88 protein-coding genes and 1 pseudogene (1 of these 89 only partly in view) are annotated in these 115,343 nt (G+C 47.4%); 42 read left to right on the top strand and 47 right to left on the bottom strand.

Translation table 11 applies throughout. From position 1 onward, the window contains the following. Positions 1-366: 366 nt before the first annotated feature. Positions 367-1,020, top strand: coding sequence for a LiaF domain-containing protein (locus tag EKG39_RS15665; RefSeq protein ID WP_126506802.1), 654 nt, complete (start codon positions 367-369; stop codon positions 1,018-1,020). Between the two features lie 92 nt (positions 1,021-1,112). On the opposite strand, the gene EKG39_RS15660 is transcribed toward EKG39_RS15665, so the two are convergent. Both EKG39_RS15660 and EKG39_RS15655 read right to left on the bottom strand, forming a co-directional pair. After that, positions 1,113-1,313, bottom strand: a complete 201-nt coding sequence (locus EKG39_RS15660; protein ID WP_126506800.1) for a hypothetical protein — start codon at positions 1,311-1,313, stop codon at positions 1,113-1,115. A gap of 89 nt (positions 1,314-1,402) precedes the next feature. Further along, positions 1,403-4,309, bottom strand: coding sequence for an assimilatory sulfite reductase (NADPH) flavoprotein subunit (locus EKG39_RS15655; protein WP_185817623.1), 2,907 nt, complete (start codon positions 4,307-4,309; stop codon positions 1,403-1,405). Positions 4,310-4,758: 449 nt separating this feature from the next. On the opposite strand from EKG39_RS15655, the gene EKG39_RS15650 reads away from it, so the two are divergent. Continuing rightward, positions 4,759-5,643: a pirin family protein gene (locus tag EKG39_RS15650; protein WP_126506796.1), complete on the top strand. Its 885-nt coding sequence runs from the start codon at positions 4,759-4,761 to the stop codon at positions 5,641-5,643. 70 nt (positions 5,644-5,713) lie between these two features. Here EKG39_RS15650 and EKG39_RS15645 read toward each other — a convergent pair whose 3' ends face one another. Together EKG39_RS15645 and EKG39_RS15640 are read right to left on the bottom strand one after the other, a co-directional pair. Further along, on the bottom strand, positions 5,714-6,745 hold the full coding sequence (locus EKG39_RS15645) for a hypothetical protein (RefSeq protein ID WP_126506794.1): 1,032 nt from the start codon (positions 6,743-6,745) through the stop codon (positions 5,714-5,716). Between the two features lie 242 nt (positions 6,746-6,987). After that, entirely contained in the window at positions 6,988-8,469 is a 1,482-nt protein-coding gene (locus EKG39_RS15640) for a protein adenylyltransferase SelO (protein WP_126506792.1), read from the bottom strand. A 545-nt stretch (positions 8,470-9,014) separates the two neighbouring features. On the opposite strand from EKG39_RS15640, the gene EKG39_RS15635 reads away from it, so the two are divergent. From EKG39_RS15635 to EKG39_RS15625, 3 genes are all read left to right on the top strand, one after another. Next, on the top strand, positions 9,015-10,079 hold the full coding sequence (locus tag EKG39_RS15635) for an MBL fold metallo-hydrolase (protein WP_126506790.1): 1,065 nt from the start codon (positions 9,015-9,017) through the stop codon (positions 10,077-10,079). 152 nt (positions 10,080-10,231) lie between these two features. Continuing rightward, positions 10,232-10,474, top strand: a complete 243-nt coding sequence (locus tag EKG39_RS15630; protein WP_126506788.1) for a ribosome alternative rescue factor ArfA — start codon at positions 10,232-10,234, stop codon at positions 10,472-10,474. Positions 10,475-10,851: 377 nt separating this feature from the next. Then, on the top strand, positions 10,852-11,781 hold the full coding sequence (locus EKG39_RS15625) for a DMT family transporter (protein WP_126506786.1): 930 nt from the start codon (positions 10,852-10,854) through the stop codon (positions 11,779-11,781). A gap of 101 nt (positions 11,782-11,882) precedes the next feature. On the opposite strand, the gene EKG39_RS15620 is transcribed toward EKG39_RS15625, so the two are convergent. The 8 genes from EKG39_RS15620 to EKG39_RS15580 form a co-directional block, all read right to left on the bottom strand. Further along, positions 11,883-13,211: a diguanylate cyclase domain-containing protein gene (locus EKG39_RS15620; RefSeq protein ID WP_246028521.1), complete on the bottom strand. Its 1,329-nt coding sequence runs from the start codon at positions 13,209-13,211 to the stop codon at positions 11,883-11,885. 86 nt (positions 13,212-13,297) lie between these two features. Beyond that, positions 13,298-14,293, bottom strand: a complete 996-nt coding sequence (locus tag EKG39_RS15615; RefSeq protein WP_126506784.1) for an ABC transporter substrate-binding protein — start codon at positions 14,291-14,293, stop codon at positions 13,298-13,300. A gap of 125 nt (positions 14,294-14,418) precedes the next feature. Continuing rightward, positions 14,419-16,308, bottom strand: a complete 1,890-nt coding sequence (locus EKG39_RS15610) for an HD domain-containing phosphohydrolase (protein WP_126506782.1) — start codon at positions 16,306-16,308, stop codon at positions 14,419-14,421. A gap of 320 nt (positions 16,309-16,628) precedes the next feature. Next, complete coding sequence (locus EKG39_RS15605) at positions 16,629-17,117, bottom strand: hypothetical protein (protein WP_126506781.1); 489 nt, start codon at positions 17,115-17,117, stop codon at positions 16,629-16,631. A gap of 509 nt (positions 17,118-17,626) precedes the next feature. Further along, entirely contained in the window at positions 17,627-17,830 is a 204-nt protein-coding gene (locus EKG39_RS15600) for a hypothetical protein (RefSeq protein ID WP_126506779.1), read from the bottom strand. Between the two features lie 685 nt (positions 17,831-18,515). After that, the gene (locus tag EKG39_RS15590; protein WP_126506777.1) at positions 18,516-19,442 is read right to left on the bottom strand and encodes a hypothetical protein; all 927 of its coding nucleotides are present in this window, start codon (positions 19,440-19,442) and stop codon (positions 18,516-18,518) included. A gap of 57 nt (positions 19,443-19,499) precedes the next feature. Then, positions 19,500-20,831 (bottom strand): BamA/TamA family outer membrane protein, encoded by a 1,332-nt coding sequence (locus EKG39_RS15585; protein WP_126506775.1) that lies wholly within the window; start codon positions 20,829-20,831, stop codon positions 19,500-19,502. A gap of 126 nt (positions 20,832-20,957) precedes the next feature. Continuing rightward, a complete protein-coding gene (locus EKG39_RS15580; RefSeq protein ID WP_185817622.1) occupies positions 20,958-22,031 on the bottom strand; it encodes an endonuclease/exonuclease/phosphatase family protein in 1,074 nt (357 codons plus the stop codon). A gap of 234 nt (positions 22,032-22,265) precedes the next feature. Between EKG39_RS15580 and EKG39_RS15575 the strand changes: the two genes are divergently transcribed. Further along, on the top strand, positions 22,266-23,537 hold the full coding sequence (locus EKG39_RS15575; protein ID WP_126506773.1) for a lipopolysaccharide biosynthesis protein: 1,272 nt from the start codon (positions 22,266-22,268) through the stop codon (positions 23,535-23,537). Between the two features lie 68 nt (positions 23,538-23,605). Here the strand turns inward: EKG39_RS15575 and EKG39_RS15570 are convergent, their stop codons facing one another. Continuing rightward, positions 23,606-25,267, bottom strand: a complete 1,662-nt coding sequence (locus EKG39_RS15570) for a diguanylate cyclase domain-containing protein (protein WP_126506771.1) — start codon at positions 25,265-25,267, stop codon at positions 23,606-23,608. Between the two features lie 179 nt (positions 25,268-25,446). Then, positions 25,447-27,096, bottom strand: a complete 1,650-nt coding sequence (locus EKG39_RS15565; protein WP_126506769.1) for a CHASE domain-containing protein — start codon at positions 27,094-27,096, stop codon at positions 25,447-25,449. A gap of 526 nt (positions 27,097-27,622) precedes the next feature. Here EKG39_RS15565 and nfsB point away from each other — a divergent pair. From nfsB to EKG39_RS15545, 3 genes and pseudogenes are all read left to right on the top strand, one after another. After that, positions 27,623-28,275 (top strand): annotated as a pseudogene (gene nfsB / locus EKG39_RS23850) (oxygen-insensitive NAD(P)H nitroreductase). A 460-nt stretch (positions 28,276-28,735) separates the two neighbouring features. Beyond that, complete coding sequence (locus tag EKG39_RS15550) at positions 28,736-29,395, top strand: DNA-J related domain-containing protein (RefSeq protein WP_126506767.1); 660 nt, start codon at positions 28,736-28,738, stop codon at positions 29,393-29,395. Positions 29,396-29,565: 170 nt separating this feature from the next. Beyond that, a complete protein-coding gene (locus tag EKG39_RS15545) occupies positions 29,566-30,228 on the top strand; it encodes a thiol:disulfide interchange protein DsbA/DsbL (protein WP_126506765.1) in 663 nt (220 codons plus the stop codon). Positions 30,229-30,300: 72 nt separating this feature from the next. Here the strand turns inward: EKG39_RS15545 and EKG39_RS15540 are convergent, their stop codons facing one another. The 7 genes from EKG39_RS15540 to EKG39_RS15510 form a co-directional block, all read right to left on the bottom strand. Then, on the bottom strand, positions 30,301-31,350 hold the full coding sequence (locus EKG39_RS15540) for a glycosyltransferase family 4 protein (RefSeq protein ID WP_148103058.1): 1,050 nt from the start codon (positions 31,348-31,350) through the stop codon (positions 30,301-30,303). A 69-nt stretch (positions 31,351-31,419) separates the two neighbouring features. Next, positions 31,420-31,956: a cytochrome b/b6 domain-containing protein gene (locus EKG39_RS15535; protein ID WP_126506761.1), complete on the bottom strand. Its 537-nt coding sequence runs from the start codon at positions 31,954-31,956 to the stop codon at positions 31,420-31,422. Positions 31,957-32,067: 111 nt separating this feature from the next. Continuing rightward, positions 32,068-32,589, bottom strand: coding sequence for a menaquinone-dependent protoporphyrinogen IX dehydrogenase (gene hemG / locus EKG39_RS15530; protein ID WP_126506759.1), 522 nt, complete (start codon positions 32,587-32,589; stop codon positions 32,068-32,070). A 233-nt stretch (positions 32,590-32,822) separates the two neighbouring features. Further along, the gene (locus tag EKG39_RS15525; RefSeq protein ID WP_425470183.1) at positions 32,823-34,442 is read right to left on the bottom strand and encodes a di-heme oxidoredictase family protein; all 1,620 of its coding nucleotides are present in this window, start codon (positions 34,440-34,442) and stop codon (positions 32,823-32,825) included. A 147-nt stretch (positions 34,443-34,589) separates the two neighbouring features. Further along, entirely contained in the window at positions 34,590-35,738 is a 1,149-nt protein-coding gene (locus tag EKG39_RS15520) for an imelysin family protein (RefSeq protein WP_126506757.1), read from the bottom strand. A gap of 62 nt (positions 35,739-35,800) precedes the next feature. Further along, entirely contained in the window at positions 35,801-37,198 is a 1,398-nt protein-coding gene (locus tag EKG39_RS15515; RefSeq protein WP_126506755.1) for a porin family protein, read from the bottom strand. 401 nt (positions 37,199-37,599) lie between these two features. Then, on the bottom strand, positions 37,600-38,460 hold the full coding sequence (locus EKG39_RS15510) for a formylglycine-generating enzyme family protein (RefSeq protein WP_126506753.1): 861 nt from the start codon (positions 38,458-38,460) through the stop codon (positions 37,600-37,602). A 257-nt stretch (positions 38,461-38,717) separates the two neighbouring features. On the opposite strand from EKG39_RS15510, the gene EKG39_RS15505 reads away from it, so the two are divergent. After that, positions 38,718-39,908 carry an MFS transporter gene (locus EKG39_RS15505; protein WP_126506751.1) on the top strand — a complete coding sequence of 397 codons (1,191 nt, stop codon included), beginning with the start codon at positions 38,718-38,720 and terminating at the stop codon, positions 39,906-39,908. Between the two features lie 75 nt (positions 39,909-39,983). Then, the gene (locus tag EKG39_RS15500) at positions 39,984-40,817 is read left to right on the top strand and encodes a TIGR03899 family protein (protein WP_126506749.1); all 834 of its coding nucleotides are present in this window, start codon (positions 39,984-39,986) and stop codon (positions 40,815-40,817) included. Between the two features lie 300 nt (positions 40,818-41,117). Here EKG39_RS15500 and cobA read toward each other — a convergent pair whose 3' ends face one another. Further along, positions 41,118-41,927 carry a uroporphyrinogen-III C-methyltransferase gene (cobA, locus tag EKG39_RS15495; protein WP_126506748.1) on the bottom strand — a complete coding sequence of 270 codons (810 nt, stop codon included), beginning with the start codon at positions 41,925-41,927 and terminating at the stop codon, positions 41,118-41,120. A 666-nt stretch (positions 41,928-42,593) separates the two neighbouring features. Here cobA and EKG39_RS15490 point away from each other — a divergent pair. The 4 genes from EKG39_RS15490 to EKG39_RS15475 all read left to right on the top strand — a co-directional run bounded on the left by EKG39_RS15490 (position 42,594) and on the right by EKG39_RS15475 (position 45,718). Further along, positions 42,594-44,138: a S41 family peptidase gene (locus tag EKG39_RS15490; protein ID WP_126506746.1), complete on the top strand. Its 1,545-nt coding sequence runs from the start codon at positions 42,594-42,596 to the stop codon at positions 44,136-44,138. A 129-nt stretch (positions 44,139-44,267) separates the two neighbouring features. After that, on the top strand, positions 44,268-44,615 hold the full coding sequence (locus EKG39_RS15485; protein WP_126506744.1) for a hypothetical protein: 348 nt from the start codon (positions 44,268-44,270) through the stop codon (positions 44,613-44,615). Between the two features lie 131 nt (positions 44,616-44,746). Continuing rightward, positions 44,747-45,127, top strand: coding sequence for a hypothetical protein (locus EKG39_RS15480; RefSeq protein WP_126506741.1), 381 nt, complete (start codon positions 44,747-44,749; stop codon positions 45,125-45,127). A 63-nt stretch (positions 45,128-45,190) separates the two neighbouring features. After that, positions 45,191-45,718 (top strand): peroxiredoxin family protein, encoded by a 528-nt coding sequence (locus tag EKG39_RS15475; protein WP_126506739.1) that lies wholly within the window; start codon positions 45,191-45,193, stop codon positions 45,716-45,718. Positions 45,719-45,762: 44 nt separating this feature from the next. On the opposite strand, the gene EKG39_RS15470 is transcribed toward EKG39_RS15475, so the two are convergent. The 6 genes from EKG39_RS15470 to EKG39_RS15445 form a co-directional block, all read right to left on the bottom strand. Continuing rightward, entirely contained in the window at positions 45,763-46,617 is an 855-nt protein-coding gene (locus EKG39_RS15470) for a PA4780 family RIO1-like protein kinase (RefSeq protein WP_126506738.1), read from the bottom strand. A gap of 126 nt (positions 46,618-46,743) precedes the next feature. Beyond that, positions 46,744-47,157 (bottom strand): DUF3010 family protein, encoded by a 414-nt coding sequence (locus EKG39_RS15465; protein WP_126506736.1) that lies wholly within the window; start codon positions 47,155-47,157, stop codon positions 46,744-46,746. 85 nt (positions 47,158-47,242) lie between these two features. Further along, on the bottom strand, positions 47,243-48,991 hold the full coding sequence (locus tag EKG39_RS15460) for a hypothetical protein (protein ID WP_126506734.1): 1,749 nt from the start codon (positions 48,989-48,991) through the stop codon (positions 47,243-47,245). Positions 48,992-49,703: 712 nt separating this feature from the next. Beyond that, complete coding sequence (locus tag EKG39_RS15455; RefSeq protein ID WP_185817621.1) at positions 49,704-50,471, bottom strand: phosphoadenylyl-sulfate reductase; 768 nt, start codon at positions 50,469-50,471, stop codon at positions 49,704-49,706. Continuing rightward, positions 50,464-52,173: an assimilatory sulfite reductase (NADPH) hemoprotein subunit gene (gene cysI / locus EKG39_RS15450; RefSeq protein ID WP_126506846.1), complete on the bottom strand. Its 1,710-nt coding sequence runs from the start codon at positions 52,171-52,173 to the stop codon at positions 50,464-50,466. Before cysI ends, EKG39_RS15455 begins: the two co-directional genes overlap by 8 nt. Before the next feature lie 120 nt (positions 52,174-52,293). Next, positions 52,294-54,072 carry an assimilatory sulfite reductase (NADPH) flavoprotein subunit gene (locus EKG39_RS15445; RefSeq protein WP_126506730.1) on the bottom strand — a complete coding sequence of 593 codons (1,779 nt, stop codon included), beginning with the start codon at positions 54,070-54,072 and terminating at the stop codon, positions 52,294-52,296. Positions 54,073-54,421: 349 nt separating this feature from the next. Between EKG39_RS15445 and EKG39_RS15440 the strand changes: the two genes are divergently transcribed. Continuing rightward, positions 54,422-55,804 (top strand): MipA/OmpV family protein, encoded by a 1,383-nt coding sequence (locus tag EKG39_RS15440; protein ID WP_126506728.1) that lies wholly within the window; start codon positions 54,422-54,424, stop codon positions 55,802-55,804. Between the two features lie 310 nt (positions 55,805-56,114). Continuing rightward, complete coding sequence (locus EKG39_RS15435) at positions 56,115-56,390, top strand: hypothetical protein (protein WP_126506726.1); 276 nt, start codon at positions 56,115-56,117, stop codon at positions 56,388-56,390. 137 nt (positions 56,391-56,527) lie between these two features. Here EKG39_RS15435 and EKG39_RS15430 read toward each other — a convergent pair whose 3' ends face one another. Beyond that, positions 56,528-57,001 carry a TetR family transcriptional regulator gene (locus EKG39_RS15430; protein ID WP_126506724.1) on the bottom strand — a complete coding sequence of 158 codons (474 nt, stop codon included), beginning with the start codon at positions 56,999-57,001 and terminating at the stop codon, positions 56,528-56,530. A 119-nt stretch (positions 57,002-57,120) separates the two neighbouring features. Next, on the bottom strand, positions 57,121-57,996 hold the full coding sequence (locus tag EKG39_RS15425) for a hypothetical protein (RefSeq protein WP_246028517.1): 876 nt from the start codon (positions 57,994-57,996) through the stop codon (positions 57,121-57,123). A 263-nt stretch (positions 57,997-58,259) separates the two neighbouring features. Here EKG39_RS15425 and EKG39_RS15420 point away from each other — a divergent pair, with 263 nt between their 5' ends. Further along, positions 58,260-59,183: an LpxL/LpxP family Kdo(2)-lipid IV(A) lauroyl/palmitoleoyl acyltransferase gene (locus EKG39_RS15420; protein WP_126506722.1), complete on the top strand. Its 924-nt coding sequence runs from the start codon at positions 58,260-58,262 to the stop codon at positions 59,181-59,183. A gap of 819 nt (positions 59,184-60,002) precedes the next feature. Continuing rightward, positions 60,003-60,410, top strand: a complete 408-nt coding sequence (locus tag EKG39_RS15415; RefSeq protein ID WP_126506720.1) for a CBS domain-containing protein — start codon at positions 60,003-60,005, stop codon at positions 60,408-60,410. A 132-nt stretch (positions 60,411-60,542) separates the two neighbouring features. Here the strand turns inward: EKG39_RS15415 and EKG39_RS15410 are convergent, their stop codons facing one another. The 5 genes from EKG39_RS15410 to EKG39_RS15390 form a co-directional block, all read right to left on the bottom strand. Then, positions 60,543-61,457: an FAD:protein FMN transferase gene (locus EKG39_RS15410; RefSeq protein WP_126506719.1), complete on the bottom strand. Its 915-nt coding sequence runs from the start codon at positions 61,455-61,457 to the stop codon at positions 60,543-60,545. A gap of 39 nt (positions 61,458-61,496) precedes the next feature. Beyond that, positions 61,497-62,795 carry a DUF3570 domain-containing protein gene (locus EKG39_RS15405; protein ID WP_126506717.1) on the bottom strand — a complete coding sequence of 433 codons (1,299 nt, stop codon included), beginning with the start codon at positions 62,793-62,795 and terminating at the stop codon, positions 61,497-61,499. Continuing rightward, positions 62,786-63,001 carry a DUF4266 domain-containing protein gene (locus EKG39_RS15400; protein WP_126506715.1) on the bottom strand — a complete coding sequence of 72 codons (216 nt, stop codon included), beginning with the start codon at positions 62,999-63,001 and terminating at the stop codon, positions 62,786-62,788. Before EKG39_RS15400 ends, EKG39_RS15405 begins: the two co-directional genes overlap by 10 nt. A 3-nt stretch (positions 63,002-63,004) precedes the next feature. After that, positions 63,005-63,472, bottom strand: a complete 468-nt coding sequence (locus tag EKG39_RS15395; protein ID WP_126506713.1) for a TlpA family protein disulfide reductase — start codon at positions 63,470-63,472, stop codon at positions 63,005-63,007. A 360-nt stretch (positions 63,473-63,832) separates the two neighbouring features. Beyond that, a complete protein-coding gene (locus EKG39_RS15390) occupies positions 63,833-65,557 on the bottom strand; it encodes a potassium/proton antiporter (RefSeq protein ID WP_126506711.1) in 1,725 nt (574 codons plus the stop codon). 590 nt (positions 65,558-66,147) lie between these two features. On the opposite strand from EKG39_RS15390, the gene EKG39_RS15385 reads away from it, so the two are divergent. The 8 genes from EKG39_RS15385 (at position 66,148) to EKG39_RS15350 (ending at position 80,460) form a co-directional block, all read left to right on the top strand. Continuing rightward, a complete protein-coding gene (locus EKG39_RS15385) occupies positions 66,148-68,433 on the top strand; it encodes a nitric-oxide reductase large subunit (RefSeq protein ID WP_126506709.1) in 2,286 nt (761 codons plus the stop codon). Positions 68,434-68,597: 164 nt separating this feature from the next. Further along, positions 68,598-70,151, top strand: coding sequence for a nitric oxide reductase transcriptional regulator NorR (gene norR, locus EKG39_RS15380; protein WP_126506708.1), 1,554 nt, complete (start codon positions 68,598-68,600; stop codon positions 70,149-70,151). A gap of 117 nt (positions 70,152-70,268) precedes the next feature. Beyond that, complete coding sequence (locus EKG39_RS15375; RefSeq protein ID WP_425470182.1) at positions 70,269-71,771, top strand: M16 family metallopeptidase; 1,503 nt, start codon at positions 70,269-70,271, stop codon at positions 71,769-71,771. Then, on the top strand, positions 71,768-73,276 hold the full coding sequence (locus tag EKG39_RS15370) for a M16 family metallopeptidase (RefSeq protein ID WP_126506706.1): 1,509 nt from the start codon (positions 71,768-71,770) through the stop codon (positions 73,274-73,276). The genes EKG39_RS15375 and EKG39_RS15370 overlap by 4 nt, the downstream gene beginning before the upstream one ends. Before the next feature lie 329 nt (positions 73,277-73,605). Then, positions 73,606-74,757: a cell division protein ZapE gene (zapE, locus tag EKG39_RS15365; protein ID WP_126506705.1), complete on the top strand. Its 1,152-nt coding sequence runs from the start codon at positions 73,606-73,608 to the stop codon at positions 74,755-74,757. A 171-nt stretch (positions 74,758-74,928) separates the two neighbouring features. After that, entirely contained in the window at positions 74,929-77,016 is a 2,088-nt protein-coding gene (locus EKG39_RS15360; RefSeq protein ID WP_126506703.1) for a methyl-accepting chemotaxis protein, read from the top strand. Between the two features lie 178 nt (positions 77,017-77,194). Beyond that, the gene (locus tag EKG39_RS15355; RefSeq protein WP_126506701.1) at positions 77,195-79,435 is read left to right on the top strand and encodes a DUF6351 family protein; all 2,241 of its coding nucleotides are present in this window, start codon (positions 77,195-77,197) and stop codon (positions 79,433-79,435) included. A gap of 233 nt (positions 79,436-79,668) precedes the next feature. Further along, positions 79,669-80,460 carry an ABC transporter permease gene (locus tag EKG39_RS15350; protein ID WP_126506699.1) on the top strand — a complete coding sequence of 264 codons (792 nt, stop codon included), beginning with the start codon at positions 79,669-79,671 and terminating at the stop codon, positions 80,458-80,460. Positions 80,461-80,527: 67 nt separating this feature from the next. Here EKG39_RS15350 and EKG39_RS15345 read toward each other — a convergent pair whose 3' ends face one another. The 4 genes from EKG39_RS15345 to glnE all read right to left on the bottom strand — a co-directional run bounded on the left by EKG39_RS15345 (position 80,528) and on the right by glnE (position 85,936). Then, positions 80,528-81,295 (bottom strand): substrate-binding periplasmic protein, encoded by a 768-nt coding sequence (locus EKG39_RS15345; RefSeq protein WP_246028516.1) that lies wholly within the window; start codon positions 81,293-81,295, stop codon positions 80,528-80,530. A gap of 229 nt (positions 81,296-81,524) precedes the next feature. Further along, positions 81,525-81,977 carry a hypothetical protein gene (locus tag EKG39_RS15340; protein ID WP_126506697.1) on the bottom strand — a complete coding sequence of 151 codons (453 nt, stop codon included), beginning with the start codon at positions 81,975-81,977 and terminating at the stop codon, positions 81,525-81,527. 151 nt (positions 81,978-82,128) lie between these two features. After that, on the bottom strand, positions 82,129-82,893 hold the full coding sequence (locus EKG39_RS15335; RefSeq protein ID WP_126506695.1) for a hypothetical protein: 765 nt from the start codon (positions 82,891-82,893) through the stop codon (positions 82,129-82,131). A 178-nt stretch (positions 82,894-83,071) separates the two neighbouring features. Continuing rightward, positions 83,072-85,936 (bottom strand): bifunctional [glutamate--ammonia ligase]-adenylyl-L-tyrosine phosphorylase/[glutamate--ammonia-ligase] adenylyltransferase, encoded by a 2,865-nt coding sequence (gene glnE, locus EKG39_RS15330; RefSeq protein WP_425470181.1) that lies wholly within the window; start codon positions 85,934-85,936, stop codon positions 83,072-83,074. Positions 85,937-86,160: 224 nt separating this feature from the next. On the opposite strand from glnE, the gene EKG39_RS15325 reads away from it, so the two are divergent. The 8 genes from EKG39_RS15325 to EKG39_RS15290 all read left to right on the top strand — a co-directional run bounded on the left by EKG39_RS15325 (position 86,161) and on the right by EKG39_RS15290 (position 93,368). Continuing rightward, a complete protein-coding gene (locus EKG39_RS15325; protein ID WP_126506693.1) occupies positions 86,161-87,120 on the top strand; it encodes a hypothetical protein in 960 nt (319 codons plus the stop codon). A 13-nt stretch (positions 87,121-87,133) separates the two neighbouring features. After that, positions 87,134-88,033, top strand: a complete 900-nt coding sequence (locus tag EKG39_RS15320) for a DUF350 domain-containing protein (protein WP_126506691.1) — start codon at positions 87,134-87,136, stop codon at positions 88,031-88,033. Between the two features lie 180 nt (positions 88,034-88,213). After that, a complete protein-coding gene (locus EKG39_RS15315) occupies positions 88,214-89,911 on the top strand; it encodes a polyamine aminopropyltransferase (RefSeq protein WP_126506836.1) in 1,698 nt (565 codons plus the stop codon). Positions 89,912-90,101: 190 nt separating this feature from the next. Beyond that, positions 90,102-90,515, top strand: coding sequence for a YjfI family protein (locus EKG39_RS15310; RefSeq protein ID WP_012144171.1), 414 nt, complete (start codon positions 90,102-90,104; stop codon positions 90,513-90,515). A gap of 61 nt (positions 90,516-90,576) precedes the next feature. Next, positions 90,577-91,263 (top strand): PspA/IM30 family protein, encoded by a 687-nt coding sequence (locus EKG39_RS15305; protein ID WP_126506689.1) that lies wholly within the window; start codon positions 90,577-90,579, stop codon positions 91,261-91,263. 177 nt (positions 91,264-91,440) lie between these two features. After that, a complete protein-coding gene (locus tag EKG39_RS15300) occupies positions 91,441-92,094 on the top strand; it encodes a hypothetical protein (RefSeq protein WP_126506687.1) in 654 nt (217 codons plus the stop codon). Between the two features lie 66 nt (positions 92,095-92,160). Then, positions 92,161-92,490 carry a hypothetical protein gene (locus EKG39_RS15295; protein ID WP_126506685.1) on the top strand — a complete coding sequence of 110 codons (330 nt, stop codon included), beginning with the start codon at positions 92,161-92,163 and terminating at the stop codon, positions 92,488-92,490. 71 nt (positions 92,491-92,561) lie between these two features. Further along, a complete protein-coding gene (locus EKG39_RS15290) occupies positions 92,562-93,368 on the top strand; it encodes an ion transporter (protein WP_126506683.1) in 807 nt (268 codons plus the stop codon). Positions 93,369-93,460: 92 nt separating this feature from the next. On the opposite strand, the gene EKG39_RS15285 is transcribed toward EKG39_RS15290, so the two are convergent. After that, positions 93,461-94,963 carry a CYTH domain-containing protein gene (locus EKG39_RS15285; protein ID WP_126506682.1) on the bottom strand — a complete coding sequence of 501 codons (1,503 nt, stop codon included), beginning with the start codon at positions 94,961-94,963 and terminating at the stop codon, positions 93,461-93,463. Between the two features lie 286 nt (positions 94,964-95,249). Here EKG39_RS15285 and EKG39_RS15280 point away from each other — a divergent pair, with 286 nt between their 5' ends. From EKG39_RS15280 to EKG39_RS15260, 5 genes are all read left to right on the top strand, one after another. After that, positions 95,250-95,930, top strand: a complete 681-nt coding sequence (locus tag EKG39_RS15280; protein WP_126506680.1) for a TIGR00153 family protein — start codon at positions 95,250-95,252, stop codon at positions 95,928-95,930. Positions 95,931-95,954: 24 nt separating this feature from the next. Continuing rightward, positions 95,955-97,223, top strand: coding sequence for an inorganic phosphate transporter (locus tag EKG39_RS15275; protein WP_126506678.1), 1,269 nt, complete (start codon positions 95,955-95,957; stop codon positions 97,221-97,223). A 329-nt stretch (positions 97,224-97,552) separates the two neighbouring features. Further along, the gene (locus EKG39_RS15270; protein WP_246028515.1) at positions 97,553-98,128 is read left to right on the top strand and encodes a TIGR04211 family SH3 domain-containing protein; all 576 of its coding nucleotides are present in this window, start codon (positions 97,553-97,555) and stop codon (positions 98,126-98,128) included. 322 nt (positions 98,129-98,450) lie between these two features. Beyond that, positions 98,451-101,645, top strand: coding sequence for a bifunctional proline dehydrogenase/L-glutamate gamma-semialdehyde dehydrogenase PutA (gene putA, locus EKG39_RS15265; RefSeq protein ID WP_185817620.1), 3,195 nt, complete (start codon positions 98,451-98,453; stop codon positions 101,643-101,645). Between the two features lie 136 nt (positions 101,646-101,781). Continuing rightward, entirely contained in the window at positions 101,782-101,958 is a 177-nt protein-coding gene (locus EKG39_RS15260; RefSeq protein WP_126506676.1) for a helix-turn-helix domain-containing protein, read from the top strand. Positions 101,959-102,026: 68 nt separating this feature from the next. Here EKG39_RS15260 and cydC read toward each other — a convergent pair whose 3' ends face one another. The 3 genes from cydC to EKG39_RS15245 form a co-directional block, all read right to left on the bottom strand. Further along, positions 102,027-103,841, bottom strand: a complete 1,815-nt coding sequence (gene cydC, locus EKG39_RS15255; RefSeq protein WP_126506674.1) for a heme ABC transporter ATP-binding protein/permease CydC — start codon at positions 103,839-103,841, stop codon at positions 102,027-102,029. After that, the gene (gene cydD / locus EKG39_RS15250; RefSeq protein WP_126506672.1) at positions 103,841-105,667 is read right to left on the bottom strand and encodes a heme ABC transporter permease/ATP-binding protein CydD; all 1,827 of its coding nucleotides are present in this window, start codon (positions 105,665-105,667) and stop codon (positions 103,841-103,843) included. Before cydD ends, cydC begins: the two co-directional genes overlap by 1 nt. A 311-nt stretch (positions 105,668-105,978) precedes the next feature. After that, a complete protein-coding gene (locus EKG39_RS15245; protein WP_126506670.1) occupies positions 105,979-106,326 on the bottom strand; it encodes a DUF3622 domain-containing protein in 348 nt (115 codons plus the stop codon). A 770-nt stretch (positions 106,327-107,096) separates the two neighbouring features. Between EKG39_RS15245 and EKG39_RS15240 the strand changes: the two genes are divergently transcribed. After that, the gene (locus EKG39_RS15240; RefSeq protein WP_126506668.1) at positions 107,097-108,578 is read left to right on the top strand and encodes a DEAD/DEAH box helicase; all 1,482 of its coding nucleotides are present in this window, start codon (positions 107,097-107,099) and stop codon (positions 108,576-108,578) included. A 77-nt stretch (positions 108,579-108,655) separates the two neighbouring features. Here the strand turns inward: EKG39_RS15240 and EKG39_RS15235 are convergent, their stop codons facing one another. After that, a complete protein-coding gene (locus EKG39_RS15235; protein ID WP_126506666.1) occupies positions 108,656-110,038 on the bottom strand; it encodes a Na+/H+ antiporter NhaC family protein in 1,383 nt (460 codons plus the stop codon). A gap of 348 nt (positions 110,039-110,386) precedes the next feature. Here EKG39_RS15235 and EKG39_RS15230 point away from each other — a divergent pair, with 348 nt between their 5' ends. Further along, positions 110,387-110,830 carry a GFA family protein gene (locus tag EKG39_RS15230; protein ID WP_221767377.1) on the top strand — a complete coding sequence of 148 codons (444 nt, stop codon included), beginning with the start codon at positions 110,387-110,389 and terminating at the stop codon, positions 110,828-110,830. A gap of 934 nt (positions 110,831-111,764) precedes the next feature. Here EKG39_RS15230 and dbpA read toward each other — a convergent pair. The 3 genes from dbpA to EKG39_RS15215 all read right to left on the bottom strand — a co-directional run. Beyond that, on the bottom strand, positions 111,765-113,141 hold the full coding sequence (gene dbpA, locus EKG39_RS15225) for an ATP-dependent RNA helicase DbpA (protein ID WP_126506828.1): 1,377 nt from the start codon (positions 113,139-113,141) through the stop codon (positions 111,765-111,767). Between the two features lie 889 nt (positions 113,142-114,030). Next, positions 114,031-114,726 carry a DUF3313 domain-containing protein gene (locus EKG39_RS15220; protein WP_126506664.1) on the bottom strand — a complete coding sequence of 232 codons (696 nt, stop codon included), beginning with the start codon at positions 114,724-114,726 and terminating at the stop codon, positions 114,031-114,033. 225 nt (positions 114,727-114,951) lie between these two features. Next, positions 114,952-115,343, bottom strand: the end of a protein-coding gene (locus EKG39_RS15215) for an MFS transporter (protein ID WP_126506662.1). 1,018 nt of this gene lie beyond the right edge of the window; the window shows 392 of its 1,410 coding nt (coding positions 1,019-1,410); the start codon falls outside the window, past its right edge; its stop codon occupies positions 114,952-114,954.

Here is a 115,343-nt window from a genome sequence, read left to right as displayed (position 1 = left end):
TATCACTGTTGCTTACATTGTATCCAAATTCAGGATAAAAGATACCTGCTAATCGGGGCCTATTTGCCAAAATCCAGATGAGTAACTATCAGAATCGACAGGTGTCAATCTCATCTAAATTGATGCCGTTTATAACAAGCTCATACAGCTTACTCATCTAACATGTACATAAGCTGACTTAAGCGATTTTATCTGTCAGTTTTCGCTAATTATCGGTTAATGCTACGACCTTCAAAAATCGTAAAAGTTTAATCCTATGTTTTTAAAAGCTAATTTTATTGGCTTAAAATTTGCTTGTTTTTCACTCAGTTCGATTTCATTTAGCGATATACCAGCTAAAATAACTTAAGTCATAGGAGTGAAAGCATGGATGTGATCCTTGAAGACCGTCCCATTGAACAAGTACGTGAAGAGGTAATCGATCAGTTGATCGTCAACTATAGCCATGGTGTCATCTCGGCTGAGGCCTTCGAGCGCCGGCTCGACGATGCGATGAGCTCCTCCTCCCATCGGGAGATCCTCGAGTTGGTTGCCGACCTCTCCTTAAAAGCAGACACCGACTATAACAACAAGAAAGAGCATCAATTTACTCCCGGCTACTCGAATAAAACCCTGGATGAAGAGCTCACTTTAACCTCAGTTCTGGGTAATAATGAGCGCAGCGGACAATGGCAGGTACCTAAGGTGATTAATCTGCGCAATATTTTAGGTGAGTCGACGCTGGACTTCAGCGACGCCATATTTCAGCACCAGCATGTCACCATTAAATTACATTGTGTTCTGGGCGGCGCAGTCATCTACGTTCCGGAAGGGATCAATGTGATTTGCAAGAGCTACGGCATTGTCAGCAGCATAGAGAATCGGGCACCATCGCTGGCTAACCGCCAGGCCCCTGTCATCACCATCGAAGGTAAGGTTATTTTGGGTTCACTCGATGTTTCGATAAAGCGCACCATCAAAGAGAAGTTTATCGAGTTTGCCAATAATCTGAAGAGTGCGTTCGATATGAAATCGCGCTAGTGCGCCACTACAAAGCTGGTATCAGCAAGACAGGGGTGACATCGAGCCCATATCCTTATGGGCCGATGTCGGGGAGATGACTGTTAACGGCTTTACTTAGTCTCTGAAGCGGCTTCAATTCTGTCGATGGCGATAACGATCACCTCCTGACGTTGAACCTCCTGAAATGATTCATAGAAATAACCAAAGATGAGCAGCAGGGTGATAATCCCCAAACCGAAACTCATTTTAGTTTCGAATGTGCTTATCTTATTGCCGCTCTGTTCATGACCCGTATTGTTTGATTGACTCAAAATCGGTGCCTCATATGTTATCTGTTATTGCTGTGTCTGAACCTTAATTAATAGGCGTCCGTTAATAGACGCCCATTAAGACAAGTCCGTTAGTAGACGTCTTTCAACAGGCGTTTCTCATGTTTCAGGCGCTCGAAATATTGTTGGGCCTCATCAAGGGAGAACTCTCCATGGAGCTCGATGACCTGCACAATCGCCCGCTCTACATCGACGGCCATGTGTGTGACATCGCCACAGATGTAGATAAACGCGCCCTGCTCAAGCCAGGCATAAAACTCCGCGCCCTGTTGCTCGATACGATGCTGAACATAGATTTTCTGTTGCTGATCCCGTGAGAAAGCAAGATCCATGCGGGTCAATGCGCCGCTTTGCAGATGCTGTTTCCACTCATCCCGGTAGAGGTAATCGAGCCCTTCATTGCGGTTTCCGAAGAACAACCAGCTCTTACCTGCATGATTTTGCGCGGAGCGCTGCTGTATGAATGCCCTGAACGGCGCGACGCCAGTACCGGGACCGACCATGATCACAGACGCATCGCTGTTCTCGGGCAGACGGAAGTGTTCATTTTCCTCGACGAACACCTTCACCTCGGCGTCCAGTGCCAATCGCTGACACAGGTAGCCGCTGGCTCCGCCCACATATCGGTGACCTTCGCCACCATGAATGGACTCATATTCAACCACGGCTATGGTCAGGTGAACCTCTTCACCCACTTCCGACTGACTGGAGGAGATTGAGTATTTCCTTGGCGTCAATCTGCGAAGAACCGGCAGTAACTGCTCAGCCGTGAGCCAGGTCGGATACTGACGTACCAGCTCGAAGATCTGATGACGACGGGCGTAGTCACGCATCCCGTCACTGTCGACCACTAAATCGAGCAGCTCGGCTTGTTGACTCAGAGCCGCATATTTTTCGATAAAGCCGGGATGACACTGGGTCAGCTCATAGTTCTCAATCAGTGCCCGCTCTATGGTCTTGATGCTGCCGTCTACCTCAACCTCAGTATCAGCCGGGATAGACAGGCTGGCCAGCAGTGAGGCGACCTCAGTCTCATCATTTTTAAACCAGACGCTGAGTAGATCTCCCGGCTGGTATTGGATCTCCGAGCCCTCCAGTGACAGCACTATATGACGGAAATCTTTTCCACAGGTATCGGATGCAAGCGCGTCATTAGCTAGCAAGCGGGCCGGGAACGGACGCGCCTTGTTGTAGTACGCCTGCTCCGCCCCGGTCGATTCGGTCGGCATTACGGCATTGGCACAGCTGGCTTCCAGCCTATGTTGCAGCACCTTAATAACAGAGGTTATCCATGCATCTGCCACAGCATCATAGTCGACATCACACTCCGCCCGCTCATGAAGGCGCTGTGCACCCAGCTCGGTCAGACGCTGGTCGAAATCTATCCCTGTCTTACAGAAGAAGCGATAACCGGTATCACCCAGAGCCAGTACCGAATAGGAAAGATCGGGTAGTTGCGGCGCATCGTCAGCGAAGAGGGTGTGATAGAAACCTTCGGCACTCTCCGGTGGCTCACCCTCACCATAGGTACTGGTCACGATAATCAGGTGGCTTTCGCGCTGCAGATTATCGGTATTGTAATCGGCCATAGACTGTATACGCACCGGCAAACCATTGGCATCACAACTCGCTTTTAACTGATAAGCCAAATGTTTGGAGTTACCGGTTTGAGATGCAAACAAGACAGTAAGGGTATCGGTCGCCTTAGAGTAAGCCTCAGCTTGATTTGACGAATCATTGGTGACATTTTTCACTAAGATGTTGCCTACAGTGCTGACCGTGGCGTGCTGCAGACGCACAGCCTCTGACAGATACAGACCCACAGGGCAGAACAGGCGACACCAGAACTGAGGCACGAAAAATGAGCCCAGCAGGCTGAAGGGTAAGATGTACCATTGAATGCCCATCCCCTGCAGTGAAAACATCATGCCGAAAGGTTCATAGGAGCCTAAGGCCGGGTGGCGTGACAGGAAGATCAAGATAAGCGCGAACCAGCTCAGTCCATAGATGACGCGTCTGGCGTTTCTGGCCATTCCCGGACGCAGGGCCAGCTTGATGCCACTGACTTTTTGCAGCAGATCCTGGATCACGCTGAAGGGACAGAGGTAACCACAATAGAGGTTGCGCCCCAGCAGTATAATACCGCCCAACACACCACCGACGATGATCCACCAGATAGGATACTGCCTGAACTCGGGCACATAGCCCATGACTATGCCGGCTAACGTACCCAGGCTGATCGAGGCATTGACATAAAAACCGACGAAGGCCAGGCTGGCAAAGGGCAGAATAATTTTAAATGGTTTGGCTATATTCCTCGGCGCATATACGACCACCAGCACCATCAGGAACAGGGCGACCATCAGGGCTTCATTGAGCCCAGGCGACCACTCAACCTCTTTCCAGGTCTTCTCGTATCCCAGATGACTTTGAGCCCCTTTGTGCAGGGCCTCGGCTATCGCCTTGGTGAAACCTTTAGATGACACTGTCGCGCCGGAGATGCCGTCGACATCCTCCTCTAACAGAAAGTCATCGGTGACAGATTTATTGATAAACTGCCTGAAGAAGTTGTTATTAATCAGCTTTTGCAGGTATGCGGGAGTCTCTTTATGCGACAGCACCACCACCTCTTTGATACGGGCGGAGTTTTCCCCTTTCTGGGCTCTCACACCCAGTACAAACGGCCCGCCATAGCCGGTGCCGGCAGCGATGACCACGGCCTCGCCCGCATTCCCCCTCGCATGAGCAGCCGAGGTGTTGCTCTGGCTATTCTTGCTGCCCTCACCGGGCACAAATACCACAGGCAGGCTGGTATAGTCTTTGGAGGGAACCAAATTGAAGTTGGCAAAATGGGTCTTAGCCATGGTCAGATAGTCGGGCTTCGCCGCTATGTGACCTATGATAAAGGCTAAAATCAAGGTGCTCCATGCAAACAAGAGCCACAGTTTCTCGAGGTGGAGGCCTAAGTTCTTTTTCATGAAATATGTTGTTTGTTTGTTCATCAGTGAAGGGTAATTAAGATAATAGGAGTCGTCTGTAAGCCAGTTCACACTTGCATTTTATCGGATAACATTGCTATGACTTACTGCAGTGATTTTGTCTTTTTATATGGACGGTGTGATGTCGGAAGCGCAGAGGGAAGAGTTTTTTCGCTGACTGAAGGCCTGAAGAACGGGCTCAAATGAAGATTGGACTCTCTTTACTTTAAAAAGTAATAGTTGTTGTAAATGCTCCATATCTCCCCCCATATGTGCCTCACGCCTCTCATATAATGGCGAGCATATTCACCCTAATGACTTCTATTTAATCGAATGATATGCGCACATTTACGCGATATTTGTTCGATACTTTAATTGTTAAGCTGTGACTCATTAGCTCGCCCGTCAGCTTTTTAGAGTTAGCTGCGGGCCACATTGAGGAGTATTTCATGAGAGTCATAAATCAATTTCCCGCCAGACCCGCGATGGATGGCGATGGGGTGAATATTCGCCGGGTGGCAGATTTTGACAATACCAAATTCGATCCATTCCTGATGCTGGATGAGATAAAATCCGACGATAAGCAAGATTTTATCGGTGGCTTCCCGCCTCACCCGCACCGCGGCATCGAAACCTTTACCTATATTCGTAAGGGGGGCTTTGAGCACAGAGATCAGCTGGGTAATGTCAAGGCGATTCGGGCTAAAGATGTGCAGTGGATGAGTACAGGAAGCGGGGTTATCCATTCTGAAATGCCATTAGCCGATGCCGATGAGGGGCTGCATGGTTTTCAAATTTGGGTGAATATGCCCGCTAATCAGAAGATGCGCCCGGCCAGATATGAAGACAGCAGTAACACCACGAACCCTGAATCAACGAATGACAAGGGTGCGGTATTAAGGGCGCTGGCCGGTAACTGGGCCTTTGCAGGGCAAACCAGTATCAGCGCTCCGATACAGGATCTGGCAGGTAAAGCCGCAATTGCGGATCTGATGTTAAGCCCCGATGCAGTGGCCGAGCTACAACTGGGCAGGCATGAATTTGTCGGTCTCTATCTCTACGAGGGAACCCTTATCGACAAGAGTCACCATGACCAGGACTCCCATAAGCACATAGATAAAAGTTACGCTGCAGGCCAATATTTGATCCTTGATAGTCAGGAGTTACTGGAACTTAAGGCTGGAGCAGATGGCGCAGGTCTGTTACTGCTTGCCGGACAACCTATCAAAGAGAAGATTGTCCACATGGGGCCATTTGTAATGAACACTCAGGCCGAAATAAAGCAGGCTGTCGAAGACTACCAAGGGGGGCGTTTCGGCCAGATCCCACTATAATTCAAATCGGTATAACCCTTCATTAAGCACAAGATGCTCCGGTACATTCGGGGCATCCGTTATCCGGCAATCACTCATAAAGCCAGAGCGCTCTATTATTCAGTAACTCACGGCTCCTGCGAGAGAGGTTTGGATTATCGATCTCAAAAACTTTACGACTTTTGAGATTGGCCCGCTGTAATACATCTGCCGTGGTGGGGTGACTGTAGAAGAGCCTGTCGAAACTGCCGTCTTCGATGGCCAGCTCGAGCCCCGACTCGATACGACGCGCAAGCTGCTCATTGTGCTTATTGACGAAAAAATAGATGGGCGCCGAGTATTTAATTAATAGCGATTTTTCAATCAAAATATCTTCGAGCCCCTTTACCTCATCCCAGGGTTCATGCAGTGCCCGTGGAAAGGCATCGAAGCGCCCCCTGGATAACATATCTATCAGGCTGCTGCTCTTGCCTCTCATCACAGAAAAGCCTTGAGATTCGAGAATATCGCTATCGGGCCAATCCAGCCCCTGTCCCCAGGTTAATTGCTGTAACTCGGGCAAGGTATTGATCTTATCGAAACGTTCTTGCTCACCCTTTCGTATTAATGCTATTCGATACCCCATCAAACCTTTCATTATGGGGATATAGATTGCGTTTAATTCTTGCTCGCGCTGTCGCGATGTCATGGTCCATATCACATCAATTAACTGCTCATCGGCAACGAGTTTTATCCTGCGTCCCTGAAGCGTCTCGACAAAGACAGGTTCGAGCAGAAAAGGGCCGAACTCTGCCTCACTCTTCTGTAACGCTAATTTAAGCACGGCGAGGTAATAGTTCTGCTTTGCATCGATATTCTCAGAAGCTACATTGTATCGGACAATTACCGGAGCATTCTCTGCAGCGCCCGCAACGGTACTCACATTAATAGCACTAACATTAGCACTAACATTAGTACTCACATTAGTACTCACATTAGTACTCACATTAGTACTCACATTAATACTCACATTAATACTGGCAGCACCTTGTTCGGCTCCATAAACATCGGCCGTTACCATAGGGTTAACGAGTAACAAAAGCAGAGATAAGATTGAGAAGCGATACACGCAGTTGGCAGACATTAACATCCTTATCATGGTCTAAGGGTACCCGGAACATCATAATCTAAGAGTAGCTATTGTATCAAAGCATCTGCGTTAAAAATCCGGAAGACACCCACTTTTATATCACCTTCGTTATGGGTGCCTTGATAATTTAATGATGCTGCCGACCTGAGCTACTTAAGCTTGTCTGCGTGAGCTTTTCTGCATAAATCTGGCCTTATGAGACCGGGCTTTAAGACCCGGGCACTGAACCTCACGATTTAAGTACCGCAATATGTCGTGTAGCGGCCAAAACCCTCGGGCGCCGGCTTAGTGTAATCGTCGGCGTCGACCTGTGGAGTATAAGGGCTGGCGAGCACGGCGAGCAGTTTCTCAAATGGCTGAAGATCTCCGTTTTGCTCGGCGGCATCGATGGCATCTTCAACCAGGTGATTTCTGGGAATATAGAGCGGATTAGCCCCATTCATCAACTCTACGTGCTCAGGTGTCGACAGGCTCTCTTGCTCAAGACGCGCTAACCAGGACTCTCGCCACAAAAGAAACTTCCCGGCATCTTTAAACAGGGTTTGGCTTTCACTGCTGCCACTTGCTAAATCACCGGCAAGTTGTCGAAACAGCTGGGTAAAGTCCACCTCTTGCCCAGACATGGTCTCGAGTAACTGCTCGCACAGTGCTAAATCGCTCTCCTGCATGGTCGATAAGCCTAACTTGGCTCGCATGCCTGCCAGCCAAGATCTATGGAAGGTTTCCCAGAATCCTGTCACCGCTTCGGTTGCTTGGGCTATCGCCTCGTCTCTATCAACATCTATCAATGGCAATAAGGTTTCCGCTAACCTCGCCAGGTTCCACTGCGCTATAACTGGTTGATTGTTATAGGAGTAGCGCCCCTGCTCATCGATGGAGCTAAATACGGCATTGGTATCATAGTTATCCATGAAGGCACAGGGACCATAATCTATGGTTTCACCGCTGATGGTCATATTGTCAGTATTCATCACACCATGTACGAAGCCGACGAGTAACCACTTGGCAACTAACTCTGCCTGTTTATCCCGAACCGCGCAGAGGAGATCCAGATAAGGCTGCTGACTCTCTTTCAGCTCTGGGTAGTGACGTGCTATCGCGTAATCGGCAAGTTGCTTAACCTTGTCTTGCTCACCACGAGCGGAGAAAAATTGAAATGTACCGACACGCAGATGACTCGATGCGATGCGGGTAAGCACGGCGCCGGGTAGAAACTGAGTTCGCATTACAGGCTCACCGGTAGTAACGACGGCTAATGCTCTGGTCGTAGGAATATTGAGGGCATGCATAGCCTCACTCAATATATACTCGCGCAGTACGGCGCCCAGTACCGCCTTACCGTCACCACGGCGTGAAAACTTTGTCGGGCCCGAACCTTTAAGCTGCAGATCGAGTCGCTTGCCCTCTTTATCCAGTACCTCCCCCAGCAGGAGTGCACGACCATCCCCCAATTGAGGAGTAAAGCCACCGAACTGGTGTCCGGCATAGACCTGTGCCAATGGTGATGCGCCAATTGGTGCATCACTCCCCGAAAACACTTGAGCTAACTCCCCGGAGTCGGTATTGGTCAGGCCAACGCTCTCTGCCAGGGATGCATTTAACTTCACTAATTCGGGGCTCGGCGCCTTATCCCCCAGGCAAGCATCATAAAAACCTTCCAGCTCTTGTGCATAACTGTTGTCGAATATTAAACCCAGGTCTATTTCCATGCTGCTCATCGTTTATGTCCGTGTGATCGACGCGTGGTCGAGATAGTGTATCTTTGATACTCATCCCCCTACTTTAACCCAATTGATGAAAGAAGGAGAATAAAACGTGATCCATATCACCTTATTTTCAAGCCATAGAATCATTAAAGAGCAACAATCAAAACCATAGATACTGCTCTTTACAAAGACGGAGTTCATAATGACGAGCCCAAAAGCTTCGCGGCTAAAGCCGCTCCTACATGGATAATTAACTTACAGCTTATTACTATTCGCCTCTTAAAGCTTCGCGGCTAAAGCCGCTCCTACATGGATAATGCCCCACTGCTGCAATAACGCCCCTAGCTCCTGGCTCGAAGCCCGTAACCCGTAGCCCGTAGCTCGTAGCTCGTAGCTCGTAGCTCGTAGCCCGCTATCTTGTCTTCAACGAACTGACTTTCCGAAACATTTTCCCTCTTGAGTCTCCCACTATCGACTATATTTAAATTCAACAAGATGTTAACTCAGTAATATTTAAGCTCAATTTAGGTCGACAAATATCTACAGGAGACAAGAGTATGTCGATGATATTTCACCGGATCCGCACTGAACGTGGCTGTCAATCTTACTTAATCGGCTGTAGTGAAACTAACTCGGCAATCATCATAGACCCCGAGATAAGCCAGATGGAGCACTATCTGGGCTTGGCCAGTCATGATGGACTGGCCATTCACTACCTGCTGGACACTCACACCCATGCAGACCATTTTTCGGCGAGTAAGCTGCTTGCAAAGCAGCTGAAAGTCCCCGTTATCATGCATTGCAATAGCCCTGCCCCCTTCGTCGATATGTACGTCGATGACGGCGAAATAGTCATAGTCGGCAAACTCAGACTTACCATAATGCACACCCCCGGCCATACTGCAGACTCTATATGTATCGTGGTGAAGGATAGGGTGTTTACAGGAGACACACTGCTCTTAGGTGGAACCGGGCGAACCGATCTCCCTACCGGTGACCCCGAGCAGCTATACGACAGTCTCTTTAATGGTTTACTCAAACTCTCTGCCGATCTGAAAGTCTATCCGGCCCATGCCTACTCGGAGCGGACCCATAGCAGCATAGGGGAGGAACTTTCTAATAACCCAAGACTGCAAAAGAAAGACAGGGTTGAGTTTATCGCCCAGATGCGAGCACTCGATCTTAAGATGCCGAGCCAGCTGACCGAGTCGTTACGCACGAATTTAAGCGGCGGGAAAACTGTCGAACAGTTTATCAGTGATGCCGCAAACAAGATCTCATTTGTCTCATTGGAGCAGGTGCTGCGTTATAGCCAATCGATATCACCTAAGTTCCTCTTACTCGATGTACGCGAACGAGAGGCTTTTGATGAGGGACATATATCCGGTGCAATTCATATCCCCAGAGGACAGTTAGAACTGCGGGTTAATGAACTACTGCCCGATCCAACCCGGCGTATCGCCGTCTATTGTGAGTACGGTAAGATCTCGGTGTTAGCCACCTCAACCTTGAGAGAGATGGGATTCTTACGTGCAGTCGCGCTGGATCGCGGCCTGAATCTATGGCGGGAGCTGGGTTACCCGTTAATTGCAAGTTCGGGTCGAAATGAGAATGAGGTTTAACTTTTTTATCCGTTAAATGCAATAAAACTGTTTACTAAATAGACAGATTTATTCTATAGTGGCGCCCGATAGTCTCCCATGACCGGAGAGTATCGGGCGTTCTTACTGAGAACAAGATAGAGCAACACCAGATAAAGTCACAGGAGTAAGCGATGGCAAAACATCGAAAGTCCTCATCGCATATCGAGCACGATAGCAAACGAGGCACAATTAAAGACAATGCACTAAAAGCTTTGGTCACCAGTGAATTATTTAAGATGAGAACCGAAAGACCGAAGAAAGGCAAAGGTTCATATAACCGCAAACAAAAGGGGCATAAGCTGAAGGGCTTTGCCCCTTTTGACTTTTTAGTCATTCATTTTTCGACCTTTCGATTTTCGTCTTTGGCTTTCTGATAAAATTTAGTCAGGACACCTTCCTCTGCATTAGCCCAATTTCAGCATATACCCTTTAGACTTTTTGCCAGTCTCATCAATCCTCCATAACTCACTCTCGCAACCCCATATACTCCATAAACGTAATGAAGAAAAACCACCGGCCCTCAACAGAGAAAGGTTGACAGTTATCGCCTCGAACAGCAGTATTACCGAGCTATCTAACAGTGAAAGATAACTAAACCACAAGAGCTAAGCCATAAGACTGTCACCGCATCAGAGTCCTCCCTTCAAGATAGCTCGATACTCTCTTTGACTAAGACATAGCTTTGACTAAAACCTGAAGCCATTTCCCGCTTGCTCTGTGGATCAGACAAGTAGATGAGGAGTTAACAGTAATGCAGAACCCAGCTCCACTGCCGAAGATGGTACCGTTCGCTTTTTTATCGGTCGTTCTCATCTGGTCAACGACGCCTCTGGGTATCGTCTGGAGCAGTGCCTCAGTTCACCCGACCATGGCCGTGTTATTGCGTATGTTGCTAGCCTTGGTATTAGGCAGCCTGCTTCTGGTCCTTTTTCGCATCCGCTTACCCTGGACTAAAACCGCTTTCAAGTTATATGGCTTCTCGAGCATTGGTATCGTCGGCGGCATGTTACTGAGCTATTTTGCCGCGCGATATTTAGCATCGGGTACTATGTCACTCATCTTCGGTCTGTCACCGTTAATCTCGGGAATATTAGCTCAGAAACTCCTCGATGAACCAAAATTCGGACCGACAAAGTTACTGTCTCTGGCCATGGCATTCATTGGTCTGGGTATCGTTTGCTCATCGAAATTATCCTTAAATTCCGATAGCTGGATTGGCCTGGTATTGGTATTGGCCGCCGTTTTTCTTTTCAGCCTGAGTGGCGTCTTGATAAAAACGGTAAAAATTAACATCCACCCCATAGCAAACACAGTCGGAGCCCTGCTATTTTCAACGCCCCTGTTCACTCTCGCCTGGTTACTATTTGACGGGACTCTGCCTGTCGAGACCTGGCAGGCAAAATCTATCTGGGCCATTGTCTATCTTGGCGTGTTCGGCTCTCTGATTGGATTTATTGCCTACTTCTATGTACTGCAGAACCTTAAAGCCAGCACCGTGGCTCTGGTGACCTTGATAACACCGATTTTTGCCATGACATTAGGCGCCACATTAAATGGCGAAATGATCACAGAGACCTTAATCATCGGCGCCCTGTTCGTCCTCGCAGGCCTAGCCCTGTACCAGTTTGGTGAAAAATTGAAGAGCTTGTTAAAAAAGTCAGATGTAGGGGCTAGATCCTAGATTCTAGGTTCTAAGTTCTAGGTACTCGGTTCTAGGTACTCGGTTCTAGCTTCTAGCTTCTAGCTTCTAACTTCTAGCTCCTAGCTTCCAGAACCTATTTCTTAAGCCATCTTGGCATCGGAGAGTCCTACAGTTGCCTTGTTGGTCAGCTGGAAAGTGGTGCCATCCATCTCCTTCGCTTTATACATATTGTCATCGGCAACTTTTAATAAGCTACTCAGGTCTGTAGCATCGATAGGGAAGAAGCTCACACCGATACTGGCATCAACCAATAAATTAAGCTCTTGATATTGAATGGGTAAGGCTAACTCTTCGGTCAATTTGTGGATGACGGTTATCACCTGAGAGGCATTCTCGATAGGTTCCAGCCAGATAATAAATTCATCCCCTCCTATCCTGGCAATAATATCCGATGAACGAACTGTCCGTAACAACTTCTGCGCGACCTTGATCAAGACTGCGTCACCCGCTGCATGACCATGGCTATCATTAATACTTTTAAATCGGTCGAGATCGATAAATAGCAAAGCTGCACTCTGTTTTGTCCGGCCGCAACGAGCCAATGCCGTTTTCATCTGCTCCTCAAAGGCACTCCGGCTGTATAGTTTGGTCAAACCGTCATGATTAGCCAGCTGTTCGAACTCTTCGCGCTGTTGCTGCAACTCTTTGGTTTGACGATCGACCTCGAGTTGTAACTGCTCTTTCTTAATTGTCGTCTCCTCCAGAGAGCGTTTCATTAAGTTAAATTGCTCCGCGAGCACCGAAAGCTCATCGGTATCCTTGACCTCTATTCGACTATTGAGGTTGCCCTTAGCCAGATCTTTTATTCCTACGGTTAGTGCGTTGAGGTTGGTATTAAAGGTCTTTAAGGTAAACAGAGTTAAAGCCATGACCACCGCCGAGCCGACTACCATCAGTAATATCACTGCAAATAGTATTTTTCGCTGTGATATCTCTGAATCCTTGATTGCTAATCGTTCCAACTTCCCCAGATCTTCGTTCATCGACTGAAGTGTCATGCTATATCGAGCCGAAAGCATACCGGCAGGCGAGGTGATCCCATGGCTAAACTGAGATTCAAGATCATTCTGGGACAGGTCGAGCAGGGTACCTATGCTAGCGTTCATTCTATTCAGGTTGGCGACTATGGTGTTTTTATTATTTTCAGTAAACAACTTCTGAGCCAATAGCAGCTTAAGCTCTTCATGGGCGCTGCGGGTCTGCGACAGCGCATCCTCGTCATGATACTGCTGCAACAACCAGAGCCTGCCACTGAGATAATCAATTTTGTGCTCAATATCGCTGACCCGATGCAACTGCGAATTGGTCTGCATCTGTACCTCTTTAAGCGTGACAAAAGAGAGCAAGATGACACTCGTCAGCATCAGACTCAATATCAGTAATATTTTAAGACGTAGGGTTACTTTCATCTTCCTGCCAATTTAATTAACTATCTTGCCCCCTTAGCTTGTCTGACTTTTCCACTAAGATAATCAAGGCTGCAAAGGTGTAGTATTTATAGATGTGTATCGGTATTTCCCGCCCGCTCCAGCGCCCGGCCATCGATTAACAGCCTGAAGTCAGGCATCCCGTTCGTGTCGGTAACTGAGTCCGTTGCTATCGCCCATCTTGCCTGAGTCTGCAGGTTGGACAGCAACACGTTACTCAAGGAGAGCCTGAACAGATAATCGCTCCAGCCCCATTCAAGCTCTGTCACCGGAATATTAAGAAAGTCACTGACGATACTCTTAGCTCTCTTCGGGTGTTCGGCAATATAGTTTTGTGCCTCATCGATGGCAGCCAGAACTTTCACATAGGATTCCAGGCTACTTTCTAATGTTGCTTTTTTAGCAATCAAATTAAAGGAGAGGTTATATATTCCCTTCGTCTGGAACTGGCTGATTTGCTCGCCATATTCTTTATTGAGCTGATAACCTAAAGGCTCCCAAATTGAGATGGCATCGACTTTCCCTGACAGTAACGCTGGGCCTAAATCAGACGCATCCATAAATACCCGGTTAAATTTGACCTCTTTATTGCCGGTCAGGATCATGTAGGCATAGATAAAAAACTCACTGGCGCTGGATTCAATCATTCCCACATTTTTCCCCTCCAATAATTTAGCCTCTGTTATGGATGAGCTTTTTAATGTGATAAGTTTGAGATCATTATCCGACTCGACAAAACTGGCTAACACGGTGAAATCTTTACGCAAAAAGCTATTAAACATCACCACAGATCCGGAGCTGGTCGCCAGATCCACCTCTCCATCGGTCATCATGCTAAAGCTCCTGTGCCCGCCTCTGACTGGCAATAGCTCTACGTGAACCTGATGCTTTTCAAACAGTGATAACTTTTGAGCGATAATTAACGGTGAACTCAGAGGCGTCGTCGACATAGCTATCTTAATCGGTGCAACATATTGCTCCTTTGGAGTTTCAATTTGTGAAGCCACGACAAGATATATAGCGATCCCAACAAAGGCTAAAATCAACGACAGTTTCTTTATCATTCCCATACCTATGCTGAAACTAGAGTTCACTTCAAATTGTAGTTCAGTAAATCAGTGAGTGCTTATTCCTCACTTCGCTAGACAAAAGTCCGTTAAAGATAAGATGACAGAGCTCGTCTGCACTATCAGATCCCCTGCCCCATACTGATGAGTTGAGCGTATTCCACCGGAAAACGTTCGATGCAGCCATTAGTGACTTCTGGAGGGTCATCCTCAAACAAGGCTTTGACCTCCCAGAATGACTCACTGATCCTGCTAAAGGCATCGATCATTCTTGGATCAAAATGGGTACCGCTACCTTCAAACATTATGGTTTCAGTCTTATCGCGACCGAAGGCTTCTTTATAAACCCGCTTACATGAGAGCGCATCGAATACATCGGCAATCGCCATGATCCGAGCGGCAACGGGAATATCATCTCCTGACAAACCATTGGGATAACCGCTACCATCCCACTTTTCATGATGATAATGGGCAATGTCCTGAGCAAATTGTAAAAATGTAGGGCCATCATTTTCCGTCAGCTCATGGGTTAGCGTGTTGATGGATGAGCTAATCGCATTACTGCCATAGGTCGTATGCCGCTTCATTATCTCGAATTCAAAATCGCTCAGTTTTGCCGGTTTCAATAAGATTTCATCGGGTATTCCCACCTTACCTATGTCATGGAGTGGCGCAGACTTATACAACAGGTCTATGGTTTTTTCCGACAGAATATCTTGAAAATCTGGATGTTTTTGTAACTCTTGTGCCAGCAGTTTTACATAGGTCTGTGTCCGTCTGAGATGTTGTCCGGTTTCGTTGTCTCGAGTCTCGGCCAGCGTCGCCATACTGAGAATCGTCACATCCTTGATAACGGCTAGCTCCTTCGTTCGCTCCGCGACCCTGAGTTTCAATGTATTGTTGAGGTTTTTCAGTTTCAGCTCGGCACACTTTCGCCCGACTGAAGCTCTGGCCCAAAACCAGATAAGAATTAAGCCTATTGGGTAGATGATTAAAGCCGGGTACAAGAACTTCATCTTAGATAAGACCAAGGTTGGGCCTAATCCCCAATTGGTATTCACTATGATGATCCGCCACTCATCGATAAAATGGTCCCTGTTGGCCACTTTTTTATTGATGTCTTTGATGGGGTGCACAGTAGCGAAGGTAACCAGGCCATTTGAATTCTCAACACTGCCCTTCTCAGCAAGGGATATGGCCTGCCAAAGCTCCGGACTCTCTAATCCGAAACTCTGCTTATGTTCGAGCATAAAACCCCACTCCTGAGAGGGATCCTGACTCGATAGCCAGTAGCCATCCTTATTCAACAGCGCCCCCTCTCCCGGAGCAAACATCATCTGGTTCCTGAACTTGTCGAGTAATAAATTGGCGAAATAGTTTAGAACAATAACCCCTCTTAACTCCCCATTTTCATCTCTAAGTGGCTTAGCAAATCGGATCATAGGTTTCAGGGGCTGCTCGATAACGCCATTTTCCACATTGAGATCGAGCGCCGAGATATACATCTTATCAGTGGTAATCGCGACCGCTTCCTGAAAGTAGTAACGCTTTGACTTGTCTTGCAACAGCTCGGGGACAACCGGGACCGCTTGGCCATCGAAGTAATCGATCCTTACCAGTTCCATTCCGGAGGGAGCGATAAGGCGGATTTGATCATAAAGTTGACTGGTATTAGCTAAATTCAGAAACTCCCTTTCGATATGCGCTTTACTGTCATCGATTCCATTATTCAAAAAGCTTTCAACATGTTCACTGGCGGTTAAAAACTCGAGGTGTGACATGACCGTTGCTAGATCATGTTGAGCTAAGTTGGTGCCTACCTCTATAGCTGCTTGAACCAAGGCCTGCTGCTTAACTTGTTCAACATTGATAAAGAGGGAGTTTGCCAGCATTAATGCGGCAATATTGAGCAGGGTAAGGGGAACAAATAACGCAAAAAAACGGGCCCGAACCAGTCGATTAAAACCAGAAAAGCGTTTATCCCTATCGCCGACTCGGTCACTGAATATCAAGGTCCACTCCTATCCTTGTGATATTGCCAGGTTCTCCATAATGGTGGCCCTCGATAACCTAAACAGGATCGATTTGCTACCTCCTTAAATCTAGTTCACAAAGTAGTTTTAGGCCACTAATCCGCCCCCCTGAGATAAGCTCGAAGCTTTACCAAAAAAGCGAATATCCAGGGCCTGGTATAAAGACTAAAAATTAATTACATAACTACATGAAAAATTTAATGAAGGGGCATGAGCATGCGAATAAATGAGGGAATAAGGAAAATAGATATGGATGAGGATTGATGACTATCGAGTTTATCCGTTCATAGAAATAAGCCCTATATTCTTGCTCGGTTATTTATTTTATTCATCGCTTGTAGCTTCTTTTGCAGCCTACGATCAAACTTAAACCACAACTCTCCGGTAGGACTGACCTCTTTCATCACTGAGTAACCGGCGACTTCTCCCACATAGAAACGAGAAAACTTGTCGGCGATAAATGAGGTCTGAGCAAACAGTTCCACCTCACCTATGGGTTCACACTGTAACTTAATTGGAGAGGTATTGGACAACTGAAAGTTCACGATCTCCAGGGTTTCCCCTTTCATCGTCATCGACTGCCGATTCAATATATCTATCTGCTCAACATAAGTCGTTTTTCCTTCACAAAAACCGGGGATCTTGACCCAAGACCCCATAACTAAAGGTATTAGATGATCATGGTTTTCACTATGTTCAGAATTAAGGTATGCGCTTATCCCGATCCCGCAGCCGATAGCCAGAAGGGTGCAGGAGGTAACGGCAAGCTTAACTAAACTAGAAGGCATAGAATCTCCATGTTGAAGCATAATCGGCTTAAGATAGACTCGGGCCGATAAAAGCCAAGCCCTATTGACTGACACTCAAAAATATTGCCGACCAAGGTAGCTCAATGAATAATAAACATCCAGAGTTGGTTTCAAATAATGTTGAATTTTAGCTTTATAGCCCAATAAGTTAACTCGAAATAGCCGACTAACAAGCAGTGCTAACCGCTATAGATGCTCAGAATGGCAAACAGGCGTGATAATTGAGTTGAAATCCGCAGAGAATTCCTCTGTTTTAAGCTGAAATCAGAAAGGCATATGTTCGACTGATATACTTTGGAAAGTCACGATTTACTCCAAAGTTCATAAAAGCGTCCCTCTCTGAATAGGGTATGCCAGTTTTAATGAGTGTGTCATTGGAGGAAGCGGAAAAAGTGGGAGGAACGAATCTATAAATTTAATCCTGCTAGCTCATCCCTCTATTCCTAGCCCCTCTCATTCCACGCCTCTCGATTCCTCATAATTGAGATTTAGTTATATCCAAGCACAAAGTCTTTCTCCTCATTGATGACATCCGCCCTGTAGTTTAGACATTGATGATTGGCGGCCATCTCTTGACTCCCCAACAACTTAATGACGTAGTCGACTCTGCAACGATAGTGGTTGGAGGTTTGATATAAATGTTGGTTAACCGTAAAGTTAAGTTGCTTTGGCGCTGGTGCTGTATAAGACATAATCTTTTCCTCAGGTTATACCAATCAGTATAAAGATGTGATCGCTCAGCGAGAATTTAGCGCTTCTGAGGCAAGGCCCTTTATTGCTCCTGCATAAAGGGCATTCACAACATCCATGTTGTTTGCAACGAGTGAAGAGCATAGTTGTTCTACGTTCAAGCTCGTTAACACAGCATCGGATGCGCTAAAACTCGCCTGTTAGGCGTGTTTTTGGCTGCCTACTTCTGCGTTGTATGGCCTCACAAGGGAACAACCATTCCATCATCCATTCGCCTTGAATTAGTTGCCAAAAAATACGCTGAGTAGATCACTTTCTTATACTGATTGGTATCAGTCATTAGCACCTCAAGTAAAACTTGTGGATGCTAACCAGTATTCAGATAAAAGCATTTACTATGCCAAGCGAGTGATATTCGCCCACAACATCTTAATTATAATATGCTATTGCTCAAAACGGTCGAAGAAAAAGCCGGGTAACCGGCTGTTTTTACTGGGATGGATTAAACTTAATTTTTTTCAGAGAGAAAGTGGGATTTCAATGGGCAACTTAGGTGCTCCGCTTGAACCAGAGATAAGGCTGCGAGTTTTTTCTCATTTTGCGACTATCTTTCGCACTGGTGTTTTCATTTTGCTAAACGCTGAGCCCCGTTTGTGTTTGAAGCCGGGATAAAATAAATTAAACAACCTAATCATCAAGCTTAGAGATAAATACCCGACTAATGTCTTTTCCCCACAGCTGAATGATCTTTCTCGTTTTATCCTTATTCAAGAAACACTTTCCAAATAGAATAATGCCTGCCCCTTCGATATCACGGCGGTCTTTGATATTGAATCTCTGAAATAAACTATCCTGAAACTCCTCTATAGGAACACCGACATCCCGACAGTCAGAGGGGTTAAGCCACTGCATCGCTTTATCGATATGGGAAACAGTACCCCAATACATACGCGGCGCACCATTTTCTGTCGGCTCTGCATCGGCAAAATTAACGAAGAGATTTTTGGCACGCCAACGATACTTATCATCGGTATATACCCAAAGCTCTGACTCCGCCAACTCACTGCCTCTGAGTAGGCTGTGAAGTAGCTTTTCCAGCCCCTGGGTTGATACACGCTTGTCCTTAGGTAGTTGAGTCTGACTCTTGCTTTCTGTCTTGCTTATGTCGGCTTTGTCACTCTCAACATCCACCTTGTAGGGTTCTTCGACCTCTCTTAGCTCACTCTGCTCTGGAGCAGCCTGTAACGATTTTTCCTTAGAGGCGGCATTAGAGCTTGCCTTAGCTGCATGATGAATCGCGGGACGTTTTGTGAAGTCGATGATCAAGGCGTCACTATCGACCACCAGCTGATTAACTTCGATGGCATCTTGCTCCTCCCTCACTTTAGTCTGTGAAGGTTTAAACTCTTTGCAATTCGCCTGATGATAGCGGGAGCCGAAACAGGCGGCCTTACCGTCCAGCGATGCCTTACGATAATAGGCTTTCCCATGACACTGCGGGCAGATAAGAGATTGCCGGTACCGTTCGATATCGGCATCGCTGAGCTTTTGAAACTTAAACACCGAATAGGTGACAGGTTCATCTTCATCAAACATACAAATGGCATCAAGCATAATATCGACTCAAGGTTAAGAATTACGTGGGTTAGGTAGGTATCTGACACCCATGTTCTAGAAGGGGTGATCGACCATTACCCAGGTATTTGTCCCTTCGTTGGAGTGAGCGATATCGGCCCTGACGACTAACCCCGCCGTTAACGCCCTCAAGGAAACACCAAAATCAAATTTCATATCCGTCAATAGCTCATCGGCACTATACTCGGCACCGACTCTGCCCGCCTCTACAAACCCCACCAACTGAAACCAATCAAGCTTCAGAAACTTAAGCCAGTTCACGTACTCAACGGGATTAGACTTCAGGGTATATCGATATTCAGCGCTGCCATAGATAACAGCCTTATCATGGAAACGGTTCTGATCGAAGCCTCGCATTCGATAGAAGCCCCCCAAGGTTGCACCCTCATTATAGGGCGCATTATCTGTCACCAGCCTGCTACCATCTTCAGCATATTCTAATGACCATGAAGGTGAGTACCCGGTCCAGAAGTTGAGGGCCAATATTCTTTGATGAGCATACTCTGACTCACCAAAGGAAAAGTACTTACTCATGTCGAGGTTGATAAAGGTCCACTCATGATCTGAATCGAGCCAGGCTGCATCATGGGAGATCGAGAAGTATTGACTGCTACCCGTAGAGGGATTAATTGAAAAATCGGTATTATCATAGAGCAGGCCCAACTCGATAGCGTGCACCGTCCCATCCAGATCCCCCTCCTCAAATTCGAAACTCTGATAACGATTAAACTGACGAAGCACTATAACCGTTGCACCACTTTCCCAGGGGTTCCACACCTCCCCGCCACTGGGAGGAGAGATAAGTAATCCATTCTTAAGCTTATATTCAACTAAGCCTTTATCGGCTGTGGCACCTATGGGCAAGGTATATTCTAACTTTATATCGAACCAATTTGAGGCTCCATCGGCTTCAAGGTATTGGGTATTAATTGAATCGTTACTGCCGGGCAGAGGGATAGACCCGGGTGTCGGAATGATACCGCTCCCGGCATAGGCTCGCTGATCCGGATAATAACCCAGCATTCCGTAGACACTGAGATAAAAGCGTTCTGTGCGAGGCAATTTAAAATTCCATACGCCGCCTCCAACCGCCTCACTCACCTCACCACCGAATACGGTTCCCCCTATGGTCATTTGGTCTTGATAATAACCACTCAGCATTCCGCCGATACCCAAATTGAGCCCCATAGATTCGGTACTAAAAAGATAGGGCAATATCAGGCTCTCTTTTACCCGCTCCGGCGTTTCGGTGCGGTTAACCGATGCTTTTACATTTGCCGCAGGCGCGGCCTGCAGTTGACCGGGAAAAATATAACCACACAACACAATGCCGGTGCAGACAGAACCAATAATCTTTATCTTGCCCATAAGTACTCCGAAATCCCTTCAGTAACAACGGCATGTTAACGACGAAAATTAATAATAAAACCACGATTATTCAACTTGCCACAGCCACATATGGTGCGCAACTGATATGCAGGAAATCCAAATGAATTAGTGGCGAATTGAGATGGTTATCATCACTGGAGCATGGTCGGTACTTTGACTATCGCGCTCAAATCTCGGGTTAATCAGGTGCCTGTCATAGGTCTCATACCTGCCAACTTCGGCCAAGCTGCGACTATTTTTGCTATCGAACTCACTCGAAAGCAAGATGTAATCCAGCACAGAGCCTTTAGCAAAGTAATAGTGTGTTGCTGGCCGTTGTTGACAGGAGAGGCTGTACTGAGTCGATTGGTAGAGTTCATAGGCATCTTTTAGTCTGTGATCTCGCAGTTGATGCTCTACCTCCCCCAACAGAGGGTCAGGCTTAATGCGGGTATCGACAGAGGTCAACGAACTGAGCACGCCATCATTTAAGATATCATTGAAATCCCCCATTAATACCATAGGGTTACCCGTTTGCGTGCGGCGTTCGACCATGGCATAACGCAGAAGCGCAGCCTCGCTGCCTCTTTGGATACTGGCCCCCCATTGAGCCAATGCTTCGATGGAGAGTAGCTGACCAAGATTTCCGTCAAGTGTCCTCGCTGGAGATGCCTGCTCGCCCAGCTCCTGTGCATCGAATAGTGGCCGTTTAGATTTAAAGTGCACCACGTAACAGTCACAGGGGCCTAATTTGGGCAGAGAGATGGTCACTCTCAGTGGTTTTCGACTAAAACCGAAGCCACTCGATAACCCCATCATAGACGCCCAGTCATCCCCCGCAGTGACACTGTGAACCTCAGTGATAGGATAACGTGATGCTATGGCAACGACCGGCTTACTATAGATAAAGCCATCCACCACGTCGGGGGTATCTAATACGGCGAAGTATTTTAAGCCACAACGCTCGGTTAATTGGGCCAGGGCGTCGGGGGAAAAGACCTCCTGAAACCCAATGACGTCAGGCTGATGCTCATCTATGTAAGTCGCTATCCAGTCCAGCTTCTTCTGCCACTGCTCCTGAGTATAGATATTTTCAAATTCATAGAATGCCCCTGGCGGTTCAATAAAGTTGAACAGATTGAAGGTCGCTATCTTGATAAACTCAGAAGTCTCTGAGCCATTGGTCGATTGTTTTTGCAAGCTGAAACCTTAATTCGATTACAACTGATTGAATAAGGTAAGGTTACATCGAAATAGCCCCATTGTCCGGTCTGAATTTTGATTAGTTCCCTGCCTTTGCCAGAGAATTTCAGGGAGAGCACACCCGTCACATCTTTGTATTGCGGTGCTGTTGACGATATTCATTGCGCGTTAAGATTGAAAACTCTTATTCTCCCCTCTTTTATTTCAGTTTCTCACTCATCAAGGAACCCCATGCAAGTCACTTCAATCGAACGGGTTAAACGTGCTTTTATTGCCGGGATCTGGGCAACACTCGTCAGTATTACGATTGGTTTCGGATTTAAAATCTGGTTGGCACAGTGGGTTGCCAAAGAAGATCTGGCGCTTTATCACACGGTGGTTGATATCATCTCATTGTCGCTGATCCTGATGACAGGATTTCGCTCCTCTATGGTAGTGAGCTACTCCCAAACTCAAAATGATAGAGATATCACCAATATCTTTCGCTACAGCTTAATCGCTATGGTCTTGCTCACCTGGGGAGTCGTGCTGCCCTACATCAAGCATAAATTACATATCGATGTGGAGTACTTTCACTTAGTCGGGATCATCTTAGGGATGGGGTTTAAGGTCTATTTTACCAATCAAATTGCCATGTACCGTATGTATACCATCTCCAACAGGGTGACATGGATGGAGCCACTGAGTCAGGTAGTGATTTTTCTCGCCTGCTTCTACCTGCTGCAGCAGACAGCCATCGCGTCTCTGTTTTACAGTTTGATGCTCTCCTCCATCACCATGGCCGGTTTCATGTTTATTAACCGAAGAAAGCAGGTAGCAACCACGCCTTTGGGCTCGGTAAATATGGATCCCGGTCTACGCAATTTCGTGAAGAAAAGCTTTACCGCCTCCCTCGAGGCGGGGGCAAGTATCTTGATGATCTATATCACCGTCCTGATGACCATCGGCCACTTCAGCATAGATGAGCTGGGTGACTTTCAGGTTGTTGTCAGGCCCATCATCGCATACCTGACCCTGTTATTTGTTTTCCCCATATATCGATTCGTTTTTCCCGAACTCGCAGTCTGTGTGCGTCAGGGAGACCATGAACAGATCAAACAGATAAAGCATTGGGTATACAAGCTTGCCATAACGATAAGCGCCTGTTTCTTTACGCTTATGCTGTTTTACAGCCATGAGATAGTGAACTGGGTATTTCCTCAGCAATACAGCAAAGCCGCACCAGTGCTGATGCACTTCTCTATGTTCTTCGTGTTTATGATGCTCAACGCCTATCAGTTAGCTTTCATCAAGGCCCATGGCTTGTTCACACAGAGCCTGCTAATCAGACTCAGCGGGATCTTAGCTTTGATTGGAAGTTATTATATCTACAGCAGAATTACAGATAATGTCGTTGCGGTGATCTTGTCTCTGGGAAGTGGTTATCTGTTGATGTTCATTTTATCCAGCATAGTAGAGAGCCGGGTATTAAAACGTAGCGACGAGTGCGTCACCCCGACCTAGTTCTTGACTCTGTAGTAATACCAATTGGTAACTCCCACATCAGGTGCCTGAACCTTTCTGGCTCAGGCTTATAAACTCTTACCACTCCCCGCAGTACTGACTTTATGGTTGGCTTGATGGCTATCTTGATGACCTATAGTGGAAATATCTACAGGCTTAGGTTTAAAGAAGCAAACCCGATTTCTACCTGAGTTTTTAGCCTCATAGAGAGCCAGATCGGCCTGTGTCGTGAGATCCAACAGATCTGAGTCTTTCGTAGGAGAGAGACTGGCAACACCTATGCTGACAGTAATAAATTCACTGGTCATCGAAGTTTCATGGGGGAGGGATAATCGCTCAATATTGTATTGGCATCGTTTTGCCGGAGAGGTGCAGTCTCGGGTACGAGGCAGCAATACAACAAACTCCTCCCCTCCATAACGGGCCACGAGATCTGTGTTGAGGTTGAGAGTCTGGCTCAACGCCTGAGCCACCTCCCGTAAACATTGATCGCCTGCGAGGTGGCCATAGGTGTCGTTGTAGAGTTTAAAGTGATCGATATCGATCATCATCAATCCGATATACGATTCTTCCCTTATCGCCTTTTGCCACTGAGCCTGCAGCGTCTCATCGAAACAGCGCCTGTTTGGGATCTTAGTTAAGCCATCGGTCTGCGACAGCTCCTCCAGTTTTCGTTTGGCCTCATTCAGGTCATGGGTCCTCTGCTCAACCTCATTTTCAATCAAGACTGAACGCCTTAGGATCGCGTAGATATAGGAGGCACCGAGCAGGACAAATAGCCCTCCGAATATCGCGATCATATAGGGCAGTTTACCTCTCCGCTCCGCCACATACCCGACACTGGGGGTTGCAACAATTGCCCACTGCCTGCTGCTGATCCGAGCCAGTGATTTCTCATAGGTAAAGTCAAGTTGAGACCTGCTCAATTGCAGGTTTTCAGGGAAATTGGAGTATAGACTGGCACTACTGCCAGAGGTCCAATCCTCCAAAGAGAAGTAGATGCCGTGAGCCGAGGTCCGCTTGATCGCGCTATCGAACATGTCGCCAATACGATAAACCCCCAACACATAACCCCTAAGCTGCTCGCGACGTTTAAAGACTGTGGTTGGATCCCCCGAGTAGATGGGCAGAAAGATGCGGATCCCTTTCTGGTTCGAGTGATACTGAAGCAGGCTTATGCCGGGGGTCGCCACCGACTTATCCAGATCGCGGGCTTTCTCCAGGGTCTCGACACGTTTGTCACTGGAGGAGAGGTCGAAGCCCATGACCACCTCATTGCCTGAAAAGGGGGCGACATAGGAGACGGGAAAGTAGCTGTCCCTGTCCAACGCACGGATCATCCCTTGAGAACCAAGCTCGGTAATTTCAAAATCCGGAAACTCGACGCGCTTCATCTCTTCATAGGCAGCTCTCTGACTATCAGGGACTTTAGGGGCCCATTCCAGTGCCTGTATATCCTGATGCCTGACCAGAAAACTGTGCGCAATACGGTTAAACTCGGCAGAACTCACCTCATTGGAGCTATCAAATAAACCTTTGATGGCAAAAAGCACCTCGATATTGAGCAGTAACTCCCTCTCCAGAGCCGCCACTTTATCATCGACATCCTTATAAAAATCTTGCTCTATCGCCTTGGTCTCTTTTTCATAGAAACTTATTCCCATATAGGCAGAAAGGGTTAAACCTACCAAGATAGCGGATAGCAGAATGTACTTAGAAAAAAAATTCATACCGGGACAATGTATCCATAGAAACAGGCATTTAATCTGCAGTTTACACGATAAACCGGCATAGAGTTAACATTTTTGTCACATTATAGAGAAAATTAAGTCCCTCATAAGGTAAGGATTTTGTCATAAGAAAGTCGTAGAGAATGGAGTGCATTTTATAGGAGGTATCCCAATGAAGCTTACTCCGGAGTCTGACCCTTGGGGGATTTGAAATCGATAACATCGCCTTGATTAACTATCCGGGTTTTGTCGGAAACAGAAACTCTATTCTTACCGGCTAATCTGGCCTGTGACAGAGCATTAGAGGTTTCATTGATAAAATCATCCGGGTTACAACTTTGAGTAGGGATCACTGTCATCACCCCCAAGCTGATGGTGAGATACTCTGAGACAGGCGACACTTCATCGGGAATGTATAACTTCTCGATATTGACGCGACATTTTTCAGCTAAAATGGCCGGCTCTTCAGTGTTTGGCAACAAGATGACAAAGGTTTCGGCACTATATCTGGCCACCAGATCAGAGTTACGACTCCTTGTACGCAAGAGCTCCCCGGCCACATCTTTGAGAGATTGTTCGCCCGCTAGATGGCCATAATGCTCACTGTACAACTTGAAATCATCTAGCTCGATCATAATCAGCGACAAGGCACTACCATCTCGAATAGCCCTCAGCCACTCGGTCTCAAATTGAGCATCAAATTGCCGGCGATTCGTCACCTTAGTCAGTCCATCGATAAGGGAGCTCTCTTCCAAGGCCCGCGTAACTTTCTGCAGTGCCTTAGAACGCTCAATCACCTCAGCCTCGATAACAATAGACTGCTTAACGACCAGAAAAATATACATACCGGCGACGAGTACGAACAAAATACTGAAACTCCCTGTCATCAAGGGCAGCAAGCTTCTTCGCTCGGCGATATAGCCTAACGTTGGGCTAGCGACCAGTGTCCACTGTCGGCCGCCAAACCGCTTCAGGGGCTTACTATAGCTGAACGCAGCAGGGGTCTTATCCTGACGCTGAATGTCAGAATAGTTGTCATAGAGTTGAGCCGCCTCGATACCCGTATTATCGATTAATTTCAGCTTGATACCCTGCACTCTGGGATGCCTGATAGCGGTTTCAAACATTTCACCAATTCGATATACACCAAGCACGAATCCTAAGAGCTTTTCACGACGCTTACTCATGGTTGCCGGTTCACCGTCATAGATCGGCATAAACATAAGAAACCCAACTTGAGTAGAGGTTTCCTGAACTAACCTAATACTTTCAGTCGCTAAAGGAAGATCTAAATCTCTGGATTTATTGATTATCTTTAATCGCTTTTCATCAGAAGCGAGATCGAATCCCAGGGCCACCATATTCCCCTTAATTGGCTCAGCATAGTAAACAGGAAAATATACGGCACGTTCAGAAGCCCGGACCATACGTCCCTGTGACTCTCGCTCGGTAAATTCAAAATCCGGATACTCAAGCCTGCGGGCTTGCTCATAGGTATCTCTGTTTTCCTTCATTACTCTGGGCACCCACTCCAATGCCTGAATATCATGATGGCGAATCAGGAACTCTGCAGCCAGCTTTTTAAACTCGTGCGCGGTCACGTTTTCAGAGCTATCAAACAAGCCTTTAAGTGCATACAACACCTCTGACTTCAGCAATAGCTCACGCTCGAAAGCCGATACTTTATTATCGACGTCTCTTCTGAAATCAGCCTCTATCGCTTGAGTCTCTTTCTGATAAAAACTGTAACCAATCAAGCCGGAAAGCAGAATGCCAATCAATACAGAGAATAAGATGATGTAACGCACCCGGGGGTTAGATATGGGCATAATTATGTCACTGTAACCTTTGGGTAACGCAGACAATCTTCATGACGGTGACCTCTAATACACTCTTCCACGTTTAATGTTGTCCAAAAAGCGATAACAATCTAAAAATCCGTTATCCATAATAGTTACCAGCCCTCTACAGCAGATTAAAATCTATCGACTCCGAGTCGAAACGACGGGAAAACTCTCTTCATTGAGCTTAGTTCTAAAAAGGGGGAAATCAAATGATAATCGTTTGAGTCTACCCCATGCCAGCGTGAGGTTTCGCCGGTATTTGTCTCCATAAACATGTAATACCGATTAGCTTCAATCATCTACCAGAGTGAGGCTGATTTTAGTCTGAGCCAGTGAGGCAGAAATAGCCTAATAACGAGTCTGATGAGATTCCTGTTTATACAAAATATAACGGACGTTACGAAGAGCTTTTATCAAATAAAAATTGAAAATTTCGGCTTATTATCGGTATTGTTTATATAAAGCTCAGGAATAAAATGATGATTTCTGCCCTACCCGATGGAGATTGTAAATGAGCGAACTGAGCTACCTGACCCAAAAACGTTATATCACCAAGGCATTCAATCCGACCAAAAAGATCGCTGCAGACAAGACTGCAGATATTTAGACGCTGCAGCAATACAGCCCCTCATCTACCAATTCCCAGCCCAGGCATTTTGTTCTGGCATCATCTGAAGAGGGTAAGGCCAAGATTGCTGAATCGACGGTGAACTTTGGCTTTATACCCAAAAGCTACTCAATGCATCATATCTGTTGGTTCTGTGTACAAAGGTGCTGATGGATGATCAACACCTGTCTACAGTTCTGGAGCAGGAGGAGAAAGATGGTCGATTCAGCAATGAGGAGGCGAAACAGGGACAGCACAATGGTCGCTCATTTTTTGCAAACATGCACAGATATGAGCTAAAAGACACTCAATAATGGATGGAAAAGCAGGTGTATCTGGCTCTGGGCAACCTACTGCCGGGTGCCAATGTCATCGACGTGGATGCTTGTCCTATCGAAGGCTTCGATGCAGGCATACTTAACCAGGTATTGGGGTTAAGAGAACAAGGTTATTGCGCTTCGGTCATCGTCGCTCTGGGCTACAAGGCAGAGGATGATTTTAATGCCGAACTGCCTAAGTCCAGGCTGCCACAGGAGCAACTCTTCACCGAAATATAATACCAATCAGTATAAGAAAGTTATCAACTCAGAGTTATTTTTGGCTGCATAATTCAAAGCGAACGAGTGAGGGAATAGAGATCCATTTTGAACTCATTCAACACAGAAGTAGGCAGCCAAAAACACTCCTGAAAGGCGAGTTTTAGCACTTGCGATACGGCGTTAACGAGCTTAAACGTAGAATAACTATGTTCCTCACTCGTTGCGAGCAACATGGATGTTGCAAATGTCATTTATGCAGGAGCAATTAATGACCTTGCCTCACAAGCGCTAAACTCTCGCTGAGTGACCACACCTTTATACCGATTGGTATAATACCAGTCGGTATAAAGATCCCCCAATGCCCCTATATTCGTTATCCATAGGGGCAATCACTCAGCCCACTTGTAATCCTCATTCTCTGTGTCATAGTCTGTTTAATGTCATAAGAGCGGTAGCCAGTAGAGGATGGATTCGGAGTATGTTACTAGGCAAAAATTCAACGGCACTCCCCGCGCTATCTGATTCTAAATCAGTAGCCGATATCTCTGTTATCAAAGGGGATAACCCGCTTATCTGGCCACTACTCAGCCTACTACAGACCTCCAATAAGAGCTGGAAAGTGCACCATCTGGCCGCCGAGCTACAGAATAAAGGCTTAATGCAAGATCTCGATGAGGACCAACAAAAGGCCCTCTTCAAACGTAATTTCCTGTTGATGAACGCCCTGTTTGAGCTCCAGGCTATGCTTCTGCCACAGCACTGGCTCCAAGTAAAAGCTATGGAGATACAAATATTCCGAATCATCCCCAGCAACTTAGATTCCAGTCTCAGGGAGGATGATGCACTGAGAGAGTATTACCTTAACTGGATTAACTACGATACTTGTCCCGATATCATACAAGAGATGCTCGAATCCTTCTGGAATCGTTATGAAGATTATATCGGCACCAACCCTAACTTAATGCATAAGAGTCAGGCTTTGGCCGTATTCGAACTGGATGTGAATGCCACGGATAAAGAGGTGCGTCGCCAATGGCGTAAACTGGCATTGAAGTGGCATCCGGATCGCCCCGATGGCGATGCGGCTCAATTCCGTAAAGTGTGTGAAGCCTGGCAAGCTTTAAGAGAGAAATATTAAAATCTGCCTCAAATCCCAACCTAAGTCACACTAGTAGGCCTGTTTCCTGTTCCAAATTCAGTCATAATTAAGCTTAAGCTTCTATGCTAAATTTAGCTGAATTTTTCAGGCACCTTTGCAGGCTCATGTGATATTTGATCGAGCCGCGGGTCACTTTTGAGGACAAAAGATTGATTAAACATATTGCACTAGCATTAACATTAGCCGTTGCACCATTGAGCAGCTTTGCCGCACAATTTGTAGAAGGTAAGCATTTTACTCAAGTTTCTGATAAAGCACCGAGTGCCCAGCCTAAGCTTACTGAGTTTTACTCTTTTTATTGCCATAACTGCTTCAACATGGAAACCCAGTATCTTGGCGATATCAAAGCTAACTTAAATAAAAACGTGAAGTTCGATAGCAAGCACGTTGACTTTATGAATAGCGAAATTGGTACCGAAGTCATGCGTTCATTGGCCGTCATTCAGGAGCTGGATGCGGGTGATAAGATGACTCACGCTATGTTCGCCGCCATTCAGGGCGATGAAGGCGCAAATGGTCATAGCCATGATCACGACCATAGTGCCCATGAGAAACCAGAACTGAACAATCGTGATGACATCAAGAAGGTCTTTGCCGACAATGGTTTTGATATCAGTAAATATGATGCTATCGCCGACAGTAAAGCCGTGAGCGACAAAATTGACTTGTGGCGCGTCCAGCAAAGAGAGTTTCGTATTCAAAGTGTTCCGGCATTTATCGTCAACGATAAATACGCCGTTAATATGGGACAGATCCGTACTCTGGGCGAACTTATCGACCTGATCAACTATTTAGCCGTCGAGCATAAGTAATAGATTCGTTTCTGTTCTCAACATTCAATTAAGGCTCCCGAGGGAGCCTTTTTTTATGGGCGATTTCAGCCTTCATAGATGCTTACTCAACACCTCACGCCACTTTTCGAGTAACACCGGCCAACGCGCAGCCACTATCTTCCTTGCTTGACGGCTTAATGCCAATGACGCATTCGTCTCTTGGGTGCCTTCGAGTTGCTCGTCGGCGCGATCAATCAGCTTATCGACCGCTTCAGCAATCTTTTCAGGGCTGAGATCGGTAAGCCTCAACAAGTCCCCGTTTCCATTAAGCTCCAATGATTCAATCTCCTCAAGCTGCTCATTGATCCCATCGACACCACTGGTGATAATGGTTTTGCCTGCGGTTAAAGACTCCTGGCAAGTCAGACCAAAAGGTTCCCAGCGAGAGGGGATCACCACGGCATCACATCCGGACAAGAATTGGGACACATCGTGGATCTCACCGACAAAGCGTACATGGGGCAAACTCGCCCATTTGGCCTCCAGCCCCTCTAACTCCTCTCCCCCGCCAGCTAACCTGAGTTCAACCTTTTCAGGTGAAAGTTGAGTCATAGCTTCGAGCAGGAGATCAAACCCTTTCTGAGGATCGAAGCGTCCATAGGCTCCGAGCACGACAGGCCTACCGACGGGCTTAGCCGGCAGCATTAAAAACGGGGTTACATCCTTTGCCTGCCCCATCACAATGAGCTTGTCTTGACTCGTCAGTTTTTCCTTTTTCATCCAATAGGCTTGTGCATCCGACACAGCCAGTACACGAGTCATTAATCGGTAACTGAGCTTCAGCATCAGCAAGAAGCGCCAGGGCTCATTGACTCTATGCTTAACAAAGCATTCGCTGTAGTGATGCTCTTGATAGAGGAGTGGCGTTCCAATATTGGCTAAACGAAGTAGACAGAGGCCGGGTAGCTTTCGCCAGGAAGCCGCGGCGTGCAGGCAAATAATATCTGCCTTATAACGACGGGGGAAACAGGAGTGTAAGTTGAGGGAGCAAATTTTAAAATCAAACGTCTGCTTTAAGCTTGAGTCAGACAGACTCTCGAGCGCCAACTTGACGCCCCCCAACTTACAGTCATCAATAAGGTGGATCACTTGCGGTCGCAAAGGCACCTCACAGATACTAGGTACTAAAGGAAATACAGCCTAATTAATGGCTTACCCACAGAGTGTAGATCAATCTCGAATAAAATCTAATAGATGTAAACCCGCTAAGACAATATGCAGCACGATGAAACCAATAAAGCTCTTAGCTAACAGAATATGGTAGCCGCGCCATAAAAGTGCATCCGGAGTTCCCTGCAGGACATACCAGACCACGCCAGTAACACCTACGCCAACGAACACCAACATACCCAAACCTTCGATCCAGCTAAAGAGTCCACTGCCACCGGCAATAGGGATCTTTCCTTTGAATAATCCAATGATGTCTTTCTTTATTTGCGAGAAGTCGCCCTTAAGCCAGGGAAAGTACTGACGCCATTTCCCCTTCAGGCAATTAGAGAGCAGAAAGGTGACAGAGATGATGGCCGTTACGAGTCCCAGATAAACATGGGCCAAATCCCAGAAGGAGGCACTCGCTCTCAAGCTGCGACCGATTAATATCCAACCACTGGTTGCGATGAGATAAGCCGATAAGATGATAATGAATAGATGCTGTAGCTCATTAAGTTTAGAGAATAACTTTGTAATTGCAGATGCTGGCTTAGACATATGATGCCTCATGAATGAGCGAAAAAAATGTGATGAATCTGATACCCGCGCAGCTCTCTTTTTTAAACCGCCCCTTTCAAAGGGCCGTTCATGCCCTTGTTGGCCACTTGCTTAAAGTGCGTGAAACTCTTGAGCGTATGTTTCAAGCTTATCCCAGTCGGTATACTCAATCTTAGTGTTGGCATCGGTAGGACCTTTGGTGATCCACATGATGAAACGAATAATATTTCGATCCATTGCACCGTAACCTTGATAATCTAAATTACCGGCAACGACTTTCAGCAAAGTAGGACGCCAATCTGTTTTATCGAGAAATGCCTTAGTATATGGGTTGGTCTCGACTGTGTTCTTTGCAGGCTTACGCGCCACCAGATTAACCGAAAAGAAGCTGGTTACTTTCTGGTCTAAAATAGCACGGTTGTTAGAGATAAACTGATACACGGATGGGCTGTGCTTCCCGTTACGGATACTTGCACCTAAGATTATCTTGTCGAATACCGCCAAATCGGGTACGTCATCGATACTCGATGCCGTGACAGTATTTCCAACAGTCTCAAGTTGTTGCTTTAAATATTCACAGATCTTACGCGTCTGACCATGCACACTTGAGTAGATAATTAAGATGTTGCTCACCAGCACCTCTCAAAATTTGATAAAAATGACAACTACAATAATAAGATAAATGCCATTTTATTTACATGAAACAGATCACGGCGGTCATTTGCAAAACCCGGGTAAATTTTACCTGTATCACAAATCCTAATTTCCATTTACCAAAACGAGTAAGCTTACCGGCATTGAAAGATAAACGACCACCTCAATTACAGGTGGCCGTTTCATCTATTCAGAAGTTAATACTTAACTTTCTAGAGTGACATCAGAAAAGATACCACCTGCTCCCGCTCGGACTTGTTCAGTGCCATAAAATCATCACGACTCTGCTCGCTCTCACCGCCATGCCATAAAATAGCCTCTTCCAGAGTGGCTGCGCGACCATCATGGAGGAAGCCCGCCTGAGGGTTAACGGTTTGTGTCAGGCCTATTCCCCAAAGAGAGCGAGTACGCCATTCATTGCCATTAGCCAGAAAGTCCGGACGCCCATCGGCCAACTCATCACCCATATCATGGAGTAACATGTCAGTGAATGGATAGATAGTCTGCCCCTTGAGCGCCTCAGCCATAGGTAAACCACCAATTTTTCCTGCAGACTTAGTCACGAAGCTCGCCTTGTGACAACCGGTACAGTTGAGCTGCTCGAACAATAGCGCGCCCTCACGCACGTCAGGGCTTGAAATGTTGCGCCTCGCGGGCACGGCAAGGGTTTCGGCATAGAAGACCACAGAATCACTGAACTCTGCGCTTGCCTCTGGTGCCCCGTTCTCGTCTTCACCCGTATCGGTGAAACCAGTTCTGGTCAGGTAACTGTCATGTAGCGCTGTACCGACGATACTCTCATCGGGAAACAGTGGGTTAGTAATGCCGATATCACCACGCAGGGCGCCTAAAGATTGTACCCGTACGCTGGGCGTGTTGGCTTTCCAGCCAAAACGGCCTAAAGAGACAGGGTTAGGATCGCCGGCCTGAGCCTTGACCGCATCGAACACAAAGTTTGCCCGACCGGAGATCTTGTCTCCATCGGCATCATCAATATCTACCAGGGCTAAGATATCGGCCTCGGGGATAGCTTCGAGTAAGCCTAATCCGAATACCGGCAAGCCATTTCGCCATCCCATCAAGACGTCATCCTGTAATAACTCAGATGTTACGTTGGCACTGTTTAGAGTTTCGCCCGGAGCATCGTAGGGGTTTTCGACGTCAAACAGCGGCCTTTTCAAGGTGACGCTAGTTCCGTCAGGATAGGTCATCTGCTTAGTCTCATAGGAGAGGTACACATCGGCCTGACCACCAAAAAGGTTATCTTCCCAATCCGGTCTGGCCTTCAGCACGCCACGGTGAAACAGTTGCCCGCCAAAATTGGGCACCCCGATAGGCGCACAATAGTCATTTGCCTCCGTCCCCTGAGTACATGGCTCTGCCGCGGCCTTACTAATACGCAGGAAGAGTCCGGCCTCAGAGCCCAGCTTAATACGATCTTTTCCGGTGGGAACGATAGGGGTTGAGTTTCTCCCGTCACGCTGGTGACATGAATTACAGTCGGCATTATTAAATACCGGGCCTAAACCATCGAGATCCGGATGCTCACTGTTCGGCGCGGTGGTAAATGCCGTCTCGAAGCCGAGATCTCCCTCTAAATGCAGCTCCAGATTTTCATCTGACAGGTTGGGAGCCGGCGTCGAGAAGCCGTGTCCCGACTCCGAGGCATCGAATGTTGTTGTTTCACCGCCACTGGCGCTGATATCAGTAAATGCCGGGTAGATCTTTTCATCCGGCTTAGGCTCTGGTGCATCATCACCTGAACCACCACAGGCGCTCAACCCTATACATAGCGCAAATGCTAAACCCGGGTATCTGTGTGTCATCATCATTTTATCTCACACTGTTTGAACTATTCCGCCAGGCTAATCTCTATCCTGAGTTTGCCGCAGATGGAAAATAGAGTTCAATAAACAGGAAAGGAGGCCGCTTTGGTGCCTCCTTTAATTTATCTGCAAAGTCAGCTCATAAATCGGGAGTTACACTTTCCAATCGTTAAGCAATGGCAATATGTCGGACTCTAAGCTGGCTTGCAGCTTGGAGAGGGCGTCGATTGCAGTTTGAACCCTTACGCGGCCCTCAACATCCAATATCGCCTGACGGAAAGGCATGTTGTTTGTACCTGAGATGGCCTGAATTTTGATGATGGCATCATCTATCTCGCTGCCAACACGAGCGGCTAATGTGGCATCGGCGGCTTTAACGAAATCAATAATCCCTTGCTTATCGCTCGCCCCCGTTAACTCTCCCTGATAAACGTTACGAACGCCTACGATGTTATCGCTGAAGTCGGTTAACGAGTTCCAGGAATATTGAGACTCCACCTTAGATGTATCCGCAGTCTCTAACGATACGCCGAATGGGTCGGCAATCTTACCGTTACCCACTTCATCGACGATACCTATCATGCCGTTCACTAACTCTTGAATAACACCGACCTGTGAGCTGTAAAAAGTGTTGCCATCGCTACCCGGTTTTTTAACCAGCTCGCCATATGCCTTGCCACTTTGTCCATCATGACTTACCTGCCATGCATCATCGAGTACCTTAGTGTAGTCGCGGAACACTTCCGCTAAGCCCATCAGATATTCACTCTCGGCAGTAGTTAAATCGGCAATCGCTTTCTCGTTGTCAGCAACACCGTCACCAAACAAGAGATACTCCATGGTGTGGAATCCCTGAACATCGTCGTTCCAGCCTTTGATTGTCTCGGCATCGAAACCGGCATTATTGGCTAAGACGGTCTTCAAATCTGTGGTATTCAACGGCCAGCTATCTAAGTGTGGATCGATGCCTAACGAGTCAACCGGGCCGAAGATATGAGATTCACCTTGCTCCCAAGGTTGGCGGGCCGCTTTCCACGCCTCTTGAGCGGCGAGCAAATTCGCTTGTGTCGGCGTGTTGACCAATGTCTGTGTGGCTAATAACAGCGCCTCACCTTTCATCGCCAGGGCGGCATAACCACTGACTATCACGTCATCGGTCAGATTTGTGATCATCTCAGTCGCCGCAAATTCAAACTTAGACTCATCGATCGGTGGAGTCGTATCATCGCTGCCGGAACCACCGCAAGCAGCCAATGTAGAGATGAGCACAATTGCAATTGCCGAATATTTTAAAGGTTTCATGTAAAGCTCCATTTTTACTTAATGTTGTACTTCATGTTTGATGTGCGCTGTGATTGCGTCGATCACAGCGAGAACTGGTAACCGACACCCAGTGCGAAGAAGTTAGTATCTGGTATTGATGACACGGCTACCTGCTGGCGACCTACCTCGGCCTTGAGCACAATCTCCGGAATTGGGAAATAGTTAACCCCTACACTGGTCCAGGTATTTTCATATCGCTTAGTCGCAGTCCCGGTCTCGACTTCGGCCAACGGATTGGAGTAGTCAATGTTGGCAAAGATCGTGATTGGTACCGGCGTGAATTGACCTAAATCGACCCCGGCTTCGACGAAGAAGGCTTCCGACTTAGAGCCTAATTGCGCAAAGTTACCGGGCTTTAAGCCTGGAGTGGTTTTATTGGATTGGGTAATGGCATCGGCATCGCTCAGAGTGCCATTGAGGTATTGGCCACGTAAGATCCAGGGACCTTGAACAAATGCACCAGAGACGGCAAGGATACTCACGGTACCATCGCCCTGAACCTTGTTACTCTTATGACGGTTGCCAGTGGTATTGCCGTAATAATACGCGACACCGACAGCGGAGCCTTTCTTAAAGTTTCCGTAATCGAGACGCAACGCATAGGCCAGATCATCGGCATTAACATGCTCGAAGCGCTTTTGGTGGCCTGATGCAACCCAGTCATAGGTTCTGAAGTACTCGGAGTTGAGCCCGCTGACTACCTGTGCCTGGTAGTGGAAATTCGCCACCTCACCAAATACGCCGACACCGGTTTCATTCCATACGGCGGGCAACATGGCCGCTTCACTGCGATGACGCAGTACAGTCAGATACTGATCGGGTTTGTGTAGAATACTCGACAGACCGATCGGCAGGTGGATATTACCGAATTTAACCCCGAAGGCATCGCTGGGACGGTATCTCAATTGAGCCTTCTCAATCATGACCTCGCCACCAGCCTCGACCTCAGACTCAAACTCACCAAACTCATCGAAACCGTCATATTCCAGGGCGGTACCTGTACCACCATGCTCATATTCGATCTCCACTTCCATGTCCCACTCGTCGGTAAACTGGTAGCCGAATTCAGTCACAATACGCTCAAGATCGAAACGGCCACGGCGCTCCGGCGAAGTATCTTGCACATTTTCAAAATACTCGTCGCTGGTGTAGTTCATGCTGCCGTATGACTTGAACTTAAACTTACTGAACTTACTCTCGGCAAGCTCCTGTTTGGCCGCTGTGACAACTTGGGCCTGCTTCTCCTGCTCTTGCCGCTGAACTTTTTGCTGCGCGGCAAGTTCCGCCAGATCCCGCTTGAGCTTGTTAAGCTCGGCTTCCTGCTTCGCGATCGCCTGTTCGAGTTGAGCAGGTTCTGCTGCCAACACCTGTGTACTGCTAAAGGCAGTGATGCTCAACCCTGTGATAGATAGCGCCAACAAACTTAACTTAAATTTCATATTCTTATCCGCCCTGAATTAACAGTTCCCCCTGAATTTGCGAACAAAATAATTCAAATACGAATCATTTGCATTAAAATTTACAATAAGAATTACAATTTGGTTACTTTTTTTGCAGCCAAACAGACAAAAAGCTGTTAGGAGATGCGTACAGATAACAGTCAAAGAGAAGCTTTTAAAAGGGATAGTTGTAAGCGGTAAGTTTTAAGTGATAAGTCAGAGCAAAGAGGTTTTCTGTGTAGAAACGGCTTTAGCCGCGAAGGTCTTAATAGAGATAGTTATAAGCTGTAAGTTTTAAGGGGTAAGAAAGAGCTAGAAGACCTGAAGGTTTTTAAGGCCAAAGGGGTAAAAACCTTATTGCCTCAAGCCTTCTTAAGCTCAAACCTTCTTAACCTCAAACCTTAGTTATTGGCACACCTGAAGCCAATGGAACCATAGATCCCTTCACCACTGATTGGTGCTTTGATATTACGAAAAGAGCTGCGCAGGTTAAGCGCTGTCTCATCCCATGAGCCCCCCCTCACGACCTTACGGGGGCTGGGTTTCTGATCTGTAAGGTTCCCCTGGACATATTGTGCAATACCATCTTTCGCATACCAGTTCATGGTCCACTCTCCGACATTGCCATGCATATCGAATAGGCCAAATGCATTAGCGGCTCTTGAGCCTGTCGCCCAGGTACGGTCCTCTCCACAACCATCGGGTTCACCAGCTACAGATCCCATGGTTTTACCATCATCCAAGATGGCTTGCTTACAGCTAACCGCATCTCCCCAGGGATATCGCGTTAAACTCGATGCACGAGCCGCCTTCTCCCACTCGGCCTCATAGGACAGACGCTGGCCCCGCCATTGGCAAAATGTCTGGGCCTGTGACCAATCGACACAGTTGATGGGATGATTATCCCGTCCCTTCGCCCCTAAGTTACAGTATTGATTAAGGCCATAATCTTTAGGTCTTTTGCACTTCCCCGCATCCAGACAGGCTTGATATTCACTGACCATTACCTCATGAGTATCTATGTAAAATGCAGGCACAAAAACGGAGACGCCGCCGGGTTTGCCTTCATCTGACTCACAATCTTCATCTTTGATCGAACATCCCATCTGAAATGAAGATCCCGGCACAAGAATCCCCGGTTTCCGCTGAGCAGAGTCAGCGAAAACCGATGAACTGATTAACATTGCAAGCAGGCTTAATGGCGGCACGATTAGTCGCAATAACCGTGGCAAGGGTAAATGAAATAATTCCAAACCAGACATAACATCTTCCTTATGTAATTTCTGAAAACGGCCCACTCCTCATGAAGTGCTTAACCAAGTGCTCAATTATGCGTTTAATTAAGAGCTCAATAACAAAATGTTCAAGAAGCAGCCGGAGTTACCATGAGACCTTACTCCCCTTAAGTTCCTTTCACTATAGAGTGATATGTTTAAAATAAATACTAACAAGATAAGAATTAACTCATGTAAACTGATTTTCCTGATAAAAATAACAATCATTAGCATGGAATGACCTTATGAGTAAAAGCCCGCAAAAACTCCTTCTCTGGATGACATTTATCATGTCGCTGGTGTTTTCTATATGGCAGGTGCTTTTGAATAATTTCGTCATCGAGCAGGCACAATTCACCGGTGCAGAAATTGGTGTCCTACAAAGCTTACGAGAGGTTCCGGGCTTTCTCGCCTTCACCGCAATATTCATTCTTCTGCTTATTCGCGAACAGGCATTCGCCCTGCTCTCGCTAGCCCTATTGTGTATTGGCGTCGCAATCACAGGCTTCTTCCCTCAGGTATTAGGACTTTATCTGACAACCATATTGATGTCTGTCGGGTTTCATTACTTTGAAACCATCAACCAGTCCCTGACGCTACAATGGGTGGATAAGAAAGAGACTGCCGGTTTTCTGGGCAAGGCACTGGCATGGCGCTCTGCGGCAGCGTTGTCGGGCTACGCCAGCATCTGGTTAGTCATGAGTTGGCTTAAACTGGATTATGTGTGGATGTACGCCCTGATAGGCAGTCTAGGCCTGTTGATGGTTATTACTATCACTGTGTATTTCCCCAAATTTGAGGTTGGAGAGCCCCAACATAAAAAGATTATCCTCAGAAAAAAATATTGGCTCTATTACCTGCTGACTTTTTTCTCCGGAGCAAGACGCCAGATATTTATGGTGTTTGCCGGCTTTATGATGGTGGAGAAGTTTGGTTACAGCGTGAGTGAGATAACGGCCCTCTTCCTCATCAACTATGTGGTTAACTTACTCTTTGCCCCAGCCATAGGTCGTTTCATCGGTCGAATTGGCGAAAAGCGTGCCCTGACGATTGAGTACGTTGGACTTATCATCATCTTTGTCAGCTATGCGCTGGTTGAACACCCTGAAATAGCGGCTGCACTCTATGTTATCGACCATCTGTTATTTGCGATGGCTATAGCAATCAAAACCTACTTTCAGAAAATTGCCGATAGCAAAGATATTGCCGCCACTATGTCTGTCAGCTTTACGATTAACCACATCGCCGCGGTCGTCATTCCGGCGCTGCTGGGACTGCTGTGGCTTCACTCGCCGCAAGCGGTCTTCTACATAGGAGCTGGTTTCGCTGTTTGCTCGCTGCTTCTGGCCAGGAATATTCCAATAACACCGACTCAGGGAAATGAAGTAAATTGGTCATGGAGCTTAAAAAAAATACAACACAGAGTGAAGCCATGAGCCATTTTAGTTAAGATAGCGAATATACTATTCAGTCGAAAAGTATTCAGTGACAATAGAAGTGTAGAGTAGAGCATGGTTGAATTAGCTAGAATCAATGAGGCAAAGGCTGCACAGTCTGATGTGTCGGCCCGAAAAAAAGCGCTGCTGTTAGGGCGCCAATTAGGGTTAAGCAGTGAAGAGGGTTACCGACCAGGCAGCGCTTCTGTCGCCGAACGGGCAGCCTTTCGCCAGCAAAAAGTATCCAGCCAGTACCAGGCCAACTTAGAAACCATATACACGATTGCGCTGAGTCATACTCCCTCAGACGTGACCGGAGTCGACTTGGATCCAGATTGGGCACACCAATTTTTTCAAATCGCCGAGCAGATACATAACCGCAAGATGCAGGAGTTATGGGGACGAATACTGGCCAATGAAATCACCACTCCGGGTAACTTTAGCTTAAGAACCTTATCGACACTGAAGCAGTTAACCCATAAAGAGGCTCAGATATTTGAAAAAGCCCTTGGTATGGCGGTAAAGGTCAATAATGAATCACGCTTAAAGCTAATCATAGGCTATCGATACACAGGCGGTTTTGGGCAAATATTCAGAAAGTCATCACCTATCAATATCGGCCTGTCCAATTTTGGCCTGCCCTACTCCAATATTCTGACTCTGGTCGATGCAGGCATATTGCACCGAGGCGAATTCGAGACAGGACTATTAAACAGCAAGACTCCCATGAGTTTCACCTTGCTCGATGAAAAAATGAAGTTAACCCCTAAGAGCGGTCATCTGCTGTTTAATTATTATCGATTGACGCCTATCGGTGACGAGTTAACTCAACTCATACACCCTAAAACAGATACCGAGTACGTAAAAGCATTCAAAGCATTGTTTTCGCAAGATTTTAAGATTGAGTAACGACGAGAAAAGAAGTTTTAAGTCGTAAGTTTTAAGTTTTAAGTTTTAAGTTTTAAGTTTTAAGTTTTAAGTTCGTTCAGTATGACGACTAAGCGCTTATAACCAGCGGGCTCTTACCTACCGCTTACAGCTTATTACTCTCTCTTCTAAAACATTCGCGGCTAAAGCCGCTCCTACATGAAGAAGTCCCACTCCTGAAACAAGCTCAGGATGACGGGCAATCATACGGCAGCAAAGCCCTAACGCTTTTTCTCTTACTTACCACTTAAAGCTTACAACTTCAGACTCGTAGCTCATAACTCATAGCTCATAGCTTACGGCCGGAGTCTCTGAATGAGTTTCGGGAGTAAACCAGTTAAGCGTATCGGCAAGCTGAACCACCTCGCCGATGATCATCAAGGCTGGCATTTTCAATTCAGGATCTGCCGCGAGTTGTTCCAGCTCTCCCAGGTTACCGATAAAGCGGCGCTGCTCGGATGTAGTCGCCTTAGAGACGATGGCTACCGGAGTCTGCGCACTTCGTCCGGCATCGATAAGTCCCTGACTGATGATTCCGGCATTGAGAATACCCATGTAGATAACTAAGGTATTGTTGGGGTTAGCATAGTTTGTCCAGTTCATAGGCCGGCTACCTAACTGACAATGACCCGTGATAAAGGTTACGCCCTGAGCGTGGTCTCTGTGGGTCAAGGGAATACCGGCATAGGATGAGGTACCGCTGGCCGCGGTAATACCCGGTACAACTTCAAATTCCAGCCCGGCCTCCACTAAGCTTTGCAACTCCTCTCCGCCACGGCCGAAAATAAACGGGTCCCCGCCTTTTAAACGCACCACATTTTTACGGGTACATCCTTTGGTCACCAGGAGTTGATTTATCTCATCTTGATTGGCGCTATGCTTACCGGCTCGTTTACCGACGGCAATTTTTTCAGCATCAAAGGGAACCAGTGACATTATCTCTTCACTGACTAGGGCGTCGTAGAGAACCACATCGGCACTCTTTAGGATCCGGTACGCCTTAAGTGTCAGCAATTCGACATCCCCAGGCCCTGCACCTACCAGCCAAACTTTTCCACCCTCTCTCTGACCCGGTAAAGTTACAATTTCCATCTCACTGCCCCACATACTATTGAATACAGTAAAATATAACGGTCAGCTTATAACTTATTAAATAGTTAAAAGTTAATATTTATAACTGTTGGTTATTAGAAAAGTGATATTCCAACTCAATGTCACCAAAATACAGTATTTATCTAGTGCCAACATCAAAAAATACTTATAAACCCCTATAAAATCAGCCGCTTGTAAAAGATCGAGGATTAAAACATCGAAACGGTTAAGTGAGCACGATACTAACCCTTTCTACTTTTACACTAGCTTATCGCAAATAATTCTAATCGAAAGGCTGGGGTTAGCCGGATCAAAGCAATCTATACTCATTGGCAGCGAATAAAGTGTGATGACAGCTTAGATCGCCGAAAAGATGATGGCATTCATGCCCGGCCCATCTGAAGCCCAGGGCTATAACCCCAAGTCATTGAGCAGTACAAAGCTAACGGCAAACCATGTATATCAATAAGATAGGTAGAGACTGGTATCCACTAACCGACATCCTTTTATGAACGAAAAGGTTATGAATAGAGACAGGTAGACTACAATTGAGATACACAAACTGAGTATTCATTATCAATCTTGTGTATCTATTCGGTGCTTTTGGTCTGTTTTATCTGAAGCTTCTCGCACACAGAGCGATAAGTATACATATCAAGGAGTGATATGAAGTTTGGATTTAAAGAGATAGTCAATACATTTGGCTTATGTTTATTGATAAGTACGCTGCAGCTCGCGCATTTAACCCTCGCCTCCACAGAATATAAGGTGAGCCTAAGACATAGGGAGATGCGCCAGGATCTCAATATATTAGTTGATGAGATCAGGCAACATTCGGCATTTTCAGGCCTGGATAGCGCACGGCTGAAAAACATTGAGCGGGCAGTGGACTCTATTCTTTATCGCTACCCCATCAATATTACCAGCGACAAATTCAAAGCCGAAGTGTTAAAACTCATCGCCATGCTCAATGACCCGGGCACAAGCATCAACGCCCATATACAGCCTTCAGGCATACTACCGTTACGGTTAAGGCCCTTGGGGGATACCTGGCTCGCACTGAACGAGGACGAGCAACTACTGGACCCTGAACATCCCTACATTACTCACATAGATGGAATTCCGCTTTCTCGCTGGATAGACGTCAGTTTACGCTTTGTTCCTCACTCCCTGAGACTGAGCACTTCTCAACAGATACAATGGCTCTCTCAACTTGACATGCTAAGAGCCGAGATGGGACTCCCCGTTACCGATGAGGTCAGGCTCTCACTGACTGACAACCTCGATTCGAACATACAGATGAGATTAGCGGTACAGACAGATGCCTGGCCCAAAGATACACTCATCATTAAAGACCCCCTCGATATTGAAAGTAGTGCCGCCCTGATTAACATTACAGATTTAACCCGGTTTGACACCGACCCCTTGGCGCTTAAAGAGCTACAACTTGCCTTTACTTACCCGTTAACCATCCTGGACTTAAGAGCGGTTACCGGAAACAGTGACAGGCTATTAAAGTTACTGGTAAGCGAGTTTGCAGGACCTGAGCAATTTAGCGGGAATGATGAAGCCAGCAGATACCTGATGGCGTTGTCGCAATATCGGCGCTCGACCGACTTTAAGGGCGATCTGCTCAGACCGCTTAATTTTCTCCCTTTCGATGAATTTAACTTCTTCGAGCAGATCCAATTTTCAGATATCAGTCAAACAATAAACAATGAAAATGCAGCCCGTTTTGGACACTGGTATGCCAGACGCTCTCCCGCAATGTCAGGAGTAAACACGAATAAAAGCAAAGTTCATCGTCTCGCACTAGTCATTGGTCCCGAATGTCGGGAAGAGTGCGAATGGATAGCCTATGTAGCGAAGAATTGGCCGAGGGTGACACTTATTGGAGAGAAGACCTCCGGAGACTTAGGCAAGCGGTACAGTTTCAACTTACCCCAGAGCAATATCGAGGTAAGGGTCACAGCCAGTATTGCCTATAGCGCACGAGGAGAATTACTATCGGGTAAGGGGACCCATCCTGACATTAAGCTACCAATCAATGAAACCATTCACTGGCAAGGTTTAGTCACTTTGCTCACACAAGAGGGAAGGCCCGGTGAAAATAGACAAGCGACGGTACCAGAGCTATCGCTAAAGCAAGTTGAAACAGCCGATTGGAAACGCTCAGTATCCAATAATTTATGGAGCCCTAGTACCCCATAACTAGTTCTCCATAATATGTATTAACAAGCATTAAATATCCTCCCCAAGTAACCGATGAGAAAGCCGGATATCAATTACGGCAAAGCTTCTGTTAATATTGACTTAACGAGTACCTTAGGAGCAGGCTAGATGTCCAATAAGGCAAAGCACCTGTTAACGGCAGATACCTTTAACCGCGGAGCACTGCGCATGACCGTCGCCCTGCTCCGTGGAGTCAACCCCAGATTGGCACTCAGTGTCCAAAATCAGATGAGTGGGCCGCTTAATCCTCAATCGGATGCCAGCCCAAGCCCAAAAGATAATTTCAGGTTAACGCTTAAACCGATAGAAGTCAGACATGTCGTTGAAACACTCAATGAGAAGACAAAGCATCCTAATGCTGATCCGGGCACAGAGATGCTTATCAAGGCACTCATCATAGATTGGGTAAACTACGCTAACTTTTTAATTGAATTAGAAAACAATCAGGATGCCTAGCAGTGCTAGGAAATGACCAAGATGCATAGTAGAGTGAGTATTCACATTAGCAATAACGAATGTGAAATACTCGCCTCCCCTTAGGGAGTTTGTCGCCTAAAAAAATAATAAAACAGATAATGGAATATAAAATGAGTAGTCCAATCGGTGGCTTCTACCTGAATGCTCAGTACAGAAAGAAGGCTGAAAAATTTGAATTATCGACCAAGCCAAAACTAAGTATCTCCATAGAGCTGCAGCTCGATGACGGTATAATCCTCAATGAGTCCCAAATAAGTTCAGCCGATATTGAGTGTCGGTTTTCAACTGCTCAGGCAGCAATATCTCTTCATCCAACTGTCACTTCAACAGGCATGATACAACTGGATAGTTCAATAAAAATAAAACATCCGGATGAAGATATAGCGCAAATGAAACAACAAGTTGTAAATATCGAGTCCGGCGAAACCCTCTCGACTCTGGTCGAGGGGAATGAGAGGATTAGACTAAAAATAAGCTGTAACATCTGTTAGCTTTGTTTTTTTCAGCCCCTTAGTAAAATTAGATTAATGGATTAACGGATCCTGGAGGTAGTGATGATTAAACTGACTAAAATATTTATCGTTTCTTTAATACTGGCTTGCTCGGCCTATGTGCAGGCAAGCGACCTTAAGGTCGGAGACACAGCGCCGGACTTTAAATTACAGTCCACCAACGGCGAGTTCTACCAACTCAAGGATTATTTGGGGAAGCAGACATTAGTCCTGGCCTGGTACCCTATGGCCAATACCCGCGGATGCACCCTCGAGTGCCGCTCTCTGGTTCAAAAGGGGCATTTAATCCGTGAGTACAATGCGGCTTATATGATGGCGAGTGTCGATGACTTAGAAGATAACCAGGACTTTGCTAAGAAACAGAAAGCTGACTTTCCTATGTTAAGCGATCCGACCAAAGAGACCGCTAAAGCCTATGATGTGCTTAACTTTGTTCGCGTAGCCAGCAGGGTGACATTTTATATCGGTAAAGATGGAAAAATCTTAAAAATTGACGAAGATATTAACGCCGAAACGGCAGCGGAAGATATTGCAGCGACGCTGAAACAGTTGGGAATTGAAAAGCAGTAAAAGATTAATAGGTCCTAGAATCTAGAAACTAGGACCTAGGAACTCTATCCTTCTGCCGCTTCACGGATCCGCTCTTTGCGTTCCTGCTCTTCATCGAAGGCCGCTTCGATTTCAGCCAGCACCGAATCGACATCAGCCGCTTTAGTGCTCTCTTTAAACTTCCCGGTCAGTTCTGACTCTGGATTCAATTTGCCCGACTCGAACAGTGCCCACATCTCTTTGGCATACTTAGTCTGGAGTATCTCTGGGGCAAACTGACCATAATAATGGGTCATATTATTAACATCACGCTCAAGCATTCTTTTGGCGTTATTATTCGCTGCCGCATCGACGGCTTGGGGGAGATCGATGATCACCGGGCCCTTGCTGTCCAGCAAGACATTAAATTCAGACAGGTCGCCATGGATCAAACCTGCACATAACATACGCTGCACATCTTTCATAACCAGCTTATGATGCGCCAGGGCCTCCTCAGCAGTCAGAGAGATATCATTTAATCTGGGGGCGACAAACCCTTGCTCATCGGTAATGAGCTCCATTAACAGCACACCATCGAAACAACCGTATGGCTGAGGCACTCTTACGCCGGCATAAGCCAGGCGAAACAGGGCATCAACCTCAGCATTCTGCCAAGCCTGTTCCTGTTCGTTACGACCGAACTTCGAGCCTTTCTCCATAGCACGAGCTCGTCGACTATTACGGCTTTTTCTACCTTCACGGTATTGGACCGCCTGCTTAAAGCTGCGCTTCTCGGCTTCTTTGTAAATTTTGGCGCATCGCACTTCATTGCCACTACGAACAACAAATACATCGGCCTCTTTGCCGCTCATTAATGGACGAAGGACTTCATCAACTAAGCCTTCATCTACGAGAGGCTGAATACGTTTCGGGATTTTCATAGCGCCCTTATACCCTACTTAAGGGCTTGATGGAATAACTAAGCAAATTATCATTCAAAATAGCGCGGTTCATAACGATTCAATACAAGCCTATACTGCAATGATTAATTACTAATTTTTAAACAGTTAAGTTAGAAACTCAAACGCCAGATCGTAAGCCTTGCCCAGATCGACCGTTTTGGGTTTTAACGCTTTCAGTTCCGATGTGCGCTTATCTGTCGCCCTGACAGTCGCTGGATGCACAAGCTCGACACTCGATGTAGACAGGGCTAAAATCACGCCTTCCATCAAAAATGTCCCCGCACCTCCAGCACCTTGCCCCTTGCTCGCACGCCGATTCAGCACTATCTTATCGATACCATGTTCGATACAGAATGCCTTTATCTGTTCACCGAAAGTGACTACTTCCCCCTGAGTAGGGTTCTTGATTAAGGTGAACTTATTCGTCTTCGGAGCCACCAATTCATGAGTTGTACGAGTCCCGTTAAGGGTAACAATTCGAACCTCATTTGCTTTCAAAAACATTCCGGCAACCAACATATCGCACCTTACTTTTATACCAATGAGTATTAGCCAATAAAAAGAGCCAGCGATGCTGGCTCTATTCAAGAAGAGAGATGTTAACTTACTCTTCCGCTGGTGTAACTTTGTTATTTATATAGGAATCAAAAACGATGCCTTGTTCGTTGATATCCACGCCCATTTTCACCTGCATATCATAATCTTTCATCATAGATAGCTCTTCGGGAAGAGGCTCTCCAGTCATTTCGGCCAGAGTCACGATTGGCGTAAATAACTTCTTATAATCCAGAGCAATATTGTACAAACCATTATCGGTAAGCGGTTCAGAAGCCAACTGTTCGGCGATGACTTTCGCCTTCTCACCATTGAAAAAAACCAGGTGATTGCCTTTCAGCGCCATCTTCGGCTTAATGCCATATTCAGGCGGCAAAGGAAGCAGATGCGAGAGGTCAATAACGCTACCATCTTGTGGCAGTTGAATATTGGCAAGTTCGGGAGCAAAAGGCTTCACCATATTGAACAACATACTCGGATTGTCGGCAGATAAGCTCACGATGGCATCGACACTATCTAAGGCCGGTTCACCCTGGCCTGAAGCTGATGCATCAGCAAATTTATAGTCAATAATCGCAGCACTGACTCCTCTGACGCCATTTGCCATTCCGGTAAACATGCCTAACATTGCCGGGCTTTGACCCGATAACTCCTGCTGAAACTCCTGCAGAACCTGACACTGGTACTGTGGCTGCAACAACTCATCCCAAACGGCAGTCAATGACGGCACCAGTTGGTTAAGCTCAATGCCTACGCCCATTGAAAAAACAGACTCTCCTGGGTTCTTAGCGTAATCGGGTATAAAGCCCCGCATTTCTTTAAGGGCATTGAGCAAGGTCTGGTTCTTACTCTCTACGATCGTTGATATGTCGAAGCTACTCTGCTTATCCTCGATATTGGTACTATTCACCCCAAATACCGTACGCGGCCAGTTGGCGGTGATAGCAGAAAACTCTTGGTGACACTCGGGGGTTCTGAACTCGGCAAGCAGATCTTCCCCCTCTTGCTCCGAGAAAGCTGTTATCTGCTGAGCCAGTTGATTGCCCTCTTTCGTGGTGATAGCTTTGACTATCTCCTGATGGTTCAGATAGCCGATCGCCTCATCGCTGAAACCATGAGTCTTGATGATCTGTTCAATAATTCCTGAATCGGCCAATGACTGAGGTACAGGCCGCACACCCAGAGCTGTTTCCAGCGTCGGCTCATCGATAAACGCACTATTTAGGGTCACCGTAAGCAAGCCATCTTTTTGAGCAAACAGAAGCTCTAATTTTTCCGGGTCTCCGATATCGCTAAGGGTGTAAACACGATATTCCAGACCTTTCAGCGTTCTGGTTTCATGGCTATAACCACTCTCCTGCTCAGCCTTCTCGAGCAGAGCCCATATTGCCTGGGGTTTCTCCACTTCAAATTTAACTACGGGCAAGATACCAAGAGTATAGAAATAACTGCGAATATTTTCCGATAAACCAAAGGTCGCGATAAATTGCTCGCCGCTTTGCAGGCTATCCATATAGGAGCGACTCAGGCTCAAGATGAATCTAGCTCTCGCATCGTCAGACCGCTCTAACTCTGAGAAAAACTCATCGGGGACAGTCTTATAGCTTTTTGAAAGGGAGTTCACGTAGGACTTGATTGGAAAAGGCTTTAGCTGGGCTGAAAACAGTGGTGTGTCAGCTGGAATAGAGGCAAGCACAGTGTCAGACTGACCGGAAGCAGAACCCGGCATATCTTGACTCAACCAATATCCACCCGCACCAGCGGCAACCACGGCTGCTGCAATTAATATTTTCTTCATCCATCAAACTCCATTTAAAATTATGCAAACAAGTGTCTACCTACAAACGGTCCCTGTAGACAGAAGAATTAAATATACTATAACGGACGGCTAAAAGGGAGCGATGTTCCCGAGTAACAAAATAAGTCAATTAAGATAGTTAGCTCATTAGGGAGTGATTGAAAAGGGGAGCGTAAATTGACTCTGAGATACGACCTGAATAGCCACATCGGGCTATTCAGGTGTAACGGCTTTTGATTAAGCAGGCGCCAGCAAGCCAATCAAAACCACTGGCTCATCTCAAGCAATGAAACGAGCAAGGCTTTTGTTTGCTGACAGCTCTGTCAGTGACTCTTAGTGAGCATCATCACAAGGGTGACGATAAGCTCAAGGAAGGACTAAAAACCACTGAGTCTGACTCAAAAAGTGACAGACTCGATACAGAACAGCATTCTAAAACCATCTACGGGAACCACAAACTATAGACTAAAAAAAGAACTGTGCATAAGTTTGTGAGTATTTATGTACAAAAAAATCAAAAAATAAAACTAAAGTATAATTAAACAGGATAAAAACTCATTAAATTAGCCAGATGACAACGATGTCAGGAATATCTGGTTATCCACAGTAGTGAGGCAAGGCACTCGTAAACCTCTATTCATTTCATTCAAAAACAAGAAGAGCCGCTAAAAAGTGGCTCCTCTCTATTTTTCGCTGAAGACGCCTATCGGCATTAGATCTCGAAATGCAGACCACATTCTCGCTTCAAACCATTAAAGCGGGTCTCCTCCTCACTCATTCCCAGCTCCAGAGGCTTGCTGGAATGTACATCTCCAACCGAAACATAACCTTGCTCCCATAGGGGATGATAGGGAAGATCATGCTCGGTGAGGTACTCATGCACATCTTTATTGCTCCACTCGAGGATCGGCAGGATCTTATAGCGCGATCCATGGATAGCGAGTATGGGTAGTGCCTCACGAGTACTCGATTGAGAACGGCGCAACCCCGCAAACCAGGTTCCCACCTCCAGCTCCCCCAGCGCTCGCTGCATAGGTTCGACCTTATTCATCCTGTTATATTGATCCAGCCCATCTAAGCCCTTCTCCCAGAGCAGGCCGAAACGCGCCTCCTGCCAGGCCGGGGTCAGCGGCGATGCAAAGACCTTAAGGTTTAACTTCAATCGCTCGGTTAACTCATCGATAAATTGGTAAGTTTCAGAGAAGAGGTAACCGGTATCTGTCAATATCACAGGTATATCAGCCTTCTGAGCACTGACCAGGTGCAACATAACCGCCCCCTGTATCCCAAAACTTGAGGAAAGCGCGTGATTACCCGGCAGATATTCCAGCCCCCAACTGACCCGCTGAGCGGGGGTTAGTTCAGCCAGAAACTGATTAATACGCTCAAGCTCGAGTTGCTGTTCAACTTGTGGTGCGTTCAATAACGCCAGGAGTTCATCGGATGATACGACCGATTCCACCTTTACTGAGTTAGCCATGAAAATCCCTAGCGGCATCGATAACCGCTTTCACTACACCTGAGCGAACCGTGAAATTGCCAAAGGTTTCGCCCTCTTCACGCTCACTCACATAGCGCGCAAACAGTTGGTCGAGTTCAGATAAAATCTCGGCTTCCTGGATATTTTCACGATAGAGTTTATTCAGTCTGGTCCCTTCGAAGCTAGCTCCGATATAGAGGTTATAGCGACCCGGCGCTTTACCCACTAAGCCAATTTCGGCGGCGAAGGGTCTGGCACAGCCGTTGGGACAACCCGTCATACGGATCACTATGCCCTGATCGGCAAAACCATGCTTCTCCTGCAAGGATTCAACCTTAGTCAGAAAGTCGGGGAAGTAGCGCTCAGCCTCGGCCATAGCCAGTGCACAGGTTGGCAAAGCCACACAGGCAATTGAGCGACCACGAGTTTCACTGATAAGCTTGCCCATCAAGCCATGACTACGTGCCAGCGCTTCGACCACCTCTTTATCTTCCTCGGCAACACCGGCGATGATAAAGTTTTGATTTGAGGTCATTCTAAAATCACCTTTATGGATTTTAGCTATCTCTCTTAATCCGGTCTGAAGCGGCTGACCCGGAAGATCTTTGATACGACCGCCTTCGATGAAAAGAGTCAGGTGCCATTTATTATCGACGCCTTTGATCCATCCATAACGATCGCCGCGATCGCCGATCACCACGTCGCGTTTAGGCTCGAATTTAATCCCGGTACGCTTTTCAACTTCAGCCTTGAAGGCTTCATAACCATGCTTGACGATCGTGTACTTAAGTCGTGACTGCTTACGGTCAGAACGGTTACCCCAATCGCGTTGAACTTTCAAAATTGCTTCGGCAAATTTCAGGGTGTCTTCGGCCTTGATGAAACCAAAGTCATCGGCAAGACGCGGGAAGGTCTCGACTTCACCGTGGGTCGATCCCATACCACCACCGGCGACTAAGTTGAAACCAACAAGCTCACCCTCTTCGGCAACGGCAATAAAACCTAAATCATTGGTGTAAACGTCGACATCGTTATCCGGTGGCACGGCAACGGCCATCTTAAACTTACGCGGCAGATAGGTTTTACCGTAAACAGGCTCAACCTCATCCCCCTCACTGGTGGCAACCTTGTCATCACCTAACCAGATCTCGGCATAAGCCTTGGTTCTTGGAAGGTAAGTATCTGACAGTTTTTTAGCCCAGTAATAAGCCTGTTCATGAAGACGGGACTCAACAGGGTTTGGATTACACATCACGTTTCGGTTTACATCACCACACGCCGCAATAGAGTCCAGCGCCTTCTTGTCCAGACTCTGGATCAAGGTTCTGAGGTTACGCTTCGAGATGCCATGATATTGAAATGTCTGGCGCGTAGTGAGTCGAATGCTGTTAGAGCTGGTTAATGTCGATGAGATCTCATCGACACCTAACCACTGCTCAGGTGTACACACACCGCCGGCGACACGGGCACGCAACATGAAGCTATAGAGAGGCTCTAGCTTCTGTTCCTTGCGTTCGTTACGCAGATCGCGATCATCTTGCTGGTAAAAACCATGGAACTTGATCAACTGCTGGTCGCCCTCGCTAAATGCGCCGGTAACAGCTGTATCGAGCCCCTCTTCAATGCTTCCCCTGAGGAAATCACTGTCGGTTTTCAGATGCTCATTTATCGATAATTTCTCTTCAACATTTTCTACAGTCATGGCAAGGGTCTCACTCATTCTCTATATGCAATGCCTCATCTAGGGCGTTGCATCAATATTCTTAATCGTTTCAATCACACTCAGGGGATCCGCTCGGTATCGAATCAAACCACTATGAGATCAATAGACATCTTTTTGGTAACGTTTATCACTGCGCAGGGTTTCGAAATATTCCTCAGCCTGTTCAGGGGTCTTGCCGCCGAACTTAACTGCAACATCCAGCAACGCCTGATGGACATCTTTCGCCATACGTTCGGCGTCGCCACAAATGTAAAGGTGAGCACCTGATTCCAGCCACTGCCATAACTCTTTGCCCTGCTCGGCAATGCGATGTTGGACGTAGATTTTATGTTCTTGATCTCTGGAGAAAGCCAGATCCAGACGTGCAAGCGATCCATCTTTCAGGTATTGCTGCCATTCAGTTTGATAGAGGAAGTCTTGTTCAAAGTGTGGGTTACCGAATATAAGCCAGCTGTTCCCCTCGATTCCCTGTGACGATCTCTCCTGCATAAAGGCTCTGAATGGTGCAACACCGGTGCCCGGCCCAACCATGATCACCGGCGTTTCCGGGTTTTCAGGCAATCTGAAATGGTTATTGGGCTCAACATAGACCTTTATTTCAGCCCCCTCCTCGGCTTTAGCTAAGAATTGAGACGCACCACCGAATCGGGCCGTACCTTCATGCTCATCTTCGACCAGAGCAACGGTCAGATGAACTTCTGACTCAACTTCTGCCTGACTCGAGGCAATAGAGTAGAGACGAGGTGTAATAGGACGAAGTAACTCAAGCAGTTGAGTGTCTGTGATCTGCACAGCATAGTTAGCAACGAGATCGGCCAGCTGGTTATTAAGCACAAAATGGCGCGTAAGCTCTTTATCTTCGACGATATTAAGCAACTCCTGATTGCCACTTAGTGCTGCCCACCCCTGAACCAGACCCGGATAGATTTGAGTCAGCTCTTTCTTCTCAATCAAGGCTTGCTTGAGCGATAAGGAGTCCTTGCCCACAGTCACCGGTGTATCACCATCGAGCGCCAGCTTAGTCAGAATTTCATCGACCAGGGCTTCGGCATTGGTAAACCAGACACCTAGCGCATCACCGACACGGTAGCTCAGGCCCGATTCATCCAGATCAATCTCGACATGGCGAACATCACGGTCTGAGTCTCTGCCCGTTAGCTTCTGACTGACTAAGATTTCCGCGGTATAAGGGTTTTGCTTGGTGTATTCACTCTCAGCTACAGAGGGAGCGATAGAAACCACACTCGCCCCTGAAGTCTGAATTAATGGCTTAACCGCTTCCAGTACATGCTCTTGCCACTGCTCTGCCGCAGACTCATAGTCCACATCACACTCAACAAGCGGTTGAATCGAGGTGGCACCGAGGTTTGACAACCTCTCATCGAAGTCTTTACCTGTCTGACAGAAGAATTCGTAACTTGAATCCCCTAATGCCAACACTGAATAGTTCAGGTTCTCCAGCCTTGGAGCACGCTTCGATGCCAGAAACTTATGCAACTCTATCGCATCATCCGGCGCTTCACCTTCACCATGAGTACTCACTACCGCCAGCAGCAGAGTCTCCTGCTTAAGCTGCCTTACCTTGTACTCCGACATAGAAGCTAAGTTGACCGCATAGCCCTGAGCTTGAGCCTTCGCAGCCAGTTCGCTGGCAATACCTCGACCGTTTCCGGTTTGACTACCATATAAAATAGTAATGGTTTGCGCAGGCTGCGTATCTGCAACATTAACGGTTGCAGCTTGCCCGGCAGACGCGGACAGATATCCCCCCACCCAAGCGAGTTGAATGGCACTCAGCTCAGAGGTGAGCTGCTTTAACTTATCGACCTGTCCTTGCGACAGGGGAGAAGCGAGTGATGAAAGCTCTTTTAACAACATGAGAAACGGCCCTATATCAGTGTAATGTCGGTTAGCTTAGCTTCTATACAGAAAAGCAAAAAAGAATAAAATCTAATTTTTAATTCCTTTTTGATATATGGTCGTTTAATTATCCGGCAAAAAATGGACTAAAAGGCCATAAATGACAACTAATGAGACAAATTTAAGGATTTTACACACAGACACAAAATAGAGGTGAGGAGCAGGAGTGACACCATGGAAAGAGAAGAAAAAGATTTCAGCAAGGGCTCAAGCTCTGTTGCCAAACCGTGCTTCCGCAACAAATACTTTTTTAACTTCCTGTTTTCATTCTATACTCCCATCACGAGTTCAATAATAACGACAAACTATGAAAAATAACTCCCTGCTCATTAGCTCCATTCTCGCGTTGAGCCTACCCACCGCGGTGTTCGCCTCTCCCGATAACGAGAAGAGCCACGAACTTGGCGAACCACAAACTCAGGTTTACGCGACCCGGTACCAAGCTGAAGATTGGGGGCTCGCGATGGGAGTAAGACGGGGAGATATTCCCTTTGCCGTCGACGATGATAGCGTTAACGATATTCTTCCTTTAATCAAATTCAGAAATGACTATTTCTTTGTCGATGGCATGGAGGCGGGCGCACATATTTGGAAGAATGAACATCATCAGGTTAACGCTTATACCCGCTTCAGGTTTGTCGATATTCCTACAGAGTTACAAAATGAGTCCCAGTCTCAGGCATTCGATTTCGGCCTCCAATATCGATTTATTAAGGGAGCCTGGGAAGCGGATGTCGCCTTCATGTCCGATTCTAACAAACGCAGTTATGGTTATTCACGCACCAAATACCATTGGGAGTCAGGTGACTGGTACCTCAGCCCTTATGCAGAGTTAAATTGGAAGAGTGCTGATTTCAATCAGTTTTACTATGGATTAGACCAATATGACACCTCTGGGGGAATAGAGGTTAATGCCGGTATTACCGCACGCTATCACCTTGTCAGTAATCTGTACCTGTTAGGCAAGTTTGGTGTGGGACGACTCGAAGATGATATCGTTAACCTGCCAACCATAGACTCTCAGTATCAATATGAGTCATTTTTTGGATTCGGTTTTTATCCCGATTCAGGCAAGAAGAAAGCCGCAGGATCTCACGTCAGCTCAAACTCCCATTTAACCTATAAAGCCGACTCAGATGACGAGTTCATCAGAGTTGCCCATGGTTGGGCGACCCCTTCAAATCTGAATGCCATCTTGTCATGGCAGACCAAAACCGATCCCTATAATAACCAGCTCACTTCCCTGTTCTACGGGACACGACTCACCGAAACCCTGTTTACCCTGCCGATTGAACTCTATTTCACTCCCGGCGCAGTTTGGCACCACGACTCTGAAGTTCAGGGAAACCTTGCCGAAGGCGTAGTGGCAATCAAGGCATTTTACACCTTCGAGATCGGACCAAGATGGCGCTTAGGCGTGGCGGAGGGGCTGTCCTATGTCAGCAGCGTCACTTACATCGAAGGCACTGAGATGGAAGAGAAAGGCTATAAGCCCTCCAAGCTACTTAATTATTTAGACTTTTCGTTAGATGTGAATATGGGAGACCTGTTCAGAAACAGTGATTTAACCAATATGTGGATGGGTTACAGTATTCACCATAGATCCGGCATTTATGAGAAGAGTTCCGCATTTGGTCGTATAGGTGGAGGCAGTAACTATCAAACCCTTTACCTTCAGTGGCATTTCTAACTCCAATTAACCTGCACAGTCCCAAGATCGAATAAGCGGTAATTTCTTTGCCGTGAAGGCTACAGGTAGGGAGCGAGGATATGTCGCTCCCAGCCTGAAAGCTCTCCCCCAACGCCAAGCCAGTTGATAATTCTTTCAATTTTACCTCAACCTATACTTTGACAAGTATACGCCAGCAAAAACAGTGTATTACTCTGCCCTGAGCATGGCTATTGGCTCAAGCAGTGCCATTTTGTAACTTGCATAAAAACTCGACATCTGCTTATATAAGTTCGGGCTTATCTAATAGTGACAGCGAGGAGTGGTTAATATGCAGGCATCGACCATGGGGTCTTCTTTTGCAGATTTTAATGACAGAAGAATCACTCAGCCCAATATCGATCAACATTGGCATCGACTCTCAACTGCACAAAGGTTTGCCTTTTATACCCTCGCCAAACTGGGTTATCAATTGCTGTTTGTCAGACAGTCAAAGGATGAGAAAACAGCGGTAGTCAGACAAGATGACAGGCTAGTCACCATAGATGGTGAGGGGGATATCGACTTCAACCCAACTCTGGTTCTTCGTGAAAACAGAGCAGCGTGAGGGTAGAGCATCGTGAGATAGAGGTGCATGACAACAGATACCAGCCTTAAAAAATGTATCGTGAAAAGATAACCATAGAAAAGGAGCCTAGGCTCCTTTTTTTATCCCTTGCCTGTGCCGTCATTCGACCTAAACCACTAGGCCGCCTCAGCCGTTTGAGCAAGCAAGGCTACCGCGCTTCTGCCCAACAGATCACTGACAAGCTTATCCCCTTCTACGCCCAACTCTGACACAGCCGTTTCCCTGGTCAGACTGACAGCTCGAAATAGAGTGACCTCATTGCCGGAATAACCACACAAGCTAAAAAAGAGTCTCAATATTGCAGCATTGGTTGGCTCCGCTAACGCCGTCATCCAGGACTGTTCCAACTGAGTTAAGCCAGAGAAATCTAACTCACGAATAAATAACCGGGCAATATTAGGATCTAACCGAATTAGAAAATCGACTTTACGCGGGAAGTGGTGGCTAATACCGGTCCTGCTTATCCCTGTCGCATCGGATAGGGTTGTGTATGACATAGGCTCATAGCCAAGAGTAAGGATCTGATTTAGCGCCTCGTCAAGAATTTGATTTATCGTTTGTTCGGTCTGAACTTTTGAGCGCTTAGCCATTGCCGATCCTCCGTTCGTATCGTTTATGATCCCTTAGATGCTATCAAACCAGATTGGAGATTTCTTCAGTAAGGTGATGGATATACGGAGTTTCTAATTCTTGTTCAGCTAAGGTTCAGCTAAAGTTCAACTTGATGGCTCATTTTCATGGGAAAAACGTCATTACCCGTCAACATCTTTTGCTCTATCAACCAATGTTCAGCCGCTTCCTCGCCCAGCAACTTAGTCAGAGTTGGCTCAAGATAGCTCCTCAGAGCAGGTTTTCGCCAAGACATATAGTTAGGTAGCGGCTGAAGCACTTCGGTACTGAAAGTACGATGGATCAGGCTGGAGAACTCGGCGAGACTATCGGGAGCTGGAAGTTCCAATTGGGGCAGGAGATCACTCATCAGCTCACTGAATGTCTCGAATGCTATCAACTCCTGAAGAGAGTAGCGACTGAGTAGCTGAGACAGTATCGGCACAGTCCAGTGCGACATAGTATCTACGCTTTGCATCACATCGATGTTTCTTCGATTGTATTGCTGCCAGATAGGCCCTAAGCTTCTTTTCTCTTGCGCCACTCGCCATGCCAGATAACAGTCTGCCAACCATTCATGCATGTATGGCGTAAGTTCATCGATTAAACCACTATCCTGCAGCCTATTGGCCTCCAAGTGACCCATCTCATGCCACAAGGTTAGCTCATGCTGATTTTCAAGGTTTAAGGAGACGATAGAGCCGGACAAATTGACAGAGAGTGAGCCGGGAAGGTTCTCGGGGGAGAGAAGGATAAGCCCGGCGATAGTACTGTCTTCAACCGCCATCACCATGGCGCCTCTTTGGCCCAGAATTTGATTCAATTCAGAGACGTTAGCAGGTAGTTGATGGCGAACTGGAGAGGGTAAGTGATGTAAACAAGGTTGCAGCGACGACACTTCGCATATCAGGGCCTGTTTTGAACCTATATCGGTCCAAAGCAAACTGACACTCAACGCCAACGCAGACAAAATCACTGACTAGCCTTGATATTTACTGAGGAAGCAATCGTTAAAATGCCATCTTCGAAGCCCGGAACTGTCACGGAGCCACCGGGTCTGGTTTCAACCTGTGGGTTCTTCATCACACTCTTGTTTGTTTCAAATTATTGACCGATTGTACCTAACTTTGCCACTTACTAACAGACACGGATGGGAGTGATAATACCTGATAATTTCCCACTTTTCGGTGTACATTTGCGTTAGAATAGCCGGTAATTTCCCAATTTTTCGAGTTTACCGTGGTAGAGAAAGCCCAATTTTCATCGCATTTATATCACCCCAAATACTGGCTACTTTGGTTGGGTGTCGGTTTAATGCGCCTTACTCAACTGCTTCCACTTCATATCCAGATGAAGTTAGGCGCCGGGATAGGCCGACTGGCTAAAACCCTTATGGGCGACCGGGTCAATACGGCAAAGCGAAATTTAGAGCTGTGCTTCCCTAAGATGACAGCCGAAGAGCAGCAGACCTTACTGAAGCGCAACTTCGAAGAGACGGGTAAGGCTATTTTCGACACTATCAATGCCTGGTGGTGGTCGGACGAAAAAATTCAGCGTCATATGACCATCAAGGGCCAGGAGCATGTCACACGGACCCTCGATGACGGCCACGGCGTTATTTTGTTTGCGGTTCATTGTCTGCCACTCGAGATGGGAGCCCGAATCTTTGGGCAATTTCAACCCGGCGTCGGCGTCTACCGCCCTCACGACAACCCCGTGATGGAATATTTGCAGGTTAAGGGTCGACTTCGTTCGAATAAAGCCCTAGTCCCCAAGCGAGATCTGCGAAAAATGGTTCGCTGCCTGCGTAACCCCGATGTGATCTGGTATACCGCCGATCAGGACTTCGGGCGCTCCAGCGCCACCTTTATCCCCTTCTTCGCCATGCCCGATGCCGCAACCATAACAGGTGCGACGACTCTGGCGCGTCTGGGCAAAGCCAAGGTCCTGCCTTTCAGTGTCGAGCGAAATGCCGATGACAAGGGCTACACTATCGAGATACTCCCTCCACTGGATAACTTCCCCGGCGAAGATGAGATTGCCGATGCCAAGCGTGGCAACGGAATTATCGAGCAGATCATTAATCGAAATCGCGCTCAATATATGTGGCTGCACCGCAGGTTTAAGACGCGTCCTAACAAGGACGACCCATCGGTTTATTAATCGCTGTTAGCGATACCAGCCCTGGAATGTGTTCCGGGGCTTTTTTATGACCTTTTCGGTACTGGGTACAGTGCTTGAAGGCCGAACCTTCATTGGTATTTATCACCTGCGGTGAGCTTATGTGTAAGCGATCTCTCGGCACGCTGTAAACCCTTCCTTGGGCGCTCTGCGATTTCAAACAACCTCCCTGTTTAACAGCCAGTTCGATATCCCTATCTCTCGCTCGAAGAGTTTCACTATGTGAAATCTCGCCTTGAAATCGAAGTCCTCGATCTCACTTACACACGGTAATTTATCTCTTCGATTGAAGTTCGATTGTTTTGGCTAACTTGGCAATGCACCATAGTTTGATAGCCTTCGAATGAAGGCGGTTTATATTTTCTATATGGGTTATTGGTATTGAGTGGTGTGTTTGAAAGCCGTATCTTCATGGGCCGTTACCACCTCCGGTGGAGTATGTGCAGATTATTCAGTGGCACGGAGAATAGAAACCTTAGGTTTCTGTACTTATGAGCGAGAGAGTGAATATGGTGAAACCTCACCCTGTTTTCGATACCCTCAGACGCATCCGCACCAGGATATTCAAAAGAAGAGTTTCTCTCTTCGATTTGGCTTTTTCAGCTATTTAGTAAAGAGTTATGCAGACTTCATAAACACCCACACATCTTTTTGTTGAACAATTTTAAGTGCCCCTCTTCACTGAATAAAATATAATCCTTTTGCAGCAATGAGTTGTAGGTTATAACTTACTAAATCAATAGAGCACGTCACCGTGCTGCGAATAAATAAGCAATTAAGGCACAGAAGCGAGTATAGAGAATGAAGGTCAGCAAATTGATGAGCGAAAATATCGTTACAGTAGAAATGGAGGACCGTCTCTGCAAAGTTAAAGATATTTTTAACAAGACTAATTTTCATCATTTGTTAGTTGTAGACTCAGGAAGACTGATCGGCGTCATTTCTGATAGAGACCTATTAAAATCACTAAGCCCAAAAATTGATAGTATTGCTGCCACCACTATGGATTTGGCTTGTCTTAACAAAAAGGTGCATCAGATAATGACCCGTAAGCCGATCTCGATAAATAGTGATGCTACGGTAAAGGATGCAATTGATGTATTTAATACTAATAGAATATCTTGTATTCCGATCATCAGTAACGAAGGAAATCCGGTAGGTATACTATCTTGGAGGGATATTATGAAAGCACTTGGTAAATCAAAGTGACCGGACTTAAGATATAAATTCAATATCTGACACCTTTCAGATCCAAATAGTACATGTGATGTGCTCCTGCTCAAGCAAGATTGAAATTTTGCTATTCAACCAACTAATCCAACACCAAAAAACTCACATATGCTATCTAAAGCATTTGAACTCGACCTCCTGCTCGCTGAGGAAGGCTTCGGCGTGTTCTCCTTGAAGCATGGCCATGGTGGCCAGCATGCCGGCGGTGACGCAGTTGGGTCCGAGTACGGTGACCGAGCGTGGCGCCTTGACTACAGGATAACCAGTCTTGGGATCTATAATATGGCCGAAGCGTTGGCCATCCTTTTCGATAAATCGCCGGGTATCGCCGCTGGTGGCTAATGCTCCCTGGCGAATTTCCAGCAGCGCCACGGCGCTGTCGAGTCGCTGCGGGTTCTCTATTCCTACTTGCCAGGGAGGAGTGTCCGCTTCTTTAGATACCGGGCAGGCGATATCACCGCCGAAGTTAACCAGCACAGAGATAGTTGGCCATTGCTCGGCGAGCAGATAAGCCACTCTATCGACGGCGTACTCTTTTGCGATACCGCCAAAATCTAGGCACATGCCAGACGGAAACTGCAGTTGATAGTAATCAAAGTCCACCAGAGAAAAATCGACTAACACCTTGGCCTGTTTGATATCGGCCGCTGCCGGGATCCCGCCTCCATCGAAGCGCCATAGTGCCATTAAGGGGCCAGCGCTGATATCGAATCGGCCATCACTGAGCCGATAACATTGGCGGGCAAACTGCAGCAGGTTCGCTGTTTCTGCGTCAATGGCAGAGGCTTTCCCCCCGGCATGATTAAGCCTCCAAAGGGGATTACCCTCAATGAAGCGGCTGAATTTTTTTTCGATGCGGGCGGCCTCACAGGCTGCAATTGCCATCATCTCACGGGCAAGGCTCTCATCTTCTGAATTGATGAGTAACTCACAGGGGCTCGCCATCGCGCGAAACGAACCTGAATGTCCCCAGCTGCGATGACTCAACGCCAAATCAGATGGTACCCTTTTCTCTTGAATACTCATGCTCCCTCTTCACTGTACGAGTTTTCGGTTCGCTATCGCCTAAAAAGAGTAACTCACCTGGGCAATGACAGCTTTCACCTCGGGGAACAGATCATGATCCTGCAACTGCCCGACTAAATCAAAGCCGTTATTCTCTGGATTTTGTTGATAGTACTCCAGTCGATAACTCATCTCATGGCCGCCGGAGAGCCGCTGTCCAAACTTCAGCCCCAGAGTATAACTTGTCATGTCACCGATTCGATAATCGGCGCTGGCATAGTCGGGGATAGGCTCGCCCGCCATCATAAAGGGGCGGTAGAAGTTGGCGGCTTGTTGTTGATAATATCTCAGATGCAGCTGGCCATAGAAACGTCTACTGAAATAGTAACGATAATGGGTCTCTAAAGTATGTGAATTCAGATCCCAGTCATCGGTAGTGTAACGGTATGAGAAATCGACCACGCCGGAGTCCAGTGCCCCCTTTGTCATCATATAAAAGCTGTGCTTTAGACGGGAATCCGGACGACTCTCATACAGATAGCGCTGTGTTGTCCCCGTATCGTCTACTTCACTCAAGATTTTGTAAGGGTCTGTCATATAACCCGACACGCTGGACAGGCCATAATTTGCCTGAAACAGCCACCTTCGGCTCAGCACCTGAGTGACACTCAGCATCATGTCTAAGGTCTTCTTGTCATTTGAGCCCTCCATGCGAGTCTGAGCGAAAGCCGCTCTATACTCCTCCTCGCTGTCATAATCACCTCTGAGCGCCATGGACGAAAACGCCACGGGTCTTCCGCCAACGGGATCGACGTTATCGAAGGTATAGGCACCCGATAGCACCAGCGTCGTATTATCTTTATTGAAACTGCGCTCAAGGCCACCATTGAGGCCCAAGGAGAAATAATCAAACTCCTTAGAGGCATTCATACCCACATTGGTTTTCCACACCGGAGAGAGGATCTCCGCCCAGTTGGCGCTTACCTGCACCCGGGTGTCCTTGAAGGTATCATCGAGAGGCGTTTCACCGGGGGCTGTTTCATATTGACCATCACCGGACGGGCGGGTGAAGGTTTGGCTCTGTGACTGTGCTACGGCGCCGGAAGCCGATGCACCGGTCAAACTGTCGACCACCAGCTTCACATCAAGCAGAGACTCATCGCCAAATGCCTTCTGTACATTGCCGATAGCTTCAACGGCTTGAACCCTGTCCTGTTCACCGTAGTACATGATGGCGGCATCGACTTTCCAGTCATCCTGCTTGTCGTCACCGGCATAAACCTGGGCGCTATGACCAAACAGGCTACAGCTGGCAATCGCTAGTGCTGTAGATATATTTGAGCTGTTTTTTAATTGCATCCACAGCCCCCTCCCGCTAACGAGCGACCACCACTACTGCCCTCTTTGCTGAAATAGATATGGTCATCGAGTGCTAAGTCCAGTTTCTCACTGTCCAGCGCCATGTCGGCTCTGGCAAGCTGATCTTTTTCCCAAGGCTCAACCCCAAGGCTCGAACACGCGGATAAACTAAAAGCAATCACAATAGATATGAGGGTTCGGTTCATGGGTTACTCCTTCAGTAATTCTACGAGCTCATTTTCATAACCTGCCGATTTTTCTTCAAAAAAACCTTGGTGTTTTTGTACTAACTTTCCCTGACGATTGAAAATATAACTACTCGGCATACCCAGCAGGTCAAACTGGCTAGCGACATCAGCTTGTGGATCGAACCTGATATGAAAATCGGCGGGTATTTTTGATAGAAACTGTTCAGCTAACGCCTTATCTGAATCCAGGTTAATGGCAACGATGGCTAACCCTTGCTGTTGATATTTTTGATGCATGGCGTTCATCCAGGGAAAGGACTTTCGACAAGGCCCACACCAGGAGGCCCAAAAATCCAGATAGACCACCTTCCCCTTAAACTCATTCAGACTGACCAATTCACCTTGAAAATTTTGTACCTGGTAGTCCAACGAAGGCGCGGCACTTATGCCCCACGTCATAAAGCTCAGTAACAGCAATAGTTTTTTCATGATAAACCCAGAATGATTGCGACCATTAACTCATTAACCCGCTCAACAAGCAGAGCAAATTGCTACACACTATAGTTTCACACTAAACCACAACAATTAGAATGAAAAGCGATCCAATGAAAACTCGTGTTATTTCATAACAATAAGAAAACCAGACACTGACTTCATCATGGTTATTATTAGTCTAACCCAGATAACGTTAAAAAAATGTCAACACGAATTCGACCGTTAAGGTAAAAGATAAGCGATAGGAGGGAAACCTAGCTAGCAAGCTCTTGTGTGCACACTTGCGCTAAGTGTGCACGCATTGATGGCCAGCGAGTCAAATACGATAAAAGTTTAATAACCTCAATTAAAGGCTTATGAGTCAGTGGGTAAACGTATCCCCACCTTAGTGACCTCTCCCTGATTCAGCTCAGAGACAACCCAACTGATTGATTGCCACTGGAACTGATCACCAAGCACCAACTCCTCTCCTAAATGTATTACCAACAGTTCTCCAACAGAGAGAGATTGAAGCTCTTCATCGATAACGAGGCCATATATCGGCGCCAGACTGGCTAATTGAATATCCACATCGAGAAAGAAATCACCGAAGAAGCGGGGCAGTTCCTGCTGCATCGGAGCCTCACTGAACAGAGTACCCAGGGCATCAAGATCTTCTTCATGACCCAGTACACACAAGATATCGCCCGTTTGCAGCTTAGTGCTACCCGAAGGATTCAACATATCATTGCCACGGTACAGGGCCGCTATATGGGTACCCGCAGGCATGTTTAGTCTGCGAACGGGCTCTCCGACACACCACTTATGCTCGCTGAGGTGGTAGACGAATAACTCCCAGTCACTCTTAGGGTAGATGGCCACTCCAGATCTGGAGATGGGACTTGGCTTTGTCGGCAGTTCGACCTTAGCGAGTCTCGCCGCCCTGCCCAGAGAACATCCCTGAACCAACAGGGAGACCAGAACGACAAAGAAGGCGACATTGAAATAGAGCTGAGCATTGGGTAAGCCTGCCATCATAGGAAACACGGCTAGAATAATGGGTACCGCGCCTCGCAGTCCGACCCAGGAGATAAACCAACGGTCCCGACTACTGAAACTCCTGAATGGCAACAGACTCAACCACACAGAGATTGGCCTCGCAAAAACGATCATACCGAATGCCAATGCCAGTGCAGGAAGCGCCACCTCAGTCAGATCCGATGGCGTCAACAACAGGCCCAAAACCAGGAACATGCCAATCTGGCTCAGCCAGGTCATGCCATCGAGCACACTCAAAATGGTGTGCCTTGCCTGTATAGCGCGGTTACCCAACAGTAACCCCAACAGATAGATAGACAAGATGCCGCTACCGCCCAGACTATTCGAGATAGCAAACACGATTAATCCGCCACTCAGCACCAACACAGGGTATAAGCCATCGGCCAACTGAACTCGGTTGATTAATTGCCATAGCAACCAGCCTCCACCTAAGCCCAGGCACGCCCCCAGACCAAACTGTTTGATGAAGCTCATTATCATGAAACTTGCCGAAACCCCATCACCCACACTAGCGAGTATGGCAATTAAGGTAACAGTCAGAAAGACAGCCATAGGATCGTTACTACCAGACTCAATCTCTAATGTAGCACCGACACGTTCGTTCAGACGCTTGCCTTTCAATAATGAAAATACGGCAGCTGCATCGGTAGATCCCACGATAGCCCCCACCAATAGTCCCTGAAGAATATTCAGGTCAAACAGGTACGCCGCCATCATTCCCGTCAGGCCAGTGGTGATAGCGACACCAAATGTGGCCAAGGAGAGTGCCGGCCATAGGGCCACCCTGAAACTGGAGACGCGGGTACGCATACCACCATCTAGCAAGATAACGGCCAGGGCTAAATTACTTACCAGGTAAGCAATTGAATAGTCGTCGAAATGGATTCCGCCGGGGCCGTCCTCTCCCGCCATAATCCCCACACCAAGAAAGACTAATAAGATAGGAATACCGACACGTGAGGAAACCGCACTCAAAAGAACGCTAGCCGCAATTAACAGCGCGCCAATAAGAAAAAAATGATTAATTGTTTCAGCGCTCACGACGACCCCTTCTCCGGTACTTGAACCTTATCTCTGATGCCTGCTTTCTGAACATTACTTTTATGAGCACTAGTTTTATGAACACTAGTGTTATGAACATGTCGTAAGCTCAGTTTTTATCTTGTAAACATCGAATGATGTTTAGCCATGCATTATACAATAGCAAGGGAGAGTAAAAACATAAAATTCAATTAATTTTAATACATAAAGATAAAATCAACACCTTAACACTCAAAAAGACTTAAAATCTAAAAAAAAACCTTTATAAACACTAAGATTAAAAAAAACAAAAACATTTGCAGCAACAACAAAACAAACAAAGACCGCACTAAACGTAAGTTTATACCAACTGCTTAGACTCAAATGTTCGAAATTGATGTTTATATCGGTATACAGTCAAAAAAGTCTAGCTCAGTATGAGTATCAAAATGACAGCGAGTGTCATTTCAACACAAAACCAGAGTGTCTAAATGACATAACTATCACGTAACAAAAATGAATAAAAATATGTAAAACAACCAGTTACCTGATTGGCACGACAAATGCTAAAACTCTGATGCCTGATATCAATGACCGCGCTAAGAGGAAATATGAGCAAACTAAAATTAACCGCAATCGCACTCATCGCCGTGCTAATTGCTTCATTCACTGTACTACTGAGTATAGGCAGTGATATTTATCGAGAGAAACCCCCGATCCCTACGGCATTCATCGCCACCAACGGACAAACACTTTTCAGTAAAGATGATGTTGAGCAGGGACAACTGGTCTGGCGCTCTATGGGCGGCCACCAGCTAGGTTCAATTTGGGGCCATGGCTCATACGTCGCTCCCGACTGGACTGCAGATTGGTTGCATCGAGAGGCGGCAGCATGGCTTAACCTCACGGCACAGGAACGTTTCAAGCAAGATTTCGACTCGCTTAGCAGCGAGAGGCAGGCAGGTTTAGAGCAGCTATTGCGTGAAGATATTCGTCACAATACAGTAGTCATCAATGCCGACGATACAACTCAGGTGACCCTTTCTAAGACTCGTATTCTGGCCATCGAGGAGATAAGCCAGCACTACCTTTCACTCTTTGGTGATGATCCTAAGCTCTCTACGCTCAGAGAGCAGTACGCCATGAAAGAGGGCACAGTTAAAAGTTTAGCGCATCGCGAGCAGCTTAATGCCTTCCTCTTCTGGGGCGCCTGGGCTGCAATCACCGAACGTCCCGGCCTGGATTACACCTATACCAATAACTGGCCATTCGATCCTCAACTGGGTAACACACCAACCTCGAGCAATATCGTCTGGTCTATCCTGAGTATCGTCACCCTGATCGCGGGTATCGGCGGACTCGTTTGGTACCATGCAAGTGGTAAGCATGAGCCTCTGCCCGAGCCTGCCGCTCAAGACCCACTATTTTTCAAGAAACCCACCCCTTCACAAAAAGCGGTCGGCAAATACTTTGTCACGGCCATTGGCCTCTTCCTGCTGCAGATCTTCCTCGGAGGCATCACGGCTCACTATGCGGTAGAGGGTCAGGAGTTTTATGGCTTGCCGCTGGCCGAAATTCTTCCCTATTCGGTCACACGAACCTGGCACACTCAGTTAGCAGTATTCTGGATCGCGACCACCTGGCTGGGCACGGGCCTGTATATCGCTTCGGCCCTATCCGGTCACGAGCCTAAGTACCAGCGTCTGGGCGTCAACATACTCTGGGCCGCACTGGTTGTCGTGGTATTGGGCTCTATGGCGGGAGAATGGGCAGGTGTTCAGCAGTACTTCGATCTGGACATGAACTTCCTGTTCGGTCATCAGGGTTATGAATACATAGATCTCGGCCGTGTTTGGCAAATCCTGTTACTCGGTGGACTCTTGATCTGGCTTGGACTAGTGACGGCAGCAATTCGCCCTGCACTTAAAAACCAAGGTGAGATGGGACCGGTTATCTGGGTCTTGTACTCCTCTTGCATCGCTATCGGCTTGTTCTACGGTGCTGGCCTGTTTATGGGTAAACATACCAACCTGGCGATTGCCGAGTACTGGCGCTGGTGGGTGGTTCACCTTTGGGTTGAAGGCTTCTTCGAGACTTTCGCCACTTCGGTTATTGCCCTCATGTTAGTACGCCTCGGGCTCATTCGTACCCGAAGCGCCAACGCAGCGGTACTCTTTACTACTCTGATCTTCCTCACCGGTGGGTTAATCGGTACCTTACATCACCTCTACTTCACCGGAGCCCCCACCTCTGTGGTTGCCTGGGGCGCCATCTTCTCAGCATTAGAGGTCGTGCCACTGGCCATCATAGGCTATGAGGCGGTAGAGAGTTACCGTATGCGTCAGGCCGCTCCATGGATGATCCGCTACAAATGGGCCATCATGTTCTTCGTGGCAACGGCATTCTGGAACTTAGTAGGGGCGGGGGTACTTGGCTTCCTGATCAACCCACCTATCGCCTTGTACTTTATCCAGGGGCTGAATACCACCGCCACCCATGCTCACGCTGCATTTATGGGCGTCTATGGTATGTTAGGCATAGGCTTAATGCTGTTCTGCACACGAGGCCTGACGGGTCAGATGCAGTGGAATGAAAAACTACTCAAGGGCGCGTTCTGGAGTCTGAACATTGGCCTGGCTGCCATGGTATTCATGTCACTGCTCCCTGTCGGTATCACTCAGTTCTTCGCCGTCATCGAAAATGGTTACTGGTTTGCCCGTTCACCAGAGGTGATCCACAGCCCACTCGTCGAAACTCTGGTCTGGATGCGTGTCCCCGGCGATGTCGTTTTCGGTATCGGTGGTCTGTTCATGGGTCTGTTCTTCTTCGATATCATTAAGAAGGCCATCGGCGCTAAAACACAGGCGGTAGAGGAGGCTATCTCAGCAAAAGCTTAATCCTGAACTATTTGCTCACTCTTGAGGGTCGTTCGCGGCCCTCTTTTTTATGTTTTTATGACAGCAATTAAAAATGTCAAAATGACAAGTACGCCTCACTCGGGTACCTTATACCAATCGGTATTAAGCAGCAAAATATAGAAAACTCACCGGAGATCCAAACCATGGCCTTGAGTCAAACAGAGCTAACCCGTATCGCACTCGATATCACCTCAGGTCTGTCTAATCGGGACCGCTTTTCTCGTCTGCTCGATATCATACGCCAAAACCTCAACTGCGATGCCGCAGCTTTGCTCGCCTTTCAGGGACAACAGTTTATCCCGCTGGCGATCGATGGTCTCAATGCCGATGTACTGGGACGACGCTTTCTTGTGGATGAACACCCCAGGCTGGAAGCGATTGCCCGCGCAGGCGATGTCGTCAGATTTCCCGCCGATAGCGACCTTGCGGATCCCTATGATGGCTTGATCCCAAATCAGGGCGATGAGCTTAAGGTTCATGCCTGCATCGGCCTGCCCCTCTATGCCGATGAGCGTCTAATCGGTGCCATCACGATCGATGGATTCGATCCCGATCAATTTCAGACATTCACCAATAACGAACTGAGAAGCCTCAGTGCGATTGCTGCCGTCTCACTCAGCAACGCCCTGATGATAGACAGACTCGAAAAAGCGGCGTTTCAGTCACAAGACTCGGGCACCGACATGAGTACAGATATCACCAGCGATAACGATGTCGAGATGATAGGCCAGGCACAAAGTATGCAGTCACTCAATGAGGAGATTAACGTCGTCGCCTCAACAGATCTTAATGTGCTTATCTTAGGTGAAACCGGAACGGGTAAAGAGCTTATCGCCAAGGCGGTGCATCAGGGCTCGGAACGTAAAAATTCCCCTCTGGTGTACCTTAACTGCGCAGCGCTGCCAGAATCGGTCGCCGAGAGTGAGCTCTTTGGTCATGTAAAGGGGGCATTTACCGGTGCTATCAGTAACCGCAGCGGTAAATTTGAACTGGCCGACAAGGGCACTCTGTTCCTCGATGAGATAGGTGAACTGCCCCTGACCTTGCAGGCTAAGCTGCTCAGGGTTCTTCAGTATGGCGATATTCAGAAGATCGGTGATGATCGCAGCCGTAAGGTCGATGTGAGAATTATTGCCGCGACCAATAAGGATCTGAAACAGGAGATCCTGGCGGGACGCTTTCGTGCCGACCTCTACCATAGACTCAGCGTCTTCCCGCTTATGGTGCCGGCGCTGCGTGAGCGAGACGACGATATTACTCTCCTGTGCGGGTATTTTGTCGAGCGATGCAGACAAAAGCTCGGGATAAAAAACTTAAGCCTCAGCCCGACCAGTCTGAGCCTTTTGAAACAATATGATTGGCCGGGAAATATCCGCGAGTTGGAACATGCACTCCATCGTGCGGCCGTACTGGCAAAGGCACAGGCGGTCAATGACCTGCCTCAAATTCTGCCTCAACACTTCGATATACCCGGGCAAGCTCAAAAAAGTAAGGCCCAACTCCCCGGCACGGTTTCGAGCCCTTTCCAAGGCTTGCTCACGGGTAGTCTGAAGGATGTCACCGATGAGTTTCAGGCCCAGTATATCCAACACGCATTGGCAGAAAACCACGGACAATGGGCCGCAACGGCACGTCAGCTCAAGGTCGACTCGGGTAATTTACATCGATTAGCAAAGCGGCTGGGACTCAAAAAGTAAAGAGGCTCACTCACCTTGTTAGTCTGGCATAGCCATGCTTTGCAGCGTTATGTCAATTGGAATTAATCTGATAAAGCTGATATAAAATTGTAACCTAAAGACTAAATAAGCCGTTAAATGATTAAGGGAATTGTCTCAAGAGCTAAGACCATTACGGACTCATTAAAAGGCCCGGTTCATAACCAGGTTATGGGTCTATTGACGCTGGTAATCTCAGTCACTGCCGTCACAACAGCGGCATTACTTGCCCCGCCAGTTACGGCCAATGAATTAGATCTACAACAGATGGCAGCTCCCCTGTATCGGACAGAGAAACAGATCATCTTCCACAAGCTGGACAATGGCCTTCAGCTCAGGCTCCTCCCTTTAGCCGATAACCAACTCGTTTCTCTGGCCAGCCAATTCAGAGTCGGCTCCAGAGACGAAACTTCGGGGCAGACCGGCTATGCCCATCTGTTCGAACATATGTTATTCAAAGGCAGTGAGAATGCGCCGGGAGATAGCTACGCCCAAACCATGAGTGCCATCAGCGGGCAATTTAACGCCTCCACCTTCTTCGATTTCACCAACTATTACCTGACGATCCCTTCAGAAGCGCTGAAACTCAGCCTCTGGCTAGAGGCCGATAGATTTATTCGTCCGGCGCTAACAGAGCAAACCGTCAAGAATCAGCAGGACACGGTACTCGAGGAGATGGCCACCAGCATAGATAATCAACCCTATGTCCGTAAGGCGATGGAGTTTTTACTGACTCAGGCCCGAGACACACCTTACGGGCATGCGGTAATAGGCAGTCGGGAAGACGTTAAGAATGCAACCAAAGAGACACTCGAACAATTTCATCATACTCATTACCGCCCCGATGCCATGCAGCTGAGTATCGTTGGAGCACTGCCGGAAAATACAGCCCTATGGGTGGAAGAGGAGTTTGGCCGATGGCAAAACCCTGAGCAGGCGCTAAAAGCGCCCCTAAAGATGCAATTCGATAACCAAGCCGTGCACGGCGAGGTTGTCGATGAAAGGGGGCCCTGGCCAGCACTGTTACTGGCTTGGCATACGGTCGGGCAAACACATCCAGACGCTGCCGCAGTCTCTCTGTTAGAAGCCTACCTTTTTCAAAATCGCAGCAGCTTGATTAAGCAGAGCGGATTAACCGAACCAGACCAACTGCTTACCTATTCAATTCCGTTATCGATGGAGCAGATGGGGGTCTCCAATCTGGTTATGGTTCCCAGAGCAAAGACCTCACTGGACCGGCTTGCCGGCAATGTTGAACGGGCGATAGAAACCTTGGCCACAAACGGGATCTCCGATCAGGCTTTGTCTCAACTCAAGGCCAACTGGCTCAACAAGCGCCTACAGCTCATCGACAGACCTTCACAGCTTGCCAGAGCCCTCTCGGCGACCTTAGCGCAAGATAGCTTAACGCCTCTGACCGGCCCCTGGGAGCGCATCAATGCCGTCAGCCCGGCTCAACTACAAGCCGTAGCACAAACATACTTTTCTCAAGGTTATGTCAGGCTGGATCTGTTGCCACCTTGGTACATACGCTGGACTAAAACTCTACTCGAATGGTTTCCACAGGGGCTGAGTGACACTCTGGAGGATCTCGTCCTATGACCGCTATTCAGCTAAATTTGCTCAAGGTAAAATCGATATTACTCAGCCTGATACTGTCACTGTTAATAGTGTCTACAGTTGGCTGCCAGCAGACAAAGTTAGTGTTCACCGACTCCCAGGAGCCCGTCGTTTCTCAGTTTCCCCCTCTTAAGGGAGCCCCCAATCTGGGCAATGACAATAACACCAGCAGTCAGGATGAAATTGACGATGAAAAATCTCAAGCTAAAGTCACGGCCCTAACTCCGGATTTTACACTGCATCAGTTTCCGGCCAGCCACTCGGGGCTCCATTACATCAACTTGGTGTTAATTAACCCACTACGCCCGTTTAAAAATATCGATGTACTCAACACCGCTCTCTATCACAGGGCAAATTGGTTATCGGCAAAGAAGCCGCTGTCATGTATCGAAAGCCTGAGGGTAAGAGCGGGCATGCATAGCATAGCGCTGCAGATGGCATGCCCGACCCTGGAAATTGAACCGGCTCTCTCCATCTTAGCCGCAAGCTGGCAAGATAACGCCTTCGATGAACTGGATACCGAAACGGTTAGAAGGCAGTTAAAACTCAACAAACATATCAATGCCTTTACGGGATCAGAGATAGAGAAGGTCTGGGCCAGAGAGATATTAGGTAAAAACCACCCCTATAATCTGGCCCTGAACAAGCATGAATTGCAGCAAGAACTCACGCAAACCGACTTAAACCACATACAGAGCGCAATATTGCCCGGCTCGAAATGGCATCTGCTAATTTCAGCCAAGCATTCGGACAGCTCAGAGTCGCTCGACAAGCTTGCGCTGGGTTTAGCCAAGCAACTACCGCAGATCCCTTCAACAGATGTAGCCGCTATTGGCTCTTCAAGAGAGGACAGTGAACGGATCGGGGCAGCATCGAAGAAACAGCTCTTTGTTATCGATGCGCCGGGAGCCGTGCAGACTCAGGTAAGAGTAGGATATAGGTTACCGATAGCAAGTCCCCCCCTCGCCTGTCACACCTTGGCAAGCTGGCTGGGCCGAAGTTTCTCGGGTCGTTTGTATTACGATCTAAGAGAAAAGCGCGGCTTAACCTATGGTATTTACGGTCGCTGTTATGATAATCCTCAGGCACGCACACTGAAGTTTTATGGCAGTACCCAACTTCAACATACCGGCGCCTTCGTCTCCGGCATACTCGATCACCTCAACCTAGCGATGAACCAAGCGGTACAAGTGACTGAGCTCGACGCGATTAAGACCTACGAAAAGAGTAAGCATTTACTGGCTAACAGTTCCATGGTGACGATACAGGCAAGTTACATCAAACGGCTGACTTTAGCTCAAAGCAATGAGGATGTGATGGGTCAACGCGAGGCGATTGCCACACTGTCGGCTCAGGAGTTACAGCAGATGGCTCAGTCAATCTTCGACTCACCGCCAACGATTTTACTCCGCGGCGATGCCGACCTCATCAGCGATGATCTTAAAAGCAAACTCCCCGGTTGGCAGATAAACATGATCACTCCCTGATATGATCGCTCCCGGACTAAGGGAGCTGGTATACCCAAGCCACTTCAAAATGCTCGTTTCAGAGCTCCCGTAGGATAACTGAACAAGGCAGTGATTGAGAGAATGGTTATTCCCTTTTCAATATCACTAACGCAGTGCAGGCATTCTACGGGAGCTCCCGAAGGGCAAGCCGAGAAGCAACATGTTTCTACGTTATAAAATATTGAATTAGAATAACTAGTACTGCTATTTCATGCCTTGAACTCTGTCACTTCTCGACATGCTGAATCCTGCATTTCGAGGTCGTTTGGGTATATACTCTCAGCCCCATAATTGAATCAGGTACCGTAATGACTTTATCGCCACTCGAACGCTACCGGATACGATTAGCTCAATCAGGCTTTGCCTATGATCCGATCCAGGAGCAAGCGACTGAACAATTAGATACCTTGTTTAAGCAGCTCATCACCTCCCCTCACCCGCTCAAATTGGCAGGTTCAGCGTTAAAGGGGCTCTATATTTGGGGCGATGTGGGTCGCGGTAAAACTATGTTGATGGACCTTTTTTGTGAGGCGGTATCAGACTCACAGACTCAACCACCCCTGAGGTTACACTTTCACCGTTTTATGGCCCGTATTCATAGGGAGATGCTGCAGGAGTCGGGGCACAGAGAACCATTAATGCGCATTGCAAAACGCATTGCGAAGGAGTGCCAGCTTATCTGCTTCGATGAGTTCTTCGTCTCCGATATCGGTGATGCCATGATCTTAGGCAGATTGTTCGAAGCATTATTTAGTCAAGGCGTGGTTTTAGTCGCCACCTCAAACACCCCTATCTCAGGTTTATATGAGTCAGGGCTTCAAAGAGAGCGTTTCTTACCCACAATCGCGCTACTGCAAGCTCATAGCATTGAGCTTCACCTCAAGGGAGAGCAGGACCATAGAACACGCGCCCTCGAATTTAAGCAGATCTATTTCTTACGCCAACAAGTTAACTTTGCTGACATATTTGACGAGTCAAACGCTGATTTTACCCACCAAAATGAACCATTACAGATCTTAGGTCGCCCAATTCCTGTCATCAAGGCCAGCGGAAATCAGGCCTGGTTTAGTTTTAATGCTCTGTGTGAAGGGCCAAGGTCGCAACTCGATTATATTGAGCTTGCCAGTCAATTCGATACCCTGTTTGTCAGTGATATTCCCGTGCTTGGCGGCCGTCCAAAATCCTGGATCCGTGCCAGAGGCACCGAAGACGGTGCTATCGCAACACAAACAGGTGAACGCCAGTTATCCTATGCGGTTGGCGACGATCCGGCACGCCGCTTTATCGCTTTAATTGACGAACTGTACGACCAACAAGTGAACCTCTATCTATCGGCCGAAGTCCCCTTGGGTGAGCTTTATAGCGATGGGGCATTAAACTTCGAGTTCAGAAGGACCTTGAGCCGACTACAGGAGATGCAGTCGCAAGAGTACGCCGCAAACGCGAAAAGAGTGCTTTAATAACTTAACCAGTATTCAAACTTACCCATTCAGAAGCTCAGAAGATCTCCAGCTGATTGCCCTCAAAAGACACAAACTAAAGATCCTGGTTTCACGAATTTTTACTTCTCCCGCCCTCAGCTCAAGATAGTGAACTAATATTGAAGGTGAAGTTTATCGTTAGGGGGCACAATGATTCAATTTTCCAGTATTCGACACCAGATATTACTCTTTGCTACTACAAGTTTACTTGCTGTCACCTTAGCCATCATAGGTTATGGCTATCTCTCCAACCAATCCCTGCGACATGAAGTCCACGACAGCGTATTGAGTCAGGTTCAAGAGCAAGTCATAGAGAATATAAATTTGGCCGCTCAGCAAGAGGCATTAAAAATCAATGCCGCCTTCGACCATGCCATGGATATTGCCACCTCTGTTGCCGGCGGATTGTTCCCCGAAGTACCCGGCCTTAGCCGCGAGCAAGTCAACAGCATGCTTAAGAATCTGGTCGAAAATAACCACGATATTCTAGGCATATATACAGGATGGGAAGCCAATCAATTCGATGGTCTTGATTTCGAAAATACCGATAACCGCTACTCTCTCCCCGGTGGTAATTTTGCTCCCTACTGGACGCGCTCTGCATCTGGAAAAATTGATATTCAACCTTTGAGTGATTTCTATTCAGAAAAGCTCTCGGCCACGGGTATCAGAAACTCCGAGTGGTATCTGTGCCCTATGGAGAGTCGCTCGCCATGTGTTATCGATCCTGCCTCTTATGAAGTTCAGGGAGTCGATACACTACTAAGCTCTTTTGTCGCACCAATTATTCGTGATGATCAGTATGTCGGTATGGTCGGTGTCGATTACTCACTCAACTTTTTGCAGCAATTAGCAACCCAGGCCGCCGGTAACCTTTTTAACGGCGCCGCCAGAGTGATCATTCTCAGCCCCAGAGGACTTATCAGCGCCGATAGCAGCAACAAGAGCAACATAAGTAAGTCTGCCACCAGTTCAGACATTAGCTCTCTCGTTTCCTCCAGACAAAAACAGCAAACCTCAATCACCGACAACAGCATTATCGCCAGTAAAACCTTTGCCGTTACCGGCACAAATACTCAATGGGAAATTATCATTCAGGTTCCCAAAGAGTTAGCACTGGCTAAGGCCAATGTCATTGTTGAACAGCTGGAAACGGGCTTTGCCGATAACCTTAGCGGACAACTGCTTGTTGGGTGTATCGCCGCACTTTTTGGCATGTTACTCATCTGGCTGATGTCAGGGTCAATAAACCGCCCTATCCGCGAACTAGTCGACGTCGTCGCCAACTTAACCCAATCGGGGGGGGACTTGACTCAGGAGATAAAAATATCCCGCAGCGACGAGACGGGCCAGCTAGCTAACCACCTCAATACCTTTGTCGCAAACGTACGCTCCATCGTTTCGGACGTCGCAAATAGCATGAGCGAGCTCACCCATAGCGCCGAACGTAATGCGGCGCTTTCAGAATCAGGCAGAGAACAGATCAGTACTCAACAGATGGAGATAGAACAGGTCGTTACCGCGACCAATGAGATGTCATCTACCGCCCACAGTGTCTCAGACAATGCCCAGGTAACTGCGGACTCAGTTTCAACCACCCAAGCATCTGTCTCTAAAGGCCAAGAGGTGGTTCAAGCCAATGCCGAAGGGTTACAGTCCCTGTCTGAACACGTCAACCACGCGTCTAATGAGATCATCGAGTTAGAGAAGCAAACTGAGAGTATTGGCTCCATCTTGGATGTTATTCGCAATATCTCAGAGCAAACCAATCTATTAGCACTCAATGCGGCTATTGAGGCCGCAAGAGCTGGCGAACAAGGCCGGGGGTTTGCAGTGGTTGCCGATGAAGTAAGGGTGCTGGCCACCCGCACCGCCGACTCCACCGATGAAATTCAACAGATGATTGATGAACTTCGCAGCAAGAGTAAGCAAGCTGTCACCACCATGAGTGAAAGCAGAGACCTTAGCCAGACCTGCTTAACCCATGCCAATCAAGCAGTTGAAGAACTCGATGAGGTGAGTAACCAGAGTAGCAAGATTCAAGATATGGCGCACCAGATAGCGAGTGCTGCAGAAGAGCAAGCGGCTGTAACCGAAGAGGTAAACCGCAATATTGTCGCCATTAATGACGCGGCAGAGTCTTTAGCTCGGGGGGCTGTGTCGGCTCAAGAGGAAAGTAGCAGCTCAGCCAGACTCGTCGATGAAGTTAACGAAAAAATTAATCATTTCCGCTACTGAAAACGCTCAACATCAATTGATTTAACCTCCCAATAAGGCTCGAATTTCGGGCCTTATTTCCACTTTCAGCTTGATTTTAACATGGTAAATACAAGGGGATTCCTCCACAAAATTGTTTGCTTTTTTATCAAATCGAACAAGACTTAAAAGGATAATTATAGAGAAGTGGGGGTTATCAATGAGCCAAAGACTGTTAATTCTTCTATCTGTCCTGGCACTGCTTATCAGCGGCTGCGAACAAGATCCTTTGGTAAAACGCCAAGTGAAAGCTGTGGCGCCAATGAACCAAGAAAATATATTATTACAGATAGATAAGCACATAAGTCTGACTCCAAGACCAAAAGAGACCTTCCCTTTCCCTATACAACTCGGTGAAGTCGGCCCCGCCGATAGCCTCTACTCCGGCAAACGACAATACCCCTTTTATTGCATGACGTTGGATGCAGGTCTGGGGCAACCATTAGTCGATAATGAGCAAGGCTATGGAGTACCTGTCTACGATGATAACGAGCAGATTATTGGCTACAGTAAAGACTGCCTCATAAGGTCGAGGCTGGATTACTACTACGCCGTGGCTGGCGATGTAGAGGATGACTACGCCATCAAACCTTACAACCCGGATAATCCACCAGCAAAGTCCGGCATCGCGCATATAGAGATTGAGGGGAAACTTGTCCCTGAGATCTATCGATTAGAAAGAGGCAGCATCAACCGCTACGTCTATCATATCGTCATGTTAGTGCCTGAACATGGCTTGGGTAACCGTCATATAAAACAGTTGTGGAATAAGAAGCTACTCTATCAATTTAAAGGTGGCTCCAGCATCGGCTTCAGGCAAGGTCAGATAGGGGCCGAGCGATTTATCGGCAGACGGAGGACGCTCTTATCACAAGGATACGCAGTCATAGGTTCCAGCGGTAATAACACCAGCTACTCCTATAACATGCTTCTGGCAGAAGATATTGCCAGAAGAGTTAAGAAACAGTTCACCTCTCTCTATGGCGATCCCATTTATACCTTAGGTATTGGCGGCTCTGGCGGAGCGCTAGCCCAATACCTGATAGGGCAAAACAGTAAAGGAATACTGGATGGATTAATGCCGCTATACAGCTACCCGGATATGGTGTCGCAATCAATTTTCATACTCGATTGTGACTTGCTACAGCATTACTTCAATATTACAGCCAATGACAATGACAAGTGGCGGGACTGGGAGCAGAGAGAAAACATTGAAGGCATGAATGGTATCAATGATTTCGAGCACCCCTATACCTTTCTGGTACCTCTCAATCAATTATTCGCAGGAGCATGGCCATCTATGCCTAATGGTAGCAGCGAATGTGTCTACTCCTGGTTTATCGCCTCAACCTTCTTCTATAACCCCAAGCAAGGCTATATTAAGCCCTTCTTCTCTGACGATGTGAAGGCTCAGGTAAACTGGACCTATTGGCAAGACTTAGCACAGATCTACGGCGTCGATAATAACGGCTTCGCACGCACAACCTGGGGTAATGAAGGGGTTCAGTATGGCCTGATGGCGCTACGCCGTGGTGACATCAGCATCGAAGAATTTATACATCTTAATCAATATATTGGCTCATGGGTTCCTCAGGATAAGATGCGGGAGGAGACGGCGTTTACTCCTTTTGGAATGAAGTTTCCCTTGTGGTTAAGCCTTTGGAGCCGTAACAACATTACCGAACCTTCACCCGATATTGCGAAAAGAAAGCCTGCCGACTCTAAGGCTATCAATAACGGCTATCGCTATGGACAGATCTTTATAGGAAAGGCGGAACTGCCTATCTTAGAGATCCGCCACTATCTGGAAGAGGAGCTTAATATGCATCATACGGCCGCCTCTTTTGAGAGCCGCCTCAGAATCCAGAATTATCAGGGCCATAACGACAATCAGGTTATCTGGATATCTCACAAGGACTACACACCACTCAAGGAAGGGGTCGAGTATTTAGACCGCTGGCTAATGAACTTAGCAGTCTCAGATGACAAAGACCCAGTGGCAGCGAAGCCTGAATCGCTACACGATGCCTGCATAGGTAGTCAGGGAGAGATACTATTTGAAGGAGATAACGTCTGGGACGGTGAGTGGAACAATCGATTACCGGGAGAGTGCAGCAAAGTCTTCCCTATCTACAGTAATATTCGGGTTCAGGCTGGCGGTCCATGGGCTGGAAGCATCTTTAAGTGCGGCCGGATACCTGTGGCCAATGCTATCAAAAATGGTACTTATGGTGACATAACTATCACTCCATACCTGCAAAAATTAGAGTCGATATTTCCTGATGGCGTCTGTGACTATAATCAAGGCGATATAGCCAAACCAGATATGGGATTAACCCCGATACTACACGCAAAAAAGCCCCCAAAAAACAGATACAGCAACCGGGCTCAGGCTAAGTAGTGCTCTCTGTGCAACTATCAGCCCCTAATCCACGGAACAGGGGCTGTAACTAAGCTTATTTCAGCTTCTCAACTGGCTGATAATCTGGGAAAAATATCAGTCCGACTCTAGCTGAAGAAGACACAGGTATACTGATGGTATCGAGTGCCACCAAAGCGGCCATGGCTATTTTGACCTCTATCTGAATTAAGCATAAGATCCCTTATCCCTCGATAATTAAGAGCCTAATAACAATGGGATCCACCATAGATATCAGTTGGGGGCAATTAGCCCTTTTTATGTCAGTGCTGTTTATTCCCCTGCTCATCAACCGAAGGTTTGAACTCAGATTGGGGCGGGATATTTCGATTGCCGTTATTCGTATGACTGTGCAATTAATCCTGGTTGGCCTATACCTCGAGTTTCTGTTTGAACTCAACAGTCCCCTGTTAAATATACTCTGGTTAAGCGTCATGATACTCATAGGGGCAAGCGCGATCATCGGCGGCGTAAAGCTCCCCAAGCGCGTCTTGTACCTTCCGGTTTTTACCGGGTTAATTATTGCCATAACGCCGCTTATGCTTATTCTTCTGGCCCTCTTGTTAAAACCGCAACCCATCTTCAGCGCACAATACACTATCCCACTCGCCGGCATGCTACTGGGGAATAGCCTCAGTGGTAATATTGTCGCCTTACAGAGGCTATTTTCTGCCTTTGAGGAGAAACGAATGGAGTATGAAGGGGTCTTGGCTCTGGGCGGCAGGCCTAACCAAGCCGCGTACCCGTTTGTTCAGTCGGCCTTGAAGCAATCTTTAGCCCCTATTCTGGCCTCTATGACGACCACGGGCTTGGTTACACTTCCCGGCATGATGACAGGTCAGATTTTGGGAGGAAGCGACCCTATGGTGGCAATCAAATATCAGTTAGTCATACTGGTTGCGATATTTGTCATGTTAAGTGTCTCTGTGACTATTTCATTAGTTCTGTCGGTAAGAAGCAGTATTGAGCCCACAGGTTTTATCAAGATCCGTATTAACAAGCCATAAAATGAAAGGCGTTAGGTGTTAGCTGATATCTGATTTGCGCCAGCAAGCTGGATATGTAGAGACTGAACTAACGATACTTAGAGATGATCTGCTCATATAGATTATGGCCATCACCAATAAATTCACTCTTTATCTCATCGATAGACAGCTGTAGCTTATTGACTAGCTCAGGATCCGTATCTTTACTGAAGGCAAAATAGAGTTCACTCTCCTGAAGGGTAAAAACAGACTTGAATAAACTAGGGTCTAAACCAGCATTATGAATGTTCCAACCGGCCACATTCTCTTCATAGGCCCACAGTTGAATACGGCCCTTATTCAGCATCTTGAGCAGAGAGTATGCACTATTTGCCCGCTTAATATGTTTCGCTGGCACTCCAAAAGATAACAGGAGTTGCTCGCCAATATCGTCCTTTATCCCGCCTATGCTGTAGTTCGACAGCTCATCTATCGAATGAATATTGATCTCACTCTCAGCCCTTGCTAACAGCACTACCCGGGTTTCAACGATAGGTCCGACCCAGTGAAATGAGTCTTCACGAAGTTGGGTGCGAGTCGTTGAAAAAAGTACTCGTTCAGGGCCCGCTAAGGCCATTTTATAGGCTCTTGGCCAAGGTAAAAGCTGAATATTCTCTCTGGGGAGTCCTTCACCAACTCTGGCTAAGGCCGCACGCAGCAGATCCACCGCAATCCCTTTTAACTCTCCCTCTTCCTGATAGTTATATGGCGGGTAGGATTCAGTTAAATACTCAAGCTCAGACAAGCTGCTGGCCCGCGCATTGAAGATAAGCGTTGTGATAGCTAAACATATCATCACGACCTGTTTTATCCGCACATATACCCCCTCGAAGAATCCCTAGCTTGAGTGTAGCAAGACAAACGAGAAGAGCAATATCTGAACAGATAAGCTTAATCACTCATTAAAGATATAAAAACACTGAATTTATCTCTGAATAGTGGCCCCTACCAACAGTGTGAGTTTAAAGCCCGGAGTTACTTAGACTTTGGTAAGCTTGCTTAAACCTGTCTCGGGCTATGACTAGGTTATTTATACGATAAGTTTTCTATACGAAGAGGGCGATCACACTACCTATGGTGGCGGCCGCTTTAAGGTATTGTCCTGCGGTGTAGGAATCATCTTCCTTCTCTTCCACTTTATCGGGGTGATCCATACCAAGCGCCCCATAAGCAAAAGACTTAACGCCCGAGGACTGAGCAGACTCCCCTTTTTCTGATGTATCTTTCCGGTTTGCAGGCTCGACCAATAACTCGGATGACTTGCCGCTATCCGGCATTTGAGTGCTGCCGTCCTGAGTTTGCAGCTTTATCGCCGTCGGAGAGAGATTGATCGAACTATTTTCCGCTTTGGGACTTGCGGTTTCAGCCATAGAAACGGAGGGGTTATCAGTCTGAGTACTATTTTGAGGAGGTGTTTGTGTGTTTGCCTGAGTGCTCGACGGACGCTCAATCAATAAGCCCCCCAGAGAAGATGGATTACTAATACCGCTTATTATCATTGTCTTACACTCAGTTTTTCACGACACACATTCGACAATATAATGCAAAACGCCATACAGTAAAACAGCCATAGACCCAGACTAATGCTACAAATCGTATCAAGCCACTCTCGAGTCAGAGGTTGATTCCCCCTCAAATTCTTCATACAACTTAAAATCGATACTCAAACTTAACTCCAATAACTTCGAGGCTGCGATCATCGAGTTCAAAGTGATCCCACTGGAACCGAATATCTGATTTGGGAGACACCTTAAAATTAAACCCCACTCCCAAATATGGTGATATTCCGTTTATCCCAGGGTTCTGCTTATTTCCGTGTAACAAGCCATACTCCTGTTCCCAATTGAATGCCCCGACATTGACTAATGCAGATACCCCGGTGGCGAGCGGGAACCGGTAACCTACCCTTGCTCCCCAACCTGAATATAACCGGCTGTCTTGGCTCAGCAGGTCCCGATAGCCATAGTCCTGTGTCGCCCACATATCCTGAGAATTGCTTCCTACGCCCCCCAGTTCGATGCGGTCCAGGTTCAGCTGCCAACCTGAATTTTGCAGCTGTGATATGGGTGCGCTTGTTAGCTCAGCATCTTCTAACCAGGTCACATTGAGTTCATTAATGAACTGACGAACCGAATCACTCTCGAGTAGATTGTCGAGTCGAGAGTCTGCAATTGAAGTCACCATCTGTTCAGAGTGGTAGGTACTGCGCTGTAAGAGTTCCCCCGCAGACACATGGTGACAGAGTAATAAGAAGAGCAAAACAGTCAGCCAGGCCGAAGGAAATGTGTATCGCTTAGATTTAAAACCTGAGTGTTCGGCTTCCCCTTTAAGCTCACCGGGGCTTGAAACGGATCGCAGACTCAAAATAGATAGAGCCGATGGAATATTAATGTCATTTGGATTATCGATGAGCATCTTAATCACTCCTCAACTAAAGCTTTGTACAAATAACAAGCAATAGTCAGGCCAGCCAAACATGGTGACGATAAGTATCAAGTGCTTAGGAAGGAGTCAGGAATAAGGTCAAATGCAACGCCAAATTCTTGCCACAAACTGCGATGCAGTTTGCGACAAGCTAGAAAGGTAAACGCCCCTAGAACTCGAGTACGTTTTGATAAATTTCAATCACCCGCTGTGCATGCTGTTCTACCAACTCCAACGCTAGCTGCCCGGGCTTTTGTTGCAATGTTAGCCTGTGGTTTTCATCGCGTAAAAACAGGTATGCTTGAATTAACTCCTGGGTGTCGAGTAGAGGTAACAGGGCTAACTCTCCCAGGGTTGAAAATATTCTGATGTTATCGGACCAGGTACAGAGCTCACTGTGCTCACCTGCATTAGCCAATACCAGATATTGAGCGATAAACTCGATATCTGCGATCCCGCCTGCGCTCTGTTTAAGATCGAACATATCCGGGCTCACCTTAAGCAGATGCTCTCGCATCTTCAAGCGCATCTCTCTTACCTCCTGAGCCAGAGCCCCTTTCTCCCTATGCAGCTGCAAGACCTCGGAGCGTAGCGTGCTAAAACGGCTGGCCAACGCATTATCTCCAAACATAAACCTCGCCCTGACTAGAGCTTGATGCTCCCATGTCCATGCTTCATCACGCTGATATTGGCCGAAGCTTTCTATCTCACTCACAAGCAGGCCTGAAGCACCTGACGGCCTGAGGCGCATATCGACTTCATAAAGTTCACCCGAGTTAGTTCGGGTGGAAAACAGGTGTAAGATCCTCTGCGCCAACTTGAGATAAAAATGGCCAACCTCTATCGGACGTTTGCCATTAGTCTCTGTATGCTCCGGAAAGCCTTCCCGGGAGTAACTGTGCAGGAAAACCAAATCGAGATCCGAGCCATAACCCAGCTCAATCCCACCGGCTTTACCATAGCCGATAACTGCAAAGCCCATATCCCCCTCATCGAGATGAGTAGGAACGCCATGGCGAGCGCTGACCTGTAACCAGGCTTGCATCACCACTTGCTCAATTATCGCTTCTGCCAGTAAGGTCAGATGGTCGCTCACCTGACTCACGGGCAATACTCCGGTCACGTCAGCAGCGGCAATTTTCAATTGCTGAGATAATTTAAATTGTCTCAGCCCCTCCATCTGCTGCTCCATATCCTCTTCCGGTACACGCAGCAGGTACTGACGTAGCTCACTGCCGTAATCATCCAATGAAGTCGTATCATACAATTGAGCCGGATCGATCAGCTCATCGAGCAACATGGGAAACTTTGCCAGTTGAGCCGAAATCCATGGGCTGGCACAACATAAACTGACCAGTTGTTGACGAGCGCCGGGGTTTTCATACAAGAGCTCAAGATAGGTCGTACGGGTCAGGATCTGATCCAGCACCTTAGACACTGGCTCAAAGGCTTTCGAAGGAGACGCCAAGAGGATTACCTCACGCAAGAGCCAGGGCATCAATTTATCTAAGGTATCCCGGCCGCGGGGTCCGATGGAGCGTTTCGCAATGGTATCACGCCATGATTTGAGCATGGGCCAGAGGTCCGGGTCTTCGATAGACTGCTCACTCATGAGTGCTTGTGCATGCTCATCCTCTTGCACGCTCCAGAGCTGCTGTGTCCACAATTGCGATGATTCATCCTGCTCATTACCACCGACCGTATCATTAAAGTGTCGATGGATCTTACTCATCGCAGACTCGATATGTGTTCTGAGTTCGGCTTCCGACGCCATTCCCATACAGTGACACAATCGATACCAATCCAGACCACTGTCGGGTAAGGTCTGTGTCTGTTGATCGCCAATGGCCTGGAGTAAGTTTTCCACTCGTCGCAACAACAGATAACTCTGCTTGAGATCATCTACCGCCAGATATTCAAGCTGTCCTAAGGTACACAGGGTATCGATAGCGGCGAACAGACTTTGCTGACGCAGTGAAGGCTCCCGCCCACCGCGGATAAGCTGAAAACTCTGCACAACGAATTCGACTTCCCGTATCCCGCCGGCGCCCAGCTTTATATTATCGGTAAGCTTACGTCGCCTGACCTCTTGAGTGATCAACTGCTTCATTTTTCTCAGGGACTCGATAGCCGAAAAATCGATATAGCGGCGATAAACAAACGGCCTAAGCATAGCGTGCAACTCATCAGAAAATGCCGTCCAGGGGCCCAAAGCCCTCGCCTTCACCATGGCGTAACGTTCCCAGTCACGGCCCTGCTCCTGATAATAATCTTCCAGAGCACTGAAACTAACCACCAGAGGGCCACTCTCTCCATAGGGGCGAAGACGCATATCTACACGATAGACAAAACCATCCACAGTAACCTGATGGAGCAGGTTCACCAGACGTTGGCCCATTTTAATAAAGAACTGTTGGTTATCTAAGGCGCGGCGGCCCCCCTGGGTCTCTCCGTGCTCCGGGAAGGTGAAGATAAGATCTATGTCTGAAGAGAAATTGAGTTCACGTCCTCCCAGCTTGCCCATCCCGATAACCAACAAAGGTTGTGGATTCCCCTCACCATCGCGAGGCGTACCGTATTGCTGGCAGAGTTCACGGTAGAGCCAGTCACGTCCGGCAATGATCAGCGCCTCGGCCAAGGCCGAGAGATCGAGCAGTGAATCCTCCAGACTCACGTATCCGAAAAAATCTCGCCAGGCCAGTCGCACCATCAATCGATTTCGGTAGCGCCTTAAAATGGCTTTCGCTTCATCTTCACTACGACAAGGCTCCAGGAGCTCATGCAACTCGCTATCGAAACTCAGCCTCTCAACCTTGTCTAACTGTCCATCGAACAAGTCCGGGATCCAGTCAGGATGTCGGCATAATTGCTCTGCGATAAAATCACTCAACCCCATGATCCGATACAGCTCATCACAGTGCTGCTTATCTAATAAGCTCGAGATCTCAGGCCACGCTTCGTTTAACCTTTGCCAGTAACGATCCGCAACGTCAGTGATAATGGCGGGTAACGACTTGTTACTGATATTTTCCATGGTAATAATAATCCCTAACAATTATGGCAATCGACATATTATCAATTAAGACATATTATGTCTTAACTGTGACTAGCGTGTAACGACCAAGATTTAATCTAGCCACCAAACTGACTTTAAACAAAAAAGATTACTTTTTATTTCAAAGTAAAGGTTACTATAACCTAATGAAATACTAAGCTGATGATATTTATCAGCCTCTACTGAATATAAATGGAGAAAACATGGCAGCGATGTTCATACGTGTTCTCACTCTTACATTGCTTCTGACTCTCGTGGGTTGCGGTGATGACAGACCCGATCGCATTGCGCAATATCAGCAATTAGCGGGTCAGAGAATAGATTCACTCAATCAGATGCTTGATAGCGGGCAGATACGTAATGCCACCTTGCTAAAACAATACACGAGCATTCTGGCAAAACAACAAACCGATATGGCCCCCCTGCTCGACGAGCTGGCAAAAGATGCAACCACTAAAGGTCCTATGTTTACCTCGTTAGTGCGTCGTGTTCGTGAGCTTAGTGATGCCGGCAACTACATCGATCTCGATCAGCAGCTGGCAGAAGCCGAAAATATCTATCAAGCCGCCGATCCCAGTCTCTATAACGACATGCTATCAGATCCGCTCAACGTGGTTGCCGACATGTCAAATGGTGCTCTGGCGCGAGTCAACTCCATCAGTCGTGAGGCTGCAGCTCTCGCCAACGGATCCGAAGATTTTGGGGCCGGTAGCCAATTAGTCGGTAACCCTGGCTATGGCAGCTGGCAAACGGGTTCAAATGGCATGTCTTTCTGGGCTTGGTATGGCATGTACTCCATGTTCTCCAATGTTATGCGCGGCCCTATCGGCTACGATCGCTGGTCCAGTCGAAGGAATTACAGTTACTACAATGATGTAGGCCGCTACCGTTACACCTCACCGAAACAGGCGAGTGCGCAAAACAAAACCTTCGAGCGAACGAAAAAACAGTTCAACTCTCAGGGGAAGAAGTTCGACAGCCCCTATGCAAAGTCACGCACAGGCTCAACAAGCTTATCGCGTCAAAGCACGAGTACACCCAAGGCGAGTACGACAGGTACTCGCAGTAAAAGTGGCAGCAAGTTCCGTTCTAACTACTCTAAGAACAGCAACTTCCGTAATTCTAACAGTCGCACTACTCGCGGTGTACGCCGAGGCAAATAGATAAGGAACTCACATGACATTATTTCAAAACTTCGGTATCACATTGGATCTCGCCATCATTCTGGCCATTGATCTGACTATTGCCATCATATTATTAACCCTGATGCGCTACCTTCAGGGCTGGACAGCCAAGGTAGATAGCCGCATCGAGCTGGCAGAGAAAGATAATTTTGCCTTCGGTATCAGTACCGCCGGTGCCATCGCAGGATTAGGTATTGTGCTCACAGGAGCCATCACAGGTGAAGCCGCAGATTCCTATATTGTTGAGGCTATCGGCATGAGTGCCTACGGACTATTCGGCTTACTGCTGATTAAGCTAGGTAGATACTTTCACGATAAGGTTGCCCTTAATGAATTTAATAAGGGTGAGCAGATCCTTAAAGGCAATATTTCGGTTGCGCTTGTCGATGCCTGCGCCGCCATCGCCACAGCTATTATCATACGTGCGGTATTGGTCTGGGCCGAAGATCTGACTCTAGATACCTTCATTGCTATCTTCAGTGCCTTCGCCATCTCACAGATCATGTTGGTACTGCTGACCCGCTTTCGTGAATTTCGCTACGCCAAACGAAATCAAGATGCCTCGATGCAAGATGCATTGGTTCAGGGCCACACAGCGGTCGCGATTCGTCATAGTGGCTACATGCTGGCCATGGCACTGAGTTTCAACGCTGCCAGCCACTTCATCATCTATAATCCTCAAGCCTATATTGCCAATATTGTTGGTTGGTTCATCTTCTCGATAATCATGCTGGTCACACTTTCAGTGCTGATTAAGATAGTCAAAAAGCTGGTGTTATCGAAAATCAATTTAGCTCAGGAAGTAGAGCAGCAACACAATATCGGTATCGCGACCGTGGAGCTGGCCATCAGCGTGGCAGTTGCACTTATTCTGACGAGCCTGATGTACTAGCCCGGTATTTTTGTAGCAACACATAAAATACGGTTAATCACTTGATTAGCCGTTTTATTTTATCCACAAGCGTTTGACTGTGAGATACGAGTGAGTGAAGTGACAAGTTCCAAACTAACCCAACCTGAAGACGTCGTGCCTGATGTAAAAGGCCTATCCCCTGCACGGGGCGAAAGTTCCATAAGTCGTGAACGCAAGTTAAGCTGGTTCGATGACACCTTACTACTGGGCATCATGGCCGTATTAGCCGGCTGTGGCTTGATCTATGAGTACCTGCTCTCTCACTATGCGGGCCGAATTCTGGGAGCGTTAGAAGCGGCTATCTATACCATGATAGGCCTGATGATCGTCTCTATGGGTGTCGGGGCCTTTGCCGCCAGAAAAATCCGTTGTGCCTTTACCGGTTTTGCCGTCCTGGAGCTCAGTGTTGCCCTGTGTGGCTCTCTGGCGATACTCATCACCGCCGCGATAATCGGCTTCGGCCAACAGTTGCCACTCATTATAGCCAGCACCTTAGGCCTGCCACCGGATCAGCTCCCCGAAGGTGGTTTCATCGGCCTGTTACAACATTTAAGTGAATACCTGCCCTATTTCTGGGGGGTATTGCTCGGCTTGATGATAGGGATGGAGATCCCACTCATTGCGCGTGTAAGACAGTCTTTATGTGATGAACATCTGATGCATAATGCCGGCACCATTTACGGCGCCGATTACATTGGCGCGGGTATAGGCGCTGCCATCTGGGTTAGCTTCATGTTGGCAATCGACATCCAACTTGCCGCAGCCTTAACTGCCAGCTTTAATCTCTTAGCTGGCTTTATCTTCATCTGGCGCTTCTGGGATCGAATTCGATTTGTTAAAACACTTCTTATCGGCCACTTTATCGCGAGTGGCATTCTGTTGATGTTGGCCTGGCATGGTCCGGGCTGGGAGCAGAATTTTAATAATTTGCTCTATAAAGATGAAGTGCTCTACGCAAAATCCACTCGCTTCCAACAACTGACATTTACCGAAAGGCTTAGAGGCAGCGGCCTGGAGCCTGTGTATTCTCTGTATATCAATGGAAGGTTACAGTTCTCCAGCCTGGATGAACATATCTATCATGCGTTTTTGGTCCATCCGACACTGGAAGCCAGCGCACGTCATAACAAGGTATTAATCATAGGTGGGGGTGACGGTTTAGGACTAAAACAGGTTCTGAAATGGCAACCTGAGCGGGTAACCTTGATGGATCTGGACCGGGATCTTCTCGAGCTATTTACCTCCCATGACGCAGATATGCCCACTCGATTAAGACAGACCCTGCTAAAATTGAACGGTGATGCGCTCAATGATCCCAGAGTCGAAGTCGTTGTCGACGACGCCTTTAACGGGGTCGATAAGCTGCTTAAAAGAGGTGACAAATATGATGCCATCATAGTCGACCTGCCCGATCCCAGCCATCCTGATCTCAACAAGCTATACTCAGATCTTTTTTATAAAAAACTAAAGGAACTCTTAAGCGCTGATGGTGCTCTAACGGTACAGTCGACCTCGCCTTATCATGCCCCTAAGGCCTTTATATCTGTCGGAAAAACCTTGGCACTAGCTGGCTTCAATGTCAGCCAATACCATCATAATGTACCCAGTTTTGGTGAATGGGGTTGGAGCATAGCCACAGCGTCGGGCAAGAATGCTAAAAAAAGATTAAGCGATATTGAACAGCTCTCCATAGAGGACGACTGGTTAACACCGGGACTAATCAAGGGCTCATTCGAGTTCCCGGGCAACTTCTATCGGGAGAAGGATAAGATCGAGCCAAATCGCATAGGCTCCATGCAGCTATACCAATATCACCAGAAGGCATGGACAGAAAATCAAGGCGTCACACTTTTCTGATAATGAAAAGATTAAATTTGTTTAACCGAAATTGAAGGCACAGGCCATAAGCGGGCACACAGCGTTAAAGCCTGAATATTTGGGAACATGAACTAAATTCAGTGCATGATATTTTTCGAAAAATAGCACTTGACATATTATGTCGTGGTGCTATCTTTAATCGCAGACATAATATGTCATAAGGACAAATATGAATATTCACACTATTGCCAACCACCTCAATGACCTTTGTGATAAAAGCCATACCGGCTTGCAATTTGATTGCTATCCAATCGACGGCGAAGTAGAGGTTTTACAAGTCAATATCGTTGGACGTGAAGAGATCCCAGTATTCGTATCGGTGACAGAAAACCAAGTTCTCTGCATCAGTTACCTTTGGGGTGAAGATGAAGTTAATCAGGACCGTCGTTTAGCGATGTTTGAGACAATGTTAGAGCTCAACATCCCGATGCCACTGTCATCATTTGCAAAAATCGATGATAAGTATGTGATTTACGGCGCACTGTCTGTTCAATCAGACATGCAGGAGATCGAACAGGAGCTTTCGGTTCTTTCCGATAACTGCCTGGAAGTCATCGACGAAATGGTCGAATACTTAAAGTAATTTTTTATCAATTTTTTAGTTCTGGCTCAAGTAGCCGTGACTAGGTAGAAGGAGCCACATTATGGGCATACTAAACAAGATTTTAACCGCTTTTCGTGGTGGTGCTACAGAAGTTGGTCAAGGCATCGTCGATGCAAACTCTACGCGTATCTTCGAGCAGGAGATCCGTGATGCAGAAAATCACCTGACGAAAGCTAAACGTGAATTAACTGACGTTATGGCTAAAGAGATGCAAGCCAGCCGTGAAGTAGACCGTCTAAAGCGCTCTATCAGCGAACACGAAGGCTATGCGACACAAGCGCTCGAGAAGGAAAATGAAGCCTTAGCAATGGAAGTGGCTGAGAAGATCTCTCAACTTGATCAGGAGCTTGCAGAGCAAGAGGCTGCAAACGCTAACTTCACCGCTCATGCGACTCGTCTTAAAGATCTCGTGCGCAAGACTGAGCGTCAGCTAACTGATTACCAACGCCAACTGAGCATGGTCAAGACCACTGAAAGTGTTCAAAAGGCAACGGCCAGCATCACAGACTCTTTCGCAGGTAGTAGCTCTAAGCTATTAAATGCTAAAGATTCACTGGAGCGTATCAAGGCTCGTCAGCAGCAGTTTGATGACCGTCTGGTCGCCGCAGAGCAACTTGCCGACGAGAACAGTGATAAGTCTCTACACGATAAACTTGCTGAAGCAGGTATCGGTGAGCAAAAATCGAATGCTAATGCAGTACTTGACCGCCTGAAAGCGCGCAAGTAAACATCGAATAGAATCGGTATCACTCGTATTTGAGCTATGGCGCTTTTCTTATCAATAAGGAAGGCGCTATTTTCGTCTTAGGCTTGAATAATTCTAAGACAGGGATCAGGGATAATCCGAACGAACCGTACTTAGTACCCAAATGTATTTAATAGCCAAGAATATCAGGAGTCGATGATGGGATTTTTAAAGGGCCTGTTCGGTAAGAAAGAGGCGCCAAAACGTCAACTCGATCACCCCTCTCATTTAATGAAGGGAGATATGATCTCCCTCGATGACAGCTTTGCTCTCCCACCTCAGCTACGGGGCCAACAGTTAAGAGTCGAATCAGTCAGTACCTACGAGTATGAGCGCAGTCAAAAAGCCGAATGGGTGCTTAAAGGCCATGGTCAAGATACGCTTTTTCTTTCACTCGATGAAGATGATGAAACCTATCTTGCTTTCTCCATTAAGGTCAACCGCGGACAAGTTGAACAGATTTTCGACCTCGACCACTTTAGCGCTATCTTCGAAGAAGATGAACAAGCGCATCTTTCGACTCAAACTCTGCCCGATGAGCTTGCCACACAGTTCCAGCAGTGGTTAGGAGAAGAGTACCATCAAGTTAACTTCGCTCAGTTTGGTTACTTTCATCGTGAAGATTTTCGTGGCAAGAAGCCGCCACAGGAAGAAGGTGGTGCTACAGGCGAGGCATTTGAATCTTACCTGTTACTGGATGATGAAGAGAAATTTGCTATCGATATCGAAGTCTATGACGGCGGTGAAACCGATGTCATGTTAACCTTGTATCGTCCATTGTCCGATATCAGAGATTATTGGCCAGGGAAGTAGACTCTTTAGAACCTAGGAGCTAGAACCTAGGTTCTAAATTAGATTTCAATTTTTAAGGTAAACGGTATGACTAAGCAGAAGAGCCCACTACCGGAACAATGGTTACAAAACCAGAAAGCGGCCAAGGCGACACAGGTGGCTTTCGATCTCGATGAGAAGTTCCAATACTCTATTCGCAAAGCCGCGTTAGACTCAGGCTTTAGCCCGTCGGATCAGATCCGTACCATTTTGGGACTCTCGGTAACTAAGCGGCCTAAACGTCCCAGGCTCACCGTATCTCTCAGCCCTGAAGATTATGTCCAGTTAGCTGAAAAATATGACCTATCGCCAGAGCAGCAACTCGAAATAAAAAAACATGTATTGGACGATCTCATCCACTTTGTCGATAAAAGCTAGTACACTCATGCAGATGCCTGCCATAACAATGGGTGGGCAATCGATAAAATAAAGTGATATTGGACGAGATCATGGCTGATAAAAAACGCTGGTTACTTCACCCGGAGCAGGCTCCAACCCCTTTCCAACTCGCAATGATGATGCTTTCACTCTTGTCTGTCATTGTTGTTCTTGTTCTCAGCTTTGCTACTCTCGACTCAGAAACTAACCGACTCCTGCTCTTTGTAGATTTCAGTATCTGCATGATATTTTTGACCTACTTCTTTGTTAATTTGTTCAGAGCTGAGAATAAAATTGATTATATCAAACACAACTGGATAGATTTCGTTGCCAGCATTCCTGCGATAGAACCCCTGAGGCTCGCGAGGCTGTTTCAAATTTTACGAGTGATACGCCTGATCCGTATGACTCAGTCTTTAATCATTCCCATCATAAAACAGCGCAGACAAGCAACATTAGCCAGCCTGTTAGTGGCGATGGTCACCATACTTACCTTCGCATCGGTATTGATGCTGATCGTTGAGGCGGGCGTGCCTGACGCCAACATTCATACCGCAGAAGATGCTATATGGTGGACCTTAGTCACCATATCAACCGTGGGCTATGGCGATTACTACCCGGTGACGGCAGCCGGCCATGTGATCGGCGGCGTTGTCATTATTTGTGGCGTCAGCTTTTTCGGTGTTATTTCAGGTTATATGGCCTCTCTGTTTATCGCGCCGGATGAGTCAGAAAAACTCGAAACTCAAAGCGAGCAGATCCGCTGTGAGCTACATGAAGCACTGGCAAGAATGGAAGAGAATCAAGGCGTATTGATGAAACAGATTGAACAACTGAACCTAAAGTTAGAGGAGCGGCAAGACGATCCTAAGGTCTAATATCTACTCGGTGCACATAGATAGAAAGGGATAACAAAAGGGCGCATCGATACCCGCTGCGCCCCCTCATCATTAATACCGATGGGTATAAGTTAGCGCCAGTAAGGTTCATTCTTTAACGCCGAACGCCTGGAGTGCTCCATCGCAAAGAGCAGACTCTGCTCCTTATTCAACAACCAATCTGAAATATCGATATCACAGGCTTCACTCAACTCTGCCAGTTGCCGATATGCCGCTAATGTCCTTATCCCCAATACAAGATCCTGCCACGGGGCCCTGAACAGATCTCTGGCTTTTGTTGGATATAGAGCGCCGTATGCCACACCGACAAAAATACTCTCATCGAGGGCACGTGCAAAAGATTGGTACTCCTGACTATTGCGATCTTCGTCAGAGGGCATAAGTTTAACGATTTTCTGCCAGGAGGCTTCCTGCATCTTATCGGCAAATTCCTGCAACTCCAGCCTTCTATCTATGACCTTTTTTCCCGCCTGAAAGGCAAGCAGCAGATCAACCAAGGCTAACTGAAGGCCGCCATAGCAGGTATCATTCAACATATTGTCTATGTGCTCAGGAATCGATAACCCCTTCAATTGTGCCAAGGTCGCGGCCGTTAAGCGCTTTTCCTGAGGGAGTTTGGCGATCAGTAAACTGTTTTGATCTAAAATTTCGACCAGACTCAAACCTGTTTCAATAAAATCCAGATGCCCTTCGATGCTGTTGAATTTAGACAACAACGTATCATCAAGCAGATTAAATTGCGCCAGTGTACATCTGAGCAGACGAACGCATGCCCTAAGCCTGTAGCAAAGATGAGGAGCTTGTTCATCATCTTTGACACCGGATTCGAGAATCATAGCTTCGAGTAACTGCCAACGTTCGAGCCCCGTGCTCAACAGCGCGATAAAGGTGTGTTTCAGATCTTGCTCTGGTACTAATGCGATAAAATCTAACGCATCCAGGCTCAGAGGGCTCGCCTGAGCGGCTAAACGGTATCCCCTTTGTGCCTTACTCGCCTTACCTAAACGTACCGGGAGCTGCTCAGCAACCGATAACCCTAACTGAATAAGTGCCGATGTTTCACCTGCCATAAGTTCAAATTCGAGCTCACAAATAGGTTCCGATATCACCTGCCCTTCTCTTTTAACACTCACCTGACCAATATCCAGAGCTAGCTCAACTAAGCTATCGCCGACATATATGTGCCATATTCGCCTGACAAAATCCGTATTAAATAAACAGACCAACTCAGATTGCACTGATGGAATTTTAGACAGCTCAGGCCATATTTTTTCAGGAAATTTAGTGAGGTCAGGTGTATCTTGCTCGATAGAAACATTGAATTCCGGCCGGGAATGGATCCCACCGATCACACTGCCAGCTGTTTTTATTGTCTGCTCTCTTTCAGCATCACAACTTCTGACTCTAAGTCCCATATCCCATCTTCTGAGCTGAAGATCTGAGGTATCGAAATAACTATTGATGAGTTTCTTTACCCCCTTTCGCTCAGAGTGAGGTAAACTATCCAGCAAGTGAATCAAGGTTTCTTGTTGTTCTAATTGAAAAAATAATTTTAGTTCTATCTCGGCGTCCATTAGCCTGCAGCTCGCTCTTTCGTCAATGTTAGGAGCTGTGATGTCCACCTCTCCTAATGGTTGTCATTAAAGTTTAATTAAATTTTAATCAAAAAATCATCTATCGTGCACGGTGTAATATTACTGTCACAAACTCGCCGTAGGATGCGGTTTGCAGTTAAGATATAACTCGTTAGAATAAAAACTGTTAGTTTTAATGTAAAAACACAGTTTCAATACGCGGTCGCTTGGGTTAACATGCGCCCGCTTTTTCCAACAGTGGAATAACCTAAATAGGTACACGGCAATGCCAGTAAACTCTATTTTGGGCGTGTTTGCAAAATCGCCAATTAAGCCTCTACAAGAGCATATAGACAAAGTGCACGATTGTGCATCGATACTTATCCCATTTTTCGAGGCTACTGTAGCCGGAGATTGGGATAAAGCTGTTCAACTACGTAAGCAGATAAGCTATGCGGAAAGAGAAGCGGATTCACTAAAACGTGAAATACGTCTCACTCTTCCGGGCGGACTGTTTATGCCTGTCGAACGTACCGATCTGCTGGAGCTTCTAACCCAGCAAGATAAAATCGCTAACAAGGCAAAAGATATCTCAGGTCGAATCATCGGCCGTCAGCTTCTTGTTCCTGAAGCTATTCAAGACCCCTTCTCAGCTTACTTGCAACGCTGCCTCGATGCAGTAGCGCAGGCTAAACAAGCAATCAACGAGCTCGATGACCTGTTAGAAACTGGTTTCCGTGGTCGTGAAGTCGATCTAGTTGCAAAAATGATCGTCGAACTCGATAAAATCGAGGAAGATACGGATGATCTTCAAATCAAGATCCGTCGTCAGCTGTTCGCTATCGAAAACGATATGAACCCTATCGATGTGATGTTCCTCTATAAGATAATTGAGTGGGTTGGCGACTTGGCAGATCTTGCCGAGCGAGTAGGCTCCCGCTTAGAGCTAATGCTAGCTCGCGTCTAACAACAAAGTTATCAAGGTAACAACATGGTTGATGTATTAGTCACCAACGGCCCAATGCTTATTGCTATTGCGGCTGCTTTTGGTTTTTTAATGGCATGGGGTATTGGCGCCAATGACGTAGCCAATGCTATGGGAACCTCAGTAGGTTCAAATGCTATTACGATTAAACAAGCGATCATCATCGCGATGATTTTCGAATTTGCCGGTGCATATCTGGCAGGTGGTGAAGTAACCAGCACGATCCGTAAAGGAATTATCGATTCAGCATACTTTGTTGATTCGCCTGAATTGCTCGTATACGGCATGATATCGGCGCTGCTTGCGGCAGGTATCTGGCTGATTGCAGCTTCGGCACTAGGCTGGCCCGTATCTACAACTCACTCAATTATCGGCGCTATCGTTGGTTTTGCAGCGGTGGGTGTGGGCACAGATGCCGTTGAATGGGGTAAGGTTGCAGGTATTGTCGGCTCCTGGGTTGTCACACCGGCAATTTCAGGTTTTATCGCCTTCACCATATTCCAGAGTGTACAGAAGCTTATCTTCGATACTGAAGACCCACTGGAAAATGCTAAGCGTTACGTGCCTTTCTATATGGCGCTGGCGGGCTTTGTAATGTCACTGGTGACCATCAAGAAGGGTCTTAAGCATATCGGCCTGCACTTCAGCGGTTTTGAAGCCTATGCATTAGCCGTTGGCGTCGCTATCTTAGTCGGTATTGGCGGTATGATTGCCATCAAGCGACTTAAGATGAGTAAAAGCGCCGATCGTCAGACTCAGTTTGGCAACGTAGAGAAAGTCTTCGCAATCCTGATGGTTGTTACGGCTTGTTGTATGGCATTCGCTCACGGCTCAAACGATGTCGCTAACGCGATCGGTCCATTGGCCGCCGTCGTTTCAGTTGTAAACAGTGGCGGCGAGATTGGTGCTAAAGCTCCGCTTGTATGGTGGATCCTTCCACTGGGTGCCGTAGGTATCGTTATGGGTCTGGCTATCTTCGGTAAGCGAGTAATGAAGACCATAGGTAAGAACATCACTCACCTGACTCCAAGCCGTGGCTTCGCTGCCGAGCTTGCTGCAGCCTCTACCGTAGTTATTGCATCGGGTACCGGTCTTCCAATCTCTACGACTCAAACCTTAGTGGGTGCGGTTTTAGGTGTTGGTATGGCTCGCGGTATTGCTGCGATTAATATCGGTGTGGTCAGAAATATCGTCGTATCTTGGGTTATCACGCTTCCTGCGGGTGCAGCACTTTCAATCATGTTCTTCTTCATGATTAAAGGCATCTTTAACTAAGCTCAGTACTTAGCTTAGTTGGTAGCTCAATAAACAGAGTTCGACTAGTTAGTAAGAGAAAAGGAGGGAAGCCAAAAGGCTTCCCTTTTTGATTCTGTAATTTCTACCACTGAGCCAGATTCTCAAATGAGATCTCATCCTGAAGCCTTTTCATCGGCCTCAATACTATGGTTCATAACCCTGGCTTATAGCGATAAGCCCCCAACACTTTGACCCATAGGTATCATGTTCCCCCAACTAAACCTTACATCAAAGTCTTGCATCAAAGCCTTGCAAAAAGCCCTGCAAATCCCTAGCATGTGGCTATATTTCTTCGATGAGAATTCATAGTGTTAAGATTCTTTGCTTTAGTGGGACTGATGTTACTCTCTCCCAGCCTCTTGGCTGAAGGCCAACCCCGTTATATCTCAGACCAAGTATACCTCTATCTTCATGGTGGTCCCGGAACCCAATACCGTATTTTAGGCAGCATAGAAGCCGGCCAGGCAATCTCCCTACTGGGAGAGAAACAGGGAGATTACTCCAAGATCATCGACCATAAAGGCCGCGAAGGTTGGGTTGAAACTAAGATGATCAGCGCTAAGAAGAGCTTCCGTGAGCAATTGCCGGAAGTTCAAGCCGAACTGGACAAAACCAAGGCTGAACTCGAACAGGTTATCAACTCCAGCGACAGTAGCCTTCAAGAGCTTCGCACACTTAAGAGCCAACTCGCTCAGGCTGAAAAGTCTCTCGAACAGGCCAGCACAGAGCGTGATATCGCAACGGCTAAACTTGCCAGTATTGAAAAGAATGAGCGCTTCCAGATGTGGCAGGAGGGTGGAATTATCGCCGCTGCGGGTCTTTTGCTGGGTATTATCTTAGTCTATCTTCCAAGGCCCAGACGTAAACAAAAGAATCGCTGGTAATATCCATTACCTTAAATCCAGGATTCAAATCGTATTACCAAGAAAAGCCAGTGCTCTTAACGCGCTGGCTTTTTCTTTATAGCTGTTTCCAGGCCCCCCGGTGACGCCACATCACACACTCCGCCGACCAGACCAAACAAAGTTCACATACGCAATCACAATAGTGTCCCTCGTCACGTTTTGGTTGTATAATTGCGCGCGAAAGATGTCAGATTGTATACAAAAAATAACAAGCATCTTAATACACTTACCGAGGCCAGACTTCCCAGGCTAGGTTTCGGTAAGATTTTTCTTCAAGCAAACTGTCCCTTAACCGGCCCAGATGGAAGCGATTACTATGTTCAAAGCGAGTGAAGTTCTGACTGGTCACTATGACCAAGCTAATCTCGATGAGCTATTTACAGCCATCACCAATAACTACATTGTCGATGAAGATGAATATCTATCTGAACTTATCAAGCTCGTACCTTCGAGTGACGATGAAATCCAGCGTGTTACCAAGCGTGCCCATGATTTAGTAGCTAAAGTTCGCCAATATGATAAGAAAGGCTTAATGGTTGGCATCGATGCCTTCCTGCAGCAGTACAGCCTGGACACACAGGAAGGTATTATCCTTATGTGTCTGGCCGAAGCATTATTACGAATTCCAGACGGCGCTACGGCCGATGCACTTATCCAGGATAAACTTTCCGGGGCTAAGTGGGATGAGCATATGAGTAAGAGTGACTCGACGCTCGTCAACGCCTCTACCTGGGGCCTGATGCTGACAGGAAAAATCGTAACACTCGATAAAAATATCGACGGCAAGCCCAGCAATCTTCTCAACCGTCTGGTCAACCGAGTCGGTGAGCCCGTTATCCGCCAAGCTATGCTGGCGGCCATGAAAATAATGGGCAAACAGTTTGTTCTGGGCACAGACATCAAAGATGGTCTGAAAAACAGTGAAGCTAACCGAAAAATGGGTTATACCCACAGCTACGATATGCTGGGTGAGGCCGCACTGACCATGGTCGATGCCGACAAGTATTTCAGCGAATACTCTGCGGCAATCGCCGCCCTTGGTGCACAAATGTATGATGAGAGTAAGGCGCCACGCCCGACTATCTCCATCAAGCTTTCTGCATTGCACCCGAGGTATGAAGTTGCCAATGAAGATCGCGTGCTAACCGAGCTTTATGACTCCTTAATCAAGCTGATTAAAAAAGGGCGTGAACTCAATGTCGGCATCGCGATCGATGCCGAAGAGATGGACAGACTCGAGCTGCACCTGAAACTCTTCAAAAAACTCTACAACTCAGATGCAGCTAAAGGCTGGGGCCTTTTGGGTATCGTGGTACAGACCTATGCTAAACGTGGTCTTCCGGTGCTATGCTGGCTGACGCGTCTTGCCAAGGAGCAGGGCGATGAGATCCCGGTTCGTCTGGTTAAAGGTGCCTATTGGGACAGCGAACTCAAGTGGGCCCAGCAATCCGGAGAGGCGGGCTACCCACTGTTTACCAGAAAGGCCGGCACTGATGTCTCCTACCTTGCCTCGGCGCGATATGTCTTGTCTGATGCGACCCGCGGCGCCATCTATCCTGAATTCGCGACCCATAATGCACAATCGGTAGCCGCCATTATGGATATGGCCGGCGACCGCCGATTTGAATTCCAACGTCTGCATGGCATGGGACAGGAGCTATACGACACATTACTCGCCGAAAGTCCGGATACACGTATTCGTATTTATGCTCCGATTGGCGAGCACAAGGAACTTCTGCCGTATCTGGTGCGTCGCCTGCTTGAGAACGGGGCTAACACCTCGTTTGTTCATAAGCTGGTTGACCCTAATGTCGCCATAGACTCTCTGGTAGTTCACCCGATAAAAACACTTCAGAAGTATAAAACCCTATCTAATAATAAGATCGTTCAACCCGCCGATATCTTCGGCGAAGAGCGTAAAAACTCAAAGGGACTTAACATGAACATCATCTCTGAATCTGAGCCTTTCTTCGCCGCACTCGAAAAATTTAAAGACACTCAGTGGAACGTCGGCCCCTTGGTCAATGGTGAACTCTTAAGTGGTGAAACGAAAGAGGTCGTCAGCCCGTTCGATACAACTAAGTTAGTGGGTAAAGTCGCTTTCGCCAACAATCAAGCCATAGAGCAAGCCTTAGCGAGTGCCGATAATGCCTTCTCAAGCTGGTGCAACACACCGGTTGAAGTACGTGCCAATGCACTACAGAAGCTGGCAGATCTTCTCGAAGAGAATCGTGAAGAGCTGATCGCACTTTGTACCCGAGAGGCGGGTAAGAGCATTCAGGACGGTATCGATGAGGTCCGTGAGGCGGTCGATTTCTGTCGCTACTATGCCGTACAAGCTAAGAAGATGATGGCCAAGCCTGAACTGCTTCCTGGCCCGACTGGCGAGCTCAACGAGCTGTTCCTTCAAGGGCGCGGTATCTTCGTCTGTATCAGCCCGTGGAACTTCCCACTGGCCATCTTCATAGGTCAGGTCGCTGCGGCGCTCGCCGCAGGTAACACGGTCGTGGCAAAGCCTGCAGAGCAGACCTCTATTGTCGGTTTCCGCGCCGTTCAACTCGCTCATGAAGCGGGGATCCCGAAAGAGGTACTTCAGTTCCTTCCGGGGACGGGCGCGACAGTCGGTGCCGCTATCACTTCCGATGAGCGTATCGGCGGTGTCTGCTTCACCGGCTCGACGGGAACGGCTAAGCTGATTAACCGTACTCTGGCAAACCGTGAAGGCGCGATCATCCCGCTTATCGCCGAAACTGGCGGTCAAAATGCCATGGTCGTCGATTCCACATCTCAGCCTGAACAGGTTGTTCACGATGTAGTCGACTCATCATTTACCAGCGCCGGCCAACGTTGCTCGGCGCTACGGGTACTCTTCCTGCAGGAAGATATCGCAGACAGAGTTCTGGAAGTGATGAAGGGCGCCATGGATGAGCTTACGATTGGTGACCCAAGTTCGGTGAAAACCGATGTAGGCCCGGTGATAGACGCTACGGCGCAGGCTAACCTTAATGCCCATATCGATCATATCAAGCAAGTTGGTACTCTGCTGAAGCAGTTGGAATTACCTGCGGACACCCAAAATGGCCACTTCGTGGCGCCGACTGCAGTTGAGATCGATTCCATTAAGGTACTGGAGAAGGAGCATTTCGGTCCAATTCTGCACGTGATCCGCTACAAGGCCGCCGATCTGCATAAGGTGATCGATGAGATCAACAGCACCGGATTCGGTCTTACCCTTGGCATACACAGCCGCAACGAAGGCCATGCCCTCGAAGTGGCCAACAAGGTCAACGTAGGTAATGTCTACATCAACCGTAATCAGATCGGTGCCGTTGTTGGTGTTCAACCATTCGGTGGCCAAGGCCTGTCAGGTACGGGTCCTAAAGCTGGTGGGCCGCACTATCTGACGCGCTTTATCACAGAGAAAACCCGCACCAATAACATCACCGCCATTGGCGGGAATGCAACCTTGCTCTCACTGGGTGACAGTGAAGAGTAACCGCGTACTCTAAACACGCAATCTAAAAACCAGGCCAGAGTGCCTGGTTTTTTTATCTCTTCAATTTCTCTTGTTTAAATTCACAATAGCTATACTTGAACTATCTTTAAGCTTTGTTTTATCGAAGGAGAAATTAATGAGTGATGATATTCTGGACTTAGATGAAGTCAGTGAGATATTAAGTAAATCCCCGGCCACCATTAAGCGCTATGCCAGAGAAAACTTACTCACCAATATTGGTGAAGGTGATGAGCTCAAGTTTAAGAAAGATGAGGTGATGCGCTACCTGGAATTTTCTAAGCGTCTGGGATGATCACGAATAACGGGAGGCGTATCCCCCTCCCGCTCCGTACTAAAAGCTGATGTAACGATTAACTAACACTAGCCTAGCTTATGATGCAGACTCGCGTAGTAGTCATCAGTCGCTAACAGAGATTCATGGGTTCCTGAGGCGCTGATTTTCCCCTGCTCCATCAAATGGATCCTATCCATCTGCGCCATAGCCGTTAACCTGTGGCTTATCATTAACATGGTTTTATCGGCTGCAAACTCAAACAAGAGGGCCAAGATCTCCCGCTCAGTGCGTTTATCCAAGCCTTCAGTTGGCTCATCGAGTAGTAATAGGGGAGCATCGCGTAACAGGGCTCTGGCGACACCTATACGTCGTTGTTCTCCGCCAGAGAGCTGCCTTCCCCCCTCACCGATCCAGATATCGAGTGGTTTGTCGCCCTGAGTTAAGGTTGTCAATCCAACCTTATTTAACACCCGGATCAGCTTTTCATCATTCACCGCCTGAGCCTCACGCCTCTGGGCACGTGTAGCCAGTGGTTGAGCCGGTTTCTGAGCTAAGGTGAGGTTACTCCTTAATGTGCCGCTGAACAGATAGATCCTTTGACTGATAAGAGTGATCCCCTCCCTGAGGGAAGTTTCGCCAAACTCGGTAATATCCCGGCCATCGACACTGACACTACCCGATGTCGGCTGCCACTCTCTTGTTATCAGCGACAACAGGCTGGATTTTCCACAACCAGTCTGCCCCAGCAGTGCAACTTTCTCACCCGCCTTCACCGACAGTTCTATGCCTGTTAGAACAGTATGCTCGAACTGTTCACCTGAATTGTTATCCAAACTCGTGCTATTGGCTTGATAGCTGAAGAAGATATCTTTGAGCCCTAGCTCGCCCTTGGTGACCTTAGCGTCACTACCCGGATTAAACAGGATGTCGGGCTCCTGCTCCACCAGCTCATTGACTCGCTTAGCCGCTGTCACACAAGCAGAGAGATGTTGAAACGCCCCCGCGATGGGCATCAGCATCTCGATACAGGCCATGGTCATAAATACCATCATGGCGAGCATGGGTCCGGGAGGCACATGTTCTCCCACACCGGAAGCGGCCATATAGAGCATGATGATCACTGCAACACCGTGGCAGAAAATCAAACAAGCCTGACTCAAGGCGGTGACATTGGCCATCGCCGACTGGCTATTTAACATGGCGGTTTCGGCTTTAGAGAGCTCGGCTCTGAACCTGTCGCTTGCGCCGAACAGAGTGATCTCTGCTTGTCCCTGTATAAACTCCAGCAACTGCACCCTGAAGTGTCGTTTGGTCTCTAGCTGCGCTATGCCGGGCTGTCGCCCCAAGCGATAGAAGATGAAGGGAAGCAGCAACCAAACTGCCAATAAAATTCCGCATAAGGTCATGGCTAGCTGAGCATCGAACCAGGCCACAAACAGATACAAAGCCCCCAACATCAGCAAGGATGCAGCCATCGGAGTCAGTAGCCTCAGATAGAGATGATCTAAGGTATCGATATCTGCAACTAATCTGTTGAGCAGATCCCCTTGCCTTAACCCCTGCAGGTTCTTGGCACTCAAGGGGAGTAATTTACGCCAGGTCCAGCTTCTGAGCTGAGTCAGCAATCTGAAGGTCGCTTCGTGGGTCGCGAGACGTTCGCCATATCGACTCGCCGTGCGGGCAATAGAGAGGAATCGAACCCCACCAGCAGGGGTAAAATAATTAAACGTCTGAGCCGTCACCACAGTTAAGCCTGCAACTGCGGCGGCAGAGAGAAACCACCCCGACAGTGACAGCAAGCCGATCCCTGCCATCAGAGTCGTAATGCTAAGAAGCAAGCCGGTAAACATCATCAACCACTGATGTTTAAAAAGCTTTATAAAGGGAAGTAGAGCCTTCATTAGTTAAGCTCCTTCAGGTTAGTATACTCATCATTGCTCTCTTCCTGCATCTGCTTAAACAGCCCCTGACTCTGGTGTAACTCAGCAAAACTTCCTTGCTGTACTATGACTCCGGCGTCCAGCACTAAGATGGTATCCATCATATGTAGCTGATCCAGTCTGTGAGTCACCATCAGGCAAGCAGCCCCCGACATCGCCTCTCTCAATGCAACCTGCACCGCCTGCTCGCTGTGGCTATCCAGACTCGCCGTCGGCTCATCGAGAATATACATAGGTGCATCTTGTCCCAGTGCGCGAGCCAGAGCGATACGCTGCGCCTGTCCCACCGAGACGCCCGATGCCTGCTCGCCTATAGGGTGGTTTAGTCCATGGGTTTGACGTTCAACGAAATTCATCACCTTAGCCTTCTCCAGCAAGGCCATAACGGTTTCATCATCCATATCGGGATTGCTCATGGCAACATTGTCGCGAATGGTGCCATGAAACAGCTGAGGATCCTGCCCCAGCCACGCCAGATGGCGTCTCCATAGGCTTTTATCGAGCTCGTTAAGCTCGATGCCATTAATTTTAAGGCTGCCGCGATAGGGAAGAAAGCCCAGCAGCGTATTCAGCAGGCTGGTTTTACCGGCACCGCTTGGCCCCACGACGGCCATATGTTCACCCGCGCTCATATTGAAATCCACCGGCCCCAATAACTGAGTCCCATCTAGGCTGTCGACGTACAATGCGGAGGCCTTAATCGATACTCCAGCCTTGAAGCTCTCTGTATCGAACGTTCCGGGTTGCCCCTTAGCAAGCACAGAATCACATCCCACCTCAGCGCCGGGGTCGACTTCATGATTTAACAGCGCCATCAACTCTTCGGCGGCGCCAATCGCCTGAGCCTTGGCATGATAATGCGTGCCCATGTCTCGAAGCGGTTGATAAAATTCGGGGGCAAGGATCAGCACAAACAAGCCGGTAAACAGGGTTAGCCCCGCGCCATAATGGCCGAAATTAAGGTGATCCAGATAGCTGAAACCAAAGTAAACTGCGAGCACGGCAATGGAGACCGCGGCAAAAAACTCCAGCACGGCAGAGCTTAAGAATGCCAACCTGAGTACCGACATGGTCCGTTCACGAAACTCCTCGGATGCCGATTCGATAGCCTCACTCTCACCCTCGCCTCGATTAAACAGCTTGATGGTATTTAATCCCTTCATTCTATCCATGAAATGGCCGCTGAGCTTAGCCAGAGCACTGAAGTTCTTGCGGTTAGCATCGGCGGCGCCCATTCCGACCAGCGCCATAAACATGGGGATGAGTGGCGCCGTCAACAAGAGGATGAGTCCGGCAGCCCAGTTGATAGGAAAAACGACCACGAGTATGGTGAGCGGTATAAAGGCTGCCAAGATGATCTGCGGCAGGTAACGGGCGTAGAAGTCATGCAGATCTTCAACCTGTTCTAACACTATACTTGCCCAACTCCCCGCAGGTTTGCCTTTAATGAAGCAGGGGCCAAGCTCGGTCAGTTTGTCTAACACCGCACCACGGATATTAATCCTGAGCCGCCTTCCTGCTTCAAAGCTCACTCTCTCACGTCCATAGGCCAACGCCGCACGGATAAAGATGAGTCCCACCAAGCAATAGAACTGCATAGCAAACTGCTCTTTGGGCAGTTCCAGAATGATCAATCCATGCAAAATGGTGGCAATCAGGTAGGCTTGCACCACTAAAGATAAACCAGTCAACAGGCCGAATAACACGGTTAAATTCAGATAGAAACCACAGGCTTGTTTCTGCTGTTTCAACCAAGATGTCAGCACTTTTTCTAAGGGTTTGTCCATGCTTCTCCGGCAAGATAGCGAGTCATAGCTTTCGATAAGCTATTGGGAATTGAGAGATGGGACGCAGTATCGCAGGCATCGAAAGAGGAATAAAACGCCAGCCTCGTAAATGTTAACGGATTCACAAAAATTGAGCTAGATCAATAAAAGGGGGAACTAAAACCAAATACTCAATCCGAATAATAACTAGTCAGATAAGCAGTAGAGTTCCATAAAGTGAATAACAGGCAAAAAAAAGGCCGGGGAGCATCTGCTCTACCGGCCTGTTATGACTAGTTGATGACCCACAATCTGAGTCTCAGCGTTGCCGCTTATTTATCAGATGCGTAGTCGTCACTATCTTCATCGAAATCACTGTCATTGTCGCCATCGGCAACGTCGCGAGCATCACGCCATGCGTCAGCCGCTAACTCTTTAGCCGCAGTCGCTTCTGTACGCACTTCACGTTGCTTAGCTTTACGCTCATTTCGTTCCATCAACTTATCGAGGAATGATTTAAGCTCTTTCTCGCCCCAAGCTGTGGCTTCCGCTTCGGTTGCAAAACCGGTTTTTCTTTTCGAAACGATAGTCTTTCTCGCTGTCATACGACGAGTAATTTCAGCGGCCCACACATCTTTGTCTTGCACTATGCGGTAATCGAATTTCTTGGTTTGTGTCATGTTACTTATTTCCTACAGATAAAATCTTATCGCATACAGATATGGGTATGCGTTAAGTAAAAATTGTTTTCAGCTTCCACTCCCCCAAGACTCAGATGTTCAGTCACAGGGGTAAAAGTATATATTCGAGTAGATTCTGACTTGGCGATATGTCGCCAGTCACCAATCTAACTGTCTTTTGGCGCACCGATACCATATTTATTGCAATCGAGTCCCCATGCTATCTTGGTAACCCAGTGATTATCATCACCTATATGGTAGCTGACAATGGCTTGTTTCATAACATACAGAGACTGAAGGCGAATGTGCTACCGCGTTGATAACCGGTTTTGAAGCGCTCAAAGCGGGAGATTAACACGTACAGAGTTTAAACAAAATGATTTAACGACTCATCTTTAACTCTTGATGTAAATTTCTTAGCGCGACCCGGTTCATCAGAACTCGACTCATAGAATAAAAATAGCAGACATAAAAGAAGCCGATGGGTTTACCTATGCTGAATGCCCCCACAGACAAAATAGATCAACTATGCTTGATACTAGATATTAGGCTCGTTGGTATAGCCACCGAAATTTGGAACCGTGACAACTTACGGCAACAGAAAACGCTTTATATAAGCCTTGGATAACTAAATATCAGCCTGGCTGCTGAATTTATGACTAGTTATTGTTTATAAATTAGCGCTTTTGAGGGATATCCTGTAAGCTGCACGCCCGCCAGAATCGCTGGCTTCATGAATTCTGCTGTTTTAAGCACCGAGAGACCATTCTATGAGTTTTACCTCCCTGGGGTTATCAGCCCCGATATTAAAAGCTGTTGCCCAAAAAGGTTACGATACTCCTTCACCTATCCAAGCTCAGGCAATTCCCGCCGTGTTGGAAGGCAAGGATGTGATGGCCGCGGCTCAGACAGGTACAGGTAAAACGGCAGGCTTTACTCTGCCACTATTAGAACTGTTAACCAGGGGAAATCGTGCTCAAGCTAAGCAAGTTCGCGCACTGGTATTAACCCCCACGCGTGAACTCGCGGCTCAGGTCGCCGAGAGTGTAGAAACCTATGGTAAAAACCTGCCGCTACGTTCGGCAGTTGTATTCGGCGGTGTAGGTATTGGCCCACAGATATCTAAGTTAGGCAAAGGCGTCGATATTCTGGTTGCGACCCCGGGACGTCTGCTGGATCTATTTAATCAGCGAGCCCTGAATTTCAGTCAACTGGAAGTGTTGATCCTCGATGAAGCCGACCGTATGTTAGATATGGGCTTTATTCATGACATAAAGAAAATTCTTAAGGTATTGCCGGCGAAACGCCAAAACCTGATGTTCTCGGCAACCTTCTCTGATGATATCCGTAAACTGGCTAAAGGCTTAGTTAACAATCCTGTCGAAATATCTGTTACGCCACGTAACGCAACGGCAAAAACCGTCGAGCAGTATATCTATCAGGTAGATCAGAAGCAGAAAACCGCTGCGCTGATCCATCTGATCAAACAAAATGACTGGAAACAGGTATTAGTATTCAGCCGCACTAAACATGGTGCAAACCGTATCGCTAAGAACCTTGAAGCTAAGGACCTCACCGCTGCAGCCATCCATGGTAACAAGAGCCAGGGCGCACGTACTAAGGCCTTAGCTAACTTTAAGAGTGGTGAAGTTCGCGTATTAGTCGCCACCGATATTGCCGCGCGGGGTATCGATATCGATCAGCTACCTAATGTGGTTAACTTCGACCTGCCAAATGTACCCGAGGATTATGTTCATCGTATCGGCCGTACGGGACGTGCCGGCGCCGATGGTCAGGCGGTTTCGCTTGTCAGCGGTGATGAAAGCAAGCTACTCAGGGATATTGAGCGTCTGATTAAGCAAAAAATTCCTCGCAAAGAAGTGGAAGGCTTTGTACCGACTCAAGTTGTAGCCGAAACCGATCTTAATGAGAGAAAGCATGGTCAAAATCGTGGCCCGCGCAATGCCAGTGGCAGAGGTAATGGTCGAAATGGCAGCAAGCCAGCCCGTTCAAATAACGGCTCACGCTCGCGTAATGACTCTCGTAGTGACTCCCGTAGCGAAAGCAGTCAAGGTGGCAGAGTAGAGCATAAAGACGGTCAACGCAGTGGTGAAGCCGCTCGTGGCCATAAACCAAACGATAGCAATACCAGCCACAGTCGCCGTAGTTCTGGCTCTCAATCCCGTTCAGGCAATAGCGCGAGTTCAGCAGCGTCTAAGCCAAGTTCAAATAGCAGTATCTGGGGTAAGTAGTTAAATAGTTAAGAGGTTCGAGGTTCTAGTGTCTAGCCCCTCGAACCTCGAACCTAAATCCTCGATCCTTCCATTACTTAAGCCAGCAACAAGAAGCCGACAAAGGTTGCCACTGCAGCAAGCAGTGCATAGGGTAACTGAGTCACCGCATGGCTGACCAAGTTGCAGCCCGATCCTTGTGCCGCCAATACCGTCGAATCAGAGTAGAAACAGGCCTGACTGCCAAATGATGACGCCGACAACAAGGCCCCGATCACCAAAGGAATATTGGCATCTACCGACTGAGCCAATGGCATCACTATCGGGATGGATACCGCAAAGATCCCCCAGCTTGAGCCCGTCGCAAACGCCAAAATCGACATGGTGAGAAACACCACTGCCGGCAGCAACTCAGGCGTCATAAACGGACTCAAACTGTCGATCACATATTGAGGCAAGAGCAACTTGTCGCACACATCCTTAAAGATGAATGCCGCTATCACAGTCCCGATGGCCGGCAACATGCTTTTAAAACCATCGATCATCTGCTCCATCATCTCAGACAATGGCATCAATCTTTGCAGACCGTAATAGGGCAGTGTCACCGCTAAGGTCGCGATTAATCCCTTCAATACGTCGATATCGAAATAGACGGTAAAGCCCACCAATAGCAGGATAGGCACGAAAAAGTTACGCAGTTGCCCCTGATTATCCGCGTGCTTAAACTCCTCTTCCAAGGCTTTTACCGCATATTCATCCGAAGTCTGCACCTCATCGAGGTCTACCTGCTCAAGCGCCGGTTCCCCTTGAGCGGCCGCTTGCTGAGCTCGCTTCATCGGACCAAATACCGGCACTATGCCTAAGATAACCAAGAGCACCATGGCCACCGCCAACCAGGCGTAGAGCATATAGGGGATCGCCTGCATATAGACGGCGATGCCCTGCCCCTCGGCGGCGATGCCGTTGTCCACCAGTAATCCGCCGAAAAACACGGCCCAGGTAGACAGAGGCACCAACACACAGATAGGCGCTGCGGTTGAATCCACCACATAGGCTAACATCTCACGGGAGACCTTAAATTTATCGGTCACCCGTTTCATGGTCGATCCAACCGTCAAGGCATTGAGATAGTCATCGATAAAGATGACGAGACCCAATATAAAGCTCATAAACAGCGATGACTTTGGTCCCTTGGCCAGTTTAAGGGCATGACGACCGAATGCCATCGAGCCACCGGTTTTCACCAGCAGCGCGATCAGGGCACCGAAGCCGCCACACACCAGAATAAGCCAACCAATCGTCTCATCGGCCATCACAGACAGAGAGATATCGGCAAAGTTATTGAGCACGTCGGCGGGCTGGTACATCACCAGCCCCACTAAGGCACCAATAACCAAAGATAAAATTGGACGGCGTAGCACAACGGCTAACACCAGAACCACCGCAGGTGGAATAAGACTTAAGGCTGTCGGTTCAGACATGCGCTACTGTCCTTCTAAAAAAGCGCCCATAAGGGCAGATTAATTTAAAAGACTCAAATTAAGCGGGCTTTAGTTAACCGATTTCCTCTGAGTTTATTGCTGCTTTATTATGGAGATACCATCGGCAAAACTAAAAATGGCCGATGCGTATTATGTTCCTGAGTTAAAACATCGCGCGAAAAATAATCCCGATTTGCATTTGAGTCAATAATAAATATTTACTTCAGACCACTTATTTTCAAATCTATAAGGGATTCAGCTAACAGAGCCAATCGACGGCTTTACTTCTTAACCCAAATAGGTGAGCTTTACCCATCAAGTCCAAAGACGTGGCAGGGCCTACTCAGAATGGAAACAGAGCTAAATAGAGAAGCAGCGAAAGAGAGTGAGAGAAGCGTTGCGATGGAGGGCGGCTGCCTGTGTGGTGCACTCAGATACCGGTTAACGGCCATGCCTTTCGACGCCGACCACTGTCACTGCCGTATGTGTCAGAAGAGCACCGGTGCCGTAGTCGGCAGCTGGATGGACTTTCTCGCTGAGCAGGTGATCTGGTTATCCGGTAAACCCACTGAATATGCCTCGTCGGAGACTACCAGACGTGGGTTCTGCTCTAGTTGTGGCACCAGCATCAGCTTTCGCGATACCGGTTACCCGAAATACTATACCTTGAGTATTGCGTCACTGGATAACCCAAATCTGGTACCGGTTAAGTATCACATTCATACTTCCAGTCAGGTAGAGTGGCTGTGTATCAAGGATGATACCCCCAAGTATTCTGGCGCTCGTAGTTAGCGCCTTTTAACTCTGTTTTTGGTTTATTGGTGTTGGGTGGGTTATTGAAAATCGCAGCTTCCTTGTTATCTATCACCTGCGTTTAGTGCCGTGCATGGATGCACCAATGTCGTGATCACATTGTCAGAGATGTTCCCTACATCTCAAGACATTTCCCATATCCCTATGGGGCAGATGTGAAAGAACGACCTTATGTATATAGCTTCTTCTAATCCATAAATAAACTTTCCAAACTACGTTTGGATTAAAGTCGCGGTACTCCGTACCACACCGGGCAAGGAGGACTGCTCGTCCTCATCCTCCTTGCATCCATCTATGACGCCCCGGCGAAGTTACATGCATTGAATACGGGCCTCATCGCTTATGGATAAATTACTATCGCTTCCGATGGTACATCCACTCTTGTAACAAAAAGTCCGAAAGCTAGCCAGACATGCATGTCTGCCTCACGCAATTTATTCCAACGCCCATCGGCAACTTCCAACGGGGAATTGTCGTATCGGAAAGGCTACTTGGTAACGAATGGCAACCTTTTACCTGCTGGGCCCATTTTATAAAAGTAATTACCTCACACCTCTTCGCAATGAGAGCTATCCAACAGAACAACCTTATTTTCAGATATCTAAAAATAATTAACAACAATCAATCGAAGAGAGTAAAAATCCAGTGTGAACGCAGCTGTGACCTTCGGCAGCAGGGATGCTGTCGTAGAGCCCACAGGGATTGTGCTTGCGGCGTGTCACAGAAGTGTTTACACATAAGCCTGCTGCAAGCAATTTTAAACAATGAAGCCATTGGCTTCAAAAAACTAACTAATTCAAAGTAAACCATAACCAACAAAAAAGGGAATGAACCAAGTTCACTCCCTTTTACCCTTGAGGTATATACAACCTCACCCACTAAAAATAAGTTCTAGCTAGCCTTGAACAGAAGGCTATCTCATCTCCCAGGCACGATAAGTTCGGCCCTTGAGCTTGCCGTTGGTGATCTTATGCAGGGCACGCTTTGCGGCTTTACGGTCAACCGCTACGTATGAGCGGAATTCGGTGATCTTAATCTTGCCGACCTCAGAACCCTGAATACCATCTTCGCCGGTCAGTGCACCTAAGATATCGCCGGGACGTAATTTATGCTTCTTACCACCGTCGATCTGCAGGGTGACCATCTTAGGTTGAGTCGGGAAAGTATCGAGCAGGTTTTCTGGCGGCAAGCCTTCGCTGACGATATCACGCTCCAGATACTCTTCTAATAGTTTGATCTTGTAGTCATCGTCATAGGTGTAGAAGGTAAAAGCGGCGCCCTTGCTGCCTGCTCGGCCGGTACGACCGATGCGGTGAATATGCACTTCGGTATCGAAGGCGAACTCGTAGTTAATCACCATGTCCAAGGCTTCGATATCAAGGCCACGTGCCGCAACGTCGGTTGCCACCATGACAGAGGCACTCTTATTGGCAAACTGCATTAGCGTGATATCTCTGTCTCTCTGCTCAAGATCGCCATGCAAGGCCACCACACTGAAACCGTCATTGGCCAAGGTTGCAGCCACATCTTTGGTCTCGCGCTTGGTATTACAAAATACAACGGCGCTCTCGGGTCTATGCTGCAATAACAACAGACGAAGGGCCTTTTGGCGCTCTTTATTGCTATCTATCTGATAGAAATGCTGCTCAATACTGCTGCTGTCATGAGTCGATGTCACCTTGACCATTACAGGCTCATACATGATCTCTTCTGCGATCTTTTGGATCTGCTTAGGGAAAGTCGCACTGAATAGCAAGGTCTGACGCTCACGTGGCATCTCAGCCATGATGTAGTCCAGATCAGGCAGGAATCCCATCTCCAGCATGCGATCCGCTTCATCCAGCACTAAGGTATTCACCTCTTCGAGGCTTAAACGCTCACGTGACAGGTGGTCGATAATTCGGCCTGGAGTACCAACGATGATATGTGCGCCATGTTCTAAAGATCCGATCTGCGGACCCATAGGTACGCCGCCACATAGGGTCAATACCTTGATATTGTGGATTCCACGGGCAAGAGTACGGATCTCTTTCGCCACTTGATCGGCAAGCTCTCGAGTCGGGCACAATACCAAAGATTGGATACGGAAACGCTTTACGTTTAACTTGTTCAATAGACCCAAACCAAAGGCTGCCGTTTTACCTGAGCCGGTCTTACCTTGGCCGATAACATCTTCACCATTTAAAATAGCAGGCAGACTCTGCGCCTGAATTGGCGTCATCGAGTCATAACCCATGGTTTTCAGGTTATCGAGTAGTTCAGGTTTTAGTGGCAATGTCGAAAATGACATATTGTTCTCTTGCGATGAAGAGTCTGAATTTGGCGTTACTTGGCTCAAGGTCTATTCCTATTTTTATCACGACGAAACACTCGTCATGAAAGCGATTGTCTATAAAGAACTAATCAATAGCGCATCATTCAAGAATAGACTAAAAAAAGTCAAATATTTAAATGTAAGCCATTAATATATCGCTGATATAAATCGAATTTATCAAGCTGACTATCACCCTGTGAAATTGATGATATTCAGGCTCAATAATAATGGCCGTGATTATAGCAAGGTTTGATATGAGTTGCTTGTATCCTTGGCCCCGGCTCTTCTATAGTGAGAGCTGCGAACCGGGAAGCGTACCCGAAGATTACTGAGAACCAATCCACAAGCTCTCCTCTGAGCGTCGAGCCTATTCGTTCAACCCACCGGAATCATAACGGGCATCTTTAGCAACTGGGATGCGAAGGTAATGATTACTGAGCACTAATCCACAAGCTCTCCGCGCAGCGTCGAGCCGATTCTTTCAACCCACCAGAATCATAACGGGCACCTTTAGCAACTGGGATGCGAAGGTAATGATTACTGAGCACTAATCCACAAGCTCTCCGCGCAGCGTCGAGCCGATTCTTTCAATCCACCGGAATCATAACGGGCACCTTTAGCAACTGGGATGCGAAGGCAATGATTACTGAGCACTAATCCACAAGCTCTCCGCGCAGCGTCGAGCCGATTCGTTCAACCCACCGGAATCATAACGGGCATCTTTCGCATCGGGTATGCGAAGGTGATGATTACAGAGAACTAATCCACAAGCTCTCCGCGCAGCGTCGAGCCGATTCTTTCAACCCACCGGAATCATAACGGGCACCTTTAGCAACTGGGATGCGAAGGTAATGATTACTGAGCACTAATCCACAAGCTCTCCGCGCAGCGTCGAGCCGATTCGTTCAACCCACCAGTCAACGGCATCTCTTGCATCGTCGGTCGAGTCGATCATGGTACTCAGATCCTTACTGCCCGCTTTTCTGTCGATTACCGCGACGATAGGCTCGCCGGAGTTAGCATCGCTGATCATCATCTCAATCGTGGCGCTGCCAACATTAGTGTGCTCCCCGGTCACGACTTTAGAGATAGTGGAGATCCCTAATCCAAAGGGAAGCAGACTGCTGGTTACCGCCAGAATTGGGTTTGGCGTTTCTATGTTGGTCAGTGCAACACTGATCCTTAAGGTGTTCTCCTTGGGGCTATCGACAAGATCAAAACGCTTGGCTGCCTTCTGTTTTATCTTTTCGATCAGGTACTCAGATACGCCGATAATCTCCTGTTCCGATAGATTATCGTAGCGGGTCTTATCATCCAGAACTAACCAAACCTGATCGACGATAACGCTATCGTATTGTCCCAGGATCTCATTGAGATCTTTGATGCTCTTAATCCCCGGTTTTGCCCAGATAAGGTCGCTGCCACCTTCCGGTCCAGGCCTGAAGTCATCGAAGCTTTTAAACATCTGTGATTGACGATAATCCTGAACAACACCACAGCCGCTTAATAGCAATACAAGTAAACTCAAAGCCAGACTCACAGCTATTCGGTAAAATTTCATAACGTTCCCATTCCACTAATTCGGCTAACTTAACTGGCTCAACTAACTTAACTAACCCAAACAACAATCAAGTATACACATGTCTAGTCATCATAACACATGAGTTTTAATCCTACTCTAAGAAATAGCCGGAGCTGAATTATTCGCTTTTCGACAAAGCAAAAAAAAGCCCCGAATCTTCGGGGCTTTATTAATCTGTCGATTACGACTCAATAATTGATGAACCTACGCCGTAGCGAGCTCAACTTCTTCTGTCTTATTCGCATCTAAGCGCTTAATCACAACGCCATAGATTATTAATGAAACGGCTGAGACCGTTGCTATACCGGCGAAGAAGTACCAGATGTAATGAGCGTGCGATGCCGCAGCAGCCCATTCAACATGGGTATCGAAAGTGCGTGGATCCGGGCAATATGCCTCTAGAAGGTAACCGGACAGACCAAAGCCTAACAGCGAGCTGATGAAAGAGTGCAGATGTGAGAAACCAAGGTAGAGCCCCTCCTCTCCCTTAGGTGCCTGCAACGAGAAATACTCGAGGAAACGCGGCGAGATGAAACACTCGGCTAAGCCCTGGAATACGATACCGATAATCATCATAGCCGCAATGGGGTGCATGC

This window comes from Shewanella atlantica (assembly GCF_003966265.1).
GTDB lineage: Bacteria > Pseudomonadota > Gammaproteobacteria > Enterobacterales > Shewanellaceae > Shewanella > Shewanella atlantica.
The sequence above is the reverse complement of the archived record's forward strand: the minus strand, read 5'-3'. Positions and strand labels throughout refer to the sequence as shown.

Excerpts from the sequence above, each read along its gene's own strand:
- EKG39_RS15665 (WP_126506802.1), top strand. The coding sequence starts at position 367 with ATGGATGTGATCCTTGAAGACCGTCCCATTGAACAAGTACGTGAAGAG.
- EKG39_RS15655 (WP_185817623.1), bottom strand. The coding sequence starts at position 4,309 with ATGAAAAAGAACTTAGGCCTCCACCTCGAGAAACTGTGGCTCTTGTTT.
- EKG39_RS15650 (WP_126506796.1), top strand. The coding sequence starts at position 4,759 with ATGAGAGTCATAAATCAATTTCCCGCCAGACCCGCGATGGATGGCGAT.
- EKG39_RS15645 (WP_126506794.1), bottom strand. The coding sequence starts at position 6,745 with ATGTCTGCCAACTGCGTGTATCGCTTCTCAATCTTATCTCTGCTTTTG.
- EKG39_RS15640 (WP_126506792.1), bottom strand. The coding sequence starts at position 8,469 with ATGAGCAGCATGGAAATAGACCTGGGTTTAATATTCGACAACAGTTAT.
- EKG39_RS15635 (WP_126506790.1), top strand. The coding sequence starts at position 9,015 with ATGTCGATGATATTTCACCGGATCCGCACTGAACGTGGCTGTCAATCT.
- EKG39_RS15630 (WP_126506788.1), top strand. The coding sequence starts at position 10,232 with ATGGCAAAACATCGAAAGTCCTCATCGCATATCGAGCACGATAGCAAA.
- EKG39_RS15625 (WP_126506786.1), top strand. The coding sequence starts at position 10,852 with ATGCAGAACCCAGCTCCACTGCCGAAGATGGTACCGTTCGCTTTTTTA.
- EKG39_RS15620 (WP_246028521.1), bottom strand. The coding sequence starts at position 13,211 with ATGAAAGTAACCCTACGTCTTAAAATATTACTGATATTGAGTCTGATG.
- EKG39_RS15615 (WP_126506784.1), bottom strand. The coding sequence starts at position 14,293 with ATGATAAAGAAACTGTCGTTGATTTTAGCCTTTGTTGGGATCGCTATA.
- EKG39_RS15605 (WP_126506781.1), bottom strand. The coding sequence starts at position 17,117 with ATGCCTTCTAGTTTAGTTAAGCTTGCCGTTACCTCCTGCACCCTTCTG.
- EKG39_RS15600 (WP_126506779.1), bottom strand. The coding sequence starts at position 17,830 with ATGTCTTATACAGCACCAGCGCCAAAGCAACTTAACTTTACGGTTAAC.
- EKG39_RS15590 (WP_126506777.1), bottom strand. The coding sequence starts at position 19,442 with ATGCTTGATGCCATTTGTATGTTTGATGAAGATGAACCTGTCACCTAT.
- EKG39_RS15585 (WP_126506775.1), bottom strand. The coding sequence starts at position 20,831 with ATGGGCAAGATAAAGATTATTGGTTCTGTCTGCACCGGCATTGTGTTG.
- EKG39_RS15575 (WP_126506773.1), top strand. The coding sequence starts at position 22,266 with ATGCAAGTCACTTCAATCGAACGGGTTAAACGTGCTTTTATTGCCGGG.
- EKG39_RS15570 (WP_126506771.1), bottom strand. The coding sequence starts at position 25,267 with ATGAATTTTTTTTCTAAGTACATTCTGCTATCCGCTATCTTGGTAGGT.
- EKG39_RS15565 (WP_126506769.1), bottom strand. The coding sequence starts at position 27,096 with ATGCCCATATCTAACCCCCGGGTGCGTTACATCATCTTATTCTCTGTA.
- EKG39_RS15550 (WP_126506767.1), top strand. The coding sequence starts at position 28,736 with ATGTTACTAGGCAAAAATTCAACGGCACTCCCCGCGCTATCTGATTCT.
- EKG39_RS15535 (WP_126506761.1), bottom strand. The coding sequence starts at position 31,956 with ATGTCTAAGCCAGCATCTGCAATTACAAAGTTATTCTCTAAACTTAAT.
- EKG39_RS15525 (WP_425470183.1), bottom strand. The coding sequence starts at position 34,442 with ATGATGATGACACACAGATACCCGGGTTTAGCATTTGCGCTATGTATA.
- EKG39_RS15520 (WP_126506757.1), bottom strand. The coding sequence starts at position 35,738 with ATGAAACCTTTAAAATATTCGGCAATTGCAATTGTGCTCATCTCTACA.
- EKG39_RS15515 (WP_126506755.1), bottom strand. The coding sequence starts at position 37,198 with ATGAAATTTAAGTTAAGTTTGTTGGCGCTATCTATCACAGGGTTGAGC.
- EKG39_RS15510 (WP_126506753.1), bottom strand. The coding sequence starts at position 38,460 with ATGTCTGGTTTGGAATTATTTCATTTACCCTTGCCACGGTTATTGCGA.
- EKG39_RS15505 (WP_126506751.1), top strand. The coding sequence starts at position 38,718 with ATGAGTAAAAGCCCGCAAAAACTCCTTCTCTGGATGACATTTATCATG.
- EKG39_RS15500 (WP_126506749.1), top strand. The coding sequence starts at position 39,984 with ATGGTTGAATTAGCTAGAATCAATGAGGCAAAGGCTGCACAGTCTGAT.
- cobA (WP_126506748.1), bottom strand. The coding sequence starts at position 41,927 with ATGGAAATTGTAACTTTACCGGGTCAGAGAGAGGGTGGAAAAGTTTGG.
- EKG39_RS15490 (WP_126506746.1), top strand. The coding sequence starts at position 42,594 with ATGAAGTTTGGATTTAAAGAGATAGTCAATACATTTGGCTTATGTTTA.
- EKG39_RS15485 (WP_126506744.1), top strand. The coding sequence starts at position 44,268 with ATGTCCAATAAGGCAAAGCACCTGTTAACGGCAGATACCTTTAACCGC.
- EKG39_RS15480 (WP_126506741.1), top strand. The coding sequence starts at position 44,747 with ATGAGTAGTCCAATCGGTGGCTTCTACCTGAATGCTCAGTACAGAAAG.
- EKG39_RS15475 (WP_126506739.1), top strand. The coding sequence starts at position 45,191 with ATGATTAAACTGACTAAAATATTTATCGTTTCTTTAATACTGGCTTGC.
- EKG39_RS15470 (WP_126506738.1), bottom strand. The coding sequence starts at position 46,617 with ATGAAAATCCCGAAACGTATTCAGCCTCTCGTAGATGAAGGCTTAGTT.
- EKG39_RS15465 (WP_126506736.1), bottom strand. The coding sequence starts at position 47,157 with ATGTTGGTTGCCGGAATGTTTTTGAAAGCAAATGAGGTTCGAATTGTT.
- EKG39_RS15460 (WP_126506734.1), bottom strand. The coding sequence starts at position 48,991 with ATGAAGAAAATATTAATTGCAGCAGCCGTGGTTGCCGCTGGTGCGGGT.
- EKG39_RS15455 (WP_185817621.1), bottom strand. The coding sequence starts at position 50,471 with ATGGCTAACTCAGTAAAGGTGGAATCGGTCGTATCATCCGATGAACTC.
- cysI (WP_126506846.1), bottom strand. The coding sequence starts at position 52,173 with ATGACTGTAGAAAATGTTGAAGAGAAATTATCGATAAATGAGCATCTG.
- EKG39_RS15445 (WP_126506730.1), bottom strand. The coding sequence starts at position 54,072 with ATGTTGTTAAAAGAGCTTTCATCACTCGCTTCTCCCCTGTCGCAAGGA.
- EKG39_RS15440 (WP_126506728.1), top strand. The coding sequence starts at position 54,422 with ATGAAAAATAACTCCCTGCTCATTAGCTCCATTCTCGCGTTGAGCCTA.
- EKG39_RS15435 (WP_126506726.1), top strand. The coding sequence starts at position 56,115 with ATGCAGGCATCGACCATGGGGTCTTCTTTTGCAGATTTTAATGACAGA.
- EKG39_RS15430 (WP_126506724.1), bottom strand. The coding sequence starts at position 57,001 with ATGGCTAAGCGCTCAAAAGTTCAGACCGAACAAACGATAAATCAAATT.
- EKG39_RS15415 (WP_126506720.1), top strand. The coding sequence starts at position 60,003 with ATGAAGGTCAGCAAATTGATGAGCGAAAATATCGTTACAGTAGAAATG.
- EKG39_RS15410 (WP_126506719.1), bottom strand. The coding sequence starts at position 61,457 with ATGAGTATTCAAGAGAAAAGGGTACCATCTGATTTGGCGTTGAGTCAT.
- EKG39_RS15405 (WP_126506717.1), bottom strand. The coding sequence starts at position 62,795 with ATGCAATTAAAAAACAGCTCAAATATATCTACAGCACTAGCGATTGCC.
- EKG39_RS15400 (WP_126506715.1), bottom strand. The coding sequence starts at position 63,001 with ATGAACCGAACCCTCATATCTATTGTGATTGCTTTTAGTTTATCCGCG.
- EKG39_RS15395 (WP_126506713.1), bottom strand. The coding sequence starts at position 63,472 with ATGAAAAAACTATTGCTGTTACTGAGCTTTATGACGTGGGGCATAAGT.
- EKG39_RS15385 (WP_126506709.1), top strand. The coding sequence starts at position 66,148 with ATGAGCAAACTAAAATTAACCGCAATCGCACTCATCGCCGTGCTAATT.
- norR (WP_126506708.1), top strand. The coding sequence starts at position 68,598 with ATGGCCTTGAGTCAAACAGAGCTAACCCGTATCGCACTCGATATCACC.
- EKG39_RS15375 (WP_425470182.1), top strand. The coding sequence starts at position 70,269 with ATGATTAAGGGAATTGTCTCAAGAGCTAAGACCATTACGGACTCATTA.
- EKG39_RS15370 (WP_126506706.1), top strand. The coding sequence starts at position 71,768 with ATGACCGCTATTCAGCTAAATTTGCTCAAGGTAAAATCGATATTACTC.
- zapE (WP_126506705.1), top strand. The coding sequence starts at position 73,606 with ATGACTTTATCGCCACTCGAACGCTACCGGATACGATTAGCTCAATCA.
- EKG39_RS15360 (WP_126506703.1), top strand. The coding sequence starts at position 74,929 with ATGATTCAATTTTCCAGTATTCGACACCAGATATTACTCTTTGCTACT.
- EKG39_RS15355 (WP_126506701.1), top strand. The coding sequence starts at position 77,195 with ATGAGCCAAAGACTGTTAATTCTTCTATCTGTCCTGGCACTGCTTATC.
- EKG39_RS15350 (WP_126506699.1), top strand. The coding sequence starts at position 79,669 with ATGGGATCCACCATAGATATCAGTTGGGGGCAATTAGCCCTTTTTATG.
- EKG39_RS15340 (WP_126506697.1), bottom strand. The coding sequence starts at position 81,977 with ATGATAATAAGCGGTATTAGTAATCCATCTTCTCTGGGGGGCTTATTG.
- EKG39_RS15335 (WP_126506695.1), bottom strand. The coding sequence starts at position 82,893 with ATGCTCATCGATAATCCAAATGACATTAATATTCCATCGGCTCTATCT.
- glnE (WP_425470181.1), bottom strand. The coding sequence starts at position 85,936 with ATGGAAAATATCAGTAACAAGTCGTTACCCGCCATTATCACTGACGTT.
- EKG39_RS15325 (WP_126506693.1), top strand. The coding sequence starts at position 86,161 with ATGGCAGCGATGTTCATACGTGTTCTCACTCTTACATTGCTTCTGACT.
- EKG39_RS15320 (WP_126506691.1), top strand. The coding sequence starts at position 87,134 with ATGACATTATTTCAAAACTTCGGTATCACATTGGATCTCGCCATCATT.
- EKG39_RS15310 (WP_012144171.1), top strand. The coding sequence starts at position 90,102 with ATGAATATTCACACTATTGCCAACCACCTCAATGACCTTTGTGATAAA.
- EKG39_RS15305 (WP_126506689.1), top strand. The coding sequence starts at position 90,577 with ATGGGCATACTAAACAAGATTTTAACCGCTTTTCGTGGTGGTGCTACA.
- EKG39_RS15300 (WP_126506687.1), top strand. The coding sequence starts at position 91,441 with ATGGGATTTTTAAAGGGCCTGTTCGGTAAGAAAGAGGCGCCAAAACGT.
- EKG39_RS15295 (WP_126506685.1), top strand. The coding sequence starts at position 92,161 with ATGACTAAGCAGAAGAGCCCACTACCGGAACAATGGTTACAAAACCAG.
- EKG39_RS15290 (WP_126506683.1), top strand. The coding sequence starts at position 92,562 with ATGGCTGATAAAAAACGCTGGTTACTTCACCCGGAGCAGGCTCCAACC.
- EKG39_RS15285 (WP_126506682.1), bottom strand. The coding sequence starts at position 94,963 with ATGGACGCCGAGATAGAACTAAAATTATTTTTTCAATTAGAACAACAA.
- EKG39_RS15280 (WP_126506680.1), top strand. The coding sequence starts at position 95,250 with ATGCCAGTAAACTCTATTTTGGGCGTGTTTGCAAAATCGCCAATTAAG.
- EKG39_RS15275 (WP_126506678.1), top strand. The coding sequence starts at position 95,955 with ATGGTTGATGTATTAGTCACCAACGGCCCAATGCTTATTGCTATTGCG.
- putA (WP_185817620.1), top strand. The coding sequence starts at position 98,451 with ATGGAAGCGATTACTATGTTCAAAGCGAGTGAAGTTCTGACTGGTCAC.
- EKG39_RS15260 (WP_126506676.1), top strand. The coding sequence starts at position 101,782 with ATGAGTGATGATATTCTGGACTTAGATGAAGTCAGTGAGATATTAAGT.
- cydC (WP_126506674.1), bottom strand. The coding sequence starts at position 103,841 with ATGAAGGCTCTACTTCCCTTTATAAAGCTTTTTAAACATCAGTGGTTG.
- cydD (WP_126506672.1), bottom strand. The coding sequence starts at position 105,667 with ATGGACAAACCCTTAGAAAAAGTGCTGACATCTTGGTTGAAACAGCAG.
- EKG39_RS15245 (WP_126506670.1), bottom strand. The coding sequence starts at position 106,326 with ATGACACAAACCAAGAAATTCGATTACCGCATAGTGCAAGACAAAGAT.
- EKG39_RS15240 (WP_126506668.1), top strand. The coding sequence starts at position 107,097 with ATGAGTTTTACCTCCCTGGGGTTATCAGCCCCGATATTAAAAGCTGTT.
- EKG39_RS15235 (WP_126506666.1), bottom strand. The coding sequence starts at position 110,038 with ATGTCTGAACCGACAGCCTTAAGTCTTATTCCACCTGCGGTGGTTCTG.
- EKG39_RS15230 (WP_221767377.1), top strand. The coding sequence starts at position 110,387 with ATGGAAACAGAGCTAAATAGAGAAGCAGCGAAAGAGAGTGAGAGAAGC.
- dbpA (WP_126506828.1), bottom strand. The coding sequence starts at position 113,141 with ATGTCATTTTCGACATTGCCACTAAAACCTGAACTACTCGATAACCTG.
- EKG39_RS15220 (WP_126506664.1), bottom strand. The coding sequence starts at position 114,726 with ATGAAATTTTACCGAATAGCTGTGAGTCTGGCTTTGAGTTTACTTGTA.